Source organism: Stieleria varia, assembly GCF_038443385.1.
GTDB lineage: Bacteria > Planctomycetota > Planctomycetia > Pirellulales > Pirellulaceae > Stieleria > Stieleria varia.
In genome coordinates, this window is record NZ_CP151726.1 from 5,536,155 (window position 1) to 5,651,497 (window position 115,343).

Annotated in this window: 63 protein-coding genes, 1 tRNA gene and 1 pseudogene (1 of these 65 only partly in view); 24 read left to right on the forward strand and 41 right to left on the reverse strand. The window is 55.4% G+C overall.

The window, feature by feature from the left end; all coding sequences use genetic code 11:
• Nucleotides 1-292: 292 nt before the first annotated feature.
• The 13 genes from Pla52nx_RS18725 to Pla52nx_RS18785 all read right to left on the reverse strand — a co-directional run bounded on the left by Pla52nx_RS18725 (nucleotide 293) and on the right by Pla52nx_RS18785 (nucleotide 22,207).
• Nucleotides 293-1,498 carry a glycosyltransferase gene (locus Pla52nx_RS18725; protein WP_146520313.1) on the reverse strand — a complete coding sequence of 402 codons (1,206 nt, stop codon included), beginning with the start codon at nucleotides 1,496-1,498 and terminating at the stop codon, nucleotides 293-295.
• Nucleotides 1,473-2,975, reverse strand: coding sequence for a thioesterase domain-containing protein (locus tag Pla52nx_RS18730; protein ID WP_146520314.1), 1,503 nt, complete (start codon nucleotides 2,973-2,975; stop codon nucleotides 1,473-1,475). The genes Pla52nx_RS18725 and Pla52nx_RS18730 overlap by 26 nt, the downstream gene beginning before the upstream one ends.
• Nucleotides 2,972-9,892 carry a non-ribosomal peptide synthetase gene (locus Pla52nx_RS18735; RefSeq protein WP_146520315.1) on the reverse strand — a complete coding sequence of 2,307 codons (6,921 nt, stop codon included), beginning with the start codon at nucleotides 9,890-9,892 and terminating at the stop codon, nucleotides 2,972-2,974. The genes Pla52nx_RS18730 and Pla52nx_RS18735 overlap by 4 nt, the downstream gene beginning before the upstream one ends.
• Nucleotides 9,889-10,800, reverse strand: coding sequence for a class I SAM-dependent methyltransferase (locus Pla52nx_RS18740; RefSeq protein WP_146520316.1), 912 nt, complete (start codon nucleotides 10,798-10,800; stop codon nucleotides 9,889-9,891). Before Pla52nx_RS18740 ends, Pla52nx_RS18735 begins: the two co-directional genes overlap by 4 nt.
• On the reverse strand, nucleotides 10,797-11,057 hold the full coding sequence (locus tag Pla52nx_RS18745; protein ID WP_146520317.1) for an acyl carrier protein: 261 nt from the start codon (nucleotides 11,055-11,057) through the stop codon (nucleotides 10,797-10,799). The genes Pla52nx_RS18740 and Pla52nx_RS18745 overlap by 4 nt, the downstream gene beginning before the upstream one ends.
• Before the next feature lie 23 nt (nucleotides 11,058-11,080).
• Entirely contained in the window at nucleotides 11,081-11,908 is an 828-nt protein-coding gene (locus Pla52nx_RS18750; protein ID WP_146520318.1) for a class I SAM-dependent methyltransferase, read from the reverse strand.
• On the reverse strand, nucleotides 11,905-13,491 hold the full coding sequence (locus Pla52nx_RS18755) for an amino acid adenylation domain-containing protein (protein WP_146520319.1): 1,587 nt from the start codon (nucleotides 13,489-13,491) through the stop codon (nucleotides 11,905-11,907). Before Pla52nx_RS18755 ends, Pla52nx_RS18750 begins: the two co-directional genes overlap by 4 nt.
• 18 nt (nucleotides 13,492-13,509) lie before the next feature.
• The gene (locus Pla52nx_RS18760; protein WP_197454623.1) at nucleotides 13,510-14,655 is read right to left on the reverse strand and encodes an acyl-CoA dehydrogenase family protein; all 1,146 of its coding nucleotides are present in this window, start codon (nucleotides 14,653-14,655) and stop codon (nucleotides 13,510-13,512) included.
• Entirely contained in the window at nucleotides 14,652-15,608 is a 957-nt protein-coding gene (locus Pla52nx_RS18765) for a phytanoyl-CoA dioxygenase family protein (protein WP_146520320.1), read from the reverse strand. Before Pla52nx_RS18765 ends, Pla52nx_RS18760 begins: the two co-directional genes overlap by 4 nt.
• Before the next feature lie 5 nt (nucleotides 15,609-15,613).
• Nucleotides 15,614-16,693 carry an ornithine cyclodeaminase family protein gene (locus Pla52nx_RS18770; protein WP_146520321.1) on the reverse strand — a complete coding sequence of 360 codons (1,080 nt, stop codon included), beginning with the start codon at nucleotides 16,691-16,693 and terminating at the stop codon, nucleotides 15,614-15,616.
• 57 nt (nucleotides 16,694-16,750) lie between these two features.
• Nucleotides 16,751-17,926 (reverse strand): HupE/UreJ family protein, encoded by a 1,176-nt coding sequence (locus tag Pla52nx_RS18775; RefSeq protein ID WP_146520322.1) that lies wholly within the window; start codon nucleotides 17,924-17,926, stop codon nucleotides 16,751-16,753.
• A 337-nt stretch (nucleotides 17,927-18,263) separates the two neighbouring features.
• Nucleotides 18,264-20,834, reverse strand: a complete 2,571-nt coding sequence (locus tag Pla52nx_RS18780; protein WP_231742008.1) for a DUF1553 domain-containing protein — start codon at nucleotides 20,832-20,834, stop codon at nucleotides 18,264-18,266.
• On the reverse strand, nucleotides 20,831-22,207 hold the full coding sequence (locus tag Pla52nx_RS18785; RefSeq protein ID WP_146520323.1) for a DUF1501 domain-containing protein: 1,377 nt from the start codon (nucleotides 22,205-22,207) through the stop codon (nucleotides 20,831-20,833). The genes Pla52nx_RS18780 and Pla52nx_RS18785 overlap by 4 nt, the downstream gene beginning before the upstream one ends.
• Before the next feature lie 212 nt (nucleotides 22,208-22,419).
• Between Pla52nx_RS18785 and Pla52nx_RS18790 the strand changes: the two genes are divergently transcribed.
• A complete protein-coding gene (locus Pla52nx_RS18790; RefSeq protein ID WP_146520324.1) occupies nucleotides 22,420-23,031 on the forward strand; it encodes a hypothetical protein in 612 nt (203 codons plus the stop codon).
• Nucleotides 23,018-24,319 (forward strand): hypothetical protein, encoded by a 1,302-nt coding sequence (locus Pla52nx_RS18795; protein WP_146520325.1) that lies wholly within the window; start codon nucleotides 23,018-23,020, stop codon nucleotides 24,317-24,319. Before Pla52nx_RS18790 ends, Pla52nx_RS18795 begins: the two co-directional genes overlap by 14 nt.
• A gap of 165 nt (nucleotides 24,320-24,484) precedes the next feature.
• Here the strand turns inward: Pla52nx_RS18795 and Pla52nx_RS18800 are convergent, their stop codons facing one another.
• Both Pla52nx_RS18800 and Pla52nx_RS18805 read right to left on the reverse strand, forming a co-directional pair.
• Nucleotides 24,485-25,894, reverse strand: coding sequence for a DUF1501 domain-containing protein (locus Pla52nx_RS18800; protein ID WP_146520326.1), 1,410 nt, complete (start codon nucleotides 25,892-25,894; stop codon nucleotides 24,485-24,487).
• Between the two features lie 7 nt (nucleotides 25,895-25,901).
• Nucleotides 25,902-28,691, reverse strand: coding sequence for a PSD1 and planctomycete cytochrome C domain-containing protein (locus Pla52nx_RS18805; RefSeq protein ID WP_146520327.1), 2,790 nt, complete (start codon nucleotides 28,689-28,691; stop codon nucleotides 25,902-25,904).
• Nucleotides 28,692-29,425: 734 nt separating this feature from the next.
• On the opposite strand from Pla52nx_RS18805, the gene Pla52nx_RS18810 reads away from it, so the two are divergent.
• Nucleotides 29,426-32,446 (forward strand): mechanosensitive ion channel domain-containing protein, encoded by a 3,021-nt coding sequence (locus Pla52nx_RS18810; RefSeq protein WP_146520328.1) that lies wholly within the window; start codon nucleotides 29,426-29,428, stop codon nucleotides 32,444-32,446.
• Between the two features lie 10 nt (nucleotides 32,447-32,456).
• Here the strand turns inward: Pla52nx_RS18810 and Pla52nx_RS18815 are convergent, their stop codons facing one another.
• The 12 genes from Pla52nx_RS18815 to Pla52nx_RS18870 all read right to left on the reverse strand — a co-directional run bounded on the left by Pla52nx_RS18815 (nucleotide 32,457) and on the right by Pla52nx_RS18870 (nucleotide 55,043).
• Nucleotides 32,457-33,293 (reverse strand): sugar phosphate isomerase/epimerase family protein, encoded by an 837-nt coding sequence (locus Pla52nx_RS18815; protein WP_231742009.1) that lies wholly within the window; start codon nucleotides 33,291-33,293, stop codon nucleotides 32,457-32,459.
• 155 nt (nucleotides 33,294-33,448) lie between these two features.
• Nucleotides 33,449-34,099 (reverse strand): sigma-70 family RNA polymerase sigma factor, encoded by a 651-nt coding sequence (locus Pla52nx_RS18820; RefSeq protein WP_146520329.1) that lies wholly within the window; start codon nucleotides 34,097-34,099, stop codon nucleotides 33,449-33,451.
• Nucleotides 34,096-35,967 (reverse strand): serine/threonine protein kinase, encoded by a 1,872-nt coding sequence (locus Pla52nx_RS18825; RefSeq protein WP_146520330.1) that lies wholly within the window; start codon nucleotides 35,965-35,967, stop codon nucleotides 34,096-34,098. The genes Pla52nx_RS18820 and Pla52nx_RS18825 overlap by 4 nt, the downstream gene beginning before the upstream one ends.
• A gap of 150 nt (nucleotides 35,968-36,117) precedes the next feature.
• The gene (locus tag Pla52nx_RS18830) at nucleotides 36,118-37,668 is read right to left on the reverse strand and encodes a phytoene desaturase family protein (RefSeq protein WP_146520331.1); all 1,551 of its coding nucleotides are present in this window, start codon (nucleotides 37,666-37,668) and stop codon (nucleotides 36,118-36,120) included.
• Nucleotides 37,665-40,745, reverse strand: coding sequence for an efflux RND transporter permease subunit (locus tag Pla52nx_RS18835; protein WP_146520332.1), 3,081 nt, complete (start codon nucleotides 40,743-40,745; stop codon nucleotides 37,665-37,667). Before Pla52nx_RS18835 ends, Pla52nx_RS18830 begins: the two co-directional genes overlap by 4 nt.
• Nucleotides 40,746-40,867: 122 nt before the next feature.
• Nucleotides 40,868-42,217, reverse strand: a complete 1,350-nt coding sequence (locus tag Pla52nx_RS18840) for an efflux RND transporter periplasmic adaptor subunit (protein ID WP_197454625.1) — start codon at nucleotides 42,215-42,217, stop codon at nucleotides 40,868-40,870.
• On the reverse strand, nucleotides 42,217-43,245 hold the full coding sequence (locus Pla52nx_RS18845; protein ID WP_197454626.1) for an MBL fold metallo-hydrolase: 1,029 nt from the start codon (nucleotides 43,243-43,245) through the stop codon (nucleotides 42,217-42,219). Before Pla52nx_RS18845 ends, Pla52nx_RS18840 begins: the two co-directional genes overlap by 1 nt.
• Before the next feature lie 59 nt (nucleotides 43,246-43,304).
• Nucleotides 43,305-44,300, reverse strand: coding sequence for an MDR family NADPH-dependent oxidoreductase (locus Pla52nx_RS18850; RefSeq protein WP_146520335.1), 996 nt, complete (start codon nucleotides 44,298-44,300; stop codon nucleotides 43,305-43,307).
• 19 nt (nucleotides 44,301-44,319) lie between these two features.
• Nucleotides 44,320-45,645 (reverse strand): aminotransferase class I/II-fold pyridoxal phosphate-dependent enzyme, encoded by a 1,326-nt coding sequence (locus Pla52nx_RS18855; protein WP_146520336.1) that lies wholly within the window; start codon nucleotides 45,643-45,645, stop codon nucleotides 44,320-44,322.
• Nucleotides 45,646-45,710: 65 nt separating this feature from the next.
• Nucleotides 45,711-52,076 carry a type I polyketide synthase gene (locus Pla52nx_RS18860; RefSeq protein ID WP_146520337.1) on the reverse strand — a complete coding sequence of 2,122 codons (6,366 nt, stop codon included), beginning with the start codon at nucleotides 52,074-52,076 and terminating at the stop codon, nucleotides 45,711-45,713.
• Between the two features lie 249 nt (nucleotides 52,077-52,325).
• Nucleotides 52,326-53,888 (reverse strand): efflux transporter outer membrane subunit, encoded by a 1,563-nt coding sequence (locus tag Pla52nx_RS18865; protein WP_197454627.1) that lies wholly within the window; start codon nucleotides 53,886-53,888, stop codon nucleotides 52,326-52,328.
• A gap of 288 nt (nucleotides 53,889-54,176) precedes the next feature.
• Entirely contained in the window at nucleotides 54,177-55,043 is an 867-nt protein-coding gene (locus tag Pla52nx_RS18870; protein WP_146520339.1) for a histidinol-phosphatase HisJ family protein, read from the reverse strand.
• 591 nt (nucleotides 55,044-55,634) lie between these two features.
• On the opposite strand from Pla52nx_RS18870, the gene Pla52nx_RS18875 reads away from it, so the two are divergent.
• From Pla52nx_RS18875 to Pla52nx_RS18890, 4 genes are all read left to right on the forward strand, one after another.
• Nucleotides 55,635-57,182, forward strand: a complete 1,548-nt coding sequence (locus tag Pla52nx_RS18875; RefSeq protein WP_231742010.1) for a sulfatase family protein — start codon at nucleotides 55,635-55,637, stop codon at nucleotides 57,180-57,182.
• A 54-nt stretch (nucleotides 57,183-57,236) separates the two neighbouring features.
• Nucleotides 57,237-58,211: a 2-hydroxyacid dehydrogenase gene (locus Pla52nx_RS18880; RefSeq protein WP_146520341.1), complete on the forward strand. Its 975-nt coding sequence runs from the start codon at nucleotides 57,237-57,239 to the stop codon at nucleotides 58,209-58,211.
• On the forward strand, nucleotides 58,204-59,901 hold the full coding sequence (locus Pla52nx_RS18885) for an L-lactate permease (RefSeq protein ID WP_146520342.1): 1,698 nt from the start codon (nucleotides 58,204-58,206) through the stop codon (nucleotides 59,899-59,901). Before Pla52nx_RS18880 ends, Pla52nx_RS18885 begins: the two co-directional genes overlap by 8 nt.
• 251 nt (nucleotides 59,902-60,152) lie before the next feature.
• Nucleotides 60,153-60,226 (forward strand) — tRNA-Arg (locus Pla52nx_RS18890).
• A gap of 209 nt (nucleotides 60,227-60,435) precedes the next feature.
• On the opposite strand, the pseudogene Pla52nx_RS32970 reads toward Pla52nx_RS18890, so the two are convergent.
• Nucleotides 60,436-61,005, reverse strand: a pseudogene (locus tag Pla52nx_RS32970) (site-specific integrase); the annotation flags it as partial.
• Nucleotides 61,006-61,544: 539 nt separating this feature from the next.
• On the opposite strand from Pla52nx_RS32970, the gene Pla52nx_RS18895 reads away from it, so the two are divergent.
• The 3 genes from Pla52nx_RS18895 (at nucleotide 61,545) to Pla52nx_RS18905 (ending at nucleotide 63,560) form a co-directional block, all read left to right on the forward strand.
• Entirely contained in the window at nucleotides 61,545-61,823 is a 279-nt protein-coding gene (locus tag Pla52nx_RS18895) for a DUF1778 domain-containing protein (protein ID WP_197454629.1), read from the forward strand.
• Nucleotides 61,823-62,338 (forward strand): GNAT family N-acetyltransferase, encoded by a 516-nt coding sequence (locus Pla52nx_RS18900; RefSeq protein ID WP_146520344.1) that lies wholly within the window; start codon nucleotides 61,823-61,825, stop codon nucleotides 62,336-62,338. The genes Pla52nx_RS18895 and Pla52nx_RS18900 overlap by 1 nt, the downstream gene beginning before the upstream one ends.
• Before the next feature lie 163 nt (nucleotides 62,339-62,501).
• Nucleotides 62,502-63,560, forward strand: a complete 1,059-nt coding sequence (locus Pla52nx_RS18905) for a transposase (protein WP_146520345.1) — start codon at nucleotides 62,502-62,504, stop codon at nucleotides 63,558-63,560.
• A gap of 435 nt (nucleotides 63,561-63,995) precedes the next feature.
• Here Pla52nx_RS18905 and Pla52nx_RS18910 read toward each other — a convergent pair whose 3' ends face one another.
• Nucleotides 63,996-64,919: a hypothetical protein gene (locus Pla52nx_RS18910; RefSeq protein ID WP_146520346.1), complete on the reverse strand. Its 924-nt coding sequence runs from the start codon at nucleotides 64,917-64,919 to the stop codon at nucleotides 63,996-63,998.
• Between the two features lie 441 nt (nucleotides 64,920-65,360).
• On the opposite strand from Pla52nx_RS18910, the gene Pla52nx_RS18915 reads away from it, so the two are divergent.
• From Pla52nx_RS18915 to Pla52nx_RS18925, 3 genes are read left to right on the forward strand one after another with little or no spacing between them, the layout of a single operon-like run.
• Nucleotides 65,361-71,231, forward strand: a complete 5,871-nt coding sequence (locus Pla52nx_RS18915; RefSeq protein ID WP_146520347.1) for a beta strand repeat-containing protein — start codon at nucleotides 65,361-65,363, stop codon at nucleotides 71,229-71,231.
• A gap of 12 nt (nucleotides 71,232-71,243) precedes the next feature.
• Nucleotides 71,244-76,595 carry a WD40 repeat domain-containing serine/threonine protein kinase gene (locus Pla52nx_RS18920; protein ID WP_146520348.1) on the forward strand — a complete coding sequence of 1,784 codons (5,352 nt, stop codon included), beginning with the start codon at nucleotides 71,244-71,246 and terminating at the stop codon, nucleotides 76,593-76,595.
• Between the two features lie 12 nt (nucleotides 76,596-76,607).
• Entirely contained in the window at nucleotides 76,608-78,053 is a 1,446-nt protein-coding gene (locus Pla52nx_RS18925) for a class I adenylate-forming enzyme family protein (protein WP_197454630.1), read from the forward strand.
• A gap of 783 nt (nucleotides 78,054-78,836) precedes the next feature.
• Here the strand turns inward: Pla52nx_RS18925 and Pla52nx_RS18930 are convergent.
• Nucleotides 78,837-80,288 (reverse strand): IS1380 family transposase, encoded by a 1,452-nt coding sequence (locus Pla52nx_RS18930; protein WP_342190199.1) that lies wholly within the window; start codon nucleotides 80,286-80,288, stop codon nucleotides 78,837-78,839.
• Between the two features lie 386 nt (nucleotides 80,289-80,674).
• Nucleotides 80,675-81,823, reverse strand: a complete 1,149-nt coding sequence (locus Pla52nx_RS18935) for a DNA-binding transcriptional regulator (protein ID WP_315855022.1) — start codon at nucleotides 81,821-81,823, stop codon at nucleotides 80,675-80,677.
• A gap of 136 nt (nucleotides 81,824-81,959) precedes the next feature.
• Here Pla52nx_RS18935 and Pla52nx_RS18940 point away from each other — a divergent pair, with 136 nt between their 5' ends.
• Nucleotides 81,960-83,075, forward strand: a complete 1,116-nt coding sequence (locus Pla52nx_RS18940) for a Gfo/Idh/MocA family protein (RefSeq protein WP_146523839.1) — start codon at nucleotides 81,960-81,962, stop codon at nucleotides 83,073-83,075.
• Between the two features lie 272 nt (nucleotides 83,076-83,347).
• Here the strand turns inward: Pla52nx_RS18940 and Pla52nx_RS18945 are convergent, their stop codons facing one another.
• Nucleotides 83,348-85,363 (reverse strand): sialate O-acetylesterase, encoded by a 2,016-nt coding sequence (locus tag Pla52nx_RS18945; RefSeq protein ID WP_146523838.1) that lies wholly within the window; start codon nucleotides 85,361-85,363, stop codon nucleotides 83,348-83,350.
• 99 nt (nucleotides 85,364-85,462) lie between these two features.
• Between Pla52nx_RS18945 and Pla52nx_RS18950 the strand changes: the two genes are divergently transcribed.
• The 3 genes from Pla52nx_RS18950 (at nucleotide 85,463) to Pla52nx_RS18960 (ending at nucleotide 90,769) form a co-directional block, all read left to right on the forward strand.
• On the forward strand, nucleotides 85,463-86,338 hold the full coding sequence (locus Pla52nx_RS18950; protein WP_146523837.1) for a hypothetical protein: 876 nt from the start codon (nucleotides 85,463-85,465) through the stop codon (nucleotides 86,336-86,338).
• A complete protein-coding gene (locus Pla52nx_RS18955) occupies nucleotides 86,335-87,768 on the forward strand; it encodes an NAD(P)/FAD-dependent oxidoreductase (RefSeq protein WP_146523836.1) in 1,434 nt (477 codons plus the stop codon). Before Pla52nx_RS18950 ends, Pla52nx_RS18955 begins: the two co-directional genes overlap by 4 nt.
• A gap of 106 nt (nucleotides 87,769-87,874) precedes the next feature.
• Entirely contained in the window at nucleotides 87,875-90,769 is a 2,895-nt protein-coding gene (locus tag Pla52nx_RS18960) for a serine/threonine protein kinase (protein ID WP_197455174.1), read from the forward strand.
• A 980-nt stretch (nucleotides 90,770-91,749) separates the two neighbouring features.
• Here the strand turns inward: Pla52nx_RS18960 and Pla52nx_RS18965 are convergent.
• Nucleotides 91,750-93,453 (reverse strand): B12-binding domain-containing radical SAM protein, encoded by a 1,704-nt coding sequence (locus Pla52nx_RS18965; RefSeq protein ID WP_146519924.1) that lies wholly within the window; start codon nucleotides 93,451-93,453, stop codon nucleotides 91,750-91,752.
• A gap of 456 nt (nucleotides 93,454-93,909) precedes the next feature.
• Here Pla52nx_RS18965 and Pla52nx_RS18970 point away from each other — a divergent pair, with 456 nt between their 5' ends.
• The 3 genes from Pla52nx_RS18970 to Pla52nx_RS18980 all read left to right on the forward strand — a co-directional run bounded on the left by Pla52nx_RS18970 (nucleotide 93,910) and on the right by Pla52nx_RS18980 (nucleotide 97,547).
• Complete coding sequence (locus Pla52nx_RS18970) at nucleotides 93,910-94,485, forward strand: RNA polymerase sigma factor (protein WP_197454559.1); 576 nt, start codon at nucleotides 93,910-93,912, stop codon at nucleotides 94,483-94,485.
• Nucleotides 94,486-94,577: 92 nt separating this feature from the next.
• Nucleotides 94,578-96,152: an FG-GAP repeat domain-containing protein gene (locus tag Pla52nx_RS18975; protein WP_197454558.1), complete on the forward strand. Its 1,575-nt coding sequence runs from the start codon at nucleotides 94,578-94,580 to the stop codon at nucleotides 96,150-96,152.
• Between the two features lie 9 nt (nucleotides 96,153-96,161).
• Nucleotides 96,162-97,547, forward strand: a complete 1,386-nt coding sequence (locus tag Pla52nx_RS18980; RefSeq protein ID WP_146519921.1) for a tetratricopeptide repeat protein — start codon at nucleotides 96,162-96,164, stop codon at nucleotides 97,545-97,547.
• 27 nt (nucleotides 97,548-97,574) lie between these two features.
• Here Pla52nx_RS18980 and Pla52nx_RS18985 read toward each other — a convergent pair whose 3' ends face one another.
• The 5 genes from Pla52nx_RS18985 to Pla52nx_RS19005 form a co-directional block, all read right to left on the reverse strand.
• Nucleotides 97,575-98,669, reverse strand: coding sequence for a hypothetical protein (locus Pla52nx_RS18985; RefSeq protein ID WP_146519920.1), 1,095 nt, complete (start codon nucleotides 98,667-98,669; stop codon nucleotides 97,575-97,577).
• A 535-nt stretch (nucleotides 98,670-99,204) separates the two neighbouring features.
• Nucleotides 99,205-100,704, reverse strand: coding sequence for a BBP7 family outer membrane beta-barrel protein (locus Pla52nx_RS18990; RefSeq protein ID WP_197454557.1), 1,500 nt, complete (start codon nucleotides 100,702-100,704; stop codon nucleotides 99,205-99,207).
• Nucleotides 100,705-100,721: 17 nt separating this feature from the next.
• Nucleotides 100,722-102,374, reverse strand: a complete 1,653-nt coding sequence (locus Pla52nx_RS18995; RefSeq protein WP_146519918.1) for a BBP7 family outer membrane beta-barrel protein — start codon at nucleotides 102,372-102,374, stop codon at nucleotides 100,722-100,724.
• 256 nt (nucleotides 102,375-102,630) lie between these two features.
• On the reverse strand, nucleotides 102,631-104,541 hold the full coding sequence (locus tag Pla52nx_RS19000; RefSeq protein WP_146519917.1) for a matrixin family metalloprotease: 1,911 nt from the start codon (nucleotides 104,539-104,541) through the stop codon (nucleotides 102,631-102,633).
• 151 nt (nucleotides 104,542-104,692) lie between these two features.
• The gene (locus Pla52nx_RS19005; protein ID WP_146519916.1) at nucleotides 104,693-105,088 is read right to left on the reverse strand and encodes a DUF3859 domain-containing protein; all 396 of its coding nucleotides are present in this window, start codon (nucleotides 105,086-105,088) and stop codon (nucleotides 104,693-104,695) included.
• A gap of 145 nt (nucleotides 105,089-105,233) precedes the next feature.
• Here Pla52nx_RS19005 and Pla52nx_RS19010 point away from each other — a divergent pair, with 145 nt between their 5' ends.
• From Pla52nx_RS19010 to Pla52nx_RS19025, 4 genes are all read left to right on the forward strand, one after another.
• Nucleotides 105,234-106,982 carry a sulfatase-like hydrolase/transferase gene (locus tag Pla52nx_RS19010; RefSeq protein ID WP_146519915.1) on the forward strand — a complete coding sequence of 583 codons (1,749 nt, stop codon included), beginning with the start codon at nucleotides 105,234-105,236 and terminating at the stop codon, nucleotides 106,980-106,982.
• Between the two features lie 153 nt (nucleotides 106,983-107,135).
• Entirely contained in the window at nucleotides 107,136-108,731 is a 1,596-nt protein-coding gene (locus Pla52nx_RS19015; RefSeq protein ID WP_146519914.1) for a hypothetical protein, read from the forward strand.
• Between the two features lie 255 nt (nucleotides 108,732-108,986).
• On the forward strand, nucleotides 108,987-110,285 hold the full coding sequence (locus Pla52nx_RS19020) for a tetratricopeptide repeat protein (RefSeq protein ID WP_146519913.1): 1,299 nt from the start codon (nucleotides 108,987-108,989) through the stop codon (nucleotides 110,283-110,285).
• Between the two features lie 229 nt (nucleotides 110,286-110,514).
• Nucleotides 110,515-113,529: a PVC-type heme-binding CxxCH protein gene (locus Pla52nx_RS19025; protein WP_146519912.1), complete on the forward strand. Its 3,015-nt coding sequence runs from the start codon at nucleotides 110,515-110,517 to the stop codon at nucleotides 113,527-113,529.
• Between the two features lie 38 nt (nucleotides 113,530-113,567).
• On the opposite strand, the gene Pla52nx_RS19030 is transcribed toward Pla52nx_RS19025, so the two are convergent.
• The 3 genes from Pla52nx_RS19030 to Pla52nx_RS19040 all read right to left on the reverse strand — a co-directional run.
• Nucleotides 113,568-113,780, reverse strand: a complete 213-nt coding sequence (locus Pla52nx_RS19030; protein WP_146519911.1) for a hypothetical protein — start codon at nucleotides 113,778-113,780, stop codon at nucleotides 113,568-113,570.
• A 25-nt stretch (nucleotides 113,781-113,805) separates the two neighbouring features.
• Nucleotides 113,806-114,936, reverse strand: coding sequence for a hypothetical protein (locus tag Pla52nx_RS19035; RefSeq protein ID WP_146519910.1), 1,131 nt, complete (start codon nucleotides 114,934-114,936; stop codon nucleotides 113,806-113,808).
• 66 nt (nucleotides 114,937-115,002) lie between these two features.
• Nucleotides 115,003-115,343, reverse strand: partial view of a sulfatase family protein gene (locus Pla52nx_RS19040; protein ID WP_146519909.1) — the end only. It continues 1,609 nt past the right edge of the window; the window shows 341 of its 1,950 coding nt (coding positions 1,610-1,950); its start codon lies off the right edge, out of view — the gene reads right to left on this strand; the stop codon is at nucleotides 115,003-115,005.

Below are 115,343 nucleotides of genomic sequence, written 5' to 3' on the forward strand. Positions count from 1 at the left end.
CTTCGTCAGCAATTCATTTCACGCGATTGGTGGTTTCCATTGACAGATATCGCAACTCGGCAAGAAGCTCACGATTCTCCCAATCAAGAGGCTCCCATTGAGAACGCATCAGGGCGGCGGAGTTGTTGCTCGGCGGATGGAGGGGCGTCTCGCCTCCTGATCGATCTCTCAGTTCCGAGCCACCCTCAAGCCGATCAAAGGCGTCCCTAACTTGTAATCAGGAAAGGTACATCAGAAGCGACTCGTTTGCCGAAACTTGACACATTACACCATGCCAGCGATCGAGTTTGGTTCATCCCTTGCCCCGAATGCGTGCCAGTTTTTGGACGGCACAGTCACGATAAAATCTTACAGCATGCTCGGCCGAGCGAGCCCAGCTATAACGAAACGCCGTTTTGGTCGCCTCTCGCCCGACACGACTAGCCAGTTCGCTAGAGCCTAGCAACTTGGTCGCGTATTCTATGATCGCCGACCGATCGCCAGGCTGAGTTAAAAAGCCATTCGTGCCGTGTTTGATGTAATCGCTCATTCCGCCTAGATCGTTGGCAATCACGCAAAGTCCACGTGACATGGCCTCAAGCGGAACCTTGCCAAACCCTTCAAAGAACGATGGAAACAGCAGCAAGCCGTGTTCGTCATACAGGCGAATCAACTGTGATTGGGGCATCCAATCGATCATTCGTATCTGATGCCTGACCTTGGAGTCAATCAACTCCAGTGCTTTGGCGTGGTCGCGAGCATCGCAAACCCAAGAAAAACGAAGTTCAGGATTGGCGGTCAGCAGTTCTACAATACATTCGGCCAAAATGAATGGCCCCTTACAAGCGACAAAATTGCCAGCGTAGATGATATTCCGCATCCTCTCGGGCGTCATCGGCTTGACCGGCCGCTCCAAATACTCGTCGGGAACTCCCTGGTTGATCACTGCGATACGGTCCCGGCGTAAGCCGTAACGTGTCTCCAAGAATCCGGCGTCTTGATCACATGAAACGATGATTCCATCAGAATGCTTGATCACACGATTCCAGTGAAACGCAATTCGTCGCCGAACCAAATCGGAACACAAACGCTGTGTGATCCCCGGCGATCGCTTCTGAATCGGACGCCAGCTCGACTCAAGCTCTGAAAAACGAACCTCGTGTCCATGACTTCGATTGACGAAGACTCCCGGGCATCCTGAGCGTCTAAAGTCAGCAGCGGCCAACCAAGCGTGCGGCTGATTCAGTTCGACAACGTCGTACTCATTTCGGCGCATCATCTTCCTAATCTCGCGTCGGTACGCAAACGGCAGCTCCAAGATGTAATGCAAGTTCCCGTGCTTGATCCTCCTGCCCAAATCGGCAGCCCAAATCTCATGCACCTCATGCCCAAGGCCACGTAGAGCCTGGTTCATCTGAAAAACAGTGCCTGCTGCTCCAGAATCAGGGTTCGGAGGCACATCGGCTCCAACGAGTATTCTTAGCGGACGTTCATCAATCATGATCGCCCACCCTGGCATGTATTGCGCTTTGATCGATTTCGATACTTTTGTGCGTCTCCGTTGCAGGTGACAGCGAAGACTCAGTCACTGTCGAGGAACTAGCGATCGCAGATTGAATTTCCAACGCCAATCGTTTTGAAAAGGGAGGCACCAGTAATTGCAGGCGATGGCATGGCAAAGACCAAACGTTGAGCCCTTCCGTTGGCAACCCATCCCAGCCGTGTGCAGGGTCCGTGGTAAAGTCCGTCTCCCCAACGTCGTGGCATGCACGAAACAGAATCGCTTTGCCTTGGAAATGGCGAGGTGAATATTGCCATCCCATTCTCGAACCCGCCCGAGTCAAATGAGATTCCTTTACGATCGTCTGTTTTGCCCGCCGCTTGATCCAGCTCACCAATCGAGACACTACTTGAAATGGAATCTTGGCGATCGACTGCCCGGAAAGAGAGCGAAGTCTCAATCGCAGTCGTTCCGACAACGGCTTGAACACCATCGATGACGGATTGGGGGTGTCGATGATGCCCAGGAACTGAACCTTTTCCCCGGATTCACTTAACAGGCAAGCCATCTCCCACGCGATGTACGCTCCTTCGCACGTCCCAGCCAACCGGAACGGCCCGGTTGGCTGAATAGCACGAACGTACGTTAAGAATCGCTTTGCGACATCTTCCACCGTCAAGAGGTCTGCCGCATCACGCCGAGTCATCACGGGGGCAAAGCAGGTGTAGTCAGTGATGTAAGGTGCCACATCGCGAAAGTTTGAAACTTCAACCGCCTTGGGGGGGATCAGAAACAATGGCGATCGATTCGTGCGCTCACTCAAGCAAACAACAGCGCTCTCGTTTTCCGCTTCTTTGACATTGACGAATGTCGTTGCCCCAGGCGTAGAGGCGGCAACGCCAGGCGTTTTTCTGGGGAGAGCTTGGTGCGCTTCGTCGACAGGGTTCCGCTGCTGCCTTGAATCATCGATTGCCGTTGCCAAACGATCAATCGTTGGGTGAGCATGAAACATGGTTGGTGTGACATGCCAGCCCGACTCGCGGCACAAGGCGATCACTCGAATCATCGCAAGCGAATCCCCGCCCACTTGAAAGAAATCATCAGAAACGCTGGCTGGGCTGGTCCCCAAGACCTCATTCCAAATCTCTCTCAGCTTACTCGCCGTCTCGTTGAGCCGGCCAGCAGCCGGCGTAAGATTGAGCTTAGGCGGCGGGATGACCGCGGACAAACGCAGCCGATCAATCTTGCCCGAAGCCGTACGAGGCAGCGCACTGAGCCTGACGAATCGGGCAGGACAAAGCCCGCTTGGTAGGGTCGCTTTCGCAAACTCTCGCAATTCGTCTTCCGTCAGTGGATGATCTTCGGCAGCAGAGTACCACGCAACAAGCTGTTTTCGATCCTCAACTGTCTTTCCGCTCACACGCTGGGCCAAACGACTTGCAAGAAATCTCCGCTGCTGAGGGGACAACTGGCTGATTCGATGTTCAATGTTCATCGGCTGCCTCTCAGTGCTCGCAACACCACCATCGAATTTGCCCACCAAGCATCCTTGGTGTCTTCTGGCACTGACAACGGCAATACTCTCTGGTGAATTTCATCGAAATGCTGAAACAGGCTTCGCTGATGCCGACGACTGAGTGAATCGATCTCAGTCGTCAAGTAAGTGAATACGCCGCCTGGTCGCACGAGTTTTGCCGCCGTGGGAAAGAAGTGTTCTGCGAAAGTCGCGCTGTTAGCAATGTATTCAACAAACTCGGATTCATTCATGGGAAACGCATGAAAGAACACGGTATCGTACGTTGATAGTTTATTCAGATTCTCCTGCCACCGCCCTTCAATCAGGCGAATATCGCTTTCGGGGTATCGTGCTCGCCAGGGAACAAAGAAATCGCGAATGCAGTGGGCATTCATCTCGATGACGGTATGCGAACGAACTCCCGCTTGCTGAATGAACGAGGCCGCCACTCCTCGTCCGAATCCGATCTCCAACACGTCGCCGTGTGCTTCACAGGCGTAGTTGGCCATCTCACGCATCAATGGAGTTTGCCAGTCCTCCATGATCTCGTCACTCGACATCCTGACCATCGACAGGTCTTGCGGTTCATGGGGATGCTCACTGCCCGGTACCATTTCTGCAGCCAACCGATCCAGATGGTTCAGATCGGAGATGGACTCCTGCAATGCCTGTTGAATCAGCCAATTCCTCTGGCGATCCCGTGGCGTGCGAATGAAGTCCGCACTACGAAGCTGCAGTCGCACGGCAACATCGAGCGTCTCATGATCAAACGTTTCGACATCTGGGGCAGCAGACCCACCATGTCCTTCCGACTCCCGCAGCAGAGCCTCAGCGATTTCAGCGGGCTGGGTTGCAAGATACATTGCCAACGTTTCTGTATCGCTGCTTATAGATGACGGGGATTCTGTAAACCCGACAGCAATCTCAACCACGCCGGGACAATGGCTAAGTTCCGATTCGATCTCAGCAGGCTCAACTCGCTGTCCATTGATCTTCATTTGATCGTCGACACGGCCAACGAACAGCAAAGAACCATCGGATCGCAGTCTTGCCAAGTCGCCGGTGCGGTAAAACCGCGAGTCGGATGAATCTGACTTCTGCACAAATCGCTCGGCGGTCAGTTCGGGTTGCCCACGGTATCCCTTCGAGAGTCTTGTGCCGCCGAGATGGATTTCCCCGACAACTCCGATCGGGACGTCTCGTCCATTCAGATCCAAAACACGAACCTCGCACCCAGGAACAGCACTTCCTATCGAGACCCCACCTTCTGAATCTTCAATCGCCAGCTCCCTTGCGGTCGCCCAGACAGTTGCTTCGGTCGGACCATACTCATTAAACAGCCTCGTATCCGGCAGGTTTGCAAAGTGTTCGTCGATCACCGTCGATGCACACGGCTCCCCCGCTACAATGACATTCTGGAGTGAACCAAGGCTACGGGCTTCTGAGTGACGCAACAGCAACTGATAGAACGACGGCAGACACAATGTGTGTGTCACTTGCTGGTCGGCGATCAAGTGGGAGAGTGCCTGGATGTCTCGCAGTTTTTCCTCGCTGGGCACCACGAGAGTGCCGCCAGCGGCCAGAGTCCAAAAGATTCCCGCTATCGAGCTATCAAACCAAACCGGTGAAAGCAGCATGAAGGTTTCCGGGACATTATCGTAATATCGAAATCTCGCTTCCGTTGACTTCAGCAATCCACGGTGCGTGACTTCCACACCCTTGGGTTGACCCGTTGAGCCCGAGGTGTAGATCACGTAGGCAGTATCGCCTGCTGCTACCACAGGCTTGACTGAAGGGGTGCCGCCTGTCTCCGGGTCGGATTCAAATCCACCAGACGCATTCAGAACAGGTTTCTCCAACACTGCCATGGACTCAAAATACTTTTCCTGGGTAACGATAGCTGATACTGTCGCATCGTTGACAATGTGCTGGAGCCTTGCCGAGGGCAGACGCGGGTCCGCCGGAACGTAGGCGGCACCTGATTTGAGTATCCCAATTATCCCGACGATCATTTCTATCCCCCGTTCACAGCACAACGCGACTGCCTCGCCGGATTCAACACCTCGCTCGATCAGCCGGTGGCTCAGCAGACTCGTCCTCCAATCTAATTCTTGAAAGGTAAGAGACTGGCCTTCGAAAAATACAGCGACGGCCTGGGGCTGCCGTCGAACATGTCCTGCAATGACATCGAGAATGGTTTCCGACACCAGGAAATCGGCGGCTCGTTCTGGCAGACGTGTCATATCGGGTTCGCACATCCGATTGCACAGTTCGATCGCTCTGTGATCTTCATCCGTCAAGAAATCAAATCGACCGATCGCAGTCGCCGGTTCCGCAGCAATTTCATCCAACAAACGCGTCCAATGCTCAGTCATCCTTTCGACCGCCGACTGACTGAACAGATCGCTGCGGTATTCAATCATGAACTCCAGAGTCGCCGCATCAACCGCGAAAAGAGTGAAGTCAAACTTTGACTCGCCTAAATGCTCAATTTGGATCCCAGTGACCTCAACGCCGCTGATCGCTGGACGGGCGATCGGTTGTTGCATCACAAACATCGTTTGAAAAGGAATGCGACCGGCCGGCGTTCGGATCGACCGGACGCCGGAAATAATTTCATCGAGCGATGCCGATAGATTGCCTAGGCACTGCGTAAAAGTTGAGTCCGTATTGGTCAGCAAGTCCGAAAACGTCGCGTCACCCTTGATCGAACAGGGAAAGGGCAAGGTCTCAGTAAGAAATCCTACCGTTTCTGCGAACCTGAGCTGATGTCGGTGACTCACCGGAACACCGATGACAAACGTCTCTTCACCGCAGTAGCGAAACAGCAGTGTCTGAAATGCGGTCAATAGCAAAGTATTCAAGGAGACCTGGTGCGACTTGGCCAGCTCACGCAGTCGCTGAGAAAGCTCACCTGAGATCGAAAAACGATGCAGTCCGCCATTGCCAATCAGGGCACGTTCCAACGGCATATCTACTGGTAAATCAATGGATTGGCTGATATCCGCCAGCTTGCTTTTCCAAAAGGAAAGGCATCTTTCTCCGTCGCGATCACGGACCTCTTGTTTCGATCTCGCGAACCCACTCGCGGGTTCAGAATTCCCGCATGATGACTCTGCAAGTGTATTGACGGAGTGGTCGACCTGCTCGTTGTATCGCTGGGCAAACTCGGTCAACAACAATTGGACCGATTGCTGATCCACAGCGATATGGTGTGCCGTCAGGATGACCCAAGAGCGATCGTCGGCGAATCGAATCAGCACGACTCTGAGCAATGGCCCATTTTGCAAGTCAAATCGGCGAGCGCCCTCTTGCATGCACAAGGAATTCGCTTGGGACTCCGTTGCGGCGTCGTGTGCATCAAAGGGGATTTCACATTGCGGATGTACCGAAGCGTAGGGAATACCGTCATGATCTCCAAACGTAGTCCGAAGTGACTCGTGTCGCTTAGCAAGCTCGTTGAAACACTCTTGAACCTTTGCTGTGTTGAGTGTGCCCTCCATCTCCAATCGAATCTGCACATGGTAGGCGACGCTATCGGGATCCACTTGATTGAGATACCACAGCGACCTTTGCCCGGGTGACAAAACATACTGGTTGCTCTCCTGCAAGCCGACATGATCGGGATCGGCAGTTGTATCATCATCCAGCCGAATCTCGTTTGCCAATTCTCGTACGGTAGGATGCTCAAACAAATCAGGCAACCGCAGAGAGATGCCAAGCTTTTCCGCTTCGAACACAACTTGCATCGCGGTCAGCGAATCCCCGCCGATTTCAAAGAAATGATCCGAGACACCAATCTCACTGCGTCTGAGCAGTTTTTGCCAAATAGACAGTAGTGTGAACTCAGTCGGGTTGCTTGCCGCGACGCGTTCGACCTTCGCTGTCGATAAATCGAATGCATCGCGGATGGCTTCAATATCTGGCTTTCCGTTGATCGTTCGCGGTATTTCGTTGACGATCCGAATCAACCTCGGCAACATGTACCTCGGCAGCAGGTCCGCCAGTCGGGTGCGGAGAGATCTCTCCGTATGTTCGCCCACAACCGCTGCGAAAATATTGCGTCCTGCGTCATCGGCCAGATCGACAACAACCGCGTCCGTGACACCATCGATGCTCCGAATCGCTGAGAGCACTTCACCCAATTCGATTCGGTGTCCTCGTACCTTGATCTGATCATCACGGCGCCCCCGAAACAATAGGTTCCCGTCTTCTCGAAGACAGACGATGTCACCCGTCCGGTACCACACATCCGAGCGAGAATCCCCAGCGATGGCCTGGAAACGCTGTTGAGTGAGATCAGGGCGTCTCAAGTACCCTCTTGCTAGACCGACCCCGCCAATTAGCAACTCGCCTGGAATCCCAACAGGAACGACTTGACCATATGGATCGACAATGCGCAACACATTGCCTGACACTGCTCTACCGATGCTTGCCGGTTCGACGGAGTCATCAGATTCATCCACCAACATCAGCGTCGCACATACCGTTGCTTCCGTGGGACCGTAGCCGTTAATGACTTGCAATCCCGAGACCTGGCGAGAGATGGATGCGAGCACGCACTGTGGAATTGGCTCGACACCGACAAGCAATCTCTGCAGACTCGATTCAGGGTATTTACACAGAAAATCACTGAACGCCTGAAGAAAAAATGCCGGCAAATAAGCGTTGGTGATCTTCTGTTCGACCATCCAAGAAAAAAGTTTCTCAGGTTGGTTTCGTACGTCATCAACTGGAATGCATAACGTTCGACCATAGAGGATCGATGAGAATATTTCATAGATCGCGACGTCAAATCCGACGTTGGTCCACCAACTCCCTTTGCCGTCACTTACCGGTGCAAGATTTTCGAACTCATCGAGTAAATTGAGAATGGACTGATGGCCGACGACGACGCCATTTGGTTTCCCTGTGGAGCCTGAGGTATACAGCACGTAGCATGCGTCACGAGTCATTTCACAGTCGATTTCATTGGCATCGAAATGAAGTTGCGTGACTCTCGGATACGCGGATGCATCGATTAGCAATGAGGCATTGCTATCCTGCAACAGTGTATCGATGCGAGCCTGCGGTTGATCCAAATCGATGGGCAGAAAGCTACGCCCAGATGCGAGCACAGCCAATATGGAGACAACGGCGTTGGCATCACGGCGACACAAGACAGGGACCAAAGTCATAGGTCCATCAAGAAACTGCGCTAGACGCTCGGCGTGGAGCATCAATACACGAAACGTAATCCCGGAGGGAGAATCGTCGTCTGTTTTCTCGCTACTGCCCTCACTCAACCATTCGCAGGAGCCCCGCATCGCGATCCGATCTGGGTACTGCTCAACGATACCCACAAATCTGTGCCACACCGTTTCCCCGATGGATGCTTGATGTGGACTTGAAGACGTTGCCAGCAATGCAGTTTCCTGCGATGCATCCAATGGAAAGGATCCGATCGGAGCCCCCGGCGTTTTCATCTCGCGTAGCACTTTGCGAAAATGATTGATCAGGCGATCTTGTTGCACACCAGAAAAATCACCACAGTTGAAATCAAAGATTACCTCCCAAGCACCTGTTTCTCGCAGTCGGTGAGTGGAAATCGTCAGCTTCCGCGCGGGGTCCCCGTAGCCATTGTGCAGCCAACGCAACGTTGCTGGCATCCCAGCGAAATCGTCCACCGTCAAGTCTAGGACATTCAAGACAACATCGAAGGCTTTTGCCGATTCTGGCTGCATCACGCCTGCAACGGAATGCTGCAAGAAACCCAATGTCTCGTCAGCCACCTTTCGCGAGACGCTTTCGAAGGTATCATCCGCGTCAAAATCCACTTCAAATGGCAGCAGTTGCATGAACAGCCCAATCGTCTCGCGGAACCGACGATTGGTTCGTCCATGGCTGGTTACACCAAAACGGACCTTGGCGTCCTGTTCCAAGCGATGCAGCAAGGTTGCCACCGCAGTAGCAAATATGTTGTGGTGGCTTAGTGCCGGCGTAAACTGACGAAACGGCGTTTGCTCAGCAAGTTCTCCGATCAACTCGCTTTCGTCATCGTCCAATCGAATCACCAATCGCCGATGAGTAAAATGCTTCGCCCTAGTCCATCGTCCAGTCTTAGAACGTGGGTTCGGTAGATGAGCCGTTTTGGCGTTAGCCACGGTTTTCGTGCCACAACCGTGGCTAACGCCAAAACGGCTAACCCCAAAATCAAGACCGGATGATGCACTAGTGGTTTCTTCCGCAGACTCTCGCACATAGAAACGTGTGCCTGAGCGTGGATCGATCCGCTTGCTCCACCATTCGATATGCTCTGCGAATTCCTGTGAGGATCGTGTGTCGGATTCGAATCGCACAAAACTGCTGTACTGAGGCTTGTTGCGAACTGGCGATGCATCGCCGCCGCGATACAGGGCCGACATGGCGGCAAGGAGTTGTCGTGCGTTCAGGCCGTCTGTCAGCAGATGATGCAACCGCAGGAACCACCATGATTCGGCGTCACTCAGTCGGATCAGCACGCTATCATAGAGAGCTTCGCTGGGCTCAAGTCGCCGCCGGATGCGTTCTTGGACATATTGGCTGGCCAGTTCCCGGCGCGCGTCCTCTGGTTCCGTCTCGAAACTGACAGACTCGCACGGAGATTGCAGGCTGGGCTGGATGACCAGTTGCTTCCAGTCAGGAGCCCGAGCGATGGTCCGAAGGATCTCGGTTGAGTTGACCAGTTGCTCAAACGCAGCTTGAAACTTAGTTGGATCCACGTCGCCGCGAATCTCAAAGACATGCGGTACCTCATAGAGAGGATGTTCAGGATACCGTTGTTGCCCAAGCCATATCATTCGCTGGTTGGAAGCCAACTCACTGGCTGACGCCCGAGACGAATCTCGACTCGGTTGAGCTTCATTTCGTTGCATCATGACGCCCCACTCACGTTTCCGTCACGAACGCGATCGAGACGAGACAACAAGTAGAATGTGGGATCGATTCCTGTCCCCTTCATCACGCGCAGGACTAGCAATCCCTCCGCGGCGACTTCTTTGCGGACCACGGATTCTGAAAGGTGATGCCAAAACAGCCCGCTGTAAGTGCGTTCCCCGAACTCGGAACGTAAGTTTCCGAGCGTCGCCAATGCAACGCACTTGACCAACAAAAATCGCAAACATGCACCGGCGAACTGGCCCGAGGAGCGTTCAACCGTCGACAACACGATCACTCCATCCTCTGAGCAGCACGCCTTACATTTTTGCAGGAATGCTGCGCGGCGATCCCGGCCTTGGCAAGTGGAATACATCCAACATGAAGTGTAGACGACATCAAATGGGCGTTCAGGAACAAACTCCCAGAAGTCTGTCGCGATGAACTCGACATCAAACTGCTTCTCTTGGGCGAAAACCTTGCCTGCTTCGATCATCCAAGCCAAGCGATCGATGGCAGTGACATTGAACCCCGCACTTACAAACAGTTCTGCCTCACGTCCTTGACCGCAAAAAGCGTCGAGCAATTTCTTTCCTCTGGACAATTCCTGCAGCATTGGCAACAAGCGGCCTTCGTACGGCAGTTGATACTCTCGAGGATCGTAGAACTTTGGTCGGTTCGAATACGTTTTCTCAACCATGCGGTCCACGTCTGATGGACGCAGGATTCCCAAAGTGACCGATTCATGAATCACGGCGGCGATCGGAACCACAACAAACCGAATCATCGCTGGGAGCCGATTCGCGATCTTGACCGCCATTTCAGACGCTACGGCGACACGAAGCCGCCAGGATGCCGCTCCCGCCGCCTGGGCGTTATCAACCGATTGATTTTGCACCGCAGTTGTCATGCCGGCGTTTCGCCCGCAGAAGCTTGCTTGTCATGGATATACGCGGCGATCGTGCGCGCATTCATGAAGTGGTCAATGGTGACGTCTTGAGGCGGGATTGAAATCGCGAACTGTTTTTCGATAAAGCTGACCAATCGCATTACGCCGAGTGAATCCAGCAGACCCGAGATCAGCAAGTCGGTGTCCGCATCGATCTCATCTGTTGAATCCTCTTGTAAAAACTCCGTCTTGATGTATCCAATTAGTATGTCTTCCATTGGCTGCTCAGTCTTTTTGATGTCTATTTTGATGAAGAAATTTTCGGAACTTCAGGAAAATCGAATCCCAGTGACGATGCGAGTCTTGCGGCTCTGTCGTCGCCAGTCGATCCAAAGACGGTGTTGTTGACTAGTTTCAAATCGCCCGCACTGAGCGAACCCGACCAATGGAGCTGACTATAGTTTGCTGAGACACTTCGCAGTGTCAGATCAGCATGACGAAGACCTTCTTGAAACTCATTCACCGTCCATCCGGCCAGCAAAGAATTTTGCCAGTCCTGCTTGAACGATTCAGGCAAACGCTCTCTGGCAGCCACCTCATGAGTTCGCGGAATCAACTCACACAGTTCGCGGCTGTCTGGGCGAACGAGATCAAAGAGCCAGATCGCTCCGCTCTTCCGTTGACTCAAACGGCCAATCGCACTTAGTGCCGAGACAAGACAATCAAAGTCGGGGCAATGATGCAAGGCGGACATGCAAATGACTGCGTCAACGTCACGACGAATCGCCACATCGACCTGTGAAAAGTCTGCCTGAACGAATTGAATCCGAGACACGACATCGCGATCGCTCGCCAGTTTACGTGCGTTGGCCAGCATTCGGTCGGACAGGTCGGTGCCTATCGCGGTCAGATCTGGGCGATATTGCAACAGTCGTGTCAAGAACTGAGCCGGACCACAACCGATGTCCACGACGAGACCATTCTCAGGGATCATCCGTGAAAGCACGTGGCAACCGAAATGATAAATGGGTGACAGCGGGCCTCGCAGATCACCGGCGTCCGTGAAGCCGGATACCGAGTCAGCGTCCTGCATGATCATTTCGGATTCTGGCTCTCGTTCAAAACTCATGATAAGTCGTCCACCACTGTTTCACGGTACTGCCGCTCCATGGCAACGTAATCCGTCTTGTTGCTGGTCGTCTGTGGAAAACTGTCCACAATGACGATGGCAGAAGGCACTGCGTATGCGGGCAGGCGTTTTCTCGATTCCAGCAAAATCCGACTGGTATCGAGCAAGTCGTCATCGGACACGATGGCAAACACAACAACATGAAGCTCATCCGAACTCGGATCGGACGTTGCGAACGCGGCCACATGCTCAATGCCGCTCAACGGTAGTATCGCTAACTCGATCTCATCCAGCTCGACTCGATTGCCGCGAATCTTGACCTGGCGGTCACTGCGCCCATGAAACTCCAGATTGCCGTCAGTTGATTCTCGGACCAAATCACCCGTGCGATAGAACTTCCGAACCTCTCCATCCTGAGGCAGTTCGACAATCGCTGCGTCGGTCAACACTGGGCGGTTCCAGTAGCCTGTCATCATCGTAGGGCTGCTGATGAGCAGCTCACCAAGCTCTCCGGGTGGCACAGGTTGACACGCTGCATCAACAATCATTCCCGAAGTTTCCGGCCAGATTTGCCCGATCGGAATCGATGACACATCATCTCCCGGCGGTTGCGAAAGATGAAAATAGGTGCACTGATTCACTTCCGCCGGACCATAAACGTTGCTGAATGTCGCGGAACTCAACCGTTTCATAAGCTTCTGTAGATGGCCAACAGGAAACGGTTCCCCGCCAAACAACACCCATCGCAGTGACGACAGATCTCGCGATTCCAATGCCCCTCGTAACAACAACTGCACCAAAGCAAAGGGAACGGAATACCAGATCGTCAATTGTTCGTCATCGATCAGCTTTGCCAAGCTGGCGGGGAATCTCATGTACTCTTCGGGAATCAGAACCGTTGTGGACCCGGCCAAAGGTCCCGAAAAGAACTCAAATGTTGATTGATCAAAGTGCAGTGGGGCGAAGTTCCCCAGGCGATCGCCGGAATTGACCTGATAGGTTTCGGCCGCAAGACGAGCGTATGCCAGACCGCTTCGATGGCTATGCAAGATCCCTTTGGGATTTCCCGTCGATCCCGAGGTGTAAATGATATAGGCAGGGTGATTCTCTGTTAGCGAGGGCGATTGATAGTCGCTTGAGGCAGGCAATGATTCCCATGGTACGGTCGCGATGGAATTCTCATTGAGTGTGGGGAGCCCAACGATCACTTGCAGCTCTAAATCGAGCTCCGGCAGAACCTCCATGAGTTGCTTCTGCTGCCGATCCAGAGTCAAGACAGCGGACACTCCTGCGTCTCGCAACACCGACGCGAGCCGCGGTGTCGGCAGACCCGGATCGACCGGCACATAGATCGCGCCCGCTTTTAAGCAACCGTAGACACCGATGGCCATCTCAACTGCTTTTGGCATATAGATCGCTACACGATCCCCGACGCCGATGCCATGTCCCTGCAGCAATGCCGCCAAACCAGATGATTTCTCATTGAGAATCTCATAGGTCAACGAACGATCGCGGCATCTGAAAGCCTCTTTATGTGGCTGTCGCTGCGAGGTCTCTTCGATGATCTGTGAGAGCAATTGCATCTTAGTCGGAGGATTGGCTCAAAGTCCCAGTAGACGCGAGATGATGTTTCGTTGAATGTCAGACGTTCCCGAATAGATCAGTCCACCGACGCTGTCTCGCAGATCACGTTCGATACCGTTCTCGGAAAGGTATCCTCGTGCACCTTGATTTCGGATCGCATCCAAGCTTGATTCAACAAGCATCTCACTGATGTACAACTTGGCAAGCGACGCCTCCATCGAGGCAGGCATTCCCTGGTCATCAAGCCAAGCAACTTTGTAGAGAATCAAGCGTGCCAATTCGTGGCGAAGTTTCATATCGGCAATCCGATGGGAAACCGCTTGATTCTTGCCGATCGGATTGCCAAATTGCTTGCGTTGCTTTGTGTACTCGATCGTCTGTTCTAATTGACGCTGCATTGCCCCCAGTTGACTGGCGAAAATGTAGCCGCGCTCCGAATTCATCGCGGTGGTAAAAATACTGCTGCCGGCACCTTCAGGACCGAGTCGCTGTGATTCATGAACGAAACAATTGTCGAACGTCATATCGCCAAACGGTGTTGAACGAAGCCCCATCTTTGGCTGCGTATCTGTGGTGGAAAATCCACCTGCACCTCGTTCGACGATGAAAGCGGTTACTCCCCATCGTCCGACATCCGGATTGGTATTCGCAAACACGACAGCCAAGTCAGCGACTGGTGCCAGCGTCACGTACTTTTTGACACCGTTAAGAACATAGCCATCCTCGACGCGAGTTGCGGATGTTTTCAAGGCAAACGAGTCAGAGCCTGAATCGGCCTCCGTGATGCCGAATGCTCCGCGTCGTCCACTGAGTAATTGGGCAATGTATTTTTGAATCTGTTCTTCGGTTCCGAACTTCAGAATTGCCGGCTGCACGCTCCAAATCTGTGAGTTGATCGCAAAGGCCAATCCACTGTCTTTACAGCCATAGCCGAAAGCCTCCAGCAATCGCACGGTTGTGCGAGCATCGTAGCCGGCACCGCCGTATTGCTTCGGGACAGACCAGCCCATGATGCCCTGGTCAGCACATCGCTGCCAGTTTTCGATCGCAAACTCGCAACGGCGGTCGTTTGCAAGAACGTCACTTGGCAACTCGGTTTGAGCAAACTGGATCACTTGCTCAGCTAGCCCTAGCACTTCATCGCTCCACGAAAAGTCCATCATTGGGGCTCCTCATCGAGTCTCAAACGCCCATGTTCATCGACGGGTTTCCATTCGTCCTTGAAGTCGCGGTTCCTCCACTGTCCTAGACCGGGGAAAAAGACCTTGTCGTAGCCGTGAGCTTCTGGATCACTCCCGTTCCATCTTTCGTCAAAGACTTCGTCCGTCCTCTGGTATCGACTATCTGAGGATAGTCGACACTTGTTGATAGGGGACATGTTGTCCAACGCACCGTGCACCGTCTGCATGGTAAAGCAAAGTACATCACCGGCCTGAAAGTCAGCCGAAAGCCATCTGCCCGAAAACTTTTCCTGCAAGACGACCGGGTTGGTGCTCAGCCATTCGATCTTGTCGCGGTCGGCATCTTTCGCGAGATAGCGCTGCAGCAGTCGCTCATGCTCGTCGCGTTTTTCCAGGATCATCAACGCGCCCTCGTGCTTGGCAACATCGCCCAACGGGATCCAGCTTGAGAACACTCGTTCCGTCCCGCGATTCATGTAGGGGCCGTCACAATGGATGCCGCAGCCCTCTCCCGGACGAACGAATCGCGGCCACCGAAAATCAAAACTGCGAACTTCGCCCTCCAGCAAGCCCTCATAGACCTTCAGCAACTTCGGGTGATCGATGATCCTGCGGTAAGCCAACCCGTCTCGCAGGCTTTGCGAAAACGCTCGCAAATTGACTTTCTCGATCGCGTCTGAACGGCTATGAATGGCATCGTCAATCGGGCGAGTTGCATCCAGCTCACCAATGATCGCGTACTTCAGCAGTATTTCCCGACGCGCCGCCAGCACTTCGTCCCTGCCGAGCAGTCCGCGAAAGAACAGATACCCCTCTTTCTCCATTCGAGCCCTCAGCAGTTCCGGCTGATCAAGAATGGATTGCGATTGAGTCAGTTCGCCAAAGTGCTCTGGATCTGTTTTTAACTCGACCTTGTTCGAGAAAAGACGCTCCATGATGTTTATCTTGCTCCAGTGGTAACGATGGACTTGATCCCCTCGTAGGGATTGTACGGAGCATCTGTGTTTCCCGACAATGCAACTCTCGAACCGACGTGCAGCTCTCGTGCGTATCGCATCAGCAACTCAGTTGCAACGTAGTCTTCCAACGCCCATCCGGTCGAGTCGAATACGGTTCGTTGCTGCTTTAGGTTCGAATAGGCGTCTGCGTTTGCCACGATGCACATGATCGACGAACCAATCTGTTCACGAGTGAGTTGTTGACATTCTCCCTCGATGATCGCTTGCTCTGGAAAGTCTGGGCAAACATGGCTGCGACTCAACAGAGAGAGTGGCAACTCGATTTTTCCTGGCAGATCCGATCCCACCGCATTGACGTGTACGTGGTCCCTGGGTGTCAGATCATCGAAAAGAGGACCGTCGCCAACTGAGATGGATGTGGCAGTGGAAATCACGTCTGAGTTCTGAACAACGTCATCCACTGATGTGACGATCACAGGCACATCACCATGGTTGAACGATGCGATCCGATCACCGAGCGAATCGCTTACCTCCCGTCGGATGTCGAAAACACGAATTTCATTGATCGTCGCAACTTGCATCAAAGCGTGCAACTGCGTCACGGCTTGTGCACCGCAGCCGATCAAGCCCATTGATACCGGGCGAGATAGATCCGAGAGCATTCTGGTTGCGATTGCCGATGCCGCCCCGGTACGAAGTGCCGTTAATGCGGCTCCGTCGCATACGGCGAGCAAGCAGCCGGAGGTTGGATCGAAAAGGCTGAAGGTCGAAATGACCGTCGGTAGCATTCTGACCTGGGGATTTGTTGGATGATAGCCGACCGTTTTGATGAAAACGGACTGTCCGTGTCGGTGAAGTGGCATCCATTCGATGAGTCCCGGATGGGGTGTTTCGTAATGAAACCCCGTCCGAATTGGGACATCAAACTCAGTCGTAGAGAATCTCTGGAATGCCGTCTGCAACTCATCGATTAGTTCACGCATGAACACATCAACGCTGATCGTTGACAGGATCCCTACGACATCTTGATGGGTTAACAGGATGGTGAATTTCTGACGCATTGACTTCACTGTTGCAAACAAACTCAGATGGAGCGCGGTCTTGGTTGCCAACAAGACCTACAAAGCGAATGCTCGTTCGATGAACCAGAAACATGCAATCGCGGCAGTGATTGCGGCACCCCCTTTCAAGATGACTGGGACGTAGAACTTCGTTCTTCGCAACAGGAATATCAACGGAAAAACCGCGCAGACAATTGCCAATTGTCCCAATTCCACCCCCACGTTGAACCCGATCAGCACTTTGACCAAGTGAACCATTCGGAAAGGAAGTTCGCTCATCACGGAGGCAAAGCCCATTCCATGAAACAACCCGAATACGAAAATGATCAGCCACGCGTTCTCTCGCAGTTTTGGCCAGATGGAATTCAATGCCATTAAGATGATCGACATGGCGATCACGGATTCCACGATCCTGGACGGGACACTGACCAACCCGAGCGCCGCCATGCTGAGCGTGATCGAATGCGCTACGGTAAAGATTGTGACGATCCGAACGATGTTCCAGAGGGCTGTCGCGAAGTTGGGGACGGGCCGCCACGTCTTTTCCTGGTAAACCAAAACGGCAGGCAACAGCAGCGTGACGATGAACAGAATGTGATCGGTGCCAATCCAGATGTGCAGCACTCCCTGCCAGACAAAATCTCGCGGACGCAGAAGTGAATCGATGTGAGTGAGGTCCAACTCCTGAACGGGATTATGAGAGCCAAACACCATCGCTCCGAACTCTCCTTCAAAAACCTGCCCGCTCTTCTTGTTGCGTTCAACACACACGAGGCTTCGGTGGATGAAGTCGTTCTCAATGAACAGACGATTGGTGATTGTGACGAGATCAGGAACGGCTCCTACTGGCGTTGTGTAAAAGAACTGAGCGTAGATTCCTTCGTCGGCGGGCAAATCCAGCAACCCTACGGTGGTGTACTCGATCGGTATTTCAACGCCGTCGGATTCAATTCGGTAGTTTTCCTGGAGGTAGCTGAGGATCTTCTCTCGATTCTCCTCCAAGATCTCCACCCTCTGTTCCCCCGCGTCGGGAACAGCCACATCTAGCTTTTCACGCAGATCCTTGAGGTTGATTTCAACCCGGCCGACGATTCTGTCCTCCTCAACATTCAACCAGACGTAGGTTTCACCCGTCGTGTGAGCAACCACTGGTGTTACTGCTAAGAGAAAGACAAAGTGTGCAACGACCAAAGCAATCAACAGTTGCAATTGGTGTCGTTGAATAGGGTACATAAAAACAGTCCAGGGGCCTGCAGTTTATGGGCTGACGAGCAACTGACCGGCAACCCCTGCCGATGCGGGCAGCCTCGCAGGACACCCCTCTAGAGGCCAGCAAGATAATGAGTGGAAGGGGGCGTGACTCCACGATGGGGGTATTGTAACTCGACATGCTGACGGGAGGAATCTCGAAATGGATAGATCCATTGAATCCCTAGTGCAAAGATCGTGAGTTGAGCTTTGATACCAGCACGAAGCGCAAGCGAGTGAATCATGGCGTTTTGTTCACTCGCTTGCGCTTCGTGCTGGTATTTGCATCGTTTCCAATCAAGGTCAATTCAAAATCGCAGCACTAGTGATTGAAGGTGAACTCGGTGCTGGTCAAGATGCTCCAGGCGACGTCTTGTAGTCCCGTCTGCCGATCGTCCTCGTATTCGGCCAAGACACCCAGCAGCGTCTTGAGTTCATCGTCTGACGGTGCTCGACAGAGGGCAGACTGAAACAGTTGACGGATGATTTCCTCATCACTCGCCCCATCAGCGATCCATCGATTGAGAGTGTTCTGCTCATTGGCAAGCTTTGGATTGAGTGTCTCGCCGTTGGACAAATGCAGCACCTGGACCATGCTCGGTTCGTCGCTTCTCTCGCACTCGCACGTGATCTCACGTGGATTGCGTCCAAAGGTTTTGAGGAAATACGAATTCACGGCCGCGTCGTACAATTCGATCGCGCGGGTGCCCTTGCCGTAAAACGCTGTCTTTTGAACATCCGCGCCGGGAAATGCGACCTCATTGAATGTGGTCGATGTCTCTAGGACTTGATCGATCGAATCCAGCAGTACCTCCGCCATCAGGCGTTTGGGATAGTAGCGGCTCAGGTAGCGAGACTCATCCCGGTTGGCCGGCAAAGGCGTGCTGGAGCGTTGATAGGTTTCACTTTGCAGAATGGTTCGCATCAACTGTTTCAGATCGAAACCCGACGCGATCACGTACCGACTGGCGGCGTTCAAGAGCTCTTCGTTGGACGCCGGGTTGCTCAATCGCAAATCATCGACTTGCTCGATCAGTCCTCGGCCAAAGTAGTTCTGCCAGACTCGATTGGTGATTGCGCGAGAAAAGTACGGATTGTCAGGAGACGTCAGCCATTGGGCAAGCACGATTCGCCGATCACTGGGGTCGTCAAAATCGACCGGAGGTGCGTCCAGAGGCGCGGGCGGCTGTGGTTTGCCGGTTCTGGGCTGGATCAGTTCTCCCGACTGAGCGACGTAAACGGTTCGTAATCCGTCACCGTTGCGAGGTTCACCTCCCCAACCTTTGGCACGTACACGGGAAAAGAGATTCGCCATCGCGTAGTACTGGTCGTTGGTCCACTTTTCCAACGGATGGTTATGACATTTCGCGCAACCGATCGAGAGCCCCAAGAAGGCTTGGCAAGCGTTCTCGGTCATCTCCTCGGGGGATTGATGCAATGCGTAAAAATTCGTCGCGCCGTTCTGATTGCTTTCGCCCGTGGCCGTCAAAATCTCGCGTACGAATTGATCCCACGGTTTATTCTCCCGGACGGATTCACGGACCCAGCGATAGTACGACTCCACCGCGATCGGGCGTAGCCGGGTGCCGTTGATCAACAGCATGTCGCTCCATTTGTATGTCCAATAGGCGACGAAGTCTTCGGATAACAGCAAACGTTCGATGGCGCGATCACGGCGTGTTTCGGCATCATCGATGAGAAACTCTGTTCGCTCGGTTTCGCTGGGCAACCGCCCGATCGTGTCCAAGGTGGCGCGTCGCAAGAACGTCAGGTCATCACAGCGTGGAGACGGTTGCAGGTTCAGCCGTCGCAATTGAGCCAAGTTGATTTGGTCGATGAAATTCCGCTGGGGCGACTGGGCAAAGATGCCCGGTTCGAGCGAATTTTCGTACGGCACCGTCATCCGCGCCAAAGCGACTTTGCTGCCAAACCAAACCAAGACGGCTCCTTCACCGCTGCCCAATACCGAAACCGACCCGTCCGGTGTCACCGTTGCGATGGATTCATCGGTCGATGTGAACTGCGCCCAGTGGGTCACGTCCGCAACGCGACCGTCGTCATAGTGTGCGCTGACCAGGACTTGGGATTGATCCCCCGGTGTCAGCAAAGCGTTCTCGGGATAGATGGAGATGCGTTGCAATCGGGCATCGGTTGGCGAGGGGGCGGGAGCGCCGCTGGCGATCCACTGAGAGATGATTTCGTAGTCACGGGAGTCGGTCTTCAGTTTCAACCCGCCTTTGTGTGGCAGTGCACCTGTGGGTTTTGCAAGGATCAGGCTTTTCCCCGGGTCTGCGATCTCAATTCGCCGTCCTCGGGCTTGGCGAGTGATCGACAAGTAATCTTGATCGCTGTCGTATCCCCTGAGCGACAGGCGAAAGCCGCCTTTGCCGGCCAACGCACCGTGGCAGGCCCCCATGTTGCAGCCCGACTTGGCGAGTACCGACTGGACGTCGTTTCGAAAGCTCCAGGCGTGTGGCTTGCCGACTCCCCTGACGACCACCGATGCAGTCGTCTCCACGTCTCCGACCACGACGCGGATCTCAGCTTTACCGTTTCCGACGGCGGTCACAACATTGTTGTCGACGACTGCAACCTGCGGATCGCTGGATGTGACTTCGAAATCCTTGTCGTCCACGGATGCCGACACCACGCCGTCGCGAATCGATGCGACCGAAATTCTCTGACGAGCATGCGGTCCGTCCAATTCAATTTGCGTCGGCAGCAGGGTGATGTTTTGCGATCTGGGATCGTCGGCAGCACAGAGTTGGCTGCTGGAGAAGGCGGCGACGAGAACAATCAGGAGGGAGAGAAAGGTCGGCATGAGAGCGGAATCAATATCAGGACGGTGGTGATGCAAGCAGCGTGTCGTTTTATTGGCGATTAACCCGGTCATGCAAACAGTTCTTTGATCTCACGCATCCCGAAATCAACGAGCGGAAACGGGCGGCCTCCTGGGCCTGGGATTTCGGCGTGCAGGTCGAGGCCCAGAGAGTGAAAGATGGTTGCGATGATCTCGCCTGGTGGAGTCGGACGATCGGCAGGCACCGCGCCGATGGGATCACTGGCGCCGATTGCCCGCCCGCCTTGGACGCCGCCACCGGCGAATGTTGTCGAGAAGCATTGTGGCCAGTGGTCACGACCACCCGCCGGGTTGACTTTCGGGGTCCGTCCAAATTCAGCCAAGCCGCATACCAGCGTGTCATCCAGCATACCGCGTTCGTCGAGATCACTCAGCAGAGCCGCGTACGCTTGGTCGTACATCGGCGCCACGATGTTCTTCATTCCTTCGATTGTCGTGAATGGCTTGCTGCCGTGGATGTCCCAGGTGACTTCATTGAACACGGTCAAGAAAGTGTTGATCGTGACGAACCGCACGCCGGCCTCGATCAAACGGCGTGCCAGGAGACAGCATTGGCCGAAGCGGTTCATGCCGTAACGCTCACGTACATTGGTTGGTTCCTTTGACAAGTCGAACGCTTCCCTCGCTTGCTGACTATTCATCAAGCGATAGGCCGCCTCAAAGTTCTTGTCCAGCATCTTGGCTGACTCGGTTGCATCAAACTGTTGCATACGCGACTCGATCGCACCCCGCATTCGCCGACGCCGATCGATCCGCACATCGCCCAGAGATTGAGGTGGCAGCAGATCCGGGACTTTGAAATTCGGCTGACTGGGGTCTGCCATCAGTGCAAAAGGATCAAAGGCCTTGCCGAGAAAACCGCCTGCTTGACCATTCGGCAGGTTGCCGCCGCCGCGCCCCATGGTCTCTGGTAGCACCACGTGGGCGGGCAGATCACTGCGTCGGCCCCGCATGTACTGCAGAACGGCGCCGGCGTGTGGATAATTCACGCCGCCTGTGAACTGGCGACCGGTTTGCAACATTTGCCATCCGGCATCGTGGACTGCCGCGGCCGTGTGGTAGCACGAACGAACGATCGAAAACTTGTCCGCCACCTCGGCATGTTTAGGCAATATCTCGGAGAGCTGAAAGTCTCCGTTGCTGGAGATCGCTGAGAATGGACCACGCACTTCCGACGGTGCGTTGGGCTTCATGTCAAACGTATCGAGCTGACTGGGTGCACCAAGATTAAAGATCATGATGCATGAGCGTTTGTCCTTGTGCGGATCGACGACACCGCGCTCCGACGCCGCCAGAAATTGCGGCAACCCTAACCCGATCGCTCCAAGCGTCCCGATCTGCAGAAAATCACGGCGTCTTGTTCCGTTGCATGTGTGGGAGGATCCACGCGATGTCAAATTCAGCATCGTTCTTCTGGGGAGGGAGGGTTTGGTAGGGGCTGTCGCCGCAGTTGGGCGGCGACAGCAGTCCTTATTCTAACGCAAGGTCGCTGGCGAAGTCCAAAAACTTAACATTCTCCCGTCCGCATCGGTTATCATCTGAGGAGTTATGGGTAACCATGACCTGAAATTGACTCAGAAACGAGGGCGGATTGATGATTTCAGCGGTTGATTTTTTCATGCGATCTTGCGTCCCAATGCGGAGCAAACAGACGCGGTTTGGCGTTTGGGTTGCCCTGATGTCGACCGGGCTGCTGGTCAGCATGATCTCTGGGTGCATGCCACAAGCGCCACCGTTGGACGGCATGTTGCCTTTCAAGGAGGCGAATGAGTTGCTCTTTGAAATGCACGCCAATCACGGTGCTCGCTACACCGCGGATCATGTTTGGAACGGAAAGCCCTTCAAGGCCAATTGGGAACTGGCCAACTACATGAAGAAAGCGGCCCAGTTGCAGATCAAACCACCGACCGCGACATTCGACGAAGTTGACCTTTACATGGCACTGGAGACGGCGCTCGCCGACCAGACCTTCAATCCTTGGCACAACGTCGCCGACGATACTATCTTGCAGTGTTTTTGCCAGGCGATCAAAAACACCGAGTCCAACATGGCATATGGCTCGTGCCCCGACGCTCCCTATGACATCACGATCAAAGTGAAGAACAACACGAGCGAATGGTTCTGTGAAGTCCGTGTACAGAACATTCAAGATCCCAAGAAACTGGAAGAGGCAGCAAAGGCAGCACAAGAAAAACTTGACAACCTAGAGCGTCAACATGCTAACGATTAAATGCCCAAAATGCTCGACGCTGCTGAAGCTGCAACCGCAAGCAACGGCGGTGCAAGTCAAGTGTCCCAAATGCGGCACGTTGCTCAGAGTCGCGGGGCAAAGCAGTCCCGCTGCACCCGCTCCACAGGCACCCGCTCCACAGGCACCCGCTCCACAGGCACAGAAACCCGCAGCGGTCAGACAGCCTCAACCGAAACCAGTAGCCGCCGCGCCGCAAAGGCCCGCTGGACAGCCACAAGTTGCCCAGCCTCAGGTTGCTCAGCCACAGACGGCATTGCCGACCGGATCGCCGGCTCCGATTGCAAATTCCGCTGCGGCCCCAGCAGCTTTTCCGGATTTTGGAAACGATCCCTTTGGCAACTTGCCAACAGGCGGGTTTGACTCGCCCGCGCCGGGTGCACCACAAGCGGCCGCGCAACCGGCCGGTGGATTTGACTTCGGGAACTTGAACTTGCCCGCTGCTCCCAGTGGTGGATTCCCAGCGGCTGGATTTCCGGCAGCAGGATTTCCGGCAGCAGGATTTCCCGCAGCGGGAATGCCTGCAGCGAATGGTTTTCCAGCCGCACAGCATCCCTACGCCGCCGCACCTGCTGCTGCTCAACAGCCGGCAGCCACTCCCGCCGGTCCAAAAGCCGGTCCAAGATCCGGCGTCAAAAACAAAAAGATGCTTTGGATCGGCTTGGCTGTCGGAGCGGTTGTGCTGCTGACGGCCGGAGTTGGCGGGCTGATCATGATCAGTGGTGGTGGCGGCTCGACAGCGAGTGCGAGTTCCAAATCGGCTGCAAGCGCTGCTGCGCCGGACGGATTTCGCGCAGCTACTTTGGGCAACATCTCCTGCTTTGTTCCCAACGGTGGTTCCGTCGAGACGCCGCCGACCGCCGACAAGTCACTGGGTTTCCAAAGTGAAGCGTCGGGCGCCACGTTTTTTGTCGCCACCGACACTTATCAATTCCTCAACCCCAGCGATGAACAGTTGCAATACCGTGCAGCACGAATTCTGATGTCCAGCGTCTACGGAGGAGAGAGAGCAGAGCGAAGCGGCAAGGTTGGCTTCAAGGGACGCAGCATGCGAGGGTTGGTGCTGACCGATCTGACCGTGGAATACTTCCTGGTTGGCGATCAAGTGATCCTGTTTGGGTGTGGCATGCCGCTGCCCGAGTACGAAGACGTCCCGCTGACATACCCACCCAAGCCGCCTGTGCAAAAGCCACCAACGGAAGAAGATATCGCCAAGGCCAAGATATTCGAAGAAGAGATGAAAACGTTCTTTGATTCGGTGAACATCTAGCCGGGATTATTCACGCGACTCTCTCCAATCTTCGCATCCGGTTTGCACGAATCGGCTTTATCGGATTGGTGCGAAAGCAGTCTGTGCATGTCAGCCGCCACGTCCTATGGCTGGACGCCGCACTATTGCTTCATTCCGGCAGCATTCTGTCATGCACAGCATGACCTACGACTGAATGATCCGATCTGCGACTTGGCCGGCGACATCGGTGAGACGGAAGTCGCGACCGGCGTAACGATACGTCAATCGCTCGTGGTCCAAGCCCAGCAAGTGCAGAATGGTCGCGTGCAAGTCGTGGATGTGCATCTTGTCTTGTTCGGCGTAGTAACCGTAGTCGTCGGTCGCGCCGTAGGCCATTCCTCCTTTGATTCCCCCACCGGCCATCCACATGGTGAAACCGTGCGGATTGTGGTCGCGTCCATTGCTTCCCTGGGCGGTCGGCGTTCGGCCGAACTCGCCTCCCCACAACACCAACGTGTCCTTCAGCAAGCCGCGTGATTTCAGATCGGCCAGTAAACCGGCGATCGGCTTGTCGACTTCCGCCGCATTCTTGGTGTGACCCTGACGCAAGTTACTGTGTTGATCCCACTGCACTTCGCTGTCACTGTGAGTGACTTGTACAAAACGGACACCGCGTTCCAACATGCGACGCGCCAGCAAACATTGGCGACCAAAGTTCTCGGTGACCGGATCATCGATACCGTACAGTCGATGGGTGGCGATCGATTCACTGGCCAAGTCTTGCGCTTCGGGCATCTCTGATTGCATGCGAAAGGCAAGCTCAAACGCCTGCAAGCGTCCGTCAAGTGAACCATCGTCACTCGCGTCGGCCAAGTGATCGCGATTCATCGCTTGGATCAAATCCAACTGGCGACGCTGCTCCGCTGTGCTCAATCGACTGTTTTGAATGTGCCGCACACCGGCCGACGCAGCGGGCTGGCTGGCATTGCCGATCGGCGTGCCTTGACAATGGGCTGGCAAGAATGCAGCACCCCAGTTGTTCATTCCCCCGTGTGCCAGTGTCGGGCAAATCGTCACAAAGGTTGGCAGGTTTTCATTGTCTGATCCCAAGCCATAGGTGATCCAAGCACCCATGCTGGGACGGACAAACTGATCGGTGCCGGTATGCAGCTTCATCGATGCCCCACCATGTGACGGGTTGGTTCCGTGAACGCTGCGTAACACGCACAGGTCGTCAATGTGCTGTGCGACGTGGGGAAACAGGTCACTGACAGGCAGTCCCGATTCACCGTGTTGACGGAAACGCCAAGGAGATCGCAACAAATTGCCTTGTTTGGCGAACGTGACGCGTGGCAGATCAAACGGCAACGGCTTACCGTGATCGCGATCCAACATCGGCTTGGGATCGAATGTATCAACGTGCGACGGCCCACCTTTCATGAACAAGAACACGATCCGTTTGGCTCGTGGAGGAAAGTGTGTCTTGTTGGCAGCGGTCGTCGGTTCGTCCGCAGACGATTTCGATCCCATCATCGACGCCAAAGCCAAATGACCAAATCCAAGCGCGGACGCTTTCAGGACCTGACGGCGAATCGATGGATGCGAAGCACTCATGGCTGGGTCACTTGAGATAGATGAATTCGTTACTGGCAAGTACCGCATGACAAAGCTGCGTCCATGCCTTGAGTTCGGCATCGTTTGCGGGAAGCGTGGCGATCGTGATCTCTTTTTGCAAAAAAGCCTTTGCCCGTTCCATTTCCGACTTACTGGGCGATCGAGCAAAGGACCGTCGATAGAGGGTTGTGATGCGGTCGGCTTCATCAGCACACGCAGCGATCAAGTTGCCCGCCATTTGCGTTGCGGAATCCATGACCAAGTCCGAGTTCATCATCCACAGCGATTGAGGCGCGACGACTGTCGCGCTGCGATCTCCCGTCGGCATCGTCGGATCGGGGAAATCAAATTGCTGAAACAGCGGATACAGATTGTTTCGAATGACGGGCAGGTAAGCGGCGCGGCAGAGGCTGTCGTATCGCGTGTGGTCCACGGATGTGTGGTTGAATACGAACTGGCGATTACGCAGCGGCACGGTTTTGCCACCCTGTTGACGATCCAAACGCCCCGCGACGAGCAAGATGGCGTCACGAATCTGTTCCGCATCGAGCCGTTGCACCGGAAAACGAGACAAGAATCGATTCTCTGGATCGGCGTCGAAACTGGATTGCGATGCATGACTGCTTTGCCCATAAACGCTTGAGCGCAGAATCAAACGATGCAGCTCCTTGAGCGACCAACCACTTTGCATGAAACGATAGGCCAAGTAGTCGAGCAACTCAGGATGAGAGGGCGGGTCGCCCAAGGCGCCAAAGTTCTCCGTGGTCGAAACGATCCCACGACCGAAATGCCATCGCCAAACCCGATTGACAAACACACGAGCGGTCAAGGGATGCCGTGTCCCGGTGATCCACTGCGCCAACTGCAATCGACCACTCTCGTCCTCCGGCCAAATCGGTCGCACCGAAGTTTGCCGCATGACCGCAGGAAATTCACGGGACACCGCTTCACCTAGATTCAGATGGCTGCCCCGGATGTGTAGCGGTATCTCCGCCACCGGCTCGGACTCGCTGACACCGATCGCAGCGGACTCATCCGGCGATGAGCTTTCCAGGACCCGCGCTGCTTCCTCCAGTTGGTAGTACTTGTCGAGCGTCTCCGCATCGAATGCAAATTCAGGTTGCGGTGGAACCGAAAGCAATCCGGTTGCGTCATTCACCGTCACCCGAGCAAGTTCCAACTGCGGATCGGAGAGAGTTGCGTTGGACTTGCCCGACTCGACGACCGCAACATTCATTCGATCGAAAAGGTCTCCAAAGAACAACCGGACCTCATCCGGCGACCCTTTTCTTTGATGCCACTGCGCGCAAAACGGGTCGTCGATCCCGTGCTCCAGATGCAGCCGACAGTGGTGCAGGATTCGCGGATGCAGCCCGTCTTGCGATGCGACTTGTGCGACCTCGCCCAAGGTGCTCTCTGGCGTGATCTTTGTCGCCGCCACCAGATACTGGGTAACATTCTCTCTCGCCTCAGACCTCAGTCGGCCCATCTCGGCATTCTTGAATTTTGATGCCGCCGATTTCTTGGCGGCGATCTGGGCATCAATCTCCGCCAGTCGTTCACGCTCTGCGTCATCGGCAAAGGAGTGTTCGAACCAGTGATGGATATTGCCTGTGTTGGTCGACGCAAAAGATCGGGTGCCTCGAAAAATCGCCGCCAACGCGTAGTAGTCTTGTTGGGTGATCGGGTCGAACTTGTGGTCATGGCACCGCGCGCACCCGAACGTCATGCCTAACATTGCTTTGCCGAGAGTATCAATCTGTTCGTCGATCGTGTCCATGATCAACTTTTCTTCGTCGCGTTCGGCCAGCACGCGTCCGCCCAACGCCAAGAACCCAGTCGCGATCTTTGTCTGTCGCGTCGCATTCGGGATCAAATCACCAGCAATCTGCTCCAGCAGAAATTCGTCGATCGGTTTGTTGTCGTTCAACGCATTGATCACGTAATCGCGATAACGCCACGCGTTTCCGAATGCAAGGTTCTCGTCCAGACCGTTGGAATCAGCGTATCGGGCGACGTCCAACCAGTGTCGCCCCCAACGAACACCGTATGCGGGGGACGCGAGCAAGCGATCGATGACGCGAAGTTTTGCGCCGGGAGAATCATCGTTGGTAAACTGCTCCAACTCTTGGACAGTGGGCGGTAGTCCGGTCAAGTCGAACGTGATGCGTCTGAGCCAACTCTCTGGTGTCGCATCGGGCGCTGGCGTGAGGTCATTGTCACGCATGCGTTTGAGTACGAACGCGTCGATCGGCGTTTTGATCCAAGCCTCGTTGGCAATCTCGGGAACAGCCGCCAAAGTGACGCCGCGCATCGACCAAAACTGACGTCCGGCTTCGATGGACATGCCGTGTGCTGAAGACGCTGCTTCTGACGTCGAGTCGGAGGGTTCTCTCGGGTCATACGCGCCCTGAGCGATCCATTTTTCCAGTGTCGCGATCTCCGCATCGCTCAAACGGTTTTGCGGCGGCATTTGCAAATCGCGGTTCTTGTACCGAACAGCATGGATCAACAGACTCGATTCTGCGGCCCCCGGAACCAACGCTGGTCCTGAATCGCCTCCGAGCAAGCTTTCTTGGCGAGATTCCAGCGACAAACCACCATTACGTTCTGCTGCGGAGTGACACTCCAAACAACGAGAAACGAGCAACGGACGCACATGTGTTTCAAAAAACTCGGCCTGCTGCTGGACAGGTTTCAACTCATCGCCAGGACACGTCGCCGACAGCACCATTCCTGTTAGCGGTGCAAAGATGACCAGCAGAACGCGCAGGAGCGATGCGTGATGATTTCGCATGGCGGGGTGGACGCGAAGGAGGGATCGAGGTGGGATGCTGCCATACCATTGTAACAACTTTGACGATGGCGTGCCGTGGACCGCTAAGCCGGCGGTGTCGACTCGATGTTTTGGTGTTATTCGTTGAGCCGTTTCTTGTCCGCTGTCACCTCCCCCAACTGCCGAGACTGCTGATTTAATCGTTTTTCGTTATCACTGTGAGCCGATGGCGATAGCCACGGGCCTCGAAGGGTTGGGACAGCACCATTAGGCCCGCGGCTAGCCCGGATTATTCATTAGCCGGCACGCGATAGCGTCCGGTTCCCGAGTATAGGCGTGAGAACCGGACGGTATCGCGTGGCGGCTGATGTGCGCAGACTGTTTTCGTGCCAATCCGCGCAAGCCGTTTCTTGCAAACGTGTTGCGATGACCGTATTGAGTCGCGTGAATAATCCGGTCTAGCGCCTTGCGGCTCACTAAATCAGCAGTCTCCTGCGCCGGGAGAGGTGACAGAAACTTGCGGAGCGCCACAGTGCCACAACACCAAACTTTGATCCGCCCAGGGCAAGCCGGTTGATGGTGGCTCCTACGCATTCGGCTGTGGGTCAAACGGTGCAGACGCAGATGCGGATGTCAGCCTTGAAAGGCTGACGTACGAATGTACGTGTCGCGCGTGAAACTTGAATCTTGACGCGTGGACTCGTTCCCCCGTATCTACTGAACTGACGAAAACCGCAATTCCCCCTGGGTCCGATATGTCCGGTCTGCGCCCCGCGAACATGCTTCTCTATTTTGCAGCCATCACGATCGTGGTGGCTGGTCTTGGGCACATCGCTCCCGCTCAAACGCACCCTCAGTGGGCTGGCAATCACGCCGCCGACAAAACGATGGATCCGCGTTTTTCACACCAAAACACGCAACCGCGACTCCCCAACACTGCGATTCCCGCTTTCACGACCAGCAGCCGAACCATCCCAACACAGCAAGTTTCGACTGCACCAGTTTCCACCCGACAAATTCAGACTCAAGCGACTTCGACTCAACCGTTTCTCGATCCAGACAATCGCTCGCTTGATAGCATTCCCAGTCGGGGTATCCGTCCCGAATACACAACACCCGAATACACAGCGGCGGAAACCGCGTTTCGGATAGCTCAGTGGAATAGGGAACTTGCCGATCGCAGTTCGGATTTCATTGCCGGCATGGCGATCGAGAACGCAGTACTCGCCGACCGACTCGGACGGCTCGCTCAATCACGTGGTCAAGTAGCAACACGCCTCGCCGCCGCAAACCGTCAGCTTGCTGACATCCAGATGGATTACCTTTCGGTCAGCGGCAAGCTGGCCGAGTACGGGCTGACGCCAACGATCGGACTGCTGCTGCGCCACCGCAAAGAACAGTTGGACTCGTGGCAAACACAAGACAATGAGTCACACTTTGCTCGCTCCGAACTAAGCCGCACCCAGCAAGAAGCGTTGGAGCTGGAGTTGCTCGCGACGGGCGAAGGGCAAGAGGAAGTCCAAGCCGATCGCTTGATGGCTCAATCGGTACACGGATCGAACTTGCAAAACGATGCTGTGCTGCGCCAGCAAGTCATCGACCTATTGCGTCAGCGCACATTCCTGGTCAACGAGCTTAAAAACCAGTATCGCAGTTACCACCATTATTTGGACCAGCTCGATTCCGCCGCGTCGGCCACGAGCACCAAGACGGCGGAGTTCCGCAAGCTGATTGATCGACACGCGACGTGGATTCGTAGCGGAGAAGCGATCGGGCTGCGTGATGTGATCAACATCAAAAGTGGAATGGCGGCGCTGCTGGAGTTTCGTCACACGCGTCAATTCGGCCGCGACTTGAATCGCAAGCTTGACGACGACAAAGCCTCCGGCATCATGATGCTGGCTTTCTTTGTCGCCATGCTGGTGATTCGATGGCGTCTGAAAAGCTGGTTGGTCGGGATCGGGCGCAACACCAAGATGCGAACCTCCGGACAATCTCGCATCGTCATTGCGGGCATTCTGACTCTGGGTGTCGCCGGCGTACTGCCACTCATCTGCTACGCCTTTGCCTGGTGGCTCGGACGCGGCATCGTTTCCGAGACATTGCTGCACGTCGCTAGCGGACTTTACGCTGCCAGTTTGATCAGTTTGCTAGTCGAGTTGCCACGCCAATTGCTGCGTCCTTTTGGCCTGGTGGACAAACACCTCTCGGTGGACTTCTCGACGCGTGCAGAAGCCTTCAAGGGATGGTCGATCGCGGGATTGATGCTGGTGCCTGGAGCATTCGCGATCACCGTCTTGGGCCAAATCGATCACGGCATCTGGCGTGATTCTCTGGGACGCTTTTTGTTCCTCGGCATGATGTTTATCGTCGCTGCCTTGGGACACTTTGCTCTACGACCCGGCAAAGGATTCCTGTGCCCAGCGTTGGCGGCCTTCGGTGGCAGATTGGCTACCGGATTTGGACATCTTTGGTACGCCCTTGCACTTGGTTTTCCAGTCGTCGTTGGAATTCTTTCCGCATTGGGCTACGGCTACACCGCCAGTGAACTTATCAAACGAGCATCGCTGTCGCTGGTCTTGGTGATGGTCGCTGGCGTGATGTGGAAAATCTGCCAGATCGGGTTCAACCAACTGTGGCGAGTTCTAACGCAACCCAAAGTCGAACCACGCTATGACGAATACGGACTGATCGACGAACCCGTGGTGGAGACAGAAGTCAACGAGACGCATGTGGTGCTGAAGCATCAGATCGGATTCCTGGGCCAGTGTTTGGCCGGCGTCGCTTTTGTTGCCAGTTTCGCTGGACTGTGGGTCGGTGTGATCCCAAACATGGGAATGGCAAACCCGGTCCTGTGGACGGTTCAAGACACGGTCACTGATTTCGCCGAAAACGGTCAAGGACAAACGATTGCCACCTCGGAGACGCTGACCTCGCCGATCACTCTATTGAACCTTCTTTCGGCAGCCGCAATCTTGTTTGTTGCCATTCAACTCTCTCGACTGCTGCCCAATCTGTTCGACGCGCTGGTCCTGCAGCGAGTGGACTACGACGAAGGCATGGAGCATTTGATTCTGGTGATCGGACGCTTTGTACTATTCTCGATCGGATGTTTCGTTGCTTGCCGCCTGATCGGAATGCGTTGGGCGACGATTCAATGGTTGATGGTCGGAGTGACCATCGGTCTCGGTTTCGGTTTACAGGATTTTGTCCGCAACATTCTGGGTGGCCTGGTGGTTCTGTTCGCCAGACCGGTCAACGTTGGCGATCGAGTGACCGTCGGCAAGCTGACGGGACGAATCGCGAGCCAAACCTTGCGGACTACGATTCTGTCGGACGACGAAGGCCGCCAGTTGCAGATTCCGAACAAGAAATTCCTCAGCGACGAAGTGACCAATTGGCGTGGTGCGGGAAAACTGACGACGGTATCGATCGAAGTCTCCGTGCGTCGCGAAGAACGTCCGATCGACATGAGCCGAATGCTCGGCGAGTGGGCCGCATCGGAACGTTTTGCTCTGCAGTCACCCGGTCCCCAAGTCACACTCGTTTGCGTGGCCAAACAAACCCAGCGGTACGAGCTGCATGTATGGACGGAAGAACGCCAGAACGTGCGTCAGTTGCAACAAACACTGCTGGACACCGTTCGCAGTCAACTACGAGAACGTGATCTACTCGCCACAACGCAGCCCGAACAACCGTCCGTACACGCACCCACTGGCGGACACACAATCGACGCCCCTCACTCAGAAAGGCGTTCGGGACGTCGATCGGCATAGCATTCACACATCAGGCCATCGCGGCTTTAGCAACCGCAACGCATTGGCGGATCTCTTCGATCGGGTCCTTGGGGTTTTCTTCGTACTCGAGCGAGATCGCGCCGTTGGCAGGAAACTCCACCATTCGCAAAGCGTCGAACACTCCTTTGACGTCCAAGTGGCCCTTGCCTAGGATCACGCCTTCGGTCTTGTCCTTCATCTCGGCAAAGTCCTTGAGGTGGATTCCGTACAGACGTCCTTTCAGCAATCGGATGACTTCTGTCGCCGACTGGCCCGATCGAATGTAGTGCCCGAGATCGGCACAAGCTCCAATCCTCTCGTCACGCCCTTCAATCGCATTGAGCACATCGATCGCTTTGTTGTAACGGTGCGTGGGGCCGTGGTTATGGATAGCGATTCGAATGTCAAATTCCTTGACCAGTTCGTTCAAACTGTCGAACGATTCGGGATTGGGATCGGCGGTCAACGTGGGAATGCCGAGTTTTTTGGCGAACTCAAAGATCTTGCGATTTGCGTCGGCGTCCTTCGTGAATCGATTCACCCCGTGCGCAGAGATGCTCATGCCCAAGTCAGCAACTTGCTTTTTCGTGGCAGCAATCTCGTCGTCCGATGCGTCCGTCGACAGCATCCCTGAATAGAACTCGACCTGTTTGAAACCCAACTCTGCTGAATGCTTCAGCGCCGTGTCGCGATCAAATCCCCGCAGCGAGTAGAGTTGGATTCCCAATTGATAGGGTCTCGCCTCTTTGGCCACGGCGTTGGACGCAATGGAGGCCGCCAGGACAGCCGATGACGATGAGATCAAAAAGTTTCGACGCGACAGTGAAGACCGGGACAGTGAAGACATGGTTCTGCTCGAACTTGCGGTACGGTGGGAAATGAAAGAGTGTTGAGAAGGTTGGGGACGGCACTGGATGACCATCCCAGCGTTCTCATTGATCCCACAGTTTACCAGCGAGAGGGCGTCCGTGTTGCCCAGTCTGCCATTGGTCATACAGCAAGCTATTGATTGAATGACGCCAAAGCAAGCTCGCGGAATCTGCCGAGTGCACGATGGTAGCGTTTTTTGGCAGTTTCCAGCTTGATCTCCAAAGTATCGGCGATCTCAATCAGCGTCATTTCCTCCGTGTGACGCATCTCCAGCACTTCACGATCGATCTTGGGCATCTCTTGCATCAATGCAAAGACACGCTTGACGGTCTCCTCTCGCTCCAGCGCTGTGTGGACGGAGTGGAGCGAATCTGCGATGAAATTGACCAGCAACTGGTCTTCCTCCGCCCCGAAACGGACTTCCGTATCCGGCGTCCGCTTTTGTCGAAAATGCCTGCGGTGTGTTTCGGCCACCAGATGCTTTCCGATCAGTCGCAGCCAAACGACCGGATGCACTTTGGGAGACTCCAGGTACGTTGCCAGTCCGTTTGCCGCTCGCACAAATGTTTCCTGAACGATGTCCGACGCATCGACGCGGCAGTGCAGGCGTCGATCCAGTCGCCCAGCGATCATCGCTTTCAACTGGTCTCGCATTCTCTCAAAAAGCGCCGAGAACTCCTCCGTGCCTTTAGCGCGAAGCCGTGAGATGATCTGAGAATCATCGGCGAGTTCGGATTGTTCAGCGAGCGCGTCATTGCATGGGGCCTTGGACGGTTGAATCATTGTCGCTCCACATCGAAAGGAAGACCGGGAGTTTGCGGCGTGCGACCGAATCCGCTCTCAAACGCCTTCTGTACCTCTAATGCGATCGCTTGTTCGTCCTCTGGGCCGACTTCTGGCACGCTCTGTAAACGTCGCTCCAAACCGAAAAGCCATGTACGCAAGTGCGTGTCCGAAACTTGTAGTGTATTGATTTCCTCCACAGACTTCACGTCCCGCCCCGTCAGCTTGATGGCCAGTTCATCTACGTCCGCCGGCCTGATCTGTTTGCGAACAACAGCACCAGCCAACTTTTGAAGGAGCATCACGGCAGATTTTTTCTCACTGTCTGTCAATCTGGAATTCGCGACGACGATCGACAGCCGCATGACCTTTGTTGCGACCGGCAACGAAGTATTGCGGTAACCTTTTAGGAAGCGGTTGAGTGATTCTTCCGTCAGTCCCTCTTCTTTGATGGTGCTGGATAGGTTCTCAACTTGATGACGGATTTCTGTTTGCGCGGGCGACGTGAATTGCAGATTGTCACCCGACGCCCCCAAAGACTCGCCAACAAACTCAGTGACGATGTCCACCATGTCGCCTTCGTTTTCATTTGCCAGCTTGTCGATCAATCGGACCGCCGATCCAGCAACAGGCATTTTGGCTTGTGTTGCTGCAACCTGTTCCAGTTGCTGATCTTTGAGCTTCAATTCCGTGTAGATCCATCCCGCACCAATCGAAAGTCCGATGACTCCTGCGAACGACAGAACCATGTTCCGGCGAGATCGGCGACGAAAGACCTCGTCGGGCTCACGCTTTCGCCTCCGTCGATCACCCTTGGAAGCACCGGCCAACAAGCGATCCAGTACCACGCTCATTTCATTGGCGGATTGGTACCTGTCGGAGGGCGAGAACGAACACGCCTTCATGATGATCTTGCAAAGCTCAGCTGGTAGGTCCGGACGGATTTCCGCAATGTCTCGCAATGACATCGAATCACGATTGCAGATCAGCGATACATTGGACTGGTCCTCCCAGACCTTTCGCCCCGCAGCCAGTTCATACAGGGTGATCCCCAACGCATACACGTCACTCCGCGCATCACAAACGCCTCTCAATTGCTCTGGTGCCATGTAGCGAGGTGTGCCGATCGCGTCGCCCGTTCGGCTCAGCGATCGCGAGTAATCGAACAACTTTGCCAGCCCAAAATCGGTGATCCAACACTTGCCGCTGGTGTCCAGGATCAAATTGGCGGGCTTGATGTCTCGGTGCACCATCCCGCGATTGTGTGCGTGATGTAGTCCTGCTGCGACGCTGCTGCCCAACTCCGCAAACGCTTCCCAACTCGACGTCAACTCCGCCATGTGAGCCTTTGTTCGATAGTCGCCGTTGCCGATTTGCAGATCGTACAGGCTGTGGCCGTCGATGAGCTTCATGACGAGAAACGCGTGCTTGGAATTGTGGCCGTAGGAATAAACGGGAACGATGTGCGGATGTTCCACACGTCCCATCGCTTGGCGTTCCAACTCAAAACGTTCGATCGCGATGGGAGCGTCCACTCCCCGCATCGGAATCACTTTGACGGCAACCTTTCGCCCAAGCTCGACCTGCAGGGCTTCGTAGACGATTCCAACAGCGCCTCGCCCCAGTTCGCGGATGATCTCGCATCCGCCGAGTTCGTCGGATGGTCGAACAGGAGGCGGCTCGGTCTTCTTTCCGATCGTATTCTCTAGAAGCCCCAGAGCCGGCAGTTGGTTGCGAATTTCGTCCGCGAGATGTGGAAAAGCATCCGCGAGCATCTCAATCGACGGTGCCTCGCCGCGACGGGTTTCCGCCAGATACAGGTCGGCAACGTGCGAAAAACTGATATCGGCTGCAGTGAAGCGTGACATGATGTTGCTATGGTTCTGGCAATACTTTCGCGCCGTTTGGGCACGGCATGCACAACCATAGCTCCTCAAAAAAGCGGATCTTAGATCGCCACATGATTCAAACCACGCCGACCGCACCTAGCAACGTTGATGAGGGTTGTACCGATTAAACTAACCGACATGGGCACGCGTCATGATTCTCGCCAGCCCGAATGTCCCCAGCAGTTTCGCGGCCGTCATCACCCCCGCCATCATGGCTCCGTTGACACCTGGAGTGCCCACGTCGCTACCGGTCAAGTACAGATTCTGAAGCGAAGTCTTGATCTTCCACTGATCTCGAAACAGGCGGTTTTCATCGCAGGCTTGACCATAGATCGCGCCCTGCGGGTGGCCTGTAAAACTCTCAACCGTCAGAGGCGTGGATAGCTCGTAATAGTCGACCAGATCTCCTAGTCCAGGCAGATACCTTTCGGCAAACCGCAGCATCTCTTGAGCCATCGACTCTTTTCGATTCTCGTACTCGTCTCCGCGACGCATCCAGGGTCCCTTGGCACAATCGGACCACAAAGACTCGTGGCTGAACGAGATGATCTGTGCCGTATGAGATTCTTGGCCGGGATTGCGAAGCGACCCAAAAGAGACAAACTCACCATCGATCCGGGTCGGCTGGCCGTCGCGATCTTTGGCCGTCGTGTCATGGTCCAGCCGGTCATAGATCCAATAATTCGCGTCATCGAAACCCGCTTCTCGTGGATCTCGATTCAGACCGACAAACAAGACCAAAGCAGAAACACCAGGTTTGATTCTCGCAATCTGTTCCCTCTCGATCACACAATGACCCTCCGGCACCAACTTTCCAAAGGTGGTCACCGCACCAGCGTTGGAAACGATCGTGGGAGCGGTGAACGTGATCTCACGACCCTTGTGCTCGACCGTGACGCCACTGGCCGCTCCATCCACAACATTGATTTGTTTGACACCGTGGCTGACCAAGCACTGCCCCCCAGCGGCCTGGATCGCTGCGGACGCATGCTCCGCGATCTGCTGAGAACCGCCGATCGGATAAAAACCACCGTTGAAGAAATCAGCAGTGACAGTCGCGTGAAATCCAAACGCGCTTTCGTGGGGTGGGCTGCCGAAGTCGGGCCATTGCGCAGCTAGGAATGCTTTGAGCAACGGATCCTGAAATCGATCCAAGTAACCCGCCGTCTTCATCGCAACCAAGTCCTTTGCTCCGAATTGAAACAGCGAAGCAATTGGTCGTGAGTAGATCTTGGAGACGAACCATCGGGCCACCCAGCTCTGTGCCTTGACCACGTCCTTGAAGTACCGCCTCAGGTTTGCTCTTTCTTCGGGAAATCGCTCGATGAGAGCAGCTTCATACTCAGCGCGGTTGTCTGGCACTTCGAACCGGCCCTGCGGAAAAATGAATCGTTCAACGGGCGATCCCATCTTGTGCCACTGAACTCCCCGTCGCGTCACCAGATCCATGATCCGTCTGGAGAGTGATCCGGATTGCATCTCGCCCACGTAGTGCACGCCAACGTCCCATTCGTACTTCTTACGACGAAAACTGTGAGTGAAACCGCCGAGTTTAAAGTGTTTTTCAAGAACCAGCACTCGCTTCCTGCCGAGTTGAGCCAGCAAACTCGCGGTCGTCAGCCCTCCCATTCCGGAACCGATCACGATCGCGTCAAAATGTGTGTTCGGTAGGTTTTTCATTTGCGGTAGATCAACAAGTAAACAGACGGTACGAATAAAAGTGCCAACAGCGTTGCCCCAAGCACACCACCGGCGATGCAGATTGCCAACGGAGGCCAAAACTCGCCGCCCGACAAAATCAGCGGCAAGAAACCAACGATCGTCGTTGCAGTGGTGGTGATCACGTGCCGCGTGTTATCCGCAACGCACTCGCCAACGGTCCTCCGATTCCTTCCCTCACCAGGCGGCAACTCTTTTAAAGCAGCCAACACGACGATGGAATCATTCACCGCGATTCCGATCATGCCCATGATTCCCACGATGCACATGAATCCAAAGCTCATCTGCAACATCCACAACGACCCTATCGCAAATCCGACCGACAGGCCCGCAACCACAAACAGGATCGCAGCAAGGCGAAAGGATTGAGTGGCAATCACAATCGTCGCAATCATCAATGTGAACAAAATGGCTCCGTTTACCATCAAATTGCCCACTGCATCGTTTCGCTCTGACTGAGCCCCGGCAAAGGAGGCGTGGTAACCAGCCGGCAGAGTGAATCCCGACTCCGTCAATCGCTCTTGAAAATCGGCTTGCACCTGTGAAGGCAAGACACCAGCGCGAATGTACGCTTGAACTTCGTTCATTCTCGTGCCGTTCAAACGCGTGATGCTGCCGGTCTCAAGACTCAGCTTCATCTCAGAGATCGCTGACAAAGGAATACCTCGGTACTGCGATCCTGAAAGAGAATCGGTTGTCATCGCCGTGTTGAGCAAGTCGATCGATGCAATCTGATTTAGATCAGCTCTCTGATCGTTCGAGACTCGTACGCGGACGGGCAACTCTTCTGTCGCCTCCAAGATCGATCCGCCAGTGACGCCCTCGAGCATCGAGTTGAGTTCCGAAGCGATCGTGATCTGATTCAATCCGGCAAGTCTGGCCTGTTGCTCGTCTATCGCAAAAGTGATCTTGGGTATCGATTCAGAGAAATCGGATCGCGTGTGAATCACATCCGGTGTCTTCGTCAACACGAGTCGCACCTGTTCACCCAACGCGACCAGCTTCTCAGGATCCGGGCCGAAGATCTGATACTCGATCGGAGCGGAGAACGGAGGGCCCTGCTCAAGCTGTCTGACAAGACAAGAGACAGACGGAAACGATTGATTCAAACGCTCTTGGACTCGCTGTATCGTGTCTCGCGTGCGCGTCCTGCCTTTACAATCCACGATCGCCTGACCATACCCCGCGTCGTTCTTTCGATCAGGAATGATGTTGTAGTAAAAGGGCGGAGCACTTTCACCCAAGAACCAAGACACTCGCTCGATGTCCTCGTCGCGTAGCAGTTCCTCTCTGATGCGTTTGGCCATCGACTCAGTTTCCGCAATCGAACCGGTCCCTGGCAGATCCAGTTCGATTTGAAACTGATTGCGATCTGCTGGTGGGAAAAACTGCTCCTGTAATTCTGGAAAACCTGCGAACCCCGCCACGGAAACACCAATGGCAATCATGGCTCCAAGCACAGGCACTCGAAATGAAGCCGACAAGCAGGCAACATAGATGCGCCGATACCAAGGTCGATTCTGTTCTCCAACGGCAGAGTCCTCATCAATCGCTTTTGCCCGCAAAAGAATGCCCGCCAGGGTCACAATCAGAGTCAACGCCAGTGCGAGAGAGGTGCCAACGGACAAAATTGCGACGACAGCGATTGACCCCACAAACTCACCCGACGGTCCGGGCATCAACGCGATCGGGCCGAACGACAAGATCGTCGTGAGCGTCGATCCCAGCAGCGGAGCAAAAAGAAACGACACGGTTTCCGACACGGCTGCACGACGAGATCGACCTGCGGAAAGCTTCTTACCGACTTCATCCACGACCACGATCGCATTGTCAATCATCAATCCCAGCGAGATGATTAGTCCCGTGATGGACATCTGATGAATGGGGATGTCGAGAACGTACATCAAGAACAGAATGCACAATGCACCAAACGGCAACGCCATGCTGATGATGGCAGCGCTGCGTATCCCCATTAGAATTGCGATAACAACAAAAACCGCGGCCGCCGAATACAACAAGTTGTTTCGTAACGTCGTCATTCGGTTTTCGACGTACGTGTTTTGCTCAAAAACCACATCCAAAGCGACGCCTCGGGGCAACTCCGTTTCAAACTGAGTCAATATTTGCTGTACCGTCGCGTTCCATCGATCCAAACGAATCTCTGGTTCCACATAGACCGCCAACGCGACCGCAGTCTTGTTGTCGAGCAAAACTTTTGACTCAACAGGTGTGCGTACCGAACGTTCGATCATAGCGATGTCGGCAAGCTCGACGATGCTGCCGTTCTTGTTGACGCGAATCGGAATATGAGACAGTCGAGTCAACGTGTCGAGTTCTCCACTCACCTCTAGCCGCATGTCGTCAGATGAACCACGCATCTGCCCCGCTGATACTTTCGCATCGCTGCCTCCAATGGCCAGTGAGACCTGCTCGGCCGTCAAATTCATTGACGCAGCAGCCTCTGGACGTATCGAGACAACCACCTCCTCCTGAGGTGCTCCGTACAAATCACTTTGTTCCGTCCCCGGCACCGCATCGATCCGGTCCTTCAGAACCTTGAGCAAACGACGCAGGACTCCGTAACGGGGCGGATCATCTGACTCCCACCGAAGTGCAACGATCGAGGCGTAGGCCTTGATATCCAAGCGGTCAAATTCCGGGCGGCTGGCCGCCGTGGGCAATTCCAGCTTCGCATCGTCCGCTTTGTCTCGTATGCGTGACCAGACTTGGCTGCTCTGTTCTTTCGTCACGTTGTCCTGCAGTTCAATCGCGATGAACGAGACCCCCGGACGACTGACAGAGCTCAGCTCTTTGATCTCTTCGATCTCCTTGAGTTCTTGCTCGATCTTTTCCGTTACTTGTGACTCGACACGTTCGGCCGCCGCCCCCGGCAGCAACGTCGTGATCGTCGCCGCTCGTGGCGTCAGCAGCGGATCCTCCATCCGTGGCAACACCATCAACGACGCTAATCCCGCAACGAGAATCAGCGCGATCGACAGGATCAGGATGCGACGATTGTCAAAGAACAGTGTCGACATTGAGTTTCGGGGCCGGACTTGAGAGGAGGACACTGAATGACAGATAGAACATGATTGAACACGCGAGGTACTTAGGGCGTTTCATGGTCGGATGAGCCGAGAGCCCTTTCGAATCGGCACTATCACGGCTCGATCAACTTTACTTTTTGGCCTTCTGTCAGTTTCTGAACGCCGGATGTCACCACACGGTCGCCGGATTTGATCGTTCCGTTGACAAGCACTTTGCTGGAATCGATTTGCAAGATTTCGACGTCGCTACGCTGGACGATGAACTCTCCTGCTTCGCTCTCGACGACGACGAACAGAGACCACAACCCCTTGACCCCTCGCGTCAAAGCAGACACGGGCAACCAATATCCGGTTTGCTCAACGGTCTGCGAAAGATTCAGCTGAACGATCTCCCCGATCGCGCCAACTTGTTTGGCAATCTCCGTTCTTGCACTGATCGAGTCACGCTTGTCGGCTTGCTCACAGTCCAAGATGACCGTTCGCGTGCGTGTTTCTGTATCCAACTCCGGCAAGATCGCGACCAAACGAGCGGAGACTTCTTTGCCGCCCACGGACAACGAATAAACTTGATCCAATTCCATACCGTCGCAAATCTCCGGGGGCACTCCCACCCAAGCTTCATAGGGAGCGGACTCGATGATCTTCATCACCACGACGCCTGGCTGAACAATCGCTCCTTCGTCGACCATCCTCATCGAAACAAAACCATCGTAAGGGGCAATCAAGCTGCTTTCCTGGATTTCGACGGCCACGGCTTGCAAACTTGCATCCAATCGACTCACCTCCGCTCTCTGTGCTGCGATCTTCTCCTTGCGCGTTCCTTCCTTGAGCTCGGACACTACGTGTTGCTGCAGCATGATTCTTGCCTCGGCAGCAGCAAGCTCATGCCTCGCATCATCAATGTCTTGCATGGAAATCGCATCAGATCCAGCCAAACGCTGACGCCGATTGAAAGTGTTCTGCAGTTGATCTCGCATCGCCTGCAGTTCTCGCAGTCGCGAGCCGGCCGCATCCAAGGTTTGCTGCCTGGGACCGGCAATCAATTCATCTAGTAACGCTACCGCAGATTCTCGCTCCGCCCGTAAGATCGCGACCTGGGACTGCAATGCAGCAGTATCCAACCGGGCCAGGACATCTCCCCGCACCACTCGATCTCCGTGATCAACCGAAAGGCTCTCCACACGTCCGATGCGTTTGAATCCAAGACCGCTGGCCCGCTTTGCGACCAATGTCCCGGTGAAGCTACGAGGCACGACCGATTGCGTTTGCTGCGTTAGCACCATGGTCGCTACGTAGTTGGGTGCTAAGTTATCGCTCGCATCCAGAGGGTTGCTCGCTGCGGTACCGCAAACATTCCAGGCAAACAAAACCGCAAGAACGATCGGATGCACGTGATGACTAAACCTACAGCGAAGACATAACCGATCATCGGCGATTGCTTGATCGTACTGATTTCCTATCATCAGAATCGACTCCATAGTATGGCCTCTGCAACGATCTCAGATCGCACGCGGCGTTGGTGTTTCAAATGGTTGAGATAGCCCATGGTTTGCGTCAGCAACGCCGGCCTTTGACTTGGTTCGATCGGTCGTCGAAATACCGTGGGCAAGCATTCGATGGCCGTTTGCGGACGGATGAGTGTCTGGATCAAACGTTCCAACACAGCATTTTGATTGGCGAGCATCTGCTCACAGCGTTTGGAGATGCCCAGAAATGGAACATTGTGCCCGGGCAGGCATTTGGTTTCGGGCTGGGCAATGCGACCGAATCGATGGCAGCTATCGATCCAGTCACCCAGAGGGTCCAGTCCACTCTCACACGCGTGCACGCAAAGATTCGGCGAGATGCCGTTTAGAATCTGATCGCCGACGATCGCAATTTGATCGTCGGACCACAAAGTGACGTGATCTGTCGCGTGTCCACCGCCAAAGATAACCTTCCAAGCACGTTGACCGATCAAGAGCGTGCTGTTGTCCTCGATCGTTGCCAATTGAGAGGGCAGCGGCGACACGAGCTTTGCAAACTGGTGACGCGGTCGTCTCGCGAAGGCTTCCAGTTCAAGCGGCGGGAGACCTGCTGCTCGCTGCATTTCCAATTGGGCCTTCCCTGGATACGGTGGATCGGAAAGCAATCGCTGCGCACTTTTCCAGCATGTTTCCGATGCCATGATCTGGCAACCTTTTCGAGAAAGCCATCCGGCCAATCCAATGTGGTCAGGATGATGATGAGTCACCAGCACACGAGCGAGTGGTTTGGCTGAGAACGCGGGGTTGCTCAATACACGGTCAATCGCCGCGCGACACTCGTCTGTATCGGTTCCGGTATCAATCAGCGTCCATCGATCGCCATCATCCAGCAGATAGACGTTGACATGCTGTAGGCTGCCACCGAGTGGTAGCTGTATCCACCAGATGCCCGCCACGATCTCGATCGGCAGAGCTGGTGAAGCAATGGATCCCGCGATCGGCCGAATCCCAGTATCAGAAGACACGGAATCGCCATGTTCGTTACTTGCTGCAGGAAACGATGGGTTGCTAACGTGCATCGCGATCATGCCCCGGCTTGCTTGCATGGGGTCACGATCACTTTGCCCACGCGGCCACGCTGCTCAGCACGCTTCAACGCATCATTGATTTCAGTGATGTCAAAACAACTGTCCACACTCAATTTCAATTGGCCGTTGACGAGGTAATTACAAAGCGTGGAATAGAGTTCAGTACGTTCACCCAAATTCAAACGGTTCAATATCTTTGAAAGCCAGAAACCTCGTAGACTGATGTTTCGAAAGATCGTGTTCTCCGGAGTGATCAAACACGGTTCACCTGACAGCATTCCGTAGTTCACGATTGTTCCATGTTCTGAAAGAGCGGAGGCGAGATGATTGGTGCCCGCGCCCGCGATCGCGTCCAACGCGAGTCGAAGAGGTTGAGGACCGATCTCCGACTTGACCTGCTCGGCCAAGTCTACTCGATCAACAACAGTTGCCGTTCCACCAAAACGAAGTGCGTGTGTTGCGGATGCCCCTTCCCTGATGATGTTCAAAGTTCGGATGCCACTTGCATTGGCTAACTGCGAGACAGCTTGCCCGACGCTCCCTGTCGGAGCATTTTGAATCACCCAGCCATTCGGCTCCAGCTTCTCGAACTGTGTGAGCATGATGTGTGCCGTCGCGGGGTTCACCTTCAACATCGAGAGCTGAATCGGATCGATCTCGGACGGGACCTTGTGAACAGCGGAAGCGGGAACGGTGCGTTTTTCCGACCAATTGTTGTTGGCTAGCAGGATGACGCGGTCGCCCGGTTGTAGATCTTTGACCGAGCTACCGCACTGTTCCAATTCGCCCGCCGCTTCCATTCCGATCGTCGAAGGTAATTTCGGCAAGGAACCGTAACGCCCCGCCAACACGGCCATGTCGGCTACGTTGATGGGAAACGCGAGAATCTTGACGACGACCTCCCACGCGGCAGGTGCGGTTGGCTCAGGAACATCCACGCAACGCGCGACGACGGACGGCTGGCCGAAACTACTGAACTGTATCTGTTTCATGATGCGGTTGCGTAGCGAACTACATGACTCCCTTTGATTTAGGAGCTCGTGCTAGGTTTTCGACGATGCAATCGATCGTTTCGTCCATTTGCTGCTGTGTGTGATTGCAGTTGATAAAGAAGCGCAATCTCGATTTGTCGCGAGGCACGATCGGGTACAGCATCGGGAATGAACAGATTCCCGCATCAAAGAGCTGAATGGATAGCCAAAGCGCCAACTCCGAGTCTCGGGTCATAATCGGGACGACACCGGAGTCCTTGCTGTTATAGGTGTCCAAGCCGTTCTCTTTCGCTTTCGCGAGGAAGTAGTCCGCGTTGGCTCGCAGCCTTGCCACGCGTTCGGGCTCCGATTGCATGATTCGCAGCGATTCCAATCCGGCTGCCGTATTGGCCGGAGTCGGCGCGGCGCCATACAGTAGCACTCCAGGTGCGTAGTTCTTGAGGATCGCCACAAGCGGTTTGGGACCAGCAACATAGCCACCACATGTTCCGAACGCTTTACTCATCGATCCGTACAGAATGTCGATGTCACTGGCTTTGATCGGAAAGTAGTCTGTGACTCCCAAGCCACGTGGGCCGATAACGCCCATCGAATGAGCTTCGTCGACCATCAACAGAGCACGATGCTTCTTCTTGATCTCGATCAATCTCGGGACGTCGGGGATGTCACCGTCCATGCTGTAGACGCCTTCCACTAGGATCAGAACGCGTTCATGCTTTCCACGATGCTCTGTCAGCAATCGATCCAAAGCGTCGTAGTCGTTGTGGGGGAAACTGAGTCGTCGAGATGTTGTCATCTTGCATCCGACAAGGGCCGAGTTATGAATCAGCTCGTCGTAGATGATCAAATCCTGCGGTCGGCATAGATATCCAATGGTAAACGCATTGGTACTGTATCCACCGACGGAAACAACAGCGTCCTCGGTCCCCAACACTTTGCAGATCTCTTGCTCAAACTTCTGATGCAAGTCGACTTCGCCGGTAATCGAACGTCCCGATCCTGTGCTCGCGCCAAAGTCATCGATCGCTTGCTTGGCTGCCGCCTTGACGCGTGGATCGCATGCGAGTGCCAAATAGTTGTAGCTGGAGTAATTGATCAGCTCGCGTCCCGCCAACGTTACCGTTGCGTCGGAAGAACCCACATGAGCGAGAAACTGGTTCTTGGAGTACTTCTGTTTTGCGTAGTACCACTCCATCGTCGTGAACTCTTTGTACTCCGGGAACAAAGAGAAGTCATAGAACGCGGGTTGAATCGGAATTGACCTGGCTGTTATTGATTGATCCGAGAAGTCGGCATTAAGATTCATGCCTTGGCGGATTCGATCGAGGCTGGATTTAAAGTTCATGAAATGGGATTGCGTTTATAGGGCTACACGTACGGAGTTTTCTGAGAACACCTTGAAAGGGGAAATCAGCCGGCAGTCAGCTGGGATTGCCCCTGCAGATTCAGCTTCTTGGCCGATTGCGCCGCCAGGGACCGAATGGTCGTGTCACCGATCAACTCCAAAACGGAGACGGAGAGACCAAGCTGTGTATCGAGTAACATTTGGATCTCTGTCGCCATCAGAGAATCGACGCCCAATTGATCGATCGATTTGTCGATCGGAATCGCCGCTGGATCCGATTTCAAGACGCTGGCAATGATTTCCAACATCAACGCCCCGAGCAGCTCAACTTGGTCGGCCGGATCGAGTTTGGAAAGCTCCTCAATCAATGCCTGCTTGGTTGACGAATCTTTGTCAGTCGAGTCAGCCTCGATCAACTTTTGAAAACGAGGTGACGTGGAACCGCGTGTTTCAAATCTGGCCCAGTCCGCCCAACTCGTGATCATGGTCACACCGAACTGCGGAACCTTTCTCGAAAGTCCGATTCGCAGCAACTCCAACGCTTCTGACGACTGGATTCCTCGTAGTCCGGTATATCGAAGAAACTGTTCCAGCTTTTCATCGTTTGCGACAACGCCGACATCCGCGATGGCGCCCCAGTTGACACTCGTCCCAGGCAAACCCATTTGCTGTCTGAGGTGCGCCAATCCGTTGAGAAATCCGTTGGCAGCGCTGTAGGCCGATTGACGACTGTTACCCACAAGATTGGCGACCGAGGAATAGAGCACAAAATGATCAAGCTCAAGATCTCGAGTCAGCAGGTGCAGGTTCCATGCGCCCAATGCCTTGCTACGCATCACTTTGGTCAACGTTTCCAGGTCCATTTCCGCGATCGGCTGGTCCAGGATGACGGCTCCCGAGTGAAACACGCCTTTCAAAGCAGGCATGTTCGATGTAATTTGCTGAAGTACTCGCTCCACAGCCTGAAGGTCAGATGTGTCGCATGCCGCATGGACAACGTGAACTCCGAGCGAACTCAGCTCGTCAACGAATCGGCATCGGTCGTCCGTGTCCGCACCCGTTCGCCCCGTCAGCACGAGGTTTCGGGCACCGTGCTGAACGAGCCATTGGGCCGTCCTTCGCCCAAAACCGCCGAAACCACCAGTGACCAGATAGGTTGCATCTGGCGAAAAACTCAAATCGTCGACGGTGACCACAGGCAGGTCTCCGCCATCGGTTTCAAAGTGGAGGACCAGTTGCGCGTTGGTGTCCGCGAGCGGCAGCTTCTGCCATCCAAGATCCGCGATGGTGATCTCAAGGGAGGGAGCCGGAGCCAGTTCACCGGCCTCAAAACGTTTGATCACATTGCCAATTGCATTCGACATAGCGTCCCGTCGACGCATCAGCACACTCAGGTCGGTGCGTACGATCGAGTTCACTTGACTGGGCAACTCGACCGATCCAGAGACTGAATCGAGGTCCATGATCGTTCCGCCAGGTGCGATCATGTGAAAGCCATAGTATTCTTGCCAGTTCGCAAGCGGTGCAGCGAGCAAGTCAAAGCCTACTCCATCGGTTTGCTCTCGAACGGCCTGGGCGATCCCTTCGGGACAGTACGAATAGACCGAGACTCCTGGCACCAGTGTGGCATCCTGTCTGGCTTCATCTTGGCACAACATCGCCACTCTCATACCGCGTCGGGACAAAGCCATTGCAACGGTAAAACCGAGCGTGTCGGCAACCACTAATGCGAGCTGACCGCTTTGAGCGGCAGACGCCGTTGCGGCACACTCGGCCCGGACACCATGTTCGATGACAGTCAACAATCCTGCTGCATCGGTCGAAGCGTTTATTTGTTCAAGAAAGAACGAGCTTCTGTCTCCGATCCTGTGACTCACCAAGTCAGCCGGCGCGAAACCCGCTACTCTCATCCCAGGTGACAGATCACGTACGGCATCACCGACCGAAAGCACCGTCGCGACGACTTCTACCAAAGGTTGCGAGATGGAGTCAGCGGTCTGATTCTGCAAGAGATCTTCTGGGACCAGTGTCGTGTCGATCCGCAGTTGGATTGCTTCAGGCGAAAGACTCGGCAATTGACACGCTACGACCCGGGCCGTTCCAACACTTTCGCAGTCAGGACGCAACGGTCGGACCAGAACCGGGTGCTGTTCATCAAGTGGACAACGCTGTACGAGATCATCTGAGAGCACGGTGCTGTCCAGCAGTTCGCTATGAAGCCGAAAGCTGCCCCTCAAGGCGACTTCGTCATGCTCACTGTCGCAGAGCAACTCCAACGTGAGGTTGTCCAATACTGTTTCATCAACATGCTCAGGCAGGTCAATCGACGAGAACCGATGTCCCTCCAGTTCGTTGAATGCCACTCGTGTGAAACCGTTCAATGCAGATTGCGCGGGCTCAACAGATGAGTCCTGTTGATTGACCTCACAGGCATTCTGGGTCACCACATACGCTCTTGGCGGACGTTCGCTACAGTGAGTCAACATCGCTTGCGTGATGGTGACGATGACGCCAATCGCGACTTCACCCGTGGGATCCTCTGATTCAGTCTTGGATGACAACCCATGCAAAAAAGCGATTCCGTCCAAATCCCCTACGGACTCCATCAATTTCCCCGCGTCTTCACAAGAGTTCTGCCGCAGAATGTATCTGCGGCCATCCTGCCGAAAGGAATCACCGAATGCGACCGTGCCAGAAACCCTCGCACCGAAACGTTCCAGTTGATCAATGGTTGTTTGAGCGATCTCGTTTTCATCTCCCACGATCAACCAGTGCCCAAGACGCTTTGGCTCGGAGAGAGTTTCGCCATAGGTCCAGTCGTAACGTAGGACCTGTCGCTTGATTCGATCGCCGAATCGATCTCGGCGTTCACGCTTTGCAGCAGCCGTCAATTGCATTCCACGCAGAGCACCGACGACCGTCCCGTCTACGGTCATCAAGGTTAGATCGCACTCGATGCGGCGGTCATCTTGCGAAACCCGCTCGGCCAGACACGTCAACTCACCGGGGAGATTAGCCGCGTAAATACACAGTTCATCGAATCCGGTTGGCAGATACGTCGTATCCGATTCACCCAACATCAGCATCAAAGATTGAAAACAGGCGTCCAGCAGGGTCGGGTGCAATAGGTACTGGTTCAGATTGTGTTGCAGATCGCTGTTGACTTCGACGCGAGTGAAAACCATGTCACCGGATTCGCTACGACGAAGCTCTCGGATGGTTTGGAATGCGGGACCATAGCTCAAGCCGATCGAATCAAGGTCGCGATAGAACGCTTCGATATCCTGCGTAACGGGCGTGAGGTCCAGAAGACTCTCCCGGCTGTTTTGCCCGCACTGAAAATGCTCTATTCCAGAAAGCTTGGCGGTCACATGAACTTGCCCGGCACCCAGTCGCCCGTTTTCGAGACTTCGGATCGTCGCGGAACGGTTCATCGGTTCGTAGGTCGTGACACTATCGAGACCACGCTCCGCCGTAATGATCATCGGAGCGCTAATCAAGAGATCTCGAACTGCGAAACCCTTTGCGTCGGGATGTTTGATCGCTGCCAGTTCCAAGAGGGCTTCGATGTAGCCTGCTGCGGGCAAAATCGGCATCCCCGAGACGACGTGATCTCGAAGGTAAAGGACCGTTTCATGGTCGAAATCGTTTCGGTAGACCGGTGCCCCCGGCGCTTCTTGAATGCCCAAGATCGGGTGGTCAATCGGCGCAATGCGGTCTTGCTTGGCGCGATCGTTTTCCACCCAATGAAACTCACGCTGCCAAGCGTAGTTGGGCAGTCGAATCAACTCGCCCTCTGGATAGTACCGGAGCCAATCGATCTGACAGCCACTCGCATGAACTCCGGCAACGCCGCGTCGCAACGTGTTTTGCTCAGTCATCTTTCGACGCAGAGTGTGCAGGTTTCGACAGTCCGCTCCGGCGGCCTTGGCACAATCACGAATCGATGTCGTCAACACCGGGTGCGGGCCGATTTCAAAGAATGTGTTGAATCCGGACTGCAAGAGCGACTGGATCGCGGTCGAGAATTCAACGGGCTGGCGGACGTTCTCGGGCCAGTAATCTGCGCCGTACGTGATTCCGTGAACGATCTCACCGGTAACGGTCGAATAAAGCGGCAACTTCGGCTCGGCCGGTCGCACATCGACCAACGCATGACGAAGTTCGTCGAGGATGGGATCCATCATTGGACTGTGATAAGGCACCTCAACATCGAGAAGTTTATTGAAGATCTCGTCGCAGGTGAGCTCTGCTGCGATATCGGAGATCGTGTCCGCGTCACCTGCAATCGTGACGTTGCTGGGTCCGTTGACCGCCGCGACGGAGACTTTGTCGCTGCGATCTCCGATCCGACTCAGCACTTGCTCTTTGCTAAGTCCCACTGCCAGCATTGAACCGGTGCCCTTGCACGTCGCCTGCAATCGGCTGCGGTGATAACAAACCGTCATCGCATCACGCAGCGACAACGCTCCTGCAGCGTAGGCAGATCCCAACTCACCGACGGAATGCCCCACCACCGCACCTGGACGAATTCCGGCGTCCTTGAGAACGGCAAGCAATCCGATTTGGATCAAGAAATTACAGGGTTGAGCAAACTCCGTTCGTGTGATCTGCGAGGACGCTTCATCCTTGAGCATCTCCTGCAGTGCGGAGAAACCAGCAATATCAACGAAGACGGAATCCGCTTCATCGACCGCTTGTCGATAAACAGGCTCTGACTGGTAAAGCTCCTGTCCCATCGCCCACCACTGTGGTCCCATGCCTGTAAAGACAAACACCGGCTCACGTTTTCCCTGAAAGGGCTCGGTGTCACGGACGACGTTCTCGTGATCTTCGCCTTTCGCCAAAGCGTCCAATCCGGCGATTAGTTGAGCGCGGTCGTTGCCCATGACCACTGAACGAGAGGAAAGATGGGCTCGGTGAAATGCTGCGGTGTGTAGAAAATCGATCAGGTCAACATTCGTGTCGCGGAGCAACTCGGCGTACTTGCCAGCCAACGCCGTAACGGCCGCATCGCTGCGTGCGGAGATGGGCAGCATGTGCGGCATGCTCTTGCAGATCGTGTCTGCCGGGCTGGCCACTAAGCTGGACGCGGATCGTGGCAAGTCGGACGCCGGCGGAGCGGCCTCCAGGATCACGTGCGCGTTGGAACCTCCATACCCGAACGAATTGACGGCCACTCGCAGCGGCCCATGCTCGTCCCCAACACTCATCATTTCATCCGACAGGCGAACGTTCCACTCGTCCGCTGGTATTCCAGGATTAGGAGTCTCCAGGCTTGCCAATGGTGTGGCCTGTTGATTCAGCACCGTCAGAGTGGCTTTGATGATCCCCGCCACACCGGCCGCCGCTTCCAAGTGTCCGATATTGCTCTTGATGGAACCGACGACGACAGGGCCACGATTCTTTTCTCGACGCGCCCTTCCATAGACAGCACCGATGGCCTTCGTCTCGGTGGGGTCGCCAATCGCCGTCCCTGTTCCATGACACTCGACATAATGGATCGATGCCGGATCAATCTGGTTCCGCAGGCAAACGTCCTCGATCAACTCACGTTGAGCATCGCCACTGGGCATGGAGATTCCTGGCGTTCGACCGTCTTGGTTGATACCGGTCGCGATCACTGTCGCCAAGATCGGATCACCGTCCTGGATCGCTTGATCCAGTGGCTTGACCAACACGATACCAGCACCTTCGCCACGCCCGTAACCATCGCCGCGCGAGTCAAACGATTTGCACTGGCCATCACGTGACAGAAAGGCTCCCTTGCACATGCCCATCGGATACTCGGGACGAAGCATCACATTCGATCCGCCCACGATCGCCATCTCACCATCACCACGCCAGAGATCTTGGCAAGCGACGTGAAACGCCACTAATGACGATGAGCAGGCAGTATCGATGGACAGGCTGGGACCGCGAAAGTCAAACGTATGCGAGATGCGATTGGACAACATCGTCATCATCATTCCCGCAGCGGTGTTCTGATTGATCGCAGAACGATTGGAAGCGGACATCTGCGTGATCATGTGATCGAGCATGAATCCGCCAACATAGACTCCGACTTTTCGTCCGGAGTATTGCGGCAAAATCATCCCCGAGTTCTCGAACGCTTCCCAAACGACCTCAAGAAGCAAACGCTGTTGCGGGTCCATGTTTTCAGCGTCACGCGGAGATATCCCAAAGAACCCCGCGTCAAATTGCTGAACGTCGTGCGTGAGAAAGCCGCCGCGTCGAAGGTATGACTTTCCCTTTGCGATCGCGTTGGACGAGTAGTATCGATCGACCGTCCATCTGTCCGGAGGGACGGTGTCGATCGCGCTGAAACGATTTTTCAGTGCGTTCCAAAGTGCCTCGATGCTTTCAAGTCCTTTGGGAAAACGACAGGCCATGCCCACGATTGCGAGCGGCTTCCTTGTTTTATCTGACATCAAGTCCTCGGCGCATTCCTATCATCGGAGAGTGCAAATGAATCCATCGGTTCCGGGAAAAAAGTTCCGGAACTTCATCTGAAATCAAGTGCGACCGTTGACCGGAGCACGGGGACAGCCAAGAAACGACCGTCATGAGAGAATTCACGATCGCGGTGATCGAGCGTCGGCGCAATCCGCGCAATCGTTACGCGAAGGGAGGGAAACAGGTCCCAGAGTGACGAAGAACTTTTCTCGGAATCGACCGATTCAGATTTCCTCGGACATGGCCGGAGTCCAATCCATCGGCGGAGGCGAATCAATAACGATGGGCTCCGCGTGTGAAACCTCCGACATCAACACCGTCGGAGTTCCACGCGACCATCCTCCACCCAGTGAGCGAAACAGCTCAATCAGATTGCTCGCGATCTGTCCCTGGGCGATCGCCAACTGGTCTTGCTGAATCAACACCTGTGACTGCAGAACGTACACTCGCCCGAAATCGATCGCTCCTTCGGAATACAACGTTTCGGATTTCTCAACCGCGTCGGACGCGCCTCGGACGGACTGAAACAATGAATCCGCGCGATCGAAACTCAGGATGAATGCCACCTGTGCGTCCTCGGCCTCCTGAGTCGCTTTCAACACCGATGCGTGGTACGCATTGCACATCGCTCTGAAAGCAGCTTTCTCGGCAACGACATTGTTCTTGATCCGACCGTAGTTGAGCAGGTTCCAACTGAAGTTCGGTGAGATGGCTGCCGTGTGTCCCGCCGAACTGATCAAATCACCAAAATCCTCGGCTGCAAATCCCAGATTGCCGGTCAAACTGATGTGTGGATAAAACTCCGATTCCGCGATGCCGATTCGAGCCGACTGTGCCGCTAACTCACGTTCGGTTCGTCGAACGTCAGGACGTCGACGCAGTAGGTCCGCCGGAATACCAAACGCCAGATTGTGAGGCGGATGCGGAATCTGACCGGTGAAGCCGATTTCGTCCATCAGATCCGCAGGAGGACGGCCAAGCAACACGCAGAGACGATGGTTGGCCTTTCGACGGGCAATCTCCAATGACGGTAATACGGCTTCGGTCTGTCCCACGTTCGTCTCTGCTTGTGCAATGTCGAGCCCCGTTGCCAGACCGGCCTGCTTCTTTTTCTCCGCCAACTCCAACGTACGCCTTTGCACCGCAAGATTCTTTTGGGCGATCGCCATGCGGTTCTCAAGTGTTCGTATCTCGACATATGCCTGAGCAACCTCTGCCAACATCAACACCCGTGCTTCATCATAGGCGGCGCAAGTCGCATCCAGACTCGCGTCGGCAGACTCAACCGCTCGTCGATACCTGCCCCAGAAATCCAGCTCCCAAGCAGCGTTGAGTCCCACCGTCCAACTATCCGGAAACAGATTGGGCTGAAAGACACCTGGAAAGGCAAAGAAGTTGGGCGTTACCGAACTGAGCCTGGACTTGCTGTACACGCCGTCCAGTGATTGCGACTGTGGAAACAGATTTCCGGACGCGATGTCTCGACGCGCGCGTGCCTCAATGATCCTCTCCCCCGCTTCTCGTAGCGTAAAATTCTGGTGCAGCGACTGCCCGATCAAGTTTTCGAGAACGGGATCGTTGAAATGGCTCCACCAACTCCCAAGCTGAGCCGGCTCACCCTGTGACCGAACGTGGTCCGACATCGACCAGTTCGGAGATACCGGAGTCGCAGGTCGATGGTAGTTCGGACCGACCATGCAACCGCCCAGCAGAACCATCGACAGGGCACCCAATGCCAGCAAAGTGCCAGCAAGAGATGCATTCGTCTTAGTCGGTATTGCAAGCATGAGCGTCGGATTCCGTCCCGAATGTTTTTGTCGATCAACCGCTATTCTCAGATTCTTCGACACAACGGAATTCGAAACGCCAATTCGTGCAGCGTAAAACGCGCAACCCGCACCAGCGGAAATCCTTGACAGCACCGCTCCGTGAGCACCGTCAACAACGATTGACGCACCCTGTAATGGAATTCGCCCGAATTCCCCGCCCCATCGCATTTCTGGCGAAAACCACTTCGCCAGATCAAGGATGCTGCGTTACGTGCGACTCGACGACTTGAGTTCTCCCCCGCTAGCTCAACGTTGCGAATGAGCGACCAGCGATTGACGGGCAACCGAGATGGGCACGGTCATCCGTTTGCGATCCAGAAAAAACGACAACTCCTGATATCCCACGGATTCGAGCAAGTCCATCGCGTCCAAGTAGCCGTCGCCGACTCGGCCCGGTTCGTGTGCATCCGCTCCGATCACCACGGGGATCCCACGCTGCAGCATTTCACTCAGCATGGCAGGAAAAGGATTCATTTCTTGGATGCGTTTGTTAACGCCAGATGTGTTCAACTCCATCGCCAATCCCGTCTTTGCGATTCGATCGAGCGTTCTGCAAATCTCTGGCAAGATTCGCTGTGGGTCCCAGGCTTCCGCCGTTTGATTCTTGATCAAGTCCGGGTGCGAGATGCAATCGAACAGCCCTGTCTCTGCTGCGTCCGCGAGTCTGCGGAAATAGTTGACTTGATTCTCAAACGGATCATCCAGCCAGTACTTCGCTACGTACTCGGGGACTTGAGGGTGAACCGATCCGATCACGTAGTGAAACGCGTTCTCGCTGATCTGCTTTTCCAAGAACGATTCGTAGCCCGGAAAGAAATCGGCTTCGATCCCCATCCGCACATCGACCCGCCCCGCCCATTGCTGCTTAGCCGCTTCGATGATCTCGACGTATTGGTCAAACTCATCCAGTCCCATTCGCACGTGAGCGGAGAAACCGTCGGGCATCGGATTGTGGCAAGTAATCGTCAAACCTTTCAGACCGCGCTGAAAAGCCACCGCGGCGTACTCCGTCGGCATCCCAGTGGCGTGCTTACACAGCGGCGTGTGAGAATGCGTCTCGTAAAGACACGGCTGAATAAGATTCGACTCAATGATGGGGTCGTCTGAAGTCATGCTAGATCGATGCGTTGTGTCGTGTTCGGTGAGCGGGTGAGCGTCCACCAGCAGTCTAACGGCACGTCCAATCGCGAAAAGGGCAGGGTCGTCTCCTTGAGCGATAGCTGAGCGTTGAGTGAGCCAATAGACGTAAGAAAGCGTCCCGCTCAACGTAGATCCGCCCCAGGCGTTTGGCGGTGTCATACGCCCTGAGCCGCTGGCCGTCAGGCCACGGGTCTTGCGCACTGGAATGGACGCAGATTGGCAAGAAAACAGCCTGCGCATATCAGCCGCAACGCGATAGCGTCCGGTTCTCCGCCTGTAATCGGGAACCGGACGCTATCGCGTTCCGGCTAACGAACAATCTGGGCCAGCGAGTGATTTATCTTGCGATCCATTGTTTGCGTGACGAATCTCCGTCAACTGCCTCATTGCCGTAAAGGTGCACCGGCGAGCAAAAAAGTAGAGCTTGCGGATGGATATCCGCCAATCAACTACACCGGCGAGCGTCCTTGGGTTAAAGTGTTTGCGGGTCAAGAAAAACTTCAAATTGCACCGACTTGCGAAGAGTGTATCACCATGAACCGGACTTCTTTTCTTCATAATTCTATGCTTCGAGTCCTCGCGTTTTTGTTTGCCGTCAGCAATCTTTCTGGCACGACGATATCGGCTCAAGACGAGCTGCCGGCGACGCCCAAACGCGACGGCGTCAAGCCTCGTAACGTCGTTTTCGTGCTGACCGATGACCACCGCTATGACGCCATGGGATTCATGGGGCACCCGTTCTTGGAGACGCCACACTTGGACTCCTTGGCATCCAACGGCGTGCACCTCAAGAACGCGTTTGTCACCACCTCGCTTTGTTCACCCAGTCGGGCGTCGATCCTAACGGGCTTGTACACGCACAAGCACCGAGTGATCGACAACAACCGGAACGTTCCCGACGGAACGCTATTCTTTCCACAGTACTTGCAACGCGCCGGATACTCGACTGCGTTCATCGGCAAGTGGCACATGGGCGGCCACCACGATGACCCGCGTCCAGGATTCGATCATTGGATCAGCTTCCGTGGCCAAGGAAACTATCTGCCTCCAGGGCCGAACTACACACTCAATTTCAACGGCAAACGAGTCAAGCAGAAGGGCTACATCACCGATGAGTTGACCGACTACGCGGTGGAGTGGTTGCAGGCACAGCAAAATAGCGACAAGCCGTTCTTTCTGTACCTTTCCCACAAGGCTGTCCACTCGAACTTCACTCCCGCCGAGCGGCACGAGAATCGGTACGCCGATGCCGACCTGAGTTTCTTGCCACGTGGCAAAGACATCTCAGCCGAAAAGGACGCGCCACGATGGGTACGCGACCAACGCAACAGTTGGCACGGGATTGATTTCTCCTATCACAGCGATAAAGGTCTCGACTACTTGTACCGCCGCTACTGCGAGTCACTGCTGGCTGTCGACGACAGCGTCGGTCGCGTTCTGGATCAACTCAAGAAAATGGGGATCCACGATGAAACCCTCGTCATCTACATGGGCGACAACGGTTTCATGTGGGGCGAACACGGCTTGATCGACAAACGTGTCTCCTATGAAGCCTCCATTCGTGTCCCGATGATGATGCAGTGTCCTGAGCTCTACGAAGGCGGCAAGGTGGTGGAGAAAGTGATTGGCAACATCGACATCGGCCCGACCATCATGCACGCCGCAGGAATCGAGACGCCGAAGTACATGGACGGTCGCAGTTTCCTGGAATTGCCCAACCATCCCGAAATGGATTGGCGTGACTACTTCTTGTACGTTTACTACTGGGAAAAAAACTTCCCACAATCACCAACCCAGTTTGCGTTGCGTGGCGATCGATTCAAGTACATCACGTACTACGGTTTGTGGGACGTCGACGAGCTTTATGATCTGAAATCCGATCCAGGCGAAATAAACAACCTGATCAACAACGCTGAGTACCAGTCGGTGGCCAAGGAGATGGAAGAACGCTTGTACCAGATGCTGGGCGACGCTGGTGGAATGGACATCCCAATGAACCAGCCGGCTGGCAAATCCATGAACTTACGTTGGAGAGAGAAGGGCGGTGAGGAAGCGGCTGATTTTCCGCAATCCATCGTCGTGGACGAACCGACCAACAAACAAGCAAAGTAGCTGATCACCTATCCGCATTGTTTTTTCTTTCCTCTCTATTCAACATTCGCATCCGTGAAGCCCAAAGTCTTTTTAACCCGTCAACTGCCTCCCGAGCCCATGAAGCGTCTCGCCGAACAGGCGGACCTGACCGTGAATCCACACGATCGGTACCTCACGAAGGCGGAGATCATTGACGGCATTCGCGGCGTCGATGGCTTGCTCTGCTTGCTCACCGACACGATCGACGGAGAGATCATGGACGCGAATCCGGATTTGAAAGTGATCGCAAATTTTGCCGTCGGCTACAACAATATCGATGTCGCCGCGGCCACACAGCGAAAGATCCCCGTCACCAACACGCCCGGCGTCCTGACCGACTCCACGGCCGACATGGCATGGGCGCTCTTGATGGCTGCAGCTCGTCGGGTGGCCGAAGGAGACCGATTTGTACGCACACGTCAGTGGGGCGGCTGGGGGCCGTTGCAGTTCATGGGGACAGAAGTCACCGGGGCAACGCTCGGCTTGATCGGAATGGGCCGAATCGCACAAGCCGTTGCGAAGCGTGCCGCCGGTTTCAACATGCCGGTCATCTATTGGAACCGAACGCGACTGAGCGCAGCCGACGAACAACGCTTGGATGTTCAATACCGCAGCTTCGATGAAGTGCTTCGTAGCAGCGACTACGTTTCCATCCACGTCGCTCTGTGCGATGAAACGCGTCACCTGATCGGCCGACGCGAACTGAGTTTGATGAAACCCACCTCAACCATCATCAACACCGCTCGCGGCCCGGTGATCGACGAAAAAGCGTTGGTGGTCGCATTGCAAGACGGAACGATTCAATCGGCCGGTCTGGACGTCTACGAAAACGAACCGCAGTTGGAGCCAGAACTGTACGACATGGACAACGTCGTCATCGCCCCCCACCTCGGCAGCGCGACCGTCGCCACGCGAACCAAGATGGGAAACATGGCTGTCGAAAACTGCCTCGCAGTGTGCAACGGCAACCGACCGCCCAATCTCGTCAACCCTGACATCTATGCTTGAATCACTTTCGGGCCTGCTGGCGTTCACACCAATCCTGGTGGTCGGCATTCTGCTGGTCGGCCTACGCTGGCCGGCGGCGAAAGCCATGCCGCTGGCCTACCTGAGCGTCGTCTTACTAGGAGCGTTTGTGTGGCGGATAGAATTTGCCCAGATCGCAGCGGCTTCGCTGGGCGGATTGGTCGTCACCGCACAATTGTTGTTCATCATTTTCGGCGCGATCCTGTTGCTCAACACGCTCAGTGAAAGCGGTGCGTTGGCTGTCATCCGGCGCGGCTTTACCGACATCTCGCCCGACCGGCGGGTGCAAGTCATCATCATCGCATGGCTGTTCGGATCGTTCATCGAAGGCAGCGCGGGCTTCGGAACTCCCGCCGCCGTTTGCGTTCCGCTGCTGGTCGGCCTCGGGTTTCCCGCCAAATCGGCCGTCGTCAGCGGAATGCTGATCCAGTGCACGCCCGTCTCCTTTGGTGCCGTGGGCACGCCGATCCTGGTGGGAGTCAACAACGGGCTATCGGGCAAATCGATCGTGACGCAGTACGCAAGCCAAACCTTGGGACTCGACCCAAGTGACCTGACCACGATCCTGCACACGATCGGCGCCCGTGTCGCGCTCACTCATGCCATCGTGGGGACGTTGATTCCATTGATCTTGGTTTGTGTCATGACACGGTTCTTTGGCCCACAGCGTCGCCTTGCCGATGGACTGCGTGTCTGGCGTTTCGCACTTTGTGCAGCCGTGGCGATGACGATCCCATCGGCGTTGATCGCTCGTTTCCTCGGCCCTGAGTTTCCTTCGCTGCTGGGGGCGCTGGCGGGATTGTCCATCATGATCCCGATCGCGAAACGAGGTTGGTTGCTGCCGAATGAACCGGCATGGGATTTTGTCGCACCGGAGCAGTGGCCCGACGACTGGAACGGTAACGTTGAGATTCAACCCCAAGAACCACAGACTCGCCTGCCGCTTTGGCTCGCGTGGACGCCGTATGTCTTGGTGGCAGCGCTATTAGTAATGACTCGCCTGCCTCAATTGCCGTTGGGACTTTGGCTCAGATCGATCAAGCTACCGAGTGATCCCGAAACGACCGCAGCGATGTTCGGCTCGACGGTCGACATCAAACCCGTCGAGATTCTGTACTTACCTGGTTTTCTATTCATTGTGGTGTGTATCGTCACCGCGTTGCTGCACCGCATGCGTTACCCGGCGATCCGCACGGCGGTGATCAAATCGACCAAGATGGTTTCGGCAGCATCGATCGCCCTACTGTTTGCGGTGCCGATGGTCCAAGTGTTCATTCACAGCGACGGCGGTGCGAGCGGATGGGAATCGATGCCCAAGACACTTGCCACGGGAGTCTCTCAGATCGTCGGTGGCGCGTGGCCGGCGATTGCGCCGACGGTGGGTGGTTTTGGTGCTTTTGTGGCGGGCAGCAACACCATCAGCAACATGATGTTTTCGCTTTTCCAATTCCAAGTTGCCTTGGACATCGGCGTCGATCCACTATGGATCGTGTCGATGCAAGCCGTCGGTGGCGCGGCGGGAAACACGATCTGCGTCCACAACGTCGTCACAGCATGTGCCGTCGTCGGCTTGGTGGGTCGCGAAGGAGACATCATCCGCATCACCGCCCCGGTCTTCCTTTACTACGTCACCGCCGCCGCTCTGATCGGCATCATCGCCCTCGCCATCTAGGCGTGTGCCGATGCTGTGTCCCGGCTTCGGCCTCACCTCTCCCCCTGCGTTTTGCTCCAAATCGCCAGCAAGTCCCCCATCCTGGTGCAGTCTGCTCAAGCTGCCTCATCGAAATACCGATGAACTTCCCCATCGCCGGCAAAAAACGCGTGAACCCAATCAAATGGGCAGATATCTAGTCCTGCAGGGCAAAACCAACACCAACCAGCCCTTGCGGCCCACGCTCAGCAAGCTAAAATCCTGATCACAAAGCACCCCTAGCTCAATTGGATAGAGCATCGGTCTACGGAACCGAAGGTTAGAGGTTCGAATCCTCTGGGGTGTATTTTCATGCCTATCACAAGCCATCGCGTGACCGCTCAGCCCCGAAACACGGGGCTTTTTTTGTGTCTTGATATCTTGGGGTGTCTCGCGCTCCGTTGAGGATGTGCCCACCGGTGTGCCCACGGGACCATCGTGGGCCACCCCCTCTTTGACCGGAATCGGTTCCAAAGCGACTTTGTAGTCGTCCTCGGTCGTTTGCAGATAGTGAGTCTCGGCAATCGCCGCACTGTGTCCAAACCAATCGTTCAGGACGTGGTTCTTTACCTTGCCCGATCGTTCCAACTCGGTCCGCGCCGATGACCGCAGGTTGATAAACGGTTTGGGGAACGTTGCGATTCCGGCCCGCTTCACGATCTTGTTGAACGTGGTCGGCAAATTCGTTTCAGACTCCCGATAACGCTGGATGACAAAGGCATTCGCGGCGCACTTCACCCCCGGAGCGACCAATTGAAACAGCGAGTCCAGCTCGACACGCAGGGGACCAAACAACGGCGGCATCCGTTCCCCCTTGCCGTATCGCTCCGTCTTCGGGGCCCGTACAAGAAACCGTCCCCGCTCCCAATTGATGTCAGTCCAACGCAAACCCAAGACTTCGGACGGGCACCTCAGGCCAGCATATCGACACAGTGCGACGATCACCCGCCACTCTTGGTCTGGGCACGCATCAAGAATCGCGACCGTCTCACTAGCAGTAACAAACCGTTGCTTTTTGGGGTCGGATCGCAGATCAACCTTCACCCCGACAAATGAAACTCGGCATGTTGGGGACAAACTCGGCATGTTGGGGACATACCACTATGCCGCGATCGCTTAGGCAGCGTGAGCACGATTCTTGTGTCGATGGTGGTTCTTAATCTTGGTCGTCATCTGTCCTGAGTCGCGGATGCGACGGCAGCATAAAGCATGGGGCGTGAGCCCCATGGGGTACCACATAACCGCTCCTGAAAAGCCGCGAAGGTGGCGACAGATTCGTCACGGCATCCCGCACAATCTGTCGCCGCCTTCGCGGCTTGGCTTGAATCGTTGCGAAAATCGTTGCGAAATGAGACCTGGGACTGGCGTCCCAGGCTTTACGCTTCCGCCGCCTCCGCGGCTCTCGATAGCGGGAGCGCAAGCCAATGGCGAGCACACTACATCACATCAAACAAATGCAGTTGCGGCCCATTCTGAGCAGTCGCGCACGCTGATTCACCGAAACTGGAAGGCTCAACCACTCCAGGAAAATGCTCTGTCCCCATTCTCCGAATCCAGCTTGCATTGTACAGCAGATTGCTGTACAATGTTCCGAGGCCAATCACACCTGCCAAGTGGAGTCGGACATGCCAGGAACGAAGAGTGACGCTCGACTGAACTTTCGAATTAACAGCGAACTGAAGAAAACCATCGAGGACGCTGCTGCTCAGACGGGGCAAACAGTCAGTGACTTTGCCGTATCGACGCTCATTCAGGTTTCCCGCAAAATCCTGATGGATGAGCAGGTCACTCAACTCACTGAGCGTGATCGTCAACTTTTCGCTGAGATGCTTGATGACGAATCGACCAAGCCAAACGCAGCACTTCTGAAGGCTGCCAAGCAATACAAGAAGCAGGTCGGTTGATGCCGAACTGGACAATCGTGCGATTGGACAAATCACATGATCGCACTGGCTTCGCTTGCGGCAATGACAATCTCGGCGAGTGGATCAAGAGTCGGGCGAGTCAGTTTGACCGACGGGACTTGTCTCGAACTTACGTGGCTACCCGACCGGGCGAGTTTGCCGTCTGTGGTTACTACGCCATCTCGACACATCGTGTTGTCTACGGGGACATGCCTGCGTCTGAATCGAGAGGGCTTCCTCGAATGGACGTTCCTGTCGTCCTTCTTGGTCGCCTCGCAGTTGATCAGTCAAGCCAGGGGCAAGGACTTGGTGGATTCTTGCTCATTGATGCTTTGCGGCGAGCACTGCACATCTCTGAACAAGTTGGGATTCGAGCGGTAGAAGTTGACGCTATCGATGATTCCGCTCAATCGTTTTATCTCAAGTTTGGCTTTCGTTCGTTGCTCGATGACCCTCGACATCTCATGATGCCGATGCACGAAATACGAAAACTGAAACTTGATCCGTTACCGTAAATTCGATCCTCAGCCACCGTAAACTATTCTTCTAAGCAGAACTAACGGGGACACAGCACTCTAGAACTAACGGGGACACAGCACTCTTGTTGGGGTTGACTGACAGAGCTGGAGTGGTAGAAACGATCTTCTCATCTCATTCTCGTCACCTTGGGGGCAAACCATGGCTCGACTTGCTCGCGCGGAGGTCTTCGATCCTAACGAAGTCACGATCGCTCACGTGATGGCCCGCACCGTCAGACGGTGCTTCTTGTTTGGCAACGATCCGGTCTCCGGAAAGAATTTCGACCATCGCAAGGTCTGGATCGAACAGCATCTTCAGCATTTCGCCGCTTGCTTTGGGATTGATCTGATTTGCTTTTCGATTCTTTCAAACCATTATCACCTGATTCTCAAATCGCGTCCGGACGTGGTCGCGAGCTGGGACGACACCGAAGTCGCTCGGCGGTGGCTGATGCTCTGCCCTCATCGTAAAGACAGCAATGGGAACCCGCTGCCGCCTTCCGAGTGCGAACTCAATGCGATCCGCAATTGCCCGGAGAAACTTGCCGACACCCGGTCCCGGTTGAGCAACATCTCGTGGTGGATGCGATTGCTCAATCAGCGGATCGCACAGCGTGCGAACCACGAAGACGAGGAAACCGGGCGGTTCTTTCAAGATCGTTATAGAGCCGTTCGACTCATCGACGAATCCGCCTTGCTTGCGTGCGCCGCTTATGTCGACCTCAACCCCATCCGCGCCGCGATGGCCGAGACGATCGAGCAGAGTGATCACACTTCGGCGCAACGTCGAGTCGAAACCTGTACCGAGCAACCGGCCACCACCCACAACGATGGACTGCGGCATGACGATTCTTTTCTCGCACCGGTGGAGATCGACGAAAGCAACGGAGAAACGAGTCCAGTCGCAAGTCAATCCGGCACTCGATGTAGCGACAAAGGATTCTTGTGGTTCCCGCTGGAACAATATCTCGAATTATTGGATTGGACGGCGCGCCAAATCGCTGAAGGTAAACACGGAAAGACGCCCGAGCACCTTGCACCGATCCTTCAGCGCCTGGGGCTGGAGTCGTCCGTCTGGTGCGAGCTGGTGGAGGACTTTGGCAAGCTCTTCAAAACGGTCGCCGGGAATCCTTGTGCTGTGGACGAGCACCGCAGTTGCAAAACCCATCGTCGCTTCCGCCTGAGTCGCCGCGTCCGCGAGCTAATCCCTTCGGACTAAAAGCTTCCCGCGATCAGCCCCTTTTCTAAGTCGCTCTCTACAGCGACGCCGCTAGCGTTCTGGACATCAGTTGCCCCATTCGCCCAAAACCTCTAGCGAAAGCGTCCCATCACGTCGATCAAGGCCAGCGAAGCCCCACCCGAGACCGCTCATTGTCCCAAACACCTCAGGAGCCAAGCGGAACCACCCCAGCAAAGTGCTCTGTCCCCATCACTCTCTGTCCCCATCACTCTTTGTCCCAAACACCTCAGGAGCCAAACCGAACCACCCCAGCAAAGTGCTCTGTCCCCATCACTCGTCCCCATCACTCCGGGAATTCAAGCTACTGGGCGTGACGATGATCTTACCGTGTTTCGTCATGCTGAGCATGACCTACGGGCAGGTTGAAAACCTGCCCCACGTCTGTAGGCGACGTGTCGGCATGATCGAATGTGGCTACAGGAAGAGGAATGTGAATCCGGCAAGAGAGGCTGCGGTTGCGGTCATGCCGCCGAGGTCGAATCCGGACTTCTCCAGGGGCTCAAAGTCGTTCACCAGGGATTCGCAGGTGGAACAATCCGGGCCGTTACGGACGCAGCGGTCGGGACGTTGGCTGCCGATCCGATATGGCAAGACCGCGGTGTTGCATAAGAAATGAGTCATCGACGCACCGTTGGTCAGATAGCCGTATCCGGTTCCGCATCGCTCCAGGTCTGCTTCCTCAAAATACAGCGGTCGATGTCCATACCCTGTGGTGTCACGCTCGGGCAGTGAAGGTGCCAAGCCCGTGGCGGTGACATAGCGTGGGTAGGAGTCGACAGTCATCTCGCTTGCACGGCTTTGTGGAACGTTCGAATGCAGATCGATGTTCATGTCAATCTGATGAACCGGTTTGCTCAAACGATCCAAATGCTGCTGCACGCTTCTTTGTCGACGCTGCTCCTCGGACAGTTCTGGCGTCGTATCCGGCTCAGTCGCTTGCGATGTCAGCACAGAAGTAGACGCAGGAATAGTCGCCGACACTGATTCGGTTGGCGCGGCGGGAGTCACCATCTCCCACTCCAAATCCACCGCAGCGACTTCACCGGTCCCTTCCGAGGCTCCGAACGACGCTCGGTCCGACCGGAACGCCGATGTCTCATTGAGCTCATGCACCGGAACGCTGTAAAGCGCCTGACGCAAGCCTTCGGCATTGGCGGGCATCGCGGCACACAGGATCATGGACGCGAGCGCGATGAGGGTCTGAATGGAAGTCGAAGTTTTCAAGTGCGTTCCCATTGTGTTACCTGCGGTTCTGGCGAGTTTCACGACTTCGATCGCCCGAAGTTGAAAACCGCAGCCGCTTGATTTGGAGTACGGCCAGACGAAGTCAGCCGCCATTTCCTGTGTCCTAGTACAACTGGTAGTGGGATTCGCCAGAACTCCTTTCGCAACGGATTTCTGACGAAATCCACTACGCCACATTTTGATGGTGCGTTTCTTTATCGGCCCTTGTAATCGTCAACATCCAGAAAAAGCACCCAATGAGAAACGCTTCGTCGACCGCATTAGACTTTGCATTTTGCCCAGACTAAACGTCACAATGGAGACGGTTGCGTCCGATCTTACCAGCAGTCGAGTTGCCTACATTGATCCCATCAAGCGACTCTGGGCATCTCTCCGATGTTTGCATTCATGTCAAAATCACGCCGTCCACCGAAGTCTCACCCGACGAAATCTCGTCCGCACGCTCTGCATGCCAGTGCCCCGCGACGACGTTTCGGCTCGCGCCCATCCGGGTCGAAACTGGCGGGATTGGCGAGCCGTTTGCAGAAGATTTGGATGCATCACTGGGTGGACGGCAAGTTCGACGGCGAGTTCGACGGCGAGGTGAACGCATATCAGCCGATGCAGTACACGCCAGCGCTTGGCATTCTGGAGCCAAGAATTGTGCTCAATGCGACCGCTGAACTGAACGTTCTGGGGCAGTTGGTTCTCATGGGCGACGCGGCGGATGACGTGGTACGAGTCGATGTCGTCAACGATCACGAACTGCAGTTTCGAGATGCCGCCGGCGAGATCATCCCGATCGCAGGTCACTCTGCGGGCATAAACGGTAGTCCCAACGATCCGATCGCCGTCGACGACATTCCTGCGGGCGAATTGCTGATCAATCTCGGCGGCGGCAGCGACACGTTGACGTTGCAGATTCCCGACCAATTGAACGTCACGATGGTCGATGCAGCAGGAAACGATTCGGTGGAACTGGACGTTCAGCCGCTCGCTGCAGCCTCGTCAGGCAACACAAGTCGGCTACAAATCGCTGCGGACCGAATCACACTGCCTGCATCGCAGAACACGGCGAGCTTCATCGGCCGCGATGTGACATTGACTGGCGGTGTGTTTCTGGGCAACAACGCTGGTTTCACTCGGATCGATTTGGGAGATGGCTCGTTTGCCGTCGATGGGCGACTGGTCTTGGGGGGCGATCTGATTCTCTCAGGAGGTGATGCCACCATCGATCTTAGCGAGGCTACGCTTTTGGCGTCGGCAAGGCAGTCGGACTTGATCGTGGATCTGTCGACGACGAATTCAGCGAGTGCCGTCTTCGGTGAATTTGGTGTTCTACGAGGAGTCCGAGTCCATGATCTGCAAATCCTGTCGGTTGGGAACTTGCAGTTCAACGACAGCATCCAAATTGATGGCGTGGTCTCATGGGTTGGCAATGAGACGTTACCCGACGGGGTTCGCATCGACACGGGAACACTGCGTCTGGATGGCACGATCGATTTCATTGGTGCCACGCAAAATGATTTTGAGATCCAAGTCGGCTCCACCGCGATCCTGTCCGGTGATGCGACGATTCACGGGGACGTGTTCTCGGATGGAATCATTGCACCTGAGTCAAGCGGCGGGAGCATGGGCGGGGAATTCCGCGTGGACTCGCTAGCCATGTCGTCGTCGGCGAAACTGTCGATCGATGTGAACGGTTCGGTTGCGGGCGTCGAGCACGATACGATCGTGGTCGATGGTGGTGTCGTACAGATCACCGGCACGGAGTTGGAGATTTTGGACAATGCAGTCTTGCTGCCAGACACCGAGATCGTCCTTTTGCGAAACGATGGCTCCGATGATGTGGTCGGTCGATTTCGCAGCAGTCGGGATGTCTTTGGTAACGTCTTACAAGCTTCGAGGACGCTTGACGAAGGAGACTTGGTGATCGCGGACTTTGCCGGCAGCGGACTTGCGGCATACGTCACTTACTTTGGTGGCGACGGAAACGATGTTTCCTTGGTGATCGCTGGAGATCGAACCGAGGATATCGACACGATCACTTTGGTGACACGACGTGGGAACGACATCGAGATACGCACCGCACCGGACTTGGTCAGTGTTTTCACCGCCACGCCGACGGTTCGCCCGATCGAGGAGTTGAATGGCAACTCGCTACGATTGATCGGCGAAGGGCCGCGAAATCAAGTCTTGATCGATGTCAATGGGTTTGTCGATCCTACGGGGCAACTGAACGTCGACACGGAGTTTGTGTTCTGGGCGAGTGATCAAAGCGACCAAGATCGCTTGGTTATCTACGACTCCAACTTGTCAACCAACGACACCCCGGCGTCAATCAATCTGCAACGCAACGCACTGGGTGAGACCGAGATCGTCATGCTGCCTGGCGAGATGGGCTTGCCGAGTTATCGCTTTGCGACCGCACGGACCGAGTTGATGGACATCCAGCTCACTTCTCAAGATCTTACGTTCATGTTTTCGGACGCCAGTGAGTCCATTTCGATCGATGGTCAGAATGCGATCGCGGACGGATCAAGACTGTTGGTGGATGCGTTGGGAATGGATAGCGAGATACTGTTTCTGAATCCGACGGTATCCTTGGGCATTAATGCCGACGCAGGGAACGACGTCATAACCGTCGATGCTTTCGGGGACGAGATGCGAGCATCGATCTTCGTTTTGGGTGGACTCGGCACCGATTCGACGACGGTTGCGGCGACGTTATCGCTTGGCAGCGGTCTCAGTGCGGGGAACTTGGAGATCGCGGCCGAAGACATCTTGGTGACGGGCGACATCGACACAAGTCTCGGCAACACGAGCGGTCAGATCACGATCGAGGGCGGTGACCAAGTCGTGATCCGTTCACGAGTTTCGGCGAACGGCAACTCCATCAACATTGATGGAATCAGGGGTGAGATCGACACATCGCAGGCAACGCTGATCGCATCACAGATCACGATTACCAATGGCGGAACTGCTCAAATTGGTGACTTGCTGGCCGCTGGCGGGGAGATCGTGTTAGGCAGCGTCGGGCAGTCGTTGCAGTCCGTGACGCAAAAGTCCGGGACGTTTATCCAGACCGATTCATTGTCTGGCGTGGTGACCGGCGACGTCCGGCTCGCTCAGTCTGGGAATCAAATCGCGACGGTCAAGTCCTTTGCCGTCGATGGTGCGTTTGAGTTGACCGATGGCCTCGGCGATTTGAGCGTCAACAACGTGAGTGGACTGAGTGACGATGTCCGCATCGCATCTGCGGGAACCGTGCTGCTTGGTAACCTTGCGATAAAGGTTGACAACGGAGACATCGAGATCCGGGCGGGCGGCAGTATTGAAGACGCTGATGCAGACGACGCGTTACCGAACCTGATCGGCCAGCGAATCGACTTGATCGCCGGTGCACCGCTGTCCGGCAATAACTTTCCCGCTGGTTTCGGTTCGGGTGTCGGCGTGTTGAACGACGTCGATCTGGTGGCAAGAACGCTGCTCAATGTCGATACTTCGGCGACGCAGGGTGATGTCCGCATCACGAGCGTCGGTGAGACCATCCCGGTCGGCGTGATCGATGCTGCTGGCGGTCGAGTGTTCTTGGTCGGCGAAGCAATCGTTGATGGTGGTGAATCAACGGCGTTGGATGTTTTGTCCGACATCATTGCCGGTCAAGTCGATCTGCGGGGCGAAAGCGGGATTGGACAAGGACAACGTTTAGAGCTGGAATCCGTCAATGATGTTGTTGCCGTAACGACACGTGGTGACATCGATCTGCGAACCTCGGCGACGGACGACAATGTTTTGTATCGCGAGGTATTAACTGGCATCGGTGCGTTGACTATCGAGCAATTCGGTCCAGCGATGATGACTTTGGGATCGATCCGAAATGACAATGGTGACACCGTCATTCGAAATACGCAGGGATCGATCGAAGTCGGAGCTAGTGCGGCCACGGATGGAATCACGGTTGGAATATCCGGCGACTTGTCATTGATCGCGATCGGCAATTCGTCCGACATTGTTCTGCGAAGTGGCATCGAGTCGGCGGCGGGCGACATCGACGTCTTTGCTGGTCGTCATATCGAACTGACAAGCACTGCGTTGCTTGAGTCCGATTCCGGTTTGGTCACGCTGATCGCGGATCAGTTCAACGAAGGGCAATCCGGCGCAATCACAATGGCGGAAGGCAGCGATATTGACGCTGGAATAGGCCGAATTGACGTTTCTGCGGACGGTGACATCGCCATTGCGGAAATGATCAGTCGTGCAACGGGTGATGCGATTCGAATCGAATCGATAAACGGTGCCATCGTTGACGCAGGGGATGCCGGATTGGATTTGGTTGCATCCAACGGCACCACGACACTGCGATCGCGGCTGGGAATCGGAGACTCCGATGCGTTGGAAGTCGACTTGAATCGACTGAACGCGACCGTGTCATCGGTTGGTAATATCGAACTGGTTGAATCCAGTGCGATTCGTCTGGAGAGTGTTACCACGACCGACGGGCGAGTCTCGATCTCTGCGGTAGGACAGATCCGCGCCGACGATGTCATCTCCATGAACGTAGGCAATGTGGATGATGCATTGGGCGGCTCCAGCCGCGACGTTACTTTGATCACGACAGGATCGTCCAGCGACATTCTGGTTGGTCAATTGGATGCCCACGCATCGGCAGACATTCATCTGATAGCTGGCGATGACGTTTTGCAAATCGATACGAGTTCACTGATCCGCGCGGATGACTTGACAGTGGATGCGAGCAATGGCGTTTCAGATTCGTTGGCTGCTATTGATCTGCGGACGCAGATCGAACAGCTTGATGCCTTGGTCCGAGGAGCCCATCACGGTGACTTGATCTTGACCGAACTGGATGATTTGATCTTAGCGGGATCTGACGCGGATGATGATTCAGAGCAAGTGCGGACGGGCAACGGCGAAATACGAATCAGCTTGCCTGGAGTACTGAGTGTCGTTGATGCCGGACGAGTGGACGACGGAGATGATTTGGTAAACGACTACGAGATCTATGCCGGAGGAGACGCAGGACGCGTACGGATCGATGCATCAGAAATTCAGTTCGGCGACTTTGTCCAACTGCATGCCGATCAGTCGAACTTGGGTGCGGTGCGATTGACTGCGCCCCGTGTGATGTTGGGCAGTGACATTCAGATCGACACGGGTGAGTCGGTCGGCGTCGCACGAATCTTTTCCCCCCGACCGGACGTCTCGCAATTGGATGATATCGTTCCAGGTGATGAGCCACTGGGAACGGGGTTCTTTGATTTCACGTCCATCATGACCAATCGTTTGGAGCAAGCGGCGGTCAACGACGCGACGGGAATCTTGACCGTCAAGATCGGCAATCCTGGCGAGCGTGGACTGACCATCAACATCGATTGGGGAGCAGCGACCGGGCGATTCCAGCAAATCGATTTGCTCAGCGGTGATGCACCACCATTGACCGTCAGTCACCTGTATCTTGAACAAGACATCCTGGACTCGACCCTCAATGGACGTCCATCGTCAACTGACCCGCTGGAGGTCTTGTTTTCGGTCCGGCATCACGAGTCGATTCTTGTACTCGGCGATTCGATTCAGCAGGGGGACGGCGAAGCAGAATCAGTGGACGGGGGCGTGATTTCGAGTACCGACGATCCGCAAACGTTTGAGTCCGCGAGCGTGCCAATTTTGGAAAGCGGCCAAGCACGCTTCATCATTCCGGCGTTGTCGATCCCCGTGGCGTTTTTTCCTGTGCGAGATGTGATTCCGGAAACGGAGGACGCGGAGATCATCATTCCGACGACGACGTTCGTGACAAATTCCCAGAGTGGATTTGAAGTCGTTGAATCAAGTGCGTCGGCTGGTTCCAGCCGCGACGAGTTCTTTCAATTGCGTGTGCTGTCTCCGGATCCGAATGCGGATGACCTTGTGGAGCCGACTCGGTTGCCGGACGATATTCTGTCGGGAGATCAACTCAAAGAACTTTTTGCGGAACTGCCTGACGGCAGCTACGAAGTGCAATATGTACTGGGGGACGGTAACGTCCGTTCGATCTTGCAAGTCGATCTTCGCGGCGGTCAGCCCACGATCCGCGGCGATGAGCTTGATGGCGGCGAGATGCGTCTGATCCCTTTGGAGCCAGAAACGGAGCCCAGTGCAGAGGCAAGCACAGAGGCCCAAGGAGAAAACGATACAAGGACTCAGCGGTCAGAGAAGTTGCCCGCTCCTATCGGTCAACAGGATGCCGAATCGGCTGAAAAGCCGATTTTCTATCGCTTTGACGGGCAGAATCGGCCAAGCGACCCTGTGCCAGTTGACGGGGAGGCTCGTTCGGACCAGCATCGAACTCCACGTGCCGCGCTACTAGCCGCAATGGCAAGCCGGCGTCGTATGATAAAGTCCTCTGTACCGTCACATCCAACTCACTAGCCGCCGTGTCCAATGACCTCGGACGATCAACCTGACCCGTCGCCACCAATCAAGCGAGATGTCTCCAATGACGAGACAATCGATGGGATCGGCGCGTCGATGGACAGCACCGTCGATCCGCTGGCGCAAACGATCGACCCGTTCGGAATCCAAGAGAGCGCGAATGCCGATTCAGGCAACATTCCACCCAATGTAAACCTGGAACAGACCATCGCCGTTGGCGCGGCGAGCTTGCGACCAACACCCGTCGGTCCTGGGACCGGCAGAAGCCAATCCAGATCGGTGATGACGAGTGCGGATGTCGGTCGAACGATTAACCCACGTGAGCTCAACGCGGAGGACGCTGCGTTTTGGGGATCGATCGCTGCGGCGGGCGTTAGCAAAGCCAACCAGGGCGAAGTAACCGACCAGCGACCGGCGGCCGAACGGAGTATTTCGGAAACCAAGCTTCAGCTTCGGCAAAGAGACTTGGCGCCGCCAACACGCAGCGTCGATGAGCCGTCCGACTATCGCTTAGTACGACTGCTCGGGCGCGGAGGGATGGGCAATGTTTACATTGCCAAGCAAATGTCGTTGGATCGTCTGCTGGCGGTGAAGGTCGTCAGGCCGTTGCCGAAGGAGAAACAGGAGAAGCTACAGCAAAGCGGACGGCTGGAGCAGGTTCAGAACGACCGCAGGCAACAGTTTTTGTCCGAAGCCGTTGTGACCGGTGACTTGGACCATCCTAATATCGTACCCATCCACGATGTCGCCGTCGCAGCCGACAACACGCTTTTCTATGCCATGAAACGCGTGGTCGGGCGTCCTTGGTCGGACGTCATTGCCGAGAAAAGCCGCGACGAGAATCTAGAGATCTTGTTGAAAGTTGGCGATGCCTTGGCGTTCGCGCACACTCGTGGCGTGGTGCACCGAGACATCAAACCCGAGAACATCATGCTGGGTGATTTCGGGGAGGTGTTGGTGATGGACTGGGGACTCGCATTGGCTCAGCCCAACTTTGAAAAGAGCGAGTCGATCACCCACACAGCTGGCTTGGGCGGCACGCCTGCCTTCATGGCTCCCGAGATGGCGACGGGACCCTTGAAGAAGATCGGACCGGCGAGCGACATTTATCTGCTCGGCGCAACACTCTATTACATCATCACGGGTGTCGCTCCCCACCACGGTGACGATGTCAGTCAATGCATCCGTGCGGTGGCAAGCAATAAGATCCGCGAGGTGGAACCGCGGCATCAGGGCGAGCTGTTGAACATCGCGCTCAAAGCGATGGAAACGGAACCGGACGCGAGATATCGCAGCGTCATTGAATTTCAAACGGCGATACGACTGTACCGCTCGCACGCCGAAAGCATCTCGCTTGAGTCCAACGCGAGGGAGCACCTGACAAGAGCTAAGTCGCAGTCGGGTTACGATTCATATGCACGGGCAATGTTTGGTTTTGAACAAGCCATTGCGTTGTGGCCGGACAATGTGAAAGCGGTGCAGGGGCTCGCCGAATCCCGACTTGCGCACGCTCAAGCGGCTTACGACAACGGAGACTTCGATGCCGGAATCTCCATCCTCGACCCCGAAAACCCCGATCACTCGCAACTTTTGCAACAGTTGCAGCTCGCGATACAGGAACGTGATTCGCACAAGTCCCGTTTGACGCTATTCAAAAGGCTGGCCGTTGCCAGTTTGGCGTTCATCGTGGTTGGCGGCGCCGTTGCTTTGTACCTGATCAACAATCAGCGCAGGCAAGCGATTGACGCCAGATTGATCGCAGAACAAGAAAAGAAAAACACGCAGGACGCCTTGAAAGTCGCTGACGCAAACTACAAGCGTGCCGAGTTCGAGCGTGAACGCGCGGTCGCCGGTGAAGACGCAGCAAGGCTGGCTTCACAGGAAGCCATGGTGGCTAGAAATGAAGCCGTGGAAGAACGCATGGTCGCGGATGACTTGAGGGTCAAGGCTGAGGGGTTGCAAAGGAAAGCCGAACAGAGCGCGGAGGAAGCACTTTCCGCAAAGCTGTTGGCTGAAACGCGTCGCCAAGAAGCTGAAACTCAGCGGATGGCCGCACTGGATAGCGCCGAACAAGCTCGTGCCGAAAAGGCCAAGGCGGAGTACGAAGCCTATCTGTCGCAAATCGGACTTGCCAACGCACGCATCGAACGAAACGAGTTCGACGACGCACGGCGAATCCTCACGTCGCTTCGCAACTCCATCACTGATCGCGCGCCCGCTTGGGAATGGCGTTGGTTGTGGGCACAAACAAATCAGTCCGTCACGACGACCGATCTTGCCGCCGCCGTGACTGACTTTGCAAGCTCGCCCGACGGCCGCCACGTGTATGCGGTCGATGCATCCGGTGTGTTGCACGCATTCCATGTTGAATCTGATGGAACCATCAGTCCGCAGGGGCATCGCCAAGTCGAATTGCCCGGTATCGCGACGAGTCTCTCGATATCAACCGACGGACGATCGATCGCACTCGGAATGAATCAAGCGGATGTGCGAATCTATGGCGCCGAAAATCTTGCCTACATCCGGAGCCTCTCTGGTCACCAGGATACGGTGACCGACGTCGTGTATATCTCGGATCGGTTGCTGCTGTCTGCTTCCAATGACCGTACGGTGATCGTTTGGGATGCTGTCAATCGTCGAAAACTCGACCAGTGTTGGCACATCGCACCTGTTCGGCAAATCGATACGCAGAGAATCAAGCAGAATCCGACACAAAGCCGAGTCTTTGTCGCGGCGGTTTCGGACTCGTCCAGTGGTCGCGTTGTCGCGTGGCGTTTGACAGGCGACGGTCAGACCACGCGTGTTTCCACCGAACGTTTGGGTGAGTTTTTGCAGCATCCAGATCGCGTGACCGCTGTAGCAATCAGCGACGATGGAAAGAACGTTGTCAGTGGCGATGTTGGCGGCAACCTATACCAATGGGACATCGCATCCCTGCGTCCGACTGACTTTGACGCGTCCATCGCCAGCGCGATTCGCCGCGCGAACAATTCCGATTCGCCGGCAACCGGCACGAAGCAATCAGCGAACACATCTCGATCAAATCAGACACCGTATCGCGAGCTGATTGATTCAAATGACGAGATGCTGGTATCGGCCTCTAATGGTCCCAGCGAACAAAGGAAACAACGAGCGCACGGGGACGCGATTCGAGCCTTGCGATTCAGTCGTGACGGTCGCTTTGTGCTCTCGTCGTCGGACGATTACACGTTAAAGCGTTGGGAGAACGACAAAAACGGTGCCACCGTGACTTTTCGAGGACACGGAGGCTGGGTCACTGCCATCGAGTTCGCTGGGGCTCGGCATGAAAGACTGCTATCGTCATCGGCTGATCGAACCATCCGAAGTTGGAATCCGAACACTTACTTGAATTCCTATGCAAAGCTCGATCCGCAACAAGCGTTTTCGGCGTCGCATGCTGATCAATCGGCCAAGCCTTTGGATCGAGAAGCGAAGCCGCACGCAGATGAAATCCTCTCCGCCTCCTTTGACCGATTGGGCACACGAATCGTCTCTGCGAGTCGTGACCACACGGCCAGAATCTTGGCGATCGATCCACAGACGTTGAATTTCAAACCGATCGCATCCATCGGAGTCGATCGAGGAGATCGGTTGAGTGAGGGGACAGAGTATTTGTCCATGTCGGCCGTCGTCGATCCAAACCGCGGACGCGTGTTTGTCGGCAGCGCCGATTCCATTGTGCGCATTTGGGATCTCAACAGCGGAACACAACGCGGCCAAATGCGTGGGACCGGACTGAACAATACGCTTGCTCTTTCTGGAGACGGCAACCTCCTGCTGACGGGCAGCAGCGGCGGTGATGCGAAAGCCATTCTGTGGGACGTTTCATCGGAGCGAATCGGCCCCGTCGAGCGTTTTCGTCTTGGTGGACATCAAGAAGCCGTGACGGCACTCGCGATTTCGTCGAACGGCAAACGGATTTTCACCGGAGATCGCAGCGGTCGCGGGATCGTCTGGGATGCCGAAACGGGGACGCAACTCGGCGAGCCGATCGATCTGCTGCGTGGGTATCGAATCAACGATGTCAAGTTTGCCGCTGATGATCGCGTGATCTGGATCGCGGCCGATGACCAGCAGTTGACGGCAATCGATATCGACACACGTCATTTGATCAAACGATTGGAACATCGCGGATTCGTCACCAGCGTGTCGATCGCCGAGGACGACTCCTATGCCGTGACGGTCAGCGAGTCCGTCGACAAAGATTCCGTTCGGTCGATTGTGACTCTCTGGGATCTGAGCAGCGGAGCTCAATTCCGATTGGCCGATGCAAAAGGTGCCAAGTCAGCGGCGCAACAGAACGAACGGATCACATCGGCGCGGATCAGTCGCGATGGTTTGCGAGTCGCAATGACGCGTCAAGGCAAATCGGGACGAACAGGAGAACTGGCGGTGATAGGAGTCGAACAAGCCGGTCGAGCGGCGAAGTGGCTGCAAATGCCGGGGAAGATCGGCACGCCCTTAGCGGCTTGCTTGTTGTCGCCAAACTCTGTCTTGACATTGAACGGAGACGCCGCGTTTCGCTGGAACATCGACACAATGGCGCATGAAAAAAGCTACCGCGCACACGCCGCCGTCACCCAAGCAGTTTTTTCGGCAGACGGGAACCTTGTCGCCACCGGCAGTCGCTCTTTGAAACTTTGGAATTCGGCCACCGGTGAGCCGATCGACAAGCTTGAGAGTCCACATCAAGGTCCTGTTCGCGCGTTGGCCTTTGCACCTGATAACGATGCATACCGATTTGCAACTGCGGGCGACGATGGCGTGGTCCGTCGTTGGCAATGGTCACCGACGGATGGGTTCACCATGCTCGGCGAGGTGCAGTTGAGCCAGAGTCCTATTCTGTGCCTGCAGTACTCACCCGACGGTCGACAGCTCGCCGCAGGCACAACAGGTCATGCGTGGCTGTGGTCAGTGGACCAAGCCGGGAATCGCTTGGAGTTCACGTTGGAAGACCGAACGAACATCAATTGCTTGGCATTCTCGCCGGACGGAAAGTGGCTGATCGCAGGCGGAGACGACAAGCAAGCCCGGCTTTGGAGTTTGGATGAATCGACGACGAAGCCGATTCTGTTTACAGGGCACGCGGACCGGGTCGAATCCGTCGCGATCATCCAAGATCAGTCACAGCAGATGCGAGTTCTGACCTGCTCTCGTGACAAATCAACTCGACTGTGGGACCCTCGTGTGGAATTGGGCGAGGCGGTTGGTCGAGAGATCCTGACATTGCGAAAACACACACAAGGTGTCACGTCGGTTGGCGTAACGTCAGATGGGCAACTGGTCATGACCGCTGGTCGCGATGGTGCCGTGATCCTGTGGCCGGCTCCATTTGATTGATGGAACATCGACGTGGAATCCTTTCTCATTTCGCTGTTGCATCACGCGGGTTCGCGCCCCAATGCTCCCGCCTTGATCGACTTCGGCCAGTCGCCTGAGACCACCGTCACCTGGAGGCAATTGGCCAGTGAAGTTTACCGAGCACATCAAACGCTAGAACAGATTGCGACAAGGCAGGGGCACAGCGATTTGCGTGGTATGCCGGTCGGCTACGCGGCGAGCAACACGGTGCCGCAGCTACTGCTCGGTTTGGCCTGTCAAATGTCCGGAGCGATCGAAGTCCCCTTGGATGTTCGGGGAGGAGAATCGTACGTCAAAAAGTGCTGGCAACAGGTTATTGGTCTTTGGATCGACGATGGTGTTTGGCAAGACGTCTGGTGTGCGTGTGCCGATTCGAACTTAAATGATTACATCAACAAGATTCGCGACGCGGCGGAAAGTCTCGATTTGGATTCACCGTCGTTGATCCTGTTTACCAGCGGCACGACGGGAGACCCCAAGGGAGTGACGTTGTCGCATCGCAACTTGATCGGAAACGCCAACGCAAAGTTGACTGCAGTGCCACAGCATTGCGATGATGTGCGCGTTTCCATTCTGTCCTACGCGCACGCCTATGCTCGAACCTGCGATTTAGGAACATGGCTGCTTTCCGGATCTGTGTTGGTTCCTGCATGGGGCTATCAGGACTGGGTGCGGATCGCTCCACAAATTCGCCCAACGATCGTCAACACCGTCCCCAGCATTGCGGAACGAATCCGTGAAGAGACCGGAGCGTCGACAACGCGACTGAGACTGCTGGGATGTGGTGGAGCAGCCATGAGTCAGGACGATTTTCATGCATGGAAACAACGTGGCGTCACGGTGATTCAAGGCTATGGACTGACCGAAACAGCGCCCGTGATCTGTTCCGCAACACCAGAGAATGCGCGAGCGGGATGGGTCGGCCGATTGGTCGATGGATGGGAGCACAAGATCGTTGCAGGCGAGCTACGTGTTCGAGGCCCGCACACGATGTTGGGATACTGGAACGATCCGGTCTCCACTGCCTTGCGAGTGGATGCACAAGGCTGGCTGAAAACCGGCGATGTTGTCGAACAAGATCCCGACTCCGGTCAGTTTCGCATTCTGGGACGAGCCGACGACCTGCTGATCCTGCCCAACGGCCATGCTCTGCATCCCGTCGCGTTGGAAGGTCTGCTGACGGAGGAACCAAGCATTCGTCACGCGTTTGTCACGTGTGTGGGGATTCGGATTGTCGTTTGGCTGGACGTGGTTGGTGAATGGCACGACGAGCAAGCTCGGCAGATCATTCACTCTCGATTGGCATCGCGTCCGAGGTGGGAGATTCCCAAAGAGATCAAACGGTTTCCGGAGCCGATCGAATCACGGATGGAACTGTTGACGCCCAAGGGTTCCCTGCGTCGAAAAGCGGTGCAGAGATGGGTGGAGTCCCTGTAGCGAAAGAGGGCAAGGCTTGGCTGATCAAAATGTGGCGTTGTGTCTTTTTGGGTTTACGCAAGTTTATGTCCCTACTGCCGGCGCAGCCGGTGGCCCCCAGTGAGCCTCAGGCGCTAGCCGTGGGCCCGAGGCGGATTGTGGTGCCGGCCCACGGCTAAGCCCGGATGATTCATCAGCCGCTGGCGCGTGGCGGCTGATCTGCCCAGACTGTTTTCGTGCGCGGTTTCCGTTTGACCCGTAGCCAACGGCGCAGGCGGAAGCGGCGTTTGACTGTGCGGTGCAATGCGTTTGATAGCGTCTCCTACGCCTTCGGCTGCGGGTCAAACGTAGGGAAAGGCTAAGCCCGGATGATTCATCAGCCGCTGGCGCGATAGCGTCCGGTTCCCGTGTATGGGTGCAGGAACCGGGCGATATCGCGTGGCGGCTGATGTGTCCAGACTGTTTTCGTGCCAATCCGCGTAAACCGTTTCGTGCAAACGTATTGCGAAGACTGTAGTCAGTGGCGTGAATAATCCGGGCTAGCCGTGGGTTTGAGGCGGATTGTGGTGCCGGCCCACGGCTAGCGCCTGAGGCTCACTTTGATTGCGATGCATCGAACAAGCCCACGGCTAGCCCGGATATTGCATCCATCGGTTATTGACGCGGGGTTGCGAGTTCGATACGTCCGCTTTTGGGAAATGATTTGATTTTGATGGGGGCTTTCGCAGCGCCGCGCAGAAGGCCCCCCCTCCCCCAAGCGAATGATTCGCTTCGTGGTTGCGTTTTCCTCGAGGGTTGCCGCCCTTAGTCGCTTCGGCAAAGACGCGCCATGACTTCGTTAAAGAGACTCGCGCTAGGGCAGTGAGTCGGAAGGTGAAAAATCACTCGCCGACAAGTCACGCGTACTCGCGCGGCAATCTTGAACAGACGCAAGCGGATCGTATCCACACGCATCCGAGCATGTGTAGTGCCCTGAAGTGCCAACCGGCGGATTCCGTCGACCAACACATACGCCAACGACGACAGAATCAAACGAAACTGATTGGCCATGAAGTCTGTGCAGCTGGTTCGATCGGCAAACAAACACATCTGTTGTTCCTTGATCCGATTCTCCATTTCACAACGCTGACAATAACGTTCTCGATAGAAATCCTTCGGGTTCCAAGCAACACTGCAGATCGTTCCAGGATCGAGGATTTGTCGAACCTGTTTGCCGTCCACGCGAGGGCGATGATAAGTCGGCTCGACGATCCCTTGGGCACTGGGCAGGTTTGTCACGACGAAACGCGGGTTGGCTCCCTTGTCGCCGTGCTCCGCCTTGCCGAGAACCCAGCGATGACGGTCCCATGTTTCCTGAGTGCGATAACGGAACCACTTGAAAAGCGTTCGCGTGGATTTAAATTTCAAATGCTCAAGTCGAGCACGGGTCATTTCGCAGGCAATATTGCGGATCAAGACGTTGTTCTTGGGCAATCCGAAGACATAGTAGACGTCGTTTTTATCGCACCAACGCATGAGTCTTTCATCAGAATATCCGCCATCGCCACGTAAAATGATTTTCGTCTCCGGCCATCGCGAACGAATCTTTTGAACCAGCAGTTTGGTCACCGCGCGAGCGTGATGGGCTGCGCCAAAACTGCTGGGACGTAAGTAGGCGACAAGCAACTGATAGCCACAGAACACGTACAGCGGCAGAAAACAGTGGCCGTCGTAGAATCCATTGAAGTAGTTTTTGTCTTGATTGCCGTGCGTCGGATCATCTGTGGCATCATAGTCCAACGTGATTTCTTCGGGCGGTTTCTCGTAGCTGTCCAGAAAGGTGTTTACGATTTCTTCGTGGATAGCCAGCATCGCTTTGCGATCGACACGATTTTCGAAACGTGAATGCGTTGACGGACTGGCCAAAGGAAAGTGTTCGTCGCTGTCATAGTCATTCTGTGCAGGTGTGCGTCCGGCAGCGACTTGAAAGGCTGCATCATGCCGCAAGTGGGCGTGATCGTTGCCGTCCTCGTAGCCTGCCGCAATTCCAAAGATACGACTGGTCAGGATCTCGGCCTGCGGATGTGCGGTGTAGATAGGATCGCGTGGATCGGCAATACAAGCGTCGACTCGGCGGATCAGGCCGAGTCGTTGATCGACTTCGCGAAGCAGTAGCAATCCGGCGTCGGACGTGAGCGTTCCGCCATCAAAATCAAACTCGACAGCTTGGCGACGGAGGCGTTTCAGTGCAGCTCGTTTTCGATTACGCTTTGTCATTGCCGAGAGCCTTGGGCTTGGGATGTGTGAAGTGTTGTAACTCCAATGCATACCAGGACTAAGGCTCTTGCGCTATAGGGGGAAACAAATTTTCGGATGCAATATCCGGGCTAGCGCCTGAGGCTCACTTTGATTGCGATGCATCGAACAAGCCCACGGCTAGCGCCTGAGGCTCACTTTGACTGCGATGCATCGAACAAGAACATGGACTGAAAAAACAACGTAAACACCAACCTCTTGACAGCCCAGGGCAAGGCAATTTCTCGCAGAGAAAACACTTGGCGCTGGTGGGCGTAGCGATTTCGCCCGCGATCAACGTGGAACGTCGAGCGACAATCTTTCAGATCGATCACGCGTTCAGAAAACGGGATCGATATCGAAACGCTTCAATGTTCTCGGCGAAACTGTCCCGGCGGGACTTTCATCGCGCGTCGAAACGCGACGCTCATGTATTCTTCGTTTTGATATCCGGTTCGCTTTGCGATTTGGCCGATGGTCAAATCCGTCTCGATCAACAACTGACGAATCCGATCCACGCGACGCCGCGTGATCTCCTGATGAGGTGTTCTGCCAATGATTTCTTGAAAGCGTTTTTCCAACACCCGACGAGAAAGTGGCACATGTTGCAAGATATCATTCACATTGATGCCTTCACACGCGTGATCGCGAATGAAGCGCATCGCGTTTGCAATATCGGTGTCTTCGATCGCCAGAACATCCGTCGACTGACGCGTTGCGATCCCGATCGGTTCAAACAAATGTGGCTCACCCGGAACGGTCTGACCACCCATCATGGCGTCCAACAACCGAGCAGCTTCACGGCCGGTCTGATGGGCCGCGGGGATGACACTGGACAGCGGCGGAGTGCACAAGTCACAGAGCAGTTCGTCGTTGTCGACCCCGAGCAGTGCGAGTTCCTCCGGCACACGAATCTTTTGCTCCCGGCAAATGTCCAAGATCTGCTGTGCCTTGATGTCGTAACAAGCAAACACCGCAACGGGGCGCGGCAGGCTTGCGATCCAACGCGTCATGCGTTCTCGTTCGCGATTGATCGAGTATCCTTTGGCATAGCGACTGCGTGAGTGAAAAACATCGCAGCGATGACCCGCGTTTTCGACGGCCTCCTGAAAGGCTTGCTCTCGCCAGTTGGACCAGTTGAACTCGGGTTCACCGCAGAAGGCGAAGTTTTCGAACCCTCGTTCGCGCAAGTGTTCAAAGGCGATCCGCGCGATCGATCCGTCATCGGTTTCGACCCAAGGAATATCGGGCACATGACGAGCGGCGCTGACATCGACGACAGGCATCTTGAGCTTCTCCACCACCCTGGCGATCGCTTCGGTCTCAATCCGAGCGATCAATCCGTCGCCCCGCCACTGCCGCAGCCAGTCGGGCGGCGTTGCACCGCGATGTTGCTCTGGCAAGTAAACCGACCATGACTGATTGGATCGAATGTACGAAACGATTCCGCTCAGCAGATTGCGGGCGTAAGCGTTCGACGTTTCGATCAGCAGGGCAACGGATCGTTGTTTCATCAAGGAATCCGCATTGAGGTGGGTGAAACAGGAGCGGTGAAAACACACAGCAATCATACGCTTTTTCACATTGTAGGTCACTCCGAATCGCTTATGTTTGTCAAATCTCAACAACCAAACAGTAAACCGAGTGAAGAGAATGAGCGATCGAAAAGTCAGAATGGCGATGGTGGGTTTGGGCTTCGGATCGGAGTTCATTGCGATCTATCAGGCGCACCCCAATGCGGAGGTGGTGGCCGTTTGTCGTCGCAACGAGTCCGAACTGAACAAGACGGCGGATCAGTTTGGGATTGAAACGCGGTACCAGGAGTTTGATGACGTCTTGGCGGACCCCAACGTCGAGTGTGTACACATCAACAGCCCGATCGGTGACCATGCGTGGATGTCATTGAAGGCGCTCGATGCTGGAAAGCATGTGATGTGTACGGTACCGATGGCGACCACGATCGATGAGTGCCGTCAGATCGTTGCCAAAGTGCGCCAGACCGGTCTGAAATACATGATGGCGGAGACCGTGGTCTACAGCCGGGAGTTTTTGTACATCAAAGATCTGTATGAGCGTGGTGAACTGGGTGACATTCAGCATTTGGCGGCATCGCACCCACAAGACATGGACGGCTGGCCCAGCTACTGGGAGTCAATGATTCCGATGCACTATGCGACGCACGTTGTCAGTCCTTGCCTGGGTCTTACGAATGCACTTGCCGAATCGGTCAGCTGTTTCGGTTCGGGGCGTGTGCGTGAAGAGATCGCAAAAAAATCGGGCTGCCCGTTTGCTGTGGAGAGTTGCCACATCAAGCTTCGGGACAGCGACATCACGGCCCATATTTGGCGATTCTTGTTCGACGTCGCACGCCAGTACCGTGAAAGTTTCGACGTCTACGGAACCAAGAAGAGTTTTGAGTGGACGCTCGTCGAGAATGAACCTCACGTGCTGCACACTGCAAAGAAGCCTGAGCACGAAATTCCGGAGAAGATCGAGATCCCGGACTTCGCGTACTTGTTACCCGAGCCGATCCAACGCTTCACGTTGCCGGCGGAGATCCATGACGCGGAGCATCTGTCGTTCTTGCAAGGCGGCGGCCACGGCGGTTCGCATCCTCACTTGGTACACGAGTTCGTCTCGGCGATCTTGGAGGACCGAGATCCCTGGCCCAATGCGGAGACGAGTGCCAACTGGACGTGCACCGGAATCTGTGCGCACGAATCCGCCATGAAAGGCGGTGAATTGGTTCGGCTCCCCGATTTCAGTTGATCGCTGGGTTGCGACGCGAGAGCCAGCCGGGCCTATCGTATTGCCCGGTGCACGTAGTCGCGTCTCTCCGAGACGCGAAACTTCGAGCCTCGGAGAGGCTCGACTACGTGAAGAAATCACAGACTAGTGCATCGTCCAGTCTTAGAACGTGGGTTCGGTAGATGAGCCGTTTTGGCGTTAGCCACGGTTTTCGTGCCACAACCGTGGCTAACGCCAAAACGGCTAACCCCAAAACGGCTAACCCCAAAATCAAGACCGGACGATGCACTAGGTCACTGGGTATCCAAATTGGCGTGATACACTTCGACCTCCGAGGTGAATGCAAAGTTCTGTGAGAAGTCGCCGGACTTTTTGTCGTGATGATCGATGTACGTCAATCGGACAAACTGCGCTTCTTGGTCTTCGAACAAGAACGACTTGCGTTGCTCTTTACCGAAGTCGAACGCATGACGTCCGACCGGGGCGTAGTTCTTTCCGTCGGTGCTGACCGAGACTTCGATGGTCTTGGTGGAACCGATAGCGGGCTGACAGACGACGACCGCGTTGATCGGCACTGATTTTTCCAGATCGATCGTGACCGTCTTGGGGAAACGAGCGTCAGCGCCCGTGGCGAAGCATTGCGGAGTGTTGTTACCGATGTTTCCGTCGGTCAGTCCGGTGTTCCAGCCGTACGTGTTGGAGTCACTGGATTGCCACTTGCAACCACGCGCGACGTTCTTTCCCAAGTCGGCGTTGTCGGGCCAATGCGTGTGGAAAGCGGACGCGGGCAATCCGTCGGTTTCGATCAAGTTTGGCATGGCGGTCTTGTTCCAACCGAACCTGACTTGACGTGGTTTAGCGACCGCGTCGCTGCGCAGGACAACGGTCTTGCCGTCGATCGTGGCACTGGCATCATGAAATTTGCCATCGACACCGGCCAATTGAAAATGCGTCAGCGGTTTGCCGTCGCGTGATTTCAATCCGGCCTCGGCATGTGAAAACGTCACGTGGACGGTATCGCCATCGATACGATGGCTTTCATAGCGAGGGCCGCTGGGGTCAATGTCGGACTTGCCATATTGTTTGGCCAAGGCCCACAGGGACAACCGACGTGCGACCTCCATTTTTTTGGCCGGATGAATATCACCGACTTCGCCGATATCCGTGATCACCGCCATGCCCGTATGGGGTATCTCCAGGCAAGCCTCTTGTGCTTCCCAAAACCGCGGCAGGATCTCTGTGTCTTCGTCGCCATATTGATAAGGAGCGATTTGAACGAAGTAGAACGGCAGTTCGGGATCACGAAAGACTCGTCGCCAGGACGCCAAGAGAGCTTTGGTCTTTTCCGTGTAAAGCAATCCCTCCGCGTGATTGGATTCGCCCTGATACCAGATCGCTCCGCGAATGGCATAAGGAACCAACGGATGAATCATGGCGTTGTAGAGCGAAGTAGGAGTGCCGGAACCGGAACGCATTGTTGGGGGTTGCGGAGGCAAGGGAGGAACAGCGGTGCCTTCTGAGATCGCCTTGGATGCGTTGGACGCCCAGCTCGCGACGGACTGCATGTGCTGAGTATGTGCGTGTTGGTATTCGGCCGTACCAGGTGACTCGTTGTTCACTTTTTGTGCGAGGTCTTGCAACGCCTCGACTTCGGTGAAACCTTGGCGGTCGGTCCACGGTTCGATGCGAGTTCCACCCCAAGCACTTTGAATGATCCCGACCGGGACACCGAGTTCCTGGTGCAGTTTCAAACCAAAATAGTATCCAACGGCAGAGAACGAAGCGACGGAATCGGGCGTCGCAGCGGACCAGGTTCCGGTGAACGTATCCATCGGCTGCATGGCGTGTGCTTTGGTGACCTCCAGTAAACGTAATTGGGGGAAGTCGGCTTTGGGGATATCTGCTTGAGAATCCGCTTTGCTGCGCATCTCCCATTCCATGTTGGACTGTCCCGACGCCAACCAGACTTCGCCGACCAAGACGTCGGTGCGTTTGATCGCCTGTTTCGAACCTGCCGCGGAAACCTGCAATTCTTGCGGGTTCGATTCCGCATCCATGGGATCCAGCATCACCATCCATCGCCCGTCCGAACCGGTGGTGACCGTTTTTTGCTGATCCCCAAACCGAACGGTGATCTCGTCGCCCTGGCTGGCTCGTCCCCATACGGGTAGCTCGCGATCTCGCTGCAGAACCATGGAATCGGAAAAGACATGCGCCAGGGAGAGTTCGTCCGCCCGCGTGGCCGAACCACCCATGCAAAAAAGGCCCGCCAGCAGAGGCAACCATACGACAGCAACGTTCGTCTTCATCTACATCAACTCCGTAGAAAGTTATTGGGGAAGTCGTCATGATAGCGGTTTGGCGGAACAAAGATGATGTGAGCGACGCGGATCTCTCTGTGAGTTTTGATGACGAATTCTTCCATCGTGCGACGAACGGACTTGGCCCCCTCTCGGGCTTACGCGGTTTTGCAGGAAACCGAACCGAGTGGTGCCGGCCCGATGGCGACGACGACGGTCTTTTTAACGGCGAGTGAGTGCCCGATCGGATGTGCGATGTGTGATCTTTGGCAAAACACGTTGCCGCATCCCACCCCACGATCCGCCATTCCCACCCAGATCGATGGTGCGTTGGAGGGGATACCCAAGACGCCGTGGATCAAGCTCTACAACAGCGGAAACTTTTTCGATGTCCGCAGCATCCCGCTGGCGGATTATGCGGCGATTGCTGAGTGTTGCAGCGACCATCAGCGAGTCGTGGTGGAAAACCACCCTCGGATCGGTCGATCGCATGTCGCTGCTTTCCAGGAACGACTCAATGGCCAGCTTGAGATCGCGATCGGTCTGGAAACCGTCCAGCCTCGTTGGCTTGATCGCATGAAAAAGCAGATGTCGCGCGATGACTTTGATGCCTACGCGAGTTGGTTGCGATCCATCGACGTGGACGTTCGTGTCTTCTTGATCGTGGGAGTGCCCGGTCAATCGGTTTGCGAATCATTGCGTTGGAGTGAGCTGTCGGTTCGGCACGCGGCCGCGTGCGGTGCCCGACATGTGAGCCTGATTCCTGCAAGATCCGGTCACGGGTGGAATGGCACGGCAGACCAACTACCGAAGATTTCTGCTCATGACTTGGCTGGTCTGCAAGCAAGATCCATCGATCGCTTGCGGGCGCAATGCTGTGTGACTGTCGACACGTGGGACATCATCGAGAATGAACAGAACACCGAGTCTTTGTCAGCGATTCGGATTCAAAACGTGACTCAAGAAGCGAACTGGGACGGATGAAGCGATTCGATGTGATCGTGATCGGGACTGGATTTGCCGGCTCCATCTTGGCTTGGGTTCTGGCGAAGTCAGGACGCAAGGTTGCTTTGATCGATACGGTCAACCATCCACGTTTTGCGATCGGTGAATCAAGCACCCCGTTGGCGGACAAGTTGTTGCGTCGTCTGGGGGAAACCTATCAGTTGCAGCCGTTGATCGACCTGTCGACGTACGGGCAATGGCAAGCCAGCTATCCGGAGTTGCCTTGTGGCAGAAAACGTGGCTTTGCGTATTACTGCCACCATCGAGGAGAGCGTTTTTCAGATCCGGTACCGCGGTCACGGAGTATGTTGGTGGCTGCAAGCGCGAGCAATGACGCGGCCGATACCCACTGGTACCGACCGGGCATGGACCATTTTCTGTTCCAGAGAGCGACGGATGAGGGGGCGACAGCGTTTGTCCCCCATCATGTGACGCAGATTGAACCAGCGGATCGTTGGGGGGATTGGAATCAAGTTCACTTGGATGACGGACAAGTGCTGTCTGGTCGGTTCGTCGTCGATGCGACGGGACGATCCAGCGTGATGCATCGATTGCTTGGGACCGCGGACTTGACCGCGACCCTGCGTACCAAAACGTATTGCAGCTATGCCCACTTTCGCAATGTCGGTTCATTCGTTGACGTCTTGACGCCTCAGCAGACGGCCGGTGATCCGTTCCACGGAGATGATTCGGCGCAACATCATCTCGTCGACGGTGGTTGGATTTGGATGTTGCGATTCAATCATGACATCACAAGTGTCGGATTCGTTTCGACCGAAGCCAGCGCCGGCGGTTTGCTTGAGAGGATCGTTGCCAGCTATCCCAGTTTGGCCGACGTGATGCGAGGGAGCGAACGTGTGGAGCCTGCAATCGGCACGAGTGACTTGTCTCACATCCAGCGGTTTGTCGATCCAGGCCAGCAAGCAACTTGTTGGATGTTGCCGACCGCGATTGCGACGGTGGACCCGTTGCACAGCACCGGGATCGCGCATGCGTTGGCCGGCGTCACACGGATTGCCGAAGCGATTCTGGGGGTGCGAGATGATGGGTTTGCCCAACGGTACCGCGGGGACGTGCTGGCGGAAGTTCGTTTTCTGGACAGAGTGATCTCAACGGCATACAGAACGATGCCGGATTTTCAGGCGTTCTCGTTTGCCTGCATGATCTACTTCGCGGGGGCGATTGGCAGCGAAGAAAGGTTGGACGCGGGAGAAACAATCCGTCGGTTGTGGAGCGCAGACTCGGGTGCATTTGTCAGGACGGCTTTGCTCTGCTGTCATCGGCTGGAGTCACCTGGGGGACGAGAATCTGGCATGGACTGGATTCGCGACAAAATGCGGCCCTTCAACACGGCGGGCCTTTTCCAGCGGGATTGCGAAGCCCGCTATGCTTACACGGCAACAAAGTGACCCTAAAACCGTTGCAACCGCTGCCACACTTCGACTTTCGTTGACCAAAAAACCTGACGAAAGTAGAATAGAGACGCGGATTCTTATCTCATCCAGTGCCGCTGCAATGCCCTTTGACGACTCGATCAACGCGGACGGTTCCACCGTTCATCGCCCGACGGACAGCCAATTACTGGCCTCCCAAGCTGGCCCCGTGACAGAGGGTTCCTCACAATTGCGAGCCGCAAACGGCGGATCGAGCGCCAACACGGGCAACGTCATCAACGAGATTGCGGATGCCAAGACGGTCATCCGCGCCCCGGCTGCTCTCTCGCCTCCCGCGGAACGCTCTGGCCGTACGCCATCGGATGTCGCCAAGATTCTGGTCGGTCAGCAGTTGAATCAGTACCGACTGGAGGAGATGATCGGCGGCGGCGGAATGGGGGCCGTCTTTCGTGGTCACGATGAACAATTGGATCGGACCGTTGCGATCAAGGTGATTCCGTTTGTCGGCAACGACCCTGAAATGCAGCGGCGGTTTCGCAACGAAGCACAGAATGCTGCGAAACTGGATCATCCACGAATCGCACGTGTGTTTGATGCGGGATCGCACGACGACTGGCACTACATCGTTTTTGAGTACATTCGTGGAACCAATCTACGCGACCTGACCAATAGCATCGGCGTTTTGAATCTGGACGACGCCGTCTACTACACTTGTCAACTCGCCGAAGCGTTACAGCATGCGGCGGACAGGGGAATCGTCCATCGCGACATCAAGCCTTCGAATGTCTTGATCGGCGATAGCGATACGATCAAGTTGGTCGACATGGGATTGGCCAGGTCCGACAACCTGGACTTGAGCGAAGACATGACCGCCAGCGGAGTGACGCTGGGGACATTTGACTACATCTCGCCCGAGCAAGCGTTGGATCCACGCGATGCAGATTTGCGAAGTGACATCTATTCGCTCGGTTGCACGTTGTATTTCATGTTGACCGGAGAGCCCCCGTACACCGGCGGCACGATGCTGCAAAAACTGCTCAGTCATGGCAACGCTCCTTTGCCGGACCCGCGAGAACTGCGAGCTGATTTGCCGGACGACATCGTTGCGGTGATGCAACGGATGATGGCCAAAGAACCCAAGAATCGGTACCAGAATGCCAATGACTTGATTGCCGATTTGATGGAGGTTTCCTATCGGCATCAGTTAAAGCGATCACTGCTGCTCGGTCCGTCGACGCCGCCTGCACCTATCAACGCTGGCATGATTTGGTTTCAGAATCATGCACCTTGGATCATCGCGATCACACTGGTTCTGATCGTTGCAGGCTGGCTGGAGCTGAGTTCGGCGGCCAGCCGGGGCGAGTTTGTGATTTCACGGCCGGAGATTCAAGCGGAGTTACCGCCGGGACCCGTGAACAGTGACATGGTGGAATCCGTTTCCGCCGAGCCATCGCTTTCCACGGACGGAGATTCCGCGCAAGCGATCAAATCGGTCGGGAGCAACGTGAACTCGACTCGACCTGCTGATGCAGCCGCTGTGGAATCACCATCCAGTGTCGAGTTTCCTGTACCCTCAGCATTATCGAATCCCGCTAATGCCACCACGCCCTTTGACCCGCAAGCGGGCGCCAATCCGCTGGGATCTTCGAATGCCATGGCCGGTGCTGAGATGACCGTTTCACCAGGCATCCCCGCCGAGATCACAGCCGACACACTGGGCGTACAAGATGATCCGAGGACAGATCTGCTGATCAACGCTGCGGAATTGATTCGCGTGGTCGAACCGGGATCCAACCTGCCACGAGCCATGCCCGACAGTCTTTATCTTTCGGATTCTGATGGAGCAGCCTTGGTGACATCGCTGGAAGAAGCCGTCATGCTCGCGGAGCAGTTGGAGATCAATCAAATCGAAATCACGGCCAAGCGTTTGGTCAGCGGGCCGATTGCGATCACCCGGGATGGCCTGACCATCACTTCTGTTGCCCCCGGGGGCACTGAAGTCGAGATGCAGTGGCAGGAGTCCCTGGAAGTCGAACGAGCCGAGTTGATCGTCATCGGTTCCAATCGTGTCACCCTCAGTGGGATTCATTTCGAGTGGGAATTGCCTGCCGAGCAAGTCAATGGCGGCAGTCTGTTTGTGCTCAATGAAAACCGTTTGGTTCGCTTGCAAGACTCCAGTGTCACGATCGTCAATCGCCGGAAACATGAGAATGTATTTGTGTTGTCCGTCCTGACGGGCAACTCCGAGCCAAATCGCCCGGTCAGTGCTCCAACGACAACAGCGTCCACCACCAACGCACTACCTCTCGTAGGAATCAGGCTGGACAATGTCATCGTCCGCGGTGAGACGAATATGATGGAGATGAATCACGCCGCCGCACTGCAGTTGGTTTGGGACAACGGTTTGCTGGCGATCACAGGGCGTTTGCTGGACACCGGAGGCGCGAGATTTCTGCCCCCACGCTCCGACGGTCCGATGCAATTGAAACTCAGTGGACTGACCGCAGAGACACAGGCCGGCTTCGCCCGAATGAAGCTCAGTAGCAGTGGGCCGTTTCCCGTTGCAATCGTTCGCGAAGCCATTGATTGCGTTTTCGTCGTTTCAGCGGGCAACCCGCATTTCGAATTCCTGGGCTTGGACTCGCTTTCATCTGAGACTTCTCTGTTGACCCTACGCGGACAAGCCAATTCGTATTCGGCGTCGTCCCAACTGAACGATCCCATGCTGCGTATAAAGGATACGGACGAGGACACAGAAGAAGTGTCGCTAGAGGAACTCGCCAACTCGCCACCGTCATGGTTTGACGAACGATCCACCCTGTGGTCTGTCTGGTGGTCCAGTGACGATGTCAAAGATCAACAGAAAACGGTGAGCAAAGCAACGCCAAGCGACTATCGCCAAGATGGCCCCATGGTCGGCGGATTCGATGAGCAATTACTGCCAAAGATTCCAGGGGCGGCCACCGAGACCGATGAAGAATCACCCGTCTATGGACCGCTGGAGCTACAACGATAGCAGCTGTGGGTCAAAACGATGGGGAAGCCCGCGGCATCGTTATTCAGCCTAAGCGTGGGCTGTTTCTTTTGGGGTGTGCGCAAGTTTATGTCCCTACTGGTGGCCCCCAGTGAGCCTCAGACGCTAGTCGTGGGCCTGAGGCGGATTGTGGTGCCGGCCCACGGCTAGCGCTTGAGGCTCACTTTGATTGCGATGCATGGAACAAAAACATGGACTGAAAAAACAATGCCAACGCCAAGTTTTGTTCAGCCCAGGATTATCCCTACTGCCGGCGCAGCTGGTGGCCCCCAGTGAGCCTCAGGCGCTAGCCGTGGGCCTGAGGCGGATTGTGGTGCCGGCCCACGGCTAGCGCCTGAGGCTCACTTTGATTGCGATGCATGGAACAAAAACATGGACTGAAAAAACAATGTCAACACCAAGTTTTGTTCAGCCCAGGATTATCCCTACTGCCGGCGCAGCTGGTGGCCCCCAGTGAGCCTCAGGCGCTAGCCGTGGGCCTGAGGCGGATTGTGGTGCCGGCCCACGGCTAGCGCCTGAGGCTCACTTTGATTGCGATGCATGGAACAAAAACATGGACTGAAAAAACAATGTCAACACCAAGTTTTGTTCAGCCCAGGATTATCCCTACTGCCGGCGCAGCTGGTGGCCCCCAGTGAGCCTCAGGCGCTAGCCGTGGGCCTGAGGCGGATTGTGGTGCCGGCCCACGGCTAGCGCCTGAGGCTCACTTTGATTGCGATGCATGGAACAAAAACATGGACTGAAAAAACAATGTCAACGCCAAGTTTTGTTCAGCCCAGGATTATCCCTACTGCCGGCGCAGCTGGTGGCCCCCAGTGAGCCTCAGGCGCTAGCCGTGGGCCTGAGGCGGATTGTGGTGCCGGCCCACGGCTAGCGCCTGAGGCTCACTTTGATTGCGATGCATGGAACAAAAACATGGACTGAAAAAACAATGTCAACACCGAATTTTTTAGCAGCCCAGCCTAAGCGTTGGACTCGCAGGCGGCAACTTCTTTCACGATCGGCAACGCGCCAACGGTCACCGGCGTCTTGCTGGAACAACTCCCAGCGGGTTCATGTGCGTGCTCATGATTGGGCGAATCGGTACGCATCGACTTTCCGTACGACGAAACAAACTTCGTCGGATCCTCAATCATGTCGGTCGTCATCTTATAGTGGTGATAATGCATCGCGCACTTGATCGTATAGAAGAAGAAAATCGACGGAGAACGAAACCGCGATTTCATTGCACCAAAGATCCTGCGTCGATAGATCTTGCGTAGGTCCTTGTCTGGCACACCGCGCATCAGCCTCCAAAACAGAACGCAGAATCCGGCCATGAAGAAGCTGAACTGCTTGACCTGCAACCACTTGTGTTTTCGAAAATACTCTGTTCGGAACGTACGGAACATGAAATCCCGATTCAAGAACAGTGAGTCCAGTCGATCAAAATAGACATCTGGTTGATAAGAGTGCTGCATCGTCTCCAAGTAGCCGTGCAGCAATTCCTCACGTGACATTTGCTTGGGGATCACGTTGGTTCCAAACTCGTGTTGGTCCGACATGTCCAATCGCCCTTCCTCTTTCAAACGGTCGTAGAGCGGAGTCTTGGGAATCGCGTGCAGCAACCCAATCATCGCGTGCGTGATCCTGGCCTGCTTGATGAACGTCTTCTGGTTCTCAAAGATCTCGGGCGTATCGTTGTCGAAACCGACGATCAATCCACACCAGACTTCGATCCCAAAGTCCTGGATGATATGCACTTTCTCGACGATGGAACCGCCACGCTCGCGAACATTCTGATACTTCTTGGTTTCCTTCAGGGACTCTTCGTTGGGACTCTCGATTCCGATGAATACTGATTGGATGTTGCACCGAGCCATCAACTCCATCAACTCCGCGTCTTCGCACAAGTCCAACGAAGCCTCTGTGCTGAAGACCATCGGATAGTCGTTTTCTTCTTGCCATCGTGCGACTTCGGCGAGCACAGGCTTGATGGCTTTCTTGTTACCGATCAAGTTGTCGTCGACGATGAACCCGATCTTGACTCCCTGGGCTTTCAAACAGTTCAGTTCATCGATGATTTGCGAAGCGTTCTTGATCCGTGGACGGCGGCCAAAGGTCACGATGATGTCACAGAACTCGCACTGAAACGGACAGCCTCGCGAAAACTGCAGGCTGCCGAACATGTAGTGTTCATTCTTGAGCAGGTCATGCCGAGGAGTAGGAATCGTTGTCATGTCTGTCTTCTCGGCCTGCTCGTAACGCCGACTGTGGGTACCGTTTTCCCATTCAGTCAGAAACTGAGGCCAAGTCACTTCCGCTTCACCGACAAACGTTACGTCCACGAGGGATTCGAAATACGATTCCTCCACCGTGACCCATGGCCCACCGGCAACGACAAACATTTCGCGTGCACGTAATTCGGTGAGGATCTCTTCCATGCGAAACCGCTGGACGCTCATCCCTGTGATCCCGACGATGTCAAAATCAGCCAACATGTCGTAGTCAATGTCTTCGACGTTCTCGTCGATCAAGACGACCTCATGTTCGGGGGGGGTGAGTGCTGCCAGGAGCGGCAGGCTCGCCACGGGCATGTTTGCCCGATACCCCATCATTTTTTGAGCATGCTCCAACCCCCAATAGGAGACTTCAAATGCAGGATTGATGATCGCGATCTTGGCCATGGCAAAAGCTTTGGGTTGGCGAGGTTGCAAAAGGTGCGACCACCGTGTCGCAGTACTTGCCATCGTAACGTTTCCGGGGAATCCCGTGTTCAAAACGCGGGAGCACGCGAGACAGTTTGATTTCATTCGCGTTTCGATCTGAAACGATCCTATCGATTCCTTGATCGCGTGGGCTCAGGGCAACAGCGACAGTTGAATCGAGCATGCGGGCAAAGTGTACGGATGTGCCCCCTGAAATCGACTTCGCCGAGGCAATTGTTCAAAATTCAACGGTTCGGCGCCAATCCATGATGGTGTACACTTATGCCCGGTAAGGCTGCTAAGGATTGCCGCTCTGATTTGTCGAGATTTTCGGCGAACACCACGCTTATTCCCCCTTTTTCCCAAATTGAACGCACAAACTCCATGATGGACGATGAGAGTCGGCTCACCAAGTCGAGCATGATTTCCGGCGCAATGTCAAAGGACCGAGCGCTTCGCGAGGATGCTTGGATTCGGATGACATCGGTTTACGGGCCCATCGTCCATCGACACGTACGTCGCAGCAATATTTCCACCAGCGAGATTGCTGACGTTGTGCAAACGGTGTTTTTCAAGGCCTCGACGTCCATCGACGCGTACCACCACAGTCGCGAGCGACACGGCAGTTTTCGTGCTTGGCTGTACGGTATCACCAACAATGTGATCCTCGACTTTTATCGAAAGCGATCCAAGACCCCGATGGCGGTCGGTGGGACAGAGTCGACCTTGATTGAAGACCTTTCGGCACCGTTTGAAGACCAACGCGAGCAATGGGAGCCGGATCCCGAGAACGCGAATTCGGCGACGACGTTTGCCCACCAAGTGATTGACAACATCAAGAAAGACTTCTCCTCGGCGACGTGGCAGTGTTTTTGGCGACTGGTGGTTCAGGGCGAAGCCGCGACCGACATTGGTACCGATCTGAAATTGAATGCTGCCGCGGTTCGCCAAGCAAAGTTTCGCGTTCTGAAACGCCTGCGAGAAGAGCTCGACGGGCTGGAGACGAACTGAAGGCGGTTGGTCGCTTTTTCTTCCATGGCTTTCCCTTGATGTCGGGTTTCGACAGTCGGAGACCTCCATTGAATGAAGTCAGGAATGCAAGCATGAGCACGAGTTCGCAACAATCACTCCCCCGTATTGGCAGACTGATTCGACACTTCGTCGCCGGTGCCCTGTTGTTTTCCTGGACAGGATGTGATCATCAGGACCATCGGGGCCCAGACATCTCTGCTCTTACCATCTCGCCGTCAGGAAGCAGACCCGATGCGCCGACGGACGACTTGGCGATCATCGCGTTTTGTACCGACTGTCATTTGCTGCCCGCGTCCCGGCGTTTTGACAAGCAGCGTTGGTTGGACGAAGTCGAGCAGGGATTTCGGCTGTATGCCAAGTCTGGACGAGACGACCTCATTGAGCCTGATTTTGGAGCGACGTTGGCGTTTTTTCGCAAAGATGCTCCTGAGAAACTGATTTTCGAAAAGCCGGACAGCCCACCCGATAGCCTTTTCGTCAAGCAGCAGTTGAAAGTCGACGGGCAGCCAGAGCTGATAGCCATATCTCACATTGCCAACGCAAATGTTTCTCAGGCCCCCGATTCCGTTCAATTTGCCATGACAGACATCTGGTCGGGCAAAGTCTCTCTGGTCCAAAAAGATCCCGATGATCCGACGCGACTACTATCCAACGTGCTCACCACCGTTTCGCATCCCGCGCACGTCGAACCGGTTGACTTGGACGGCGACCAAGATCTCGACTTGATTGTTGCCGACGTCGGAAAGTTTTATCCAGACGAGTCGACCGAGGGAACGCTATGGATGCTACGCAACCAAGGCGATGGGACGTTTCAGCGACACCCGCTGAAATTGGGGCTCGCCAGAACTGCGAACGTGCGACCGCTGGACCACGATGGTGACGGCGATATCGACTTGGTGGTTTCTGATTTCGGGCTGCATGTGCACGGATCGATTTACTTGTTGACCAATGAGTCGGTCTCGGCAGACGAACCGATGTTTCATTGGGATGTGTTGGACAAGCGACCTGGCGCGATCGACACCCCGATTGCGGATTTCAATCATGATGGGCGGCCCGACATCGTGACCCTTGTTTCACAACATCACGAAGTCGTCGATTTGCACTTGAACCTAGGCGATGGAAAGTTCGAATCGCACGAGCTTTTCCGAGCACCTGATCCATCATACGGCTCCAGCTCTCTAGAGGTCGTCGATTTTGACGCCGACGGTGACTTGGATGTCGTCCTCACCAACGGCGACACCTTCGACGACTTTCTTGCCAAACCCTATCATGCAATCCATTGGCTGGAAAATCGCGGCGAGTACCCGTTTCAGCACCACCAAATCGCGACAATGCCGGGTGTCTATTGTGCCCGAACCGGTGACCTGGACTTGGACGGCGACCTCGATATCGCTGCGGTTTCCCTTCTGGGGCATAGCGAGATCGACAAACATCCGCCGGGAACTTTTCAAGGTGTGATTTGGCTTGAGCAAACCGAAAATCACCAGTTCCAACCTCATCACATGGAGCTGAACCGATGTGACGCGGCGACTTGCCATCTGCTGGACTGGGACGCCGACGGAGACCTCGACATTCTGGTTCCGCCGGCAAACTACGATCACCGGGTGAGTTCCGAGATCGCCGTGTATATCAATCAAACGCGGTGACCATATCACATGGGACGACGCAAACCGAACCCGCGACGCCGCGAGCGAGCTTCGCAGCCCGACGCCACAAGCACCAGTCGCCAGGACCAGATCCAAAAAAGCATCGCATTCTCATGGAGACGGATGCTGTCGCTGATCGCCATCCCGGCTGTGGTCGTGGCCGCCGTCGTCGCTTGGTTTATCAGCCAACCAATCATCGCTGAGCGTTTCTCCAGAAAGGGAGACCAAGCGATCGAGAGCGGACTCTATGAACTTGCCGATTCATACTACCAACAAGCAGACTCGACTGACCACAACGATGGCCGTTACAAGATCGCGCAAGCACGAGTGGCCAGAATGCAACGCCAATTTGGTCGCGCACGTGAGATCCTGCAGCAGGTTCGCTCCTTCGCTGCCAGAGACTCCGTGAAACGCGAAGCACTCCTGCTGGAGATCCAAGAGGGCAATGCGCGGCAGCACCATGAACAGTTTGGTGGCCTTTTGAATCAGTATCCCGATGACGTCGACTCCGTCTGGCATGCGTACGTGGAGGGTTTTGAAAACGAAGAGGCCATTGATTTAGCGTACAAGCTGGCTGAGTCTTGGATCAAGGAGCGGAGAGACAGTCCCCTGGCGCATCTCAAATACGCACAACTGGCACAAGACAGAACGGATCTGAGCACGGCCCAACGGCACTACCAAACCGCCCTGCGACTTCAGCCAAATCAGCGTGACGCATGGGAAGGCCTGACCCAAGTCGCTTTGCTGAACTACGACTACCGCGACGCTTTGCAATACAGCGAGCAAGTATTGAGATTCGATCCAGAGAATGTCGAAGCCAAATTGCACCGCGCCCAAAGCCTGACGATCTTGCAACGCGACGATGAAGCGATGAGCGAACTAGAGCATGTCCTCCGATTGCAAAGTGAGAACTTCTCTGCCCGGTTCGATCTTGCCAACTTGTTGATCAAACACGAACAGGCCGCAAAAGCGATCGCGGTGATGAAACCATTCGAGTCCGAATTCAACAACGACGTTGCAATCAATTACATGTTGGCGCTCGCCCACCAACAATTGGGCGACGACGATGCAGCGACACTGTTTCTACAGAAACACTTGGACGGCGGAGAAGAGCTGAATCGTCTGGAGATGCTGATCGAGAACACGCCAGAACCACAGCGTGATTTCTCGTTCTGCAAGTCAGTCGGGATGAGCTATTTGCAGGTCAAATGGGATGCTGCTTTTCGCTGGCTCGATCAAGCCGCTGCGATGCAACCAGTCGACGCTGCGCTACAAAATGCACTTGCCGATTTCGCCCGCAAACGGGGTGACAAGGTGTTGGAGGCGAAGTATCGAGAGCAAGCCGAACTTGTCCGACGGATGCTCAATACCGAGCGAGCCGGACAAGTTCGTTGATGATTCCAACGCAGCGTGTGCGTTCGGTTACGGAAGCTCGATCTGTTTCAGAGCCCAAGATCCGTCCGTTCCGGTCAGCAACACGGCGTGGTTTTCGTCCAAGCGGTCCATTTGCAAGACGTTGTCCAAGCCTGCGATCGTTTCAAAAGGCTGACCAGCAGTTCCACCGCCTTTGACAGGATCGGTCAGACCTTCTCGCTCGGAAATCCCATCTGTCGTGATTTTCATCACACCCCGAGCGGTGTTGTTCATCAAGACAAAGGTAGCTCCCCCTTTTTCGTAGACCACCATGTCGATCGGTTGGTTGCGATTGCCCAACTCAGCAACAGTGGTTCCCCGAACCTTTTCTTCGGCACCGAGTTTTGCGATCGGAAATCGAACCAGAGGTGTGCAAGTGAACCCGGCCAGCAAAGTCGGCTCGCCACCGATTGACATTGGCACAAAGGTGCGAATCGTTGCGTCTTCCACTCGTCCGTGTGCGGCGTGAAAGATTTCCACACTGGTCGTCACGGTGTTGTCGCCGAACGGATAGGGAAACTCCAGAACTTGCGATGGTGAATCCTTTGCTGCGACGCCCGTCACCAAGACTTTGCCGTCAAAGAATGCAACGTCGGTGATGGACTCGTCACGTGGGTTGCGAGTCCGACCGCGTTGAGTCACCGGTGCGTCCTTGGGTGCATTGGGCATCACCTTACGTGCATGCTCGATTTGATCCAGATCCAACTCGCCGATCTTTCCGTCCTTACCGATGCGGACCAGCTTGGTCGCACCATCAGTGGAGATGCTGACGAACAGGTTACCCGTTTCTGGATTGACGGCGATGTCACCTATCTTCAGTTCGCCGGACAGCTTCAACGCGTCGGTCAACGTGGCACCCAAGTTATCAAACTCAGGCAACTTGCCTTCACTGGCGACGTCTTCGGTATTGATTGCGTAGACCGTCGCGGCTTTCGGATCACCGAGCAACAAGACGCCCGAACCGGCAAACGTCATTGGTCCCATCGACTCCAGGACGACTTTTCCAGGCTTCAATCCCGGCATCGCGGCATGACTCGGCGTGGTCAAAATCGCTCCTGCCGCCACAGCGAGCAGTGCGGGGAAAATCAAAAGTGAACGCAGCATGGCAACACTCCGTCAAAGAATTTGTAAGGGGAAGGGATTCGTTGGAAACGAGACCAACAGGTCCGCCATTGTACGAGATCCGCTCGCCTCTGTGCCGCAAATTTGACGTGAAGATTGCGATCGACTCGATGTTAGCTCTGACGAAAGCTTGCACCGAACATTTTTCGGGACAATTCAGTCGCCGTGGTGTTCACAGAACACCTGACTTCCAGGTGCCGTTTTATATTGCGTGAACAGCACGGCATTGGGCTAGATATTGCATGGGATGTCTGCCGCTACAACGCAAGTGGTAGTCGTGAGCGCCCGGGCCTCGGTTGTTTGACCCGCAGCCGAAGGCGTAGGAGACGCTACCAACCGGTTTACCCCGCACAGTCAATCGCCGCTTCCGCCTGATGCAATAGTCAGGCTAGTGCATCGTCCAGTCTTGATTTTGGGGTTAGCCGTTTTGGCGTTAGCCACGGTTGAGTCGCGAAAACCGTGGCTAACGCCAAAACGGCTCATTTATCAAACCCACGTTCCAAGACTGGACGATGCACTAGAACCTGTACTCAAGACCGACATCCAAGCCGTGCGCGATGAGATCCGTGTAGCGAAATTCAAATTCGGGTCGTGCACCCACGCTTGACTGCCCTGGATCCAACTGGCTCAAGTCGACTCCGGTGTCAATCTGCTCGGCACTTCGAGCCAGTTTGCTCCAGTACAGGAACTGATAGCCGACAAATCCGTTGAGGCGGGGAAATAGCTGCAGTGTCAAACCGACGTCCATCTGAGGGACGATCGCCAACTCGTGTCGGTCGAAGACTCCCGAGTTGGATGGCAATGCCAGCAAGCCGCCTGCGGTCGTTGCGGTGTCGGTGCCGCCACCGACCTGAGGAACGCTCGATGTCGTTCGACCGGAAATGGCAACTTGGGAGTGACTGTCGCCCAATGCACACTGCAATCCCGCGTCGAGTGTCCAGCGATATCTTTTCCGACTGGTTCGGACACCGATCGCAACACCATGAAACTGATTGTCCGCACTGAACTCATCTGCCCCATCAATGGTTGTGCCGATCGCAAGCCCGCTGCCGTTGCCAACGATCTGTTTGAAATCACGAATCCGCAACGAGTCGTCCAAGCCAAAGTACTGATACCCCAATGACGCATACAATCGCTGGTCGGAATCGTGAGCCACCAAACGGTGAAACATCACTTCGGCACCTTCAAACGAAACAGACGAATCGACGCTCACATTCCCGGTGATTTCGCCCGGCTGACCCAACAAATCCGAGTTGGGGCCACCGAATCCTGGTTCCAAGCTAAAGAACGGACGAGCAAGAATCGGTGAGGACGAAGAATTGAATTGGTAGCTGTCGGTGTCCTCATCGATCTCCATGAAGGCGACGCTCCACCCTAGTTGGCCGGCACGATCAAACCAACGACCAAACTCAAACCTACCGCCGGATCGACTTTGATCACCAACGTCTTCTTGTCCCAGCAAGATGCTCGTTGTCGATAGCCCTAACACTCCGGCGTCCTCGCGTGCCGTTCCAGCCGGGCTGGACGTTACCAACGCTGGCAGATTCATGCCGCTCAATCGCCAGTTCAGGTAACTGGCACGCACCCAATACTCTGGCAACACGCAGGCCACATGCCGACACGCTTGCTGGCAATGTTGATGGGTCGTGTGACGATGATGGGATTCCAAGCCGTTGTGGCGATACACGGGATCGCCCAAGACGATCGGTGACTCGATCGCAATGTCCTCTGCAATGTCGTCATAGATAGGCTCCGCAATCACCGGCCCGTTGTCGATGGTCTCATCCGCGATGGCTCCTTCCTTCCCCTCCACGACGGGGTCCGTCAAGGGAACTTTCTCGGCGTTATCGGGAACCGGAATCATCTCTTGGGCCAAGACGACTTGATGAGACAGGATGGCGAGGAGCAATCCCATCAACACCATCATTGCCAAGCGACCCAGCGCAGCCTTGGCGATCGTAAACATTGCACCATGTCGCAGTAGCAATGGTGAAGGCACCGTTTCACTTTGTGGCATGTTCAGTATCATCTCTATCAAAAACTCAGATCCAAACCGAAACGCAGTCCCTGTGTCCACAAATCGGTCAGGGCGACGGGAGAGCTGGGACGAGCCGCGCCGACCAGTCCACCGGGATCCAATTGGGTCAAATTGAGGCTCTCGTCGACTTGGTCGCCAGGCCGTGCCACGCGACTCCAGTACATGAATGTGTAACCCAGCGTGGCTTGCAACCGATCACTGAGGGCATAACCGAGTGTAACTCCCAGTTCAGGGATAACAGCAAAGTCATCGCTGGTGTGATCACCAATGTTCGTGCTTTGGGCAAGCAGGCCCACGTTGGAAAGCGTGGTCACTGGCGGCGAACTCAGTTCTTGGAATTTCGCATTTCCGCTGATGCGTGACAATGAATGATTGTTTCCCAACGCAATCTTGGCGACGCTTTCCAGCGTCCATCTCAGGTGGCATCGCTTGGTCATGAAACCGAGCTGGAAGCCATCGAATCGATTTTCCGTTTCAAACTGATCGACTTCTGACAACGTGGTTCCGATCGGCAAGCCTAACGCCGTGCCCGTCACCCGTTTGTGGTCCGCAAACCGCAACGACTCGTCCAGCTGGTTGTGTCGCCATCCGAGCACGAGATCAACCTCCAAGCCGCAATTGCGTCGAATCGCTCGGCGAAACAAGACTTCGACGCCCTGTAATTGCGACTTGGCCGTGATCGTCGCGTCTCCGACCAATTGGCCTGGAAAGGCAATCAGTTCTGAGTCCTGTGCCGTCACGCCGGACTCAATGTTGAAAAACGGCCTGGCCAGAATCGGAAACTGTTGACTGTCAAATTCGGATACCGACGTTTCGGTTTCCAACCCCGTGTAGATGACTTCGAATCCACGCGTCTGTTGCGGATCCAACCAGTAGTCAAACGTGAATCGTCCACCCGAGCGGTCGCTGTCAGGCATCTGCTCATTGCCCGCGATCACTCGCGTTGTTCCCAGCCCCAACACGCCTGCGTCGTTCAAGCTCGTGCCAGCGGAGCTGGTGGTGAGCAACGGCGGCACATCAAATCCATTCATCCACCAGACCAAAGCTTCGTAGCGAATCGAAAAGTTCCTCAGGTCCCGGAATCGCCCGACTTGTCCGGGCAAATATTGACTGCCCGAGTAGCAATCAGGACAACCGTCGCACGACGATTCCACGCCACAACTAGCGAGATGAGCTCCGTCACAATCGCACGACGTGTGGCCAATGATCGGAGCGAAATAGCCCACGGTATCGATGGTCTTGCCCGGAAATGAAATCGGCTGCGTGTCCGCAGCTTGCGAAACCTGGCCTCGCTGTTCAGGCTCGTCATCAAATCCGTGGAACGTCAGCATCTGGTCGGCAACGGCCGACGGAGATTGCGATTGCGGCTTGGTGCGTGACTTGTTTCGCCGAACCGGCTGACTGTCAGTGGAGGGGCGAGAGCCGGCCGGAGTGACGAGTCCCTCAATCTTGATACGTTGGCTCTCCAGCTGTTCGCGATCATCGACGAAACCGGATGCCCGCTGAGCATTTGCAGCAGGAACGCTCACCCACGCACTGAAAAGACAGAACGCGAGAAGGGGGCCAACCCGTGCGAGTTTCAGGTGTTTCATGAGCAGCGGATCCATTTCGCCTTCGTTCAAACCAGCACCGACACGTTGATCTGTCACCGTGTCCAATCAAAGTTGCGTCGTTCGTCGGGAGGCACTCCCCCCGCGAAATTCATCGATCTCGTTGAATTACAAAAAGAAACGATGTCGATGCTAGTGCTTTACTTGAGCGAAACTGCCGCTTTTTTCAAAAAGAATTCTCGAGCGTGTCGAAAAACGAACTAGTGCATCATCCGGTCTTGATTTTAAGGTTAGCCGTTTTGGCGTTAGCCACGGTTGTGGCACGAAAACCGTGGCTAACGCCAAAACGGCTCATCTACCGAACCCACGTTCTAAGACTGGACGATGCACTAGAGGTGCCGTCTTCTTCGCTAAAGACGCTGTCCACCGCAGCCGAACGCGAACGGCTTGCCAGCAAGAACCTTCGTATCCCAAATTCCTTTCTCAGCGGTACCACGGACAGCGGTACCAAGGAAATTGGAGCGGTCACTTCTGCTGGTTCGCTGGCTGGTTCGCTGGCGAACTGGCTGGCAGCAATCGGCGGAACACGAATGGGCAGAGAAACGGAAACAGCGGTCGAAGTTTCGTTCGCCTCCGAGTCTTGCTCAGTTGCTTCGCCCGTCGACGCTTCGCCCGTGGAATCAACCGGCACGATGCTTGGTGCAACTGAATCCGTTGCCACCGGTTCAGGCAACTCAACACTCTCGATCGCCTCCGCTGAGATTTTGACTCTGTCTATTTTGGCTGGTGAAAGGACCGGCAAGGCGGTGGCTGGCGACGGAACCACATCAGGCGTCTGAACCGCGACAGACGCGGCAACAACCGACGTCTTGACGGAACCGACGATCACAAGCTCAGACCGCGATGACTCCGCCGCTACGGTACGCGTTGTCCCACGAGCGAGAAGCAAACGCCGCAGGCCACCACCGCTAGGGGTGTCGACGACCGTTGGACTGGTCTCCGTTGGACTGGTCTCCGGTTCCGCTGCATTGACCTCTGGAACAACCGGCGGCGCGGTGGTGTTCTCCACCACATCCGGAATCGGAATGCCTTGCGATGGATTCGAATCGACCCCAGGTTCGGCTGTCGTCTCACTGGGCCCTTCATTGGGCCCTTCATTGGGGCTTTCAACCGGTGTGATTGCGGGCGGGTCTTCCACCACGTCGACTTCAACGGGGCTGGGCACCGACGGGATCGTTACGGGATCGCGCGGAGCAGTAGGTGCGCCGGCTTTCGCGACCGCTTGCAGATGATAGGCACCCATGCCGAAAACATCATCGCTGGCTCCATCGACGGAGACGGTCAGCACTTGCCCTGGGGCAAGATTGGTTAAATCGACGGTCGCAACTCCGCCATACTCCGCGATCGCGCTGCCAAGCAAATTGCCCGACGCATCGAATACTTGCAACTTCGGTGCCAGCAAGCTCAGCTGCCGAGCATCGGCCGACAATGTAATACTGCCGGAGTTCTCCGGGACCACCAAATGATAGAAATCGACGTCCGCGTGCGAAGTCAAATCGGCACGAAAACGCAAGTCATCCGCGTTGTCCCAATCGATCCTTGACGCGGACGCATCGCTGTCATTGCGAAGGGTTTGATCAAACGAATCGTCCCGTCGTGCTCCGTAGAGAGCTTGGATGCCTAAGATATCGTCCTTAGGTAGCTCTTCGTAGTATCCGCCGGTGCGCATGACCGACTCGTTGGCGCGTGAGTGCAAGAGCCCGAGCGCGTGGCCGATCTCGTGCGTCAACAATGCGATCATTTCTTGCTCGTCCGCGCCATCGCGATCCGCGTTGATCGTCACGTGACCTCCCAAACCGCCGACCGGGCCTGATGCCCAGCCATCGGCAGGCCCATCAGGGACCGCGCCGAAGCGAATGTCGCCGTGGTCGTCGGTCAATTCGCGTACGGGCGCGCCATCATCATCGACAAGATGAAAATTCAGATTGCTGTGATTGGCCCACGTTTGAAATGCAATCGCAACATAACGCTGCCATTGATCGGTGGTGGACAGGCGATCGAAGGTTTGCCGCCAGACGCTGGTGACGTCTCTTTGGACGCCGTCATCCCATAGCGTCCCATCGGGCGCGACGCTGTAACTCAGATCGGTCTCTGGCCACGGCAAAGCGGTGACGGCGTAGAGCATTGCTCGCTGCTCAAGCGATTCCAGTGACAAATGACGTCCGCGTCCACGCGAACGTGCGATTCTCTCGGTCTTCCGTGACACGATGATCGTCCGTGTGAGTTCGTTGACCCGGCGGCCTCATGCCGCTGGCGAATGTTTCACGAGTCTAGAGACGACACCGCCTCACCGAAAGATTGAATTCGACGAGCGAGGGCGTTTGCTATCATCGAAACACGCTGTGCAGCTCACTCGATCAACAATCCTTTTCAAAAATGTGAAACGTTTGATCGGCGATCAGGTTCCCGTCCAACTCCAGCGTCATTCGCCAGTCACCCAGTTTATCCGCGATCGGTTCCCAAATCGTATCGCCCAAATAGAAATCCCAGTCGTTCGTCTTGACGTACACGCTGCCGTCAAAGGGTGGGCGGCGGCGGCCAGTGTCGTCCAGGATCCCAGGGTGATCGATACAGTAAAACAGCTCCGCGTTCTTCGCGTTCTTGATGTTGACGATCAAACCAAACTCGACATCGATCACCGCTTTGACACGCGTGGTCAACTCCTCGAACTGCGGCAACGCTTTCGAGCCGGGGTCCCAGTTTCGATAGATTCCATACGAACGAACTCGCGTCTCTGGTTTTCTCTTTGCCATATCGCTTGATTAGGACTCTGAATCTCTTGTCTGTCGACCTCGAACACCGACTTGGGACGTCAAATGTTACCGTATACTGTCGGTCAAGCGAGCCCAATCGCCTCGGCATCCATCGACGATCGATCCTTCCCGGTTTGGACAAGACATGAAATACCCAGCGCCTATCCTGGTTTTGACAACGTGTTTGCTACTTTGGTGCGAAGCAAAGAATGCGAGTGCCGCGGATTCCGACGAGTCACGCCCCAACGTTCTGTTCATTGCATTGGATGACTTGAACGACTGGATCGGATGTTTGGGCGGTCATCCTCAAACCGTGACGCCGAACTTGGACCGCTTGGCCGCGATGGGGACGCTGTTCCGAAATGCTCACTGCGCCGCGCCGGCATGCAACCCCAGTCGCTCCGCGATCTTCACCGGGCGCGCACCCAATCGATCTGGCTTGTACGACAATCGACAACAGATGCGTGAGCTGATGCCAGACGCGGTTCTGCTGCCACAGTATTTTCGACAGAACGGCTATCTCGCATCCGGTTCGGGCAAGATGTTGCATTATTTCATCGACGCTCGTTCTTGGGACCACTACTTCCCCGAGGCCAAGTCAGAGAACCCGTTGCCGCGAACGTTCTATCCCGAACAGCGTCCCGTCAGTTTGCCACGGGGAGGACCTTGGCAATACGTCGAGACCGATTGGGCGCCGCTAGACATCACCGATGCAGCATTCGGAGGCGACTGGGCGGTCACGCAGTGGGTGGGCGAAGAGCTGGCGAGCGATCACGACAAGCCGTTCTTTCTCGCATGCGGTATCTATCGACCCCATGAGCCTTGGTTTGTCCCCAAGAAATATTTTGAGCCATTCCCTCTTGATTCCATTGAATTGCCACCGGGATACAAAGCCGATGACTTGGACGATGTGCCGGATGCAGGGAGAAACGCGGCGCGTAATCGGTACTTTGAACACATTCAAAAACACGGCCAGTGGAAACAAGGCGTTCAAGCGTACCTCGCATCGATTCACTTTGCCGACGCGATGCTGGGTCATGTCCTGGACTCTCTGGAGTCAGGTCCGAATCGAGACGACACGATCGTGGTGCTTTGGTCCGATCACGGCTGGCAGCTTGGCGAGAAAGAGCACTGGCAAAAGTACACGCCTTGGCGCGCGGTGACGCGAGTGCCTCTGATGATCCGTGTTCCACCGTCCGTGTCACCTGTCTTGGCAAAAGGCACACCAGCAGGCAGCGTTTGTGATGAGCCGGTCAATCTGCTGAGTCTGTATCCGACACTCTTGGAACTCTGCGGATTACCCGCGAAATCCTCCAATGACGCAGTCAGCTTGCTGCCGTTGTTGAGCGATTCCGAAGCCGAGTCTTGGCCGCATCATTCTGTGACCTACTTGTCGAAACCCGGCAGCTACAGCGTCAGCGGCCGGACGCATCGATACATCCATTATGCCGAAGGTGGCGAAGAGCTTTATGACATTCAAGCGGATCCCTATGAATGGACGAACTTGGCAAACAAGCCTGAGCACGCTGCGGTGTTGGAGCGTTTTCGCAGCGTTTCGCCGACGCAGTTTACCGAGCGTGTCGAGCCGTCGGTTGATTCTCTGACAAAGCTGTCATGGCACGAGATGCAGGACGGCCAAGCCCCTGCATCACGACCAGACGGCAACCCCTTTCCGGTTTACTTCATCAACCAGCGGGACACCGCAGTCGAGTTATGCTGGATCGATCGTCAAGGCAACCCGAAGTCCTACGGAGAGATCGCGGCGGGCAAACAGGTCAAGCAACAGGTACGTCCCGGCGCGGTCTGGATGATCCGCGATCCCGAAGCGAAATCGAACCTCGGCTTTTTCATCGTCGACGACCGAACCGCTCAAGCAATCATCCCCAAGCCGTAGGTGAGCGATTTATCGCCGTCGTATTTGCCGCCCAGTTGTCGTTGAGTCAATGGCTTCGGCTCGTGGAAATCTTTTGGTAGATTGAAGGGGAAAGCTGGCGGGTGCTTCGATACTCCCGGCGTTTGAATCTACTTTGCAAATCGGGCTGTTGTGATGAGTGATATCGAGGAAAATGAACCGGTCACGCTGTTGGTGGTCGACCATGACATCGTCCGTTTGGCTCATCATGTCCCGGACTGGGATGCGACGACGCTGGTGGTTTGTTTGTCAGAGGATCCAGTGGATTGGGCAGAGGTCCAACTCATCTGGCCTCGCTATCAGACGTCCCTGAGCGAACCTTCGGCGGATGCAATCGGGTTTGATGAGGTGACGCTCAGCGATGCGGTATCCGCCCTCAAGGAATCGGGGCCATGGATCGTTGTCGACCTGCCGCGAAAAAGAGTGTTTGCCGGCGGCGGCTACCCGGAGATCCCACGCGATAGCTGGTGCGCCGCGGGCGAAGAAACGCAGCGGGGCTATGAGTGTCAGATCTCGCTGCACATGCCGCCGTGGTGGCAGATGAACAATGACAGTCTCATCGATGACATTCTGGAACCGCGTGTGCCGATGCCGGTCGTTGCGGACCCCTGTCGCGACGTGTTGTGGGGCGAAGCACTGGAGGAGTTTTTTGCGACCAAGATCCTGGAATTGGTCCGAAGCGAAGCTTGGCATCTGGAACAGTGCGACACCGATGTGGAGATGCGATACTCGTTCACCGTTGCGGTTCATCGTGACTGGTTGATGACGCCACGCGATGACCTGGGCGGCCGAATGCCGCGTGATCGAATTCTACCCGGCAGAAACTGGATCGGTTTGCTGATCGATGGGCAACGATTTGGCGTGACGCGTGGAGGACCTCCGATGCCGATCTCACGCGACTTGCAGACCTACAAGTTCGGTCCGATGGGGACGGAAGAAATCTGCATGTACTTTGATTTGTGTCGCGAGATGATCGCCTATGGCTGGACGTGGGCGGTGGACCATCGCGATTCAGTGCCGGGTGAGGACCAGAAACGGCAACTGGCAAGCGAACTTGGCAAGCTCAAGCAGATGTGGCTTTCCTCGCCGTTTGAGGGTGGCGATCTGCCATCTGAGATCATTGATTGCGAACGAGTGCGGATTCCGAGGCAAGCGAAGCGAGGTGCTGGCGGTGGACATGTATTGGATTGCGATTGTCCCATCTGCATGATGGCGGAATCGGACGCGTTTGGCCCCATGTTCGTCGGAATCGACGGCCATCACTTGGAGCTCGACGACGAGTTTGCATTTTCGCTCTGTGAAACCAAAGCGGAATGGGAGTCGCAGCAGCAAGACTACAAAGCGTTTGCCGAGAAGATGGACGAACGGCTTGCAGCGCAGGAGAAGGAACGCGAGGAGCTTGGCGAGTTGGCGTCCCCCTGGGAACACGCGCACGTGAACTGGGACGCTATGCAATTCGGTCCAATGGCGACCATGGCGATCAGTTTCTTGCTTGCCGACATGGTGTCGTCGTTACAGGACCACGATTGCCCTCGAGATGATATCGATCAGCTCAACAACGCATTTCGCGAGTATCGAGATGCATCGCGAGACGAGATTGTTGATGCGACGCGTGCCTTCAAAGAAGCTTTGGAGGCGGTCGCCGACCGCAATTCGTTCTTGGTCTCACGCTCTGCGGATCTGCAGAGCAAGCTTGACGAATTGTGCCGTCAACAACTGGCCAGCGAGTGAACGTAGCGACTCACTCGCCTGCGTTTCGTGCGGGTTTGTTCCGCGTTTCTGCGAAATAAAATGCTTCGCAACGGTTCCGTCAGGGCTTGAATGAGCCGATTCTTGTCCACGGTCACCTCCCCAAGGAAATTTAATCGCTGCAAAACCCTCATGCGGCACCACAGCATGCCTAACACAATACGATAGCCAACTGATAAACTCAGCACTTCACGGCGGCACCGTCCAATCGCCGAGAAAATCATTCGGAGAAAGATCATGCCGCAAATCGTTCGTTGTTCGTGTGGCCAGCAACTGCAGGTCGAAGTCCCACCGCAGGGAGTTCGCGTGCGCTGTCCCAGTTGTTCTGCCGAGTTGTCATTAAGCGGGCAACCTACGGCTCCCGTTTCACAACCCGTCGTACCTTTTTCGCCTGCCTCGGCACCGCCCAGTACCGGCAGCAATCCATTCGGGACGGCAGCGGCACCCCATCGCCCAACGGCTCCCAAGAATGCAAGCCCAGTCAAGATCTTAGCGATCGTGGTGGCGAGCATGGCGGCGCTGCTGTTGCTCGCGTGCGGTGGTGTTTTTGCTTTGCAATCCTTCAACGGTGGCGGACAAGCTGTTGCGTTGGAGGAATCCGACAAGCCTGTCACAAAGGCTGAAGTGGAGAAGGTTTCTGCGGAGATCGAGTCCGGATTGCAGTCGGGGGCAATCGCAATCGTCGAGTCTCACATTGACTGGGAACGCATGATTGCCGAATCGATCGCTAATCTGGATTTGAATGCTGGATTCAAGTCGCAGTTTGGAAAAGGTCTCTTGCAAGGAATCCAGACTCGTGGCTGGGCCGGGCCGGTACATCAAGCCACAAGTGGTAATGTCAAGCTGCTCAGAGTCCGTGACAAGGAACGCGGTCCGGTGGCGCTGTTGCGAATCGAACCGACCGGAGCAGGAGTCGGATACTTTGAAATCGCCTATTTTCGCGACACCGATGACAAGGTCAAAGTGGCTGACATCTACAACTTTGCCACCGGTGAATGGCTGACGGAAACCTTGTACCGGATGTCGTTGCCTTTGGTTGCTGAACAGAACAAATCGATCCTGGAGAAACTCAATGGCAACGAGAGCTTGCTGGTCAAGCACCTCAGCGACTTGGAACGTATCCGCATGCTCGGTCAAACCAACCCTGATGCGGCATTGCGTTCGTTTCGCACTTTGCCTCCCAGTGTTCAGCAAGACAAGTCGTTCATGATCTTGCGAATCACCATCGCGACACAGGCCGAAGATGACTCGGAATACGATTCAGCGCTCAAGGATTTCATGCGACTGTTTCCCAATGACCCCGCGGCAGCCTTGTTCTCCATCGACTACTACGCCTTGCAGGGGGAACTGGACAAGTCGATCGCGGCAATCGACAAGTTGAATGAGATGGTCGGCGGCGACGCGGCCTTGCTGGTCCTGAGAGCTTCCGTTCACTCTGTGAGCGGTGACACACAAGCGGCCAAGGAGGATCTGAACAAGGCGATCGAAATGGAGCCCGAGCACAAGGGCGCCCAAGAGATGCTTCGGCAACTCTAGATCAAGACGTGCTGACACGTGTCTGTAGTGGACGAGGTCACGAGTCCTCGACACGTTTTTACCCTACAGGGACTCGTCACCTCGTCCACTACGGAGGGTGCAGCCTCATCTGCTACTCGCATTTTTGTTCCCTACAGTGCTTTGCTGATCTTGCGCACCACACTGATTACAATCAAGCTCTTCGTCCCCCCAAGCTCCCCTCCTGTTTTCTATTCCGGAAACCGTTTCCATGCGTTGTTTTCTCGCAATCATGACCCTTGGTTTTGCGTGTGCCTGCCAAGCAGAGTTCCCTCCGCTGTTCAACACCGAACCCGTCTCTGATGAGTCCTTGATGACACCAGCAGACGCTGCCGCCGGGATGAAACTGCCGGAGGGATTCACGGCAACTGCATTTGCGGCGGAACCCAATGTCCAAAACCCCATCGCCATGACGTGGGACGGCAAAGGACGATTGTGGATCGCGGAGAACTACACGTACGCGGAACGGACTCAACGTTTTCAGTTGGATTTGCATGACCGTGTTGTGATTCTCGATGGCGCGACTGGCGATCAAATGACAAAGCGGACCGTGTTTACGGACAACGTACAGATGCTGACGGGGATCGAAGTCGGGATGGGTGGCGTTTGGTTGATGTGCCCGCCCAAGCTGCTATTCATTCCAGACGCGAATCAGGACGACGTTCCGGATGGTCCCGCCGAAACGGTGTTGGACGGATTCACGGTTGCCGCTGCCAATTATCACAACTTTGCCAACGGGATTCGATTCGGGCCCGATGGCTGGTTATACGGCCGCTGCGGCGGTTCGTGTCCTGGGCGAATCGGCGTCCCAGGTACTGACGACGCAAATCGATTGGCGATGGAAGGTGGAATTTGGCGTTACCATCCGCGTCGAAAGACTGTCGAAGTGCTGACCAGTGGAACCACGAACCCTTGGGGACACGACTGGAATTCGTTGGGTGAGATGTTTTTCGTCAACACCGTCAACGGGCACCTTTGGCACATGATCCCCGGCTCTCACTTGACCCGTCCATTCTTGCTGGACCCCAATCGGCGAACGTATGAACTGATCGATTTTCACGCCGACCACTGGCATTTTGATACCACCGGCAGTTGGACGGACTCACGCGACGGTGCTGCAAATCAGTTCGGTGGCGGCCATGCTCACAGCGGATGCATGGTCTATCAAGGAGACGCGTGGCCTGAGAAGTATCGTGGTCAGCTTTTCACCTTGAATTTCCACGGTCGTCGCGCAAACCAGGAACGATTGCAGCGTGAGGGCAGCGGCTATGTTGCACGTCACGACGAAGATTTTATGATTGCCACCGATACTTGGTTCCGCGGAATGGATCTCAGCAGCGGACCCGATGGAAACGTCTTTGTGATCGACTGGAGCGATGCGGGGGAGTGTCACGAGCACACCGGTGTTCACCGAACCAGCGGACGTGTTTTCAAAATCAAGCCTTCGGGGGCTGAGCAGGATACCGTCATTCCCGCCTGGTCCAGCGACGCAATCATTGCCGGCTTGACGAAATCCCGGAACGTGTGGCATCAGCGACAAGCCCAATTGGCACTGATGTCCCATCCGGAAAACCCGCAAGTCGTCACTGCTCTGCGTGATACCCTTGCAAAAACCCTAGACGCTCCGGTTGCGATCCGATGCCTGACGACCTTGCATAGCATTGATCAACTGGAGCCTGGGCAACTCACGGCGATGCTGTCCCATTCGAACGAGCACGTGCGAGCTTGGGCCATTCGCTTGGCGACTGATGCAATGCCTATCGATGATTGCATGGGCCCTCACTGGAAATCGAATCAGTCGGTCTCGGTCGATCCCACGCTGCTGCAATCATTAGTGGACCTGGCCGCTCACGACAAGTCTGCGTTGGTCCGACTGACGCTTGCCTCCACATTGCAACGTCTGCCCGTCGAACGGCGGGCCGAATTGGCTTTGCCTCTGGTGGCTCATGCTTCGGATGCCGACGATCACAACTTGCCGTTGATGATTTGGTACGGGCTGATCCCCGTAGCGGATACCCAGCACCAACAGATCGCAGCGGTGGCTGCAAAATGCGAGTTGCCGACCACATTGCGGTTGATTTCACGGGTTGCGGCGGAGGAAATCGAGAAACAGCCTGCGATCTTGGACTCCATCTTGGTGGCATGTTCTGATAGGGGTGAGCAGGCCCGTGGCAGCGTATTGCAGGGGATCAGCGAAGGATTGATCGGCTGGCAGCGGGCGCCAAAGCCCGAGCATTGGGACGACTTTGTCAACAAGTCTGGTCAACAGCATGTCGATCTGACACGAGAACTGAACGTCTTGTTCGGTGACGGGCGAGCCATGCAAGACTTGATCGAAGTCGCAATGGGAAAGACCGACGCATCAGACGAAAGTCGGCTTGCGGCGTTGGAGAAACTGATTCAAATCGACCCGCCCCAGCTTCGCGAGATCTGTGAGTCGTTGCTGGGCAACAACCGTTTGAACGTGATGGCCGCGCGCGGACTTTCCAAGTTCAACGACCCGTCCATTGGCAAGGCGATCGTTAATCGGTACGGCAGTTTTCGGGCGCCGTTTCGTCCCCAAGTGGTCTCCATTCTGTCCTCACGTCCGTCCTTTGCCACCGAACTGCTCCACGCGATCGAAGATGGCAAGATCTCACGAAGCGACCTATCAGCGTTTCAAGCCCGGCAGATTCTGTCCTTGGGTGACGACACGGTCGCTCAATTGGTACGCGACGTCTGGGGCGATGTGCGTGAAAGCTCAGATGAAAAGAAAGCTCGCATGGCAGCTCTGACGGCGCAACTTGGGCCAGATTCGCTGGCGCACTCCGATCGCTCAGCGGGCCGTGCGGTCTTTGCCAAGACTTGCCAAACATGCCATCGACTCTACGGCGTCGGTGGTAAGGTCGGACCGGATTTGACCGGTTCGAATCGCAACAACCTGGACTATTTGGTCAGCAACATCGTTGACCCCAGCAGTGTGGTCGACAAGAACTATCGCATGTCGTTGATCTTGATGACGGACGGACGCGTGATCAGTGGTTTAGTAACCGATGAAAATGACAAGTCGGTCTCTATCCAAACGGCGACCGAAGCATTGGTGTTGAGCAAGGACCAGATCGAGTCACGAAAGCTGACCGATAAATCATCGATGCCTGAAGGCTTGATTGACACGCTCAGTGAGACCGAAGTCCGAGATCTGTTCGGCTACTTGAGTCATCCCACACAGGTCGACTTGCCAGAATAGGTTTCGATGGCGAAACGCCCTCGTGCGACGATGAAGCGTTAATGGATGCCGTTTCGAAACGCCCACGCCATGGCTGCCATGGCGGAAACGGCAGCCAATTGAACCACCATCGCGAACCAATAGCGTCGCGGATGCGTTTCGCGACTGACATAGGCGTAGTGCGCAGACCACCCCGCCAGTGCAATTCCCGTCCACAACTCCAAAATGAAAATCCCAACGGTAACGACCGCAAAGATGATAGGTATCGTCATGAACGGGGTGCTCCGTCGGAGAAGGCTAATTACCCGATTCCTTTTGACGCCGCAGATTTTCGCTAACTCGCTTTAGCAATGCTCGATCGCTATCGCTCAGCGAATCCCGTCCTTTCTCGCCCAAACGCTGCAGGACTTCGTCGAGGCGTGACTCGTCATCGGCTTCTTCTCGTTCTCGTCGTAGAGCTTCTCTGGCCAACCGGCGTTTCTTTCGCATTCGGATGGACTCGGAAAGCTGTGATACCCAGCTTGGTCCGTCCGTTGCTTCTTCGTCGCCCCCGGTCAGCTTGGGCAAATAATCGCTGTCGGCCATGTGAAACGAAACGATGGAGTCACGCAAATCTGAACTTCGGCAGGAGACCCACAGCAACACGGACAAGAACACCAACAGCGGCCAGCGGGGAACGGCCACGTTCTGATCCGCCGCCATCGTGGCCATGGCGAGTAACAGGGTGGAAATCGCAACGAGTTGCAACAAGCGGCGAGCAAGTTTCGTTTGAAAAACTTCATCCGTCTCCCGGGCCGCCAAATAGGAAACCGACATTAGCAACGCACGTCCCTGATTGCGGGACAACGGGAACAACTGGCACAACACCTGCACCCAACAAAGCCATGTCCCTGCAAGCCACAGCGACTCGGACGCTCCCAGCCCAAAACCGGGAGAGCGAAGCAATTGCATCAGTTGCCCTGATGTCCACGCCGAATGAGTGATCGCGTGGATGGCAAAGAAGATCAGTCCACACCCGAACACCGCGGCCAGCGTGGTCGAAGCAACCGCAACGGTGGTTGATGCTTTCCATTGGGTGGCGTCCCAGATCCGATTGGGTGATTCAACCCCCAAGATACCGACGGTGATATTGCGGCTGTGAATTCCCAGCCCAAAGTGGAAGACCAAGTGCACACCGACTTGTACGATCCAACCGATGGTCCAGATTCCGACTGCGATCAGAGCCGTCAAAGGCAAGTCGGCGTTTCCGGGCCGATTCTGAATCATCACCACCAGCCCGGTCAAAACCGCTGCCGCGACAAACACCGCATACGAAACGTAAAAGTGAATCCCGCCGTACTCGCCGAGCGGCAATGACCAGCTGCTGGGAACGTCCGAGTCAAACGGTTCATCAGGCTGCTGGCGGGAAAAGACGTTTAGTCGAGGCATGAGGAGGGATTCGAGGGCGGCAGTATTTGATCGTAAGACTCGGCGGCAGACGCAGATGAGACACGCTCAGTCGCGTTGCAGGGCCCAAGTGGGGCTGACGATGTGTTGCAGGTTCGACGTGAAGTCTTCGCCGATGAATGCAGCAACGGACAACCCCGAGAGAATTGGATCCTTTTTCAAGCTGTCTTTGGAAACGGTAAATCGAACAAGCTTTTCCGCTTTGCCAGATACAGCGACGACCTGACGTTCCAGTCGTATACCGCCCGTTTTGGCGTTTGGTTCACACTGTTTCAGCGTCACATGCATTTTCTGCTCGCCAAGCGCTTCGGGCAAGTTGATGGCGAACCGAATTTCCAACACATCACCGGGGGCAAATGGTTCTCCGTCCGTTACCGCAGTAATTGCAA

What these genes read in the sequence shown, in the direction of transcription:
- Pla52nx_RS18725 (WP_146520313.1), bottom strand. Translation starts at nt 1,498, where the DNA reads ATGCCAGGGTGGGCGATCATGATTGATGAACGTCCGCTAAGAATACTC.
- Pla52nx_RS18730 (WP_146520314.1), bottom strand. Translation starts at nt 2,975, where the DNA reads ATGAACATTGAACATCGAATCAGCCAGTTGTCCCCTCAGCAGCGGAGA.
- Pla52nx_RS18735 (WP_146520315.1), bottom strand. Translation starts at nt 9,892, where the DNA reads ATGATGCAACGAAATGAAGCTCAACCGAGTCGAGATTCGTCTCGGGCG.
- Pla52nx_RS18740 (WP_146520316.1), bottom strand. Translation starts at nt 10,800, where the DNA reads ATGACAACTGCGGTGCAAAATCAATCGGTTGATAACGCCCAGGCGGCG.
- Pla52nx_RS18745 (WP_146520317.1), bottom strand. Translation starts at nt 11,057, where the DNA reads ATGGAAGACATACTAATTGGATACATCAAGACGGAGTTTTTACAAGAG.
- Pla52nx_RS18750 (WP_146520318.1), bottom strand. Translation starts at nt 11,908, where the DNA reads ATGAGTTTTGAACGAGAGCCAGAATCCGAAATGATCATGCAGGACGCT.
- Pla52nx_RS18755 (WP_146520319.1), bottom strand. Translation starts at nt 13,491, where the DNA reads ATGCAATTGCTCTCACAGATCATCGAAGAGACCTCGCAGCGACAGCCA.
- Pla52nx_RS18760 (WP_197454623.1), bottom strand. Translation starts at nt 14,655, where the DNA reads ATGATGGACTTTTCGTGGAGCGATGAAGTGCTAGGGCTAGCTGAGCAA.
- Pla52nx_RS18765 (WP_146520320.1), bottom strand. Translation starts at nt 15,608, where the DNA reads ATGGAGCGTCTTTTCTCGAACAAGGTCGAGTTAAAAACAGATCCAGAG.
- Pla52nx_RS18770 (WP_146520321.1), bottom strand. Translation starts at nt 16,693, where the DNA reads ATGCGTCAGAAATTCACCATCCTGTTAACCCATCAAGATGTCGTAGGG.
- Pla52nx_RS18775 (WP_146520322.1), bottom strand. Translation starts at nt 17,926, where the DNA reads ATGTACCCTATTCAACGACACCAATTGCAACTGTTGATTGCTTTGGTC.
- Pla52nx_RS18780 (WP_231742008.1), bottom strand. Translation starts at nt 20,834, where the DNA reads ATGACCGGGTTAATCGCCAATAAAACGACACGCTGCTTGCATCACCAC.
- Pla52nx_RS18785 (WP_146520323.1), bottom strand. Translation starts at nt 22,207, where the DNA reads ATGCTGAATTTGACATCGCGTGGATCCTCCCACACATGCAACGGAACA.
- Pla52nx_RS18790 (WP_146520324.1), top strand. Translation starts at nt 22,420, where the DNA reads ATGCGATCTTGCGTCCCAATGCGGAGCAAACAGACGCGGTTTGGCGTT.
- Pla52nx_RS18795 (WP_146520325.1), top strand. Translation starts at nt 23,018, where the DNA reads ATGCTAACGATTAAATGCCCAAAATGCTCGACGCTGCTGAAGCTGCAA.
- Pla52nx_RS18800 (WP_146520326.1), bottom strand. Translation starts at nt 25,894, where the DNA reads ATGAGTGCTTCGCATCCATCGATTCGCCGTCAGGTCCTGAAAGCGTCC.
- Pla52nx_RS18805 (WP_146520327.1), bottom strand. Translation starts at nt 28,691, where the DNA reads ATGCGAAATCATCACGCATCGCTCCTGCGCGTTCTGCTGGTCATCTTT.
- Pla52nx_RS18810 (WP_146520328.1), top strand. Translation starts at nt 29,426, where the DNA reads ATGTCCGGTCTGCGCCCCGCGAACATGCTTCTCTATTTTGCAGCCATC.
- Pla52nx_RS18815 (WP_231742009.1), bottom strand. Translation starts at nt 33,293, where the DNA reads ATGTCTTCACTGTCCCGGTCTTCACTGTCGCGTCGAAACTTTTTGATC.
- Pla52nx_RS18820 (WP_146520329.1), bottom strand. Translation starts at nt 34,099, where the DNA reads ATGATTCAACCGTCCAAGGCCCCATGCAATGACGCGCTCGCTGAACAA.
- Pla52nx_RS18825 (WP_146520330.1), bottom strand. Translation starts at nt 35,967, where the DNA reads ATGTCACGCTTCACTGCAGCCGATATCAGTTTTTCGCACGTTGCCGAC.
- Pla52nx_RS18830 (WP_146520331.1), bottom strand. Translation starts at nt 37,668, where the DNA reads ATGAAAAACCTACCGAACACACATTTTGACGCGATCGTGATCGGTTCC.
- Pla52nx_RS18835 (WP_146520332.1), bottom strand. Translation starts at nt 40,745, where the DNA reads ATGTCGACACTGTTCTTTGACAATCGTCGCATCCTGATCCTGTCGATC.
- Pla52nx_RS18840 (WP_197454625.1), bottom strand. Translation starts at nt 42,217, where the DNA reads ATGATAGGAAATCAGTACGATCAAGCAATCGCCGATGATCGGTTATGT.
- Pla52nx_RS18850 (WP_146520335.1), bottom strand. Translation starts at nt 44,300, where the DNA reads ATGAAACAGATACAGTTCAGTAGTTTCGGCCAGCCGTCCGTCGTCGCG.
- Pla52nx_RS18855 (WP_146520336.1), bottom strand. Translation starts at nt 45,645, where the DNA reads ATGAACTTTAAATCCAGCCTCGATCGAATCCGCCAAGGCATGAATCTT.
- Pla52nx_RS18860 (WP_146520337.1), bottom strand. Translation starts at nt 52,076, where the DNA reads ATGTCAGATAAAACAAGGAAGCCGCTCGCAATCGTGGGCATGGCCTGT.
- Pla52nx_RS18865 (WP_197454627.1), bottom strand. Translation starts at nt 53,888, where the DNA reads ATGCTTGCAATACCGACTAAGACGAATGCATCTCTTGCTGGCACTTTG.
- Pla52nx_RS18870 (WP_146520339.1), bottom strand. Translation starts at nt 55,043, where the DNA reads ATGACTTCAGACGACCCCATCATTGAGTCGAATCTTATTCAGCCGTGT.
- Pla52nx_RS18875 (WP_231742010.1), top strand. Translation starts at nt 55,635, where the DNA reads ATGCTTCGAGTCCTCGCGTTTTTGTTTGCCGTCAGCAATCTTTCTGGC.
- Pla52nx_RS18885 (WP_146520342.1), top strand. Translation starts at nt 58,204, where the DNA reads ATGCTTGAATCACTTTCGGGCCTGCTGGCGTTCACACCAATCCTGGTG.
- Pla52nx_RS18895 (WP_197454629.1), top strand. Translation starts at nt 61,545, where the DNA reads ATGCCAGGAACGAAGAGTGACGCTCGACTGAACTTTCGAATTAACAGC.
- Pla52nx_RS18900 (WP_146520344.1), top strand. Translation starts at nt 61,823, where the DNA reads ATGCCGAACTGGACAATCGTGCGATTGGACAAATCACATGATCGCACT.
- Pla52nx_RS18905 (WP_146520345.1), top strand. Translation starts at nt 62,502, where the DNA reads ATGGCTCGACTTGCTCGCGCGGAGGTCTTCGATCCTAACGAAGTCACG.
- Pla52nx_RS18910 (WP_146520346.1), bottom strand. Translation starts at nt 64,919, where the DNA reads ATGGCGGCTGACTTCGTCTGGCCGTACTCCAAATCAAGCGGCTGCGGT.
- Pla52nx_RS18915 (WP_146520347.1), top strand. Translation starts at nt 65,361, where the DNA reads ATGCATCACTGGGTGGACGGCAAGTTCGACGGCGAGTTCGACGGCGAG.
- Pla52nx_RS18920 (WP_146520348.1), top strand. Translation starts at nt 71,244, where the DNA reads ATGACCTCGGACGATCAACCTGACCCGTCGCCACCAATCAAGCGAGAT.
- Pla52nx_RS18930 (WP_342190199.1), bottom strand. Translation starts at nt 80,288, where the DNA reads ATGACAAAGCGTAATCGAAAACGAGCTGCACTGAAACGCCTCCGTCGC.
- Pla52nx_RS18940 (WP_146523839.1), top strand. Translation starts at nt 81,960, where the DNA reads ATGAGCGATCGAAAAGTCAGAATGGCGATGGTGGGTTTGGGCTTCGGA.
- Pla52nx_RS18945 (WP_146523838.1), bottom strand. Translation starts at nt 85,363, where the DNA reads ATGAAGACGAACGTTGCTGTCGTATGGTTGCCTCTGCTGGCGGGCCTT.
- Pla52nx_RS18950 (WP_146523837.1), top strand. Translation starts at nt 85,463, where the DNA reads ATGACGAATTCTTCCATCGTGCGACGAACGGACTTGGCCCCCTCTCGG.
- Pla52nx_RS18955 (WP_146523836.1), top strand. Translation starts at nt 86,335, where the DNA reads ATGAAGCGATTCGATGTGATCGTGATCGGGACTGGATTTGCCGGCTCC.
- Pla52nx_RS18960 (WP_197455174.1), top strand. Translation starts at nt 87,875, where the DNA reads ATGCCCTTTGACGACTCGATCAACGCGGACGGTTCCACCGTTCATCGC.
- Pla52nx_RS18965 (WP_146519924.1), bottom strand. Translation starts at nt 93,453, where the DNA reads ATGGCCAAGATCGCGATCATCAATCCTGCATTTGAAGTCTCCTATTGG.
- Pla52nx_RS18970 (WP_197454559.1), top strand. Translation starts at nt 93,910, where the DNA reads ATGTCAAAGGACCGAGCGCTTCGCGAGGATGCTTGGATTCGGATGACA.
- Pla52nx_RS18975 (WP_197454558.1), top strand. Translation starts at nt 94,578, where the DNA reads ATGAGCACGAGTTCGCAACAATCACTCCCCCGTATTGGCAGACTGATT.
- Pla52nx_RS18980 (WP_146519921.1), top strand. Translation starts at nt 96,162, where the DNA reads ATGGGACGACGCAAACCGAACCCGCGACGCCGCGAGCGAGCTTCGCAG.
- Pla52nx_RS18985 (WP_146519920.1), bottom strand. Translation starts at nt 98,669, where the DNA reads ATGCTGCGTTCACTTTTGATTTTCCCCGCACTGCTCGCTGTGGCGGCA.
- Pla52nx_RS18990 (WP_197454557.1), bottom strand. Translation starts at nt 100,704, where the DNA reads ATGCCACAAAGTGAAACGGTGCCTTCACCATTGCTACTGCGACATGGT.
- Pla52nx_RS19005 (WP_146519916.1), bottom strand. Translation starts at nt 105,088, where the DNA reads ATGGCAAAGAGAAAACCAGAGACGCGAGTTCGTTCGTATGGAATCTAT.
- Pla52nx_RS19010 (WP_146519915.1), top strand. Translation starts at nt 105,234, where the DNA reads ATGAAATACCCAGCGCCTATCCTGGTTTTGACAACGTGTTTGCTACTT.
- Pla52nx_RS19015 (WP_146519914.1), top strand. Translation starts at nt 107,136, where the DNA reads ATGAGTGATATCGAGGAAAATGAACCGGTCACGCTGTTGGTGGTCGAC.
- Pla52nx_RS19020 (WP_146519913.1), top strand. Translation starts at nt 108,987, where the DNA reads ATGCCGCAAATCGTTCGTTGTTCGTGTGGCCAGCAACTGCAGGTCGAA.
- Pla52nx_RS19025 (WP_146519912.1), top strand. Translation starts at nt 110,515, where the DNA reads ATGCGTTGTTTTCTCGCAATCATGACCCTTGGTTTTGCGTGTGCCTGC.
- Pla52nx_RS19030 (WP_146519911.1), bottom strand. Translation starts at nt 113,780, where the DNA reads ATGACGATACCTATCATCTTTGCGGTCGTTACCGTTGGGATTTTCATT.
- Pla52nx_RS19035 (WP_146519910.1), bottom strand. Translation starts at nt 114,936, where the DNA reads ATGCCTCGACTAAACGTCTTTTCCCGCCAGCAGCCTGATGAACCGTTT.